This is a genomic window from Streptomyces odontotermitis (genome assembly GCF_050510915.1).
Lineage (GTDB): Bacteria > Actinomycetota > Actinomycetes > Streptomycetales > Streptomycetaceae > Streptomyces.
In genome coordinates this window covers 1-115,343 of record NZ_JBNJLS010000023.1, presented here as the reverse complement: position 1 = coordinate 115,343, position 115,343 = coordinate 1, and the positions used below count along the sequence as shown (strand labels likewise).

General features: G+C 71.9%; 88 protein-coding genes and 1 tRNA gene (1 of these 89 running past the window's edge). 28 read left to right on the top strand and 61 right to left on the bottom strand.

Annotated features, from left to right (window positions below):
- From ACQB60_RS38940 to ACQB60_RS38910, 7 genes are all read right to left on the bottom strand, one after another.
- Positions 1 to 7,263, bottom strand: the 5' portion of a protein-coding gene (locus tag ACQB60_RS38940) for an amino acid adenylation domain-containing protein (RefSeq protein WP_496930813.1). 3,939 nt of this gene lie to the left of the window's left edge; 7,263 of the gene's 11,202 nt are visible here — the first part of the coding sequence; it begins with the start codon at positions 7,261 to 7,263; the stop codon falls past the left edge of the window.
- Between the two features lie 86 nt (positions 7,264 to 7,349).
- Complete coding sequence (locus ACQB60_RS38935) at positions 7,350 to 9,137, bottom strand: ABC transporter ATP-binding protein (RefSeq protein WP_496930812.1); 1,788 nt, start codon at positions 9,135 to 9,137, stop codon at positions 7,350 to 7,352.
- Between the two features lie 43 nt (positions 9,138 to 9,180).
- The gene (locus ACQB60_RS38930; protein WP_496930811.1) at positions 9,181 to 10,236 is read right to left on the bottom strand and encodes an iron-siderophore ABC transporter substrate-binding protein; all 1,056 of its coding nucleotides are present in this window, start codon (positions 10,234 to 10,236) and stop codon (positions 9,181 to 9,183) included.
- Between the two features lie 142 nt (positions 10,237 to 10,378).
- A complete protein-coding gene (locus tag ACQB60_RS38925; protein ID WP_384838604.1) occupies positions 10,379 to 11,224 on the bottom strand; it encodes an ABC transporter ATP-binding protein in 846 nt (281 codons plus the stop codon).
- Positions 11,225 to 11,268: 44 nt separating this feature from the next.
- Positions 11,269 to 12,351: a FecCD family ABC transporter permease gene (locus tag ACQB60_RS38920; protein WP_496930810.1), complete on the bottom strand. Its 1,083-nt coding sequence runs from the start codon at positions 12,349 to 12,351 to the stop codon at positions 11,269 to 11,271.
- Positions 12,348 to 13,406 carry a FecCD family ABC transporter permease gene (locus ACQB60_RS38915; protein ID WP_496930809.1) on the bottom strand — a complete coding sequence of 353 codons (1,059 nt, stop codon included), beginning with the start codon at positions 13,404 to 13,406 and terminating at the stop codon, positions 12,348 to 12,350. Before ACQB60_RS38915 ends, ACQB60_RS38920 begins: the two co-directional genes overlap by 4 nt.
- Positions 13,407 to 13,471: 65 nt before the next feature.
- Positions 13,472 to 14,827, bottom strand: a complete 1,356-nt coding sequence (locus tag ACQB60_RS38910; protein WP_496930808.1) for a lysine N(6)-hydroxylase/L-ornithine N(5)-oxygenase family protein — start codon at positions 14,825 to 14,827, stop codon at positions 13,472 to 13,474.
- Between the two features lie 191 nt (positions 14,828 to 15,018).
- Between ACQB60_RS38910 and ACQB60_RS38905 the strand changes: the two genes are divergently transcribed.
- The gene (locus ACQB60_RS38905) at positions 15,019 to 15,966 is read left to right on the top strand and encodes a methionyl-tRNA formyltransferase (protein WP_496930807.1); all 948 of its coding nucleotides are present in this window, start codon (positions 15,019 to 15,021) and stop codon (positions 15,964 to 15,966) included.
- Between the two features lie 106 nt (positions 15,967 to 16,072).
- Here ACQB60_RS38905 and ACQB60_RS38900 read toward each other — a convergent pair whose 3' ends face one another.
- Positions 16,073 to 18,232, bottom strand: coding sequence for a RecQ family ATP-dependent DNA helicase (locus ACQB60_RS38900; RefSeq protein WP_496930806.1), 2,160 nt, complete (start codon positions 18,230 to 18,232; stop codon positions 16,073 to 16,075).
- 307 nt (positions 18,233 to 18,539) lie between these two features.
- Here ACQB60_RS38900 and ACQB60_RS38895 point away from each other — a divergent pair, with 307 nt between their 5' ends.
- Entirely contained in the window at positions 18,540 to 19,178 is a 639-nt protein-coding gene (locus ACQB60_RS38895) for a hypothetical protein (RefSeq protein ID WP_496930805.1), read from the top strand.
- Between the two features lie 152 nt (positions 19,179 to 19,330).
- On the opposite strand, the gene ACQB60_RS38890 is transcribed toward ACQB60_RS38895, so the two are convergent.
- The 3 genes from ACQB60_RS38890 to ACQB60_RS38880 form a co-directional block, all read right to left on the bottom strand.
- On the bottom strand, positions 19,331 to 20,002 hold the full coding sequence (locus ACQB60_RS38890) for a hypothetical protein (protein ID WP_496930804.1): 672 nt from the start codon (positions 20,000 to 20,002) through the stop codon (positions 19,331 to 19,333).
- A 77-nt stretch (positions 20,003 to 20,079) separates the two neighbouring features.
- Positions 20,080 to 20,781, bottom strand: a complete 702-nt coding sequence (rnhB, locus tag ACQB60_RS38885; protein WP_496930803.1) for a ribonuclease HII — start codon at positions 20,779 to 20,781, stop codon at positions 20,080 to 20,082.
- 61 nt (positions 20,782 to 20,842) lie between these two features.
- Complete coding sequence (locus tag ACQB60_RS38880) at positions 20,843 to 21,457, bottom strand: TetR/AcrR family transcriptional regulator (RefSeq protein WP_496930849.1); 615 nt, start codon at positions 21,455 to 21,457, stop codon at positions 20,843 to 20,845.
- Positions 21,458 to 21,717: 260 nt separating this feature from the next.
- Between ACQB60_RS38880 and ACQB60_RS38875 the strand changes: the two genes are divergently transcribed.
- The gene (locus ACQB60_RS38875; RefSeq protein WP_496930802.1) at positions 21,718 to 23,280 is read left to right on the top strand and encodes an MFS transporter; all 1,563 of its coding nucleotides are present in this window, start codon (positions 21,718 to 21,720) and stop codon (positions 23,278 to 23,280) included.
- A gap of 29 nt (positions 23,281 to 23,309) precedes the next feature.
- Here the strand turns inward: ACQB60_RS38875 and ACQB60_RS38870 are convergent, their stop codons facing one another.
- On the bottom strand, positions 23,310 to 23,939 hold the full coding sequence (locus ACQB60_RS38870; protein ID WP_496930801.1) for a L,D-transpeptidase: 630 nt from the start codon (positions 23,937 to 23,939) through the stop codon (positions 23,310 to 23,312).
- On the bottom strand, positions 23,929 to 24,453 hold the full coding sequence (locus tag ACQB60_RS38865; RefSeq protein ID WP_496930800.1) for a SigE family RNA polymerase sigma factor: 525 nt from the start codon (positions 24,451 to 24,453) through the stop codon (positions 23,929 to 23,931). Before ACQB60_RS38865 ends, ACQB60_RS38870 begins: the two co-directional genes overlap by 11 nt.
- Before the next feature lie 166 nt (positions 24,454 to 24,619).
- Between ACQB60_RS38865 and ACQB60_RS38860 the strand changes: the two genes are divergently transcribed.
- Positions 24,620 to 25,531 carry a L,D-transpeptidase gene (locus ACQB60_RS38860; RefSeq protein ID WP_496930799.1) on the top strand — a complete coding sequence of 304 codons (912 nt, stop codon included), beginning with the start codon at positions 24,620 to 24,622 and terminating at the stop codon, positions 25,529 to 25,531.
- 56 nt (positions 25,532 to 25,587) lie between these two features.
- Here ACQB60_RS38860 and ACQB60_RS38855 read toward each other — a convergent pair whose 3' ends face one another.
- The 3 genes from ACQB60_RS38855 to ACQB60_RS38845 are packed head-to-tail and all read right to left on the bottom strand — an operon-like array spanning position 25,588 to position 28,825.
- The gene (locus ACQB60_RS38855; protein WP_496930798.1) at positions 25,588 to 26,496 is read right to left on the bottom strand and encodes an ADP-ribosylglycohydrolase family protein; all 909 of its coding nucleotides are present in this window, start codon (positions 26,494 to 26,496) and stop codon (positions 25,588 to 25,590) included.
- Between the two features lie 12 nt (positions 26,497 to 26,508).
- Positions 26,509 to 27,168, bottom strand: coding sequence for a histidine phosphatase family protein (locus ACQB60_RS38850; protein WP_496930797.1), 660 nt, complete (start codon positions 27,166 to 27,168; stop codon positions 26,509 to 26,511).
- Between the two features lie 46 nt (positions 27,169 to 27,214).
- The gene (locus ACQB60_RS38845) at positions 27,215 to 28,825 is read right to left on the bottom strand and encodes an ABC-F family ATP-binding cassette domain-containing protein (RefSeq protein WP_496930796.1); all 1,611 of its coding nucleotides are present in this window, start codon (positions 28,823 to 28,825) and stop codon (positions 27,215 to 27,217) included.
- 115 nt (positions 28,826 to 28,940) lie between these two features.
- Between ACQB60_RS38845 and ACQB60_RS38840 the strand changes: the two genes are divergently transcribed.
- Entirely contained in the window at positions 28,941 to 29,564 is a 624-nt protein-coding gene (locus tag ACQB60_RS38840; RefSeq protein ID WP_496930795.1) for a TetR/AcrR family transcriptional regulator, read from the top strand.
- A gap of 127 nt (positions 29,565 to 29,691) precedes the next feature.
- On the opposite strand, the gene ACQB60_RS38835 is transcribed toward ACQB60_RS38840, so the two are convergent.
- Positions 29,692 to 30,297, bottom strand: coding sequence for a YdbC family protein (locus tag ACQB60_RS38835; RefSeq protein ID WP_384838653.1), 606 nt, complete (start codon positions 30,295 to 30,297; stop codon positions 29,692 to 29,694).
- A 202-nt stretch (positions 30,298 to 30,499) separates the two neighbouring features.
- On the opposite strand from ACQB60_RS38835, the gene ACQB60_RS38830 reads away from it, so the two are divergent.
- Positions 30,500 to 31,027, top strand: a complete 528-nt coding sequence (locus tag ACQB60_RS38830; RefSeq protein WP_496930794.1) for a TerD family protein — start codon at positions 30,500 to 30,502, stop codon at positions 31,025 to 31,027.
- Positions 31,028 to 31,135: 108 nt separating this feature from the next.
- On the opposite strand, the gene ACQB60_RS38825 is transcribed toward ACQB60_RS38830, so the two are convergent.
- Both ACQB60_RS38825 and nrdR read right to left on the bottom strand, forming a co-directional pair.
- Entirely contained in the window at positions 31,136 to 34,033 is a 2,898-nt protein-coding gene (locus ACQB60_RS38825) for a vitamin B12-dependent ribonucleotide reductase (RefSeq protein ID WP_496930793.1), read from the bottom strand.
- A gap of 132 nt (positions 34,034 to 34,165) precedes the next feature.
- The gene (gene nrdR / locus ACQB60_RS38820) at positions 34,166 to 34,711 is read right to left on the bottom strand and encodes a transcriptional regulator NrdR (protein WP_496930792.1); all 546 of its coding nucleotides are present in this window, start codon (positions 34,709 to 34,711) and stop codon (positions 34,166 to 34,168) included.
- A 494-nt stretch (positions 34,712 to 35,205) separates the two neighbouring features.
- Between nrdR and lexA the strand changes: the two genes are divergently transcribed.
- A complete protein-coding gene (gene lexA / locus ACQB60_RS38815; protein ID WP_384838668.1) occupies positions 35,206 to 35,991 on the top strand; it encodes a transcriptional repressor LexA in 786 nt (261 codons plus the stop codon).
- Positions 35,992 to 36,055: 64 nt separating this feature from the next.
- Here the strand turns inward: lexA and ACQB60_RS38810 are convergent, their stop codons facing one another.
- Positions 36,056 to 38,059 (bottom strand): ATP-dependent DNA helicase, encoded by a 2,004-nt coding sequence (locus tag ACQB60_RS38810; protein ID WP_496930791.1) that lies wholly within the window; start codon positions 38,057 to 38,059, stop codon positions 36,056 to 36,058.
- Positions 38,060 to 38,647: 588 nt separating this feature from the next.
- Between ACQB60_RS38810 and ACQB60_RS38805 the strand changes: the two genes are divergently transcribed.
- Complete coding sequence (locus ACQB60_RS38805) at positions 38,648 to 39,877, top strand: IS110 family RNA-guided transposase (RefSeq protein WP_496930848.1); 1,230 nt, start codon at positions 38,648 to 38,650, stop codon at positions 39,875 to 39,877.
- Between the two features lie 49 nt (positions 39,878 to 39,926).
- Here the strand turns inward: ACQB60_RS38805 and ACQB60_RS38800 are convergent, their stop codons facing one another.
- From ACQB60_RS38800 to ACQB60_RS38785, 4 genes are all read right to left on the bottom strand, one after another.
- Positions 39,927 to 41,756 carry an IucA/IucC family protein gene (locus ACQB60_RS38800; protein WP_496930790.1) on the bottom strand — a complete coding sequence of 610 codons (1,830 nt, stop codon included), beginning with the start codon at positions 41,754 to 41,756 and terminating at the stop codon, positions 39,927 to 39,929.
- 62 nt (positions 41,757 to 41,818) lie between these two features.
- Positions 41,819 to 42,625, bottom strand: coding sequence for a GNAT family N-acetyltransferase (locus tag ACQB60_RS38795; protein ID WP_496930789.1), 807 nt, complete (start codon positions 42,623 to 42,625; stop codon positions 41,819 to 41,821).
- A 214-nt stretch (positions 42,626 to 42,839) separates the two neighbouring features.
- Positions 42,840 to 44,996, bottom strand: coding sequence for an IucA/IucC family protein (locus ACQB60_RS38790; RefSeq protein WP_496930788.1), 2,157 nt, complete (start codon positions 44,994 to 44,996; stop codon positions 42,840 to 42,842).
- A 212-nt stretch (positions 44,997 to 45,208) separates the two neighbouring features.
- Positions 45,209 to 46,720 carry a diaminobutyrate--2-oxoglutarate transaminase family protein gene (locus tag ACQB60_RS38785; protein ID WP_496930787.1) on the bottom strand — a complete coding sequence of 504 codons (1,512 nt, stop codon included), beginning with the start codon at positions 46,718 to 46,720 and terminating at the stop codon, positions 45,209 to 45,211.
- Positions 46,721 to 47,077: 357 nt separating this feature from the next.
- On the opposite strand from ACQB60_RS38785, the gene ACQB60_RS38780 reads away from it, so the two are divergent.
- Positions 47,078 to 48,319, top strand: a complete 1,242-nt coding sequence (locus ACQB60_RS38780) for a trypsin-like serine peptidase (RefSeq protein WP_496930786.1) — start codon at positions 47,078 to 47,080, stop codon at positions 48,317 to 48,319.
- 194 nt (positions 48,320 to 48,513) lie between these two features.
- On the top strand, positions 48,514 to 49,725 hold the full coding sequence (locus ACQB60_RS38775; RefSeq protein WP_496930785.1) for a trypsin-like serine peptidase: 1,212 nt from the start codon (positions 48,514 to 48,516) through the stop codon (positions 49,723 to 49,725).
- A gap of 118 nt (positions 49,726 to 49,843) precedes the next feature.
- Here ACQB60_RS38775 and hflX read toward each other — a convergent pair whose 3' ends face one another.
- The 6 genes from hflX to miaA all read right to left on the bottom strand — a co-directional run bounded on the left by hflX (position 49,844) and on the right by miaA (position 57,913).
- Positions 49,844 to 51,334, bottom strand: a complete 1,491-nt coding sequence (gene hflX / locus ACQB60_RS38770; RefSeq protein ID WP_384838690.1) for a GTPase HflX — start codon at positions 51,332 to 51,334, stop codon at positions 49,844 to 49,846.
- Between the two features lie 148 nt (positions 51,335 to 51,482).
- Complete coding sequence (locus ACQB60_RS38765; RefSeq protein WP_496930784.1) at positions 51,483 to 52,985, bottom strand: M1 family metallopeptidase; 1,503 nt, start codon at positions 52,983 to 52,985, stop codon at positions 51,483 to 51,485.
- Between the two features lie 109 nt (positions 52,986 to 53,094).
- Positions 53,095 to 55,233, bottom strand: coding sequence for a RelA/SpoT family protein (locus ACQB60_RS38760; protein ID WP_496930783.1), 2,139 nt, complete (start codon positions 55,231 to 55,233; stop codon positions 53,095 to 53,097).
- 151 nt (positions 55,234 to 55,384) lie between these two features.
- A complete protein-coding gene (gene dapF / locus ACQB60_RS38755) occupies positions 55,385 to 56,272 on the bottom strand; it encodes a diaminopimelate epimerase (RefSeq protein ID WP_496930782.1) in 888 nt (295 codons plus the stop codon).
- Positions 56,273 to 56,324: 52 nt separating this feature from the next.
- Positions 56,325 to 56,867, bottom strand: coding sequence for a hypothetical protein (locus ACQB60_RS38750; RefSeq protein ID WP_496930847.1), 543 nt, complete (start codon positions 56,865 to 56,867; stop codon positions 56,325 to 56,327).
- A gap of 107 nt (positions 56,868 to 56,974) precedes the next feature.
- Positions 56,975 to 57,913 carry a tRNA (adenosine(37)-N6)-dimethylallyltransferase MiaA gene (miaA, locus tag ACQB60_RS38745; protein ID WP_496930781.1) on the bottom strand — a complete coding sequence of 313 codons (939 nt, stop codon included), beginning with the start codon at positions 57,911 to 57,913 and terminating at the stop codon, positions 56,975 to 56,977.
- 182 nt (positions 57,914 to 58,095) lie between these two features.
- On the opposite strand from miaA, the gene ACQB60_RS38740 reads away from it, so the two are divergent.
- Entirely contained in the window at positions 58,096 to 58,443 is a 348-nt protein-coding gene (locus tag ACQB60_RS38740) for a hypothetical protein (protein WP_496930780.1), read from the top strand.
- Between the two features lie 25 nt (positions 58,444 to 58,468).
- The gene (locus ACQB60_RS38735; RefSeq protein ID WP_496930779.1) at positions 58,469 to 58,753 is read left to right on the top strand and encodes an antitoxin; all 285 of its coding nucleotides are present in this window, start codon (positions 58,469 to 58,471) and stop codon (positions 58,751 to 58,753) included.
- A gap of 93 nt (positions 58,754 to 58,846) precedes the next feature.
- Here ACQB60_RS38735 and ACQB60_RS38730 read toward each other — a convergent pair whose 3' ends face one another.
- The 5 genes from ACQB60_RS38730 to ACQB60_RS38710 all read right to left on the bottom strand — a co-directional run bounded on the left by ACQB60_RS38730 (position 58,847) and on the right by ACQB60_RS38710 (position 65,593).
- On the bottom strand, positions 58,847 to 59,566 hold the full coding sequence (locus ACQB60_RS38730; protein ID WP_496930778.1) for a class III extradiol dioxygenase subunit B-like domain-containing protein: 720 nt from the start codon (positions 59,564 to 59,566) through the stop codon (positions 58,847 to 58,849).
- A 235-nt stretch (positions 59,567 to 59,801) separates the two neighbouring features.
- Entirely contained in the window at positions 59,802 to 61,307 is a 1,506-nt protein-coding gene (miaB, locus tag ACQB60_RS38725; protein WP_496930846.1) for a tRNA (N6-isopentenyl adenosine(37)-C2)-methylthiotransferase MiaB, read from the bottom strand.
- A gap of 37 nt (positions 61,308 to 61,344) precedes the next feature.
- Positions 61,345 to 62,049 carry a flavin reductase family protein gene (locus tag ACQB60_RS38720; RefSeq protein WP_496930777.1) on the bottom strand — a complete coding sequence of 235 codons (705 nt, stop codon included), beginning with the start codon at positions 62,047 to 62,049 and terminating at the stop codon, positions 61,345 to 61,347.
- Entirely contained in the window at positions 62,046 to 64,289 is a 2,244-nt protein-coding gene (locus ACQB60_RS38715; RefSeq protein ID WP_496930776.1) for a tetratricopeptide repeat protein, read from the bottom strand. The genes ACQB60_RS38720 and ACQB60_RS38715 overlap by 4 nt, the downstream gene beginning before the upstream one ends.
- Entirely contained in the window at positions 64,286 to 65,593 is a 1,308-nt protein-coding gene (locus ACQB60_RS38710; RefSeq protein ID WP_496930775.1) for a hypothetical protein, read from the bottom strand. Before ACQB60_RS38710 ends, ACQB60_RS38715 begins: the two co-directional genes overlap by 4 nt.
- Before the next feature lie 714 nt (positions 65,594 to 66,307).
- Between ACQB60_RS38710 and ACQB60_RS38705 the strand changes: the two genes are divergently transcribed.
- Positions 66,308 to 67,303 (top strand): TAXI family TRAP transporter solute-binding subunit, encoded by a 996-nt coding sequence (locus tag ACQB60_RS38705; protein WP_496930774.1) that lies wholly within the window; start codon positions 66,308 to 66,310, stop codon positions 67,301 to 67,303.
- 30 nt (positions 67,304 to 67,333) lie between these two features.
- Here the strand turns inward: ACQB60_RS38705 and ACQB60_RS38700 are convergent, their stop codons facing one another.
- Both ACQB60_RS38700 and ACQB60_RS38695 read right to left on the bottom strand, forming a co-directional pair.
- On the bottom strand, positions 67,334 to 68,740 hold the full coding sequence (locus tag ACQB60_RS38700; protein WP_496930773.1) for a sensor histidine kinase: 1,407 nt from the start codon (positions 68,738 to 68,740) through the stop codon (positions 67,334 to 67,336).
- 9 nt (positions 68,741 to 68,749) lie between these two features.
- Positions 68,750 to 69,451 (bottom strand): response regulator transcription factor, encoded by a 702-nt coding sequence (locus tag ACQB60_RS38695; protein WP_496930772.1) that lies wholly within the window; start codon positions 69,449 to 69,451, stop codon positions 68,750 to 68,752.
- A 352-nt stretch (positions 69,452 to 69,803) separates the two neighbouring features.
- Between ACQB60_RS38695 and ACQB60_RS38690 the strand changes: the two genes are divergently transcribed.
- From ACQB60_RS38690 to ACQB60_RS38655, 8 genes are all read left to right on the top strand, one after another.
- A complete protein-coding gene (locus tag ACQB60_RS38690) occupies positions 69,804 to 70,580 on the top strand; it encodes an amino acid ABC transporter ATP-binding protein (protein ID WP_496930771.1) in 777 nt (258 codons plus the stop codon).
- Positions 70,581 to 70,661: 81 nt separating this feature from the next.
- Complete coding sequence (locus ACQB60_RS38685) at positions 70,662 to 71,579, top strand: glutamate ABC transporter substrate-binding protein (protein WP_496930770.1); 918 nt, start codon at positions 70,662 to 70,664, stop codon at positions 71,577 to 71,579.
- Positions 71,580 to 71,772: 193 nt separating this feature from the next.
- Positions 71,773 to 72,420, top strand: coding sequence for an amino acid ABC transporter permease (locus ACQB60_RS38680; RefSeq protein ID WP_496930769.1), 648 nt, complete (start codon positions 71,773 to 71,775; stop codon positions 72,418 to 72,420).
- Entirely contained in the window at positions 72,417 to 73,379 is a 963-nt protein-coding gene (locus ACQB60_RS38675) for an amino acid ABC transporter permease (protein ID WP_496930768.1), read from the top strand. Before ACQB60_RS38680 ends, ACQB60_RS38675 begins: the two co-directional genes overlap by 4 nt.
- Before the next feature lie 217 nt (positions 73,380 to 73,596).
- Positions 73,597 to 75,297: an FAD-dependent monooxygenase gene (locus ACQB60_RS38670; RefSeq protein WP_496930767.1), complete on the top strand. Its 1,701-nt coding sequence runs from the start codon at positions 73,597 to 73,599 to the stop codon at positions 75,295 to 75,297.
- Positions 75,298 to 75,339: 42 nt separating this feature from the next.
- On the top strand, positions 75,340 to 75,426 hold the full coding sequence (locus ACQB60_RS38665; RefSeq protein WP_311605579.1) for a putative leader peptide: 87 nt from the start codon (positions 75,340 to 75,342) through the stop codon (positions 75,424 to 75,426).
- 211 nt (positions 75,427 to 75,637) lie between these two features.
- Entirely contained in the window at positions 75,638 to 76,252 is a 615-nt protein-coding gene (locus ACQB60_RS38660; RefSeq protein ID WP_496930766.1) for a cupin domain-containing protein, read from the top strand.
- A complete protein-coding gene (locus tag ACQB60_RS38655) occupies positions 76,249 to 76,677 on the top strand; it encodes a rhodanese-like domain-containing protein (protein ID WP_496930765.1) in 429 nt (142 codons plus the stop codon). Before ACQB60_RS38660 ends, ACQB60_RS38655 begins: the two co-directional genes overlap by 4 nt.
- A gap of 100 nt (positions 76,678 to 76,777) precedes the next feature.
- Here the strand turns inward: ACQB60_RS38655 and ACQB60_RS38650 are convergent, their stop codons facing one another.
- The 5 genes from ACQB60_RS38650 to ACQB60_RS38630 all read right to left on the bottom strand — a co-directional run bounded on the left by ACQB60_RS38650 (position 76,778) and on the right by ACQB60_RS38630 (position 82,707).
- Positions 76,778 to 79,345, bottom strand: coding sequence for an FtsX-like permease family protein (locus tag ACQB60_RS38650; RefSeq protein ID WP_496930764.1), 2,568 nt, complete (start codon positions 79,343 to 79,345; stop codon positions 76,778 to 76,780).
- Entirely contained in the window at positions 79,342 to 80,037 is a 696-nt protein-coding gene (locus ACQB60_RS38645; RefSeq protein WP_496930763.1) for a helix-turn-helix domain-containing protein, read from the bottom strand. The genes ACQB60_RS38650 and ACQB60_RS38645 overlap by 4 nt, the downstream gene beginning before the upstream one ends.
- Before the next feature lie 182 nt (positions 80,038 to 80,219).
- Entirely contained in the window at positions 80,220 to 81,032 is an 813-nt protein-coding gene (recX, locus tag ACQB60_RS38640; RefSeq protein WP_496930762.1) for a recombination regulator RecX, read from the bottom strand.
- 3 nt (positions 81,033 to 81,035) lie between these two features.
- Positions 81,036 to 82,163, bottom strand: a complete 1,128-nt coding sequence (gene recA, locus ACQB60_RS38635) for a recombinase RecA (RefSeq protein WP_496930761.1) — start codon at positions 82,161 to 82,163, stop codon at positions 81,036 to 81,038.
- 334 nt (positions 82,164 to 82,497) lie between these two features.
- Entirely contained in the window at positions 82,498 to 82,707 is a 210-nt protein-coding gene (locus ACQB60_RS38630) for a hypothetical protein (protein ID WP_496930760.1), read from the bottom strand.
- A 131-nt stretch (positions 82,708 to 82,838) separates the two neighbouring features.
- Here ACQB60_RS38630 and ACQB60_RS38625 point away from each other — a divergent pair, with 131 nt between their 5' ends.
- A complete protein-coding gene (locus ACQB60_RS38625; protein WP_496930759.1) occupies positions 82,839 to 83,312 on the top strand; it encodes a carboxymuconolactone decarboxylase family protein in 474 nt (157 codons plus the stop codon).
- Between the two features lie 66 nt (positions 83,313 to 83,378).
- Here the strand turns inward: ACQB60_RS38625 and ACQB60_RS38620 are convergent, their stop codons facing one another.
- Together ACQB60_RS38620 and ACQB60_RS38615 are read right to left on the bottom strand one after the other, a co-directional pair.
- Complete coding sequence (locus tag ACQB60_RS38620) at positions 83,379 to 83,915, bottom strand: GNAT family N-acetyltransferase (protein ID WP_496930758.1); 537 nt, start codon at positions 83,913 to 83,915, stop codon at positions 83,379 to 83,381.
- A gap of 7 nt (positions 83,916 to 83,922) precedes the next feature.
- A complete protein-coding gene (locus ACQB60_RS38615; protein ID WP_496930757.1) occupies positions 83,923 to 84,216 on the bottom strand; it encodes a hypothetical protein in 294 nt (97 codons plus the stop codon).
- A gap of 149 nt (positions 84,217 to 84,365) precedes the next feature.
- Between ACQB60_RS38615 and ACQB60_RS38610 the strand changes: the two genes are divergently transcribed.
- Positions 84,366 to 85,244: a hypothetical protein gene (locus tag ACQB60_RS38610; RefSeq protein WP_496930756.1), complete on the top strand. Its 879-nt coding sequence runs from the start codon at positions 84,366 to 84,368 to the stop codon at positions 85,242 to 85,244.
- On the opposite strand, the gene ACQB60_RS38605 is transcribed toward ACQB60_RS38610, so the two are convergent.
- Both ACQB60_RS38605 and ACQB60_RS38600 read right to left on the bottom strand, forming a co-directional pair.
- Positions 85,238 to 86,488, bottom strand: coding sequence for an AI-2E family transporter (locus tag ACQB60_RS38605; RefSeq protein WP_496930755.1), 1,251 nt, complete (start codon positions 86,486 to 86,488; stop codon positions 85,238 to 85,240). The two genes, ACQB60_RS38610 and ACQB60_RS38605, sit on opposite strands and share 7 nt — an antisense overlap.
- Before the next feature lie 105 nt (positions 86,489 to 86,593).
- The gene (locus ACQB60_RS38600) at positions 86,594 to 86,788 is read right to left on the bottom strand and encodes a DUF3046 domain-containing protein (RefSeq protein ID WP_496930754.1); all 195 of its coding nucleotides are present in this window, start codon (positions 86,786 to 86,788) and stop codon (positions 86,594 to 86,596) included.
- 80 nt (positions 86,789 to 86,868) lie between these two features.
- Between ACQB60_RS38600 and ACQB60_RS38595 the strand changes: the two genes are divergently transcribed.
- Entirely contained in the window at positions 86,869 to 87,825 is a 957-nt protein-coding gene (locus ACQB60_RS38595) for a hypothetical protein (RefSeq protein WP_496930753.1), read from the top strand.
- Between the two features lie 69 nt (positions 87,826 to 87,894).
- On the opposite strand, the gene ACQB60_RS38590 is transcribed toward ACQB60_RS38595, so the two are convergent.
- The 3 genes from ACQB60_RS38590 to ACQB60_RS38580 form a co-directional block, all read right to left on the bottom strand.
- A complete protein-coding gene (locus tag ACQB60_RS38590; RefSeq protein WP_384838787.1) occupies positions 87,895 to 88,200 on the bottom strand; it encodes an AzlD domain-containing protein in 306 nt (101 codons plus the stop codon).
- The gene (locus ACQB60_RS38585; RefSeq protein ID WP_496930752.1) at positions 88,197 to 88,868 is read right to left on the bottom strand and encodes an AzlC family ABC transporter permease; all 672 of its coding nucleotides are present in this window, start codon (positions 88,866 to 88,868) and stop codon (positions 88,197 to 88,199) included. The genes ACQB60_RS38590 and ACQB60_RS38585 overlap by 4 nt, the downstream gene beginning before the upstream one ends.
- A 101-nt stretch (positions 88,869 to 88,969) precedes the next feature.
- Entirely contained in the window at positions 88,970 to 89,890 is a 921-nt protein-coding gene (locus ACQB60_RS38580) for an AraC family transcriptional regulator (RefSeq protein ID WP_496930751.1), read from the bottom strand.
- 89 nt (positions 89,891 to 89,979) lie between these two features.
- Between ACQB60_RS38580 and ACQB60_RS38575 the strand changes: the two genes are divergently transcribed.
- From ACQB60_RS38575 to ACQB60_RS38565, 3 genes are all read left to right on the top strand, one after another.
- Positions 89,980 to 94,668 (top strand): DEAD/DEAH box helicase, encoded by a 4,689-nt coding sequence (locus ACQB60_RS38575; protein WP_496930750.1) that lies wholly within the window; start codon positions 89,980 to 89,982, stop codon positions 94,666 to 94,668.
- 141 nt (positions 94,669 to 94,809) lie between these two features.
- The gene (locus tag ACQB60_RS38570; RefSeq protein WP_496930749.1) at positions 94,810 to 95,610 is read left to right on the top strand and encodes an Fpg/Nei family DNA glycosylase; all 801 of its coding nucleotides are present in this window, start codon (positions 94,810 to 94,812) and stop codon (positions 95,608 to 95,610) included.
- Between the two features lie 65 nt (positions 95,611 to 95,675).
- Positions 95,676 to 96,464 (top strand): SDR family NAD(P)-dependent oxidoreductase, encoded by a 789-nt coding sequence (locus tag ACQB60_RS38565; RefSeq protein WP_496930748.1) that lies wholly within the window; start codon positions 95,676 to 95,678, stop codon positions 96,462 to 96,464.
- Here the strand turns inward: ACQB60_RS38565 and ACQB60_RS38560 are convergent.
- From ACQB60_RS38560 to ACQB60_RS38515, 10 genes are all read right to left on the bottom strand, one after another.
- Complete coding sequence (locus tag ACQB60_RS38560) at positions 96,412 to 96,744, bottom strand: hypothetical protein (protein ID WP_496930747.1); 333 nt, start codon at positions 96,742 to 96,744, stop codon at positions 96,412 to 96,414. The genes ACQB60_RS38565 and ACQB60_RS38560 overlap by 53 nt on opposite strands.
- Positions 96,745 to 96,993: 249 nt before the next feature.
- Complete coding sequence (locus ACQB60_RS38555) at positions 96,994 to 97,464, bottom strand: Dps family protein (RefSeq protein ID WP_496930845.1); 471 nt, start codon at positions 97,462 to 97,464, stop codon at positions 96,994 to 96,996.
- A 208-nt stretch (positions 97,465 to 97,672) separates the two neighbouring features.
- Entirely contained in the window at positions 97,673 to 98,047 is a 375-nt protein-coding gene (locus tag ACQB60_RS38550; protein ID WP_384838807.1) for a helix-turn-helix domain-containing protein, read from the bottom strand.
- A gap of 109 nt (positions 98,048 to 98,156) precedes the next feature.
- Positions 98,157 to 98,771, bottom strand: coding sequence for a CinA family protein (locus ACQB60_RS38545; protein ID WP_496930746.1), 615 nt, complete (start codon positions 98,769 to 98,771; stop codon positions 98,157 to 98,159).
- Positions 98,768 to 99,475 (bottom strand): CDP-diacylglycerol--glycerol-3-phosphate 3-phosphatidyltransferase, encoded by a 708-nt coding sequence (gene pgsA / locus ACQB60_RS38540; protein WP_496930745.1) that lies wholly within the window; start codon positions 99,473 to 99,475, stop codon positions 98,768 to 98,770. Before pgsA ends, ACQB60_RS38545 begins: the two co-directional genes overlap by 4 nt.
- Positions 99,472 to 100,944: a 30S ribosomal protein S12 methylthiotransferase RimO gene (gene rimO / locus ACQB60_RS38535; protein WP_496930744.1), complete on the bottom strand. Its 1,473-nt coding sequence runs from the start codon at positions 100,942 to 100,944 to the stop codon at positions 99,472 to 99,474. Before rimO ends, pgsA begins: the two co-directional genes overlap by 4 nt.
- Positions 100,945 to 101,030: 86 nt before the next feature.
- Positions 101,031 to 101,915: a helix-turn-helix domain-containing protein gene (locus tag ACQB60_RS38530; RefSeq protein WP_496930743.1), complete on the bottom strand. Its 885-nt coding sequence runs from the start codon at positions 101,913 to 101,915 to the stop codon at positions 101,031 to 101,033.
- A 199-nt stretch (positions 101,916 to 102,114) separates the two neighbouring features.
- Positions 102,115 to 104,892, bottom strand: a complete 2,778-nt coding sequence (locus ACQB60_RS38525) for a DNA translocase FtsK (protein ID WP_496930742.1) — start codon at positions 104,890 to 104,892, stop codon at positions 102,115 to 102,117.
- Positions 104,893 to 105,008: 116 nt separating this feature from the next.
- A complete protein-coding gene (locus ACQB60_RS38520) occupies positions 105,009 to 105,692 on the bottom strand; it encodes a response regulator (protein ID WP_496930741.1) in 684 nt (227 codons plus the stop codon).
- Between the two features lie 244 nt (positions 105,693 to 105,936).
- Positions 105,937 to 111,444 carry a HAMP domain-containing protein gene (locus tag ACQB60_RS38515; protein WP_496930740.1) on the bottom strand — a complete coding sequence of 1,836 codons (5,508 nt, stop codon included), beginning with the start codon at positions 111,442 to 111,444 and terminating at the stop codon, positions 105,937 to 105,939.
- 274 nt (positions 111,445 to 111,718) lie between these two features.
- Between ACQB60_RS38515 and ACQB60_RS38510 the strand changes: the two genes are divergently transcribed.
- Positions 111,719 to 114,382, top strand: coding sequence for a SpoIIE family protein phosphatase (locus tag ACQB60_RS38510; RefSeq protein ID WP_496930739.1), 2,664 nt, complete (start codon positions 111,719 to 111,721; stop codon positions 114,380 to 114,382).
- 40 nt (positions 114,383 to 114,422) lie between these two features.
- Here the strand turns inward: ACQB60_RS38510 and ACQB60_RS38505 are convergent.
- Both ACQB60_RS38505 and ACQB60_RS38500 read right to left on the bottom strand, forming a co-directional pair.
- A tRNA-Thr gene (locus ACQB60_RS38505) sits at positions 114,423 to 114,498 on the bottom strand.
- Between the two features lie 71 nt (positions 114,499 to 114,569).
- Positions 114,570 to 115,256 (bottom strand): DegT/DnrJ/EryC1/StrS family aminotransferase, encoded by a 687-nt coding sequence (locus tag ACQB60_RS38500; protein ID WP_496930738.1) that lies wholly within the window; start codon positions 115,254 to 115,256, stop codon positions 114,570 to 114,572.
- Between the last annotated feature and the right edge of the window lie 87 nt (positions 115,257 to 115,343).

The following is a 115,343-nucleotide window of genomic DNA, read 5'->3' as shown; positions in this document are numbered from 1 at the left end:
GATGACGTCGCCGGACTCGGGGTCGAGGCGTCCGGCGGCGGCGTCGGCGACGGCCGTGGGGTCGGTCGACTGCGGCCGCTCCACGGTGACGTCGACGTCACGGGCGGGTTCGGTGCGCAGCGCCCACACCCCGTGCTCGGTGCGCAGCCGCAGCCTGAGGGCCGGGTGCGCGGCGACCACGGCACGGGCGGCGCGCTCGGCGTCGGCGAAACCGGCGCCTTCGGGGGCCACGAGGGTGCGCGCCTGGGCGAACCGGTCGAGGGATCCGCCGAGTTCACCCAATGCGCGCTGGCGCAGGATGATCGGCGTGGGTGCCACGGGGCCGTCCTCGCGGCGCGCGGGGGCGGTGGCGGCGGCCTGCGGCGTACGGGTTCCCGGGGCGCCCTGGGAACCCTGGGCTCCCAGGTGCTCGGCGAGCGCGCGCGGCGTGCGGAACAGGAACACGTCGCGGGGCGCGATGGGCAGTCCCAGCGCGCGGGCCCGGTTGATCACGGTGATGGCGACGATGCTGTCGCCCCCGGCCACGAAGAAGTCGGTGTCGGCGTCCACGGTGGCGCCGGACAGCGTCTCGGCGAAGACTTCGGTCAGGGCGGTGAGTACGGATTCGCTGACGCCCGCGACCGAAGCGCCCGCGTCCGGAGCGGCGGCGTCCGGAGCGGCGGCGTCCGGAGCGGCAGCGTCCGGAGCGGCAGCGTCCGGAGCGGCGGCGTCCGAGGCGGCGGCCGCCCGCTCGGCCAGCGCCTTGCGGTCCAGCTTGCCGTTGACCGTCAGCGGCAGGGCGTCGACCGTCAGGACCCGGCCGGGCACCATGTGCACCGGCAGCTTCGCGGACAGCGCCTCGGAGAGGGCGGCGGTGTCGTCGGGGACGCGGCCCACGACGTGCGCGACGAGGTGGTCGCCGCTGTCCGCGACGGTGACGGCCACGTCGACGACGCCGTCGAGCTCCCGGACGGCGGCCTCCACCTCACCCAACTCGATGCGGAAGCCCTTGAGTTGGACCTGGTCGTCGGCGCGTCCCACGAACTCGAGCTCGCCGTCGAGCGTGCGCCGGGCCAGGTCGCCCGTGTGGTACATCCGGGAGCCGTCGCCCGCGAAGGGGTCGGCCACGAACCGGCCCGCGGTCAGGCCCGGACGCCCCAGGTAGCCGAGCGACACCTGGTCCCCGGCGACGTAGATGGCGCCGACGCGGCCCGGCGGGACCGGGCGCAGCCGGTCGTCGAGCAGGTAGGTGACGAGGCCGGGGATGGGGCCGCCGATCGGGCTCACCTGATCGACGGCGCCGTCGGCGCCGAAGTCGGCGTCCGTCAGCACCCGGTGCGTGACGTGCACGGTGGTCTCGGTGATGCCGTACATGTTGACCAGCTCGGGCGAGCCGGTGCCGTGCCGCTCGACCCAGCCGCGCAGCCGCCCGAGGTCGAGGGCCTCGCCGCCGAAGATGATCCGGCGCAGCGCCGTGACCGGCTCATCGGCGTGCCGGTCGGCCTCGATGAACTGGTAGAACGCCGACGGGGTCTGGTTGAGCACGGTCACCCCGCGCTCCCGGACCAGCCGGTGGAAGTCGACCGGCGAGCGCGTCAGCCCGTACTCCGGGACCAGCAGTTCGGCACCGTGCGTCAGCGCGCCCCACAGCTCCCAGACCGCGAAGTCGAAGGAGAAGGAGTGGAACTGGACCCAGACGTCGTCGGGTCCGAAGTCCATGTCGGGCCGCGTCCGGGCGAGCAGCGTCACGACGCTGGAGTGCGGGACGACGACGCCCTTGGGGCGGCCGGTCGACCCGGAGGTGTAGATCACGTACGCGGGGTCGCGCGGACTGACGGCGACGGCGGGCGCCGACTCCGCTGAGTCCAGGGGGAGTTCGTCGCCCTGGACCACCACCCGGGCCGCCACGCCCGCCCGCTCAAGGAGCCGCGCAAAGCGGTCCCGCTGGTCCCGGTCCACCAGGACCACCTGCGGAGCGGCGTCGGCGAGGACGTACTCCAGGCGCTCGTCCGGGTACGCCAGGTCGAGCGGCACATAGGCGCCGCCCGCGGAGACGACCGCCACGAGGGCGACGACCTGTTCGAGGGAGCGCGGCACGGCGACGGCGACCCGCCGCCCCGGCCCGACCCCGGCGGCACGCAGGGAAGCGGCCAACTCGTCCTTGGCGTCGGCCAGTTCGCCGTACGTCAACGACCTGGCGCCGCCGTCGAGGCCGCACTGGGTGACCGCGGTGGCGGCCGGGTCACGGCGGGCGGCGGCGTCGAACAGCTCGCCCAGGGTCGCGGGAGCGACCTGGACGGGCTGCCGTCCGCTCTCCCGCGCCAGCTCGTCGACCAGGGCGTCCGGCCGGGTGAGCAGGCCGGTGAGGGTCCGCGTGAAGGTGCGCAGGATCGCCTGGGCGCCGTCCTCGCGCAGGAGTTCACCGTCGTAGATCAGGTTGAAGCGCGGTGTGCCGTCGGGCGTGCGCTCGACGACCAGTGTCAGCGGGTAGTGCGGGGCGCCCTCGTTCACGATGTCCGCGATGACCAGGTCGTCGCCGGGCGCGCGCAGCCCGGCCACGTCGGTGGCGACGTCGAAGACCACGAGGGTGTCGAAGAGCGAGCCCGCGCCCGCCTGGACGAGCGAGCCCGCACCGCCCTGGACGAGCGAGCCCGCGCCCGCCTGGCGGCCGATCCGTGCCAGTGAGACGTGCTGGTGCGGCAGGACGGCGCTCTGGTGCTCCCGGACGGCGGCGAGCAGCTCGCGCGCCGTGCCGGTGGCGGTCCAACGCGCCCGTACGGGAATGGTGTTGATGAACAGGCCCACCATGTCCTCGATGCCGGGCACGTCCGCGTCCCGCCCGGAGACGGTGGAGCCGAACACCACGTCCTGGCCGTGCAGGAGGGAGCCGAGCGTCACCGCCCAGGCGCTGTGCACCGCCACGCTCAGCGGCACTCCGGCCGACCGTACGGCCGCGTCGATGTCTTCCTGGGGCTGTACGGAGGTGTCGGCGAACCGGTCGGAGGGCGTGTGCCCCTCGGCGACCAGGGAGGGCCCGGCAAGCCCGGCGAGCTCCTCGCGCCAGGTCCGGTCGCTCTCGTCCTCGTCGCGCCCGGCGAGCCAGTGGACGTAGTCGGCGAAGCCGCCGCGCGGGTACACGGTGCCCGGCGCGTGGCACTCGGTGAGGAGCGCGCGCAGCATCGGCGGCACCGACCAGCCGTCGGCGATGATGTGGTGCACGGTCTGGACGAGGACGGTGCGGCCGGTGAGCTCGGGGTTGTCGGCGCCCGTGCGGATCAGCGTGTAGCGCATGAGCGGGCCGGTGGCCAGGTCGAACCCGGCGCGGCGGTCCCGCTCGGCGAGGTCGCGGAGCTCCGCGTCGGTGATCCCGGGCCGGTCGAGCACGGTGAAGGGCGCCTGCGCGCCGCCGTCGAGCACGGAGACGACGCGGCCGTCGGCGAGGGCCACGAACCGCGCGGCCAGGTTCGGGAAGAGCGTGAGCAGCCGGGTGGCCGCCGCCGCGAGCCGCTCGGCGTCCACCTCGCCCTCCAGGGTGAGGAGTTGCTGCTCGACGTAGGCGCCCGCCGAGTCGTCGTCGAAGACCGAGTGGAAGTAGAGGCCCTCCTGCAGCGGGGTCAGCGGCAGGACGTCGCGCAGCCGGGGGCCGTCCAGGGCGTCGACGTCGGCCTGGGTGAGCGGCACCAGGGGGAAGTCGCTGGGGGTGTGGCCGCCCTCGTCGAGCGCGGCGAGTGCGGCAAGGGCGGCGCGGAAGTACCCGCCGAGGGTCGTGATGTCCTCGTCGGTGAACACCCCGTCGGGCCAGGAGATGGTGGTGACCAGCTCGTACGCGCCACTCGCGCCGCTTGCGCCGCCCGCGCCGTTCGCCGCGGGTTCGGCGATCGCGTTGAACTCCAGCGGGCGCGGCAGCCGCATCCGCGGGTCGCGCCTCTCGCCCAACTGCCCGGTGGCCCCGGCCAGTTGCCAGTCCCCGGCCGCGCCCGCGTCGAAGCGGCCCAGGTAGTTGAAGAGCACCTGCGGCGCGGGCGCGTCGAACGCGGCGCCGGCGAGGTAGCGCAGGGCGCCGTACGAGATGCCGTTGTCCGGCACCCGGGCGAGGTCTTCCTTGACGGCCTTGAGCGCGGCCGCGAGGTACGCCGGTGCCAGGTACGCGGAGTCGGTGTGCGCGGAGTCGGTGTGCTCCGCCGTGGCGCCGGGGTCGACGGTCACGGGGAACAGGGTGGTGAACCAGCCGACGGTGCGCGAGAGGTCCGGCTCGCGGCCTGCGGCGGCCGCCACGAACTGCCCCTCGCGGCCGTGGCCTTCGAGCTCGATGTGCGCGAAGGTCTGCTCCTGCCCGAGGTCGCGGCGCCACCGGGCGAGGGCGACGGCGAGCGCGGTCAGCAGAACGTCGTTGACGCCCGCGTGGAACTTCGCGGGGATCTCGCCGAGGAGCGCGGCCGTGACCTCGGGGCCGACGGTCACGGTCCGGGTCCGCTCCCGGGCGACGGTGTCGGCCTCGGTCAGCGCGCGCCGGCCCACCGGCTGGTCCGTGCCCGGCAGGGCCCGCCGGAAGGGGGCGGGGTCGGCGTCGGCGGCGGCGCTCTGAAGGTACGTGGTCCACTGCCGGAACGACGTGCCCACGGGCGGGAGTTCGACCGGGGTGCCCGCGGAGCGCTGCCGCCACGCGGTGGCGAGGTCGTCCATCAGGACGCGCCAGGACACCCCGTCCATGACGACGTGGTGGGCGACGAGGACCAGCTGCCGGTCCGCGCGGCGCCACACGGCGCGCAGCATCACGCCGCCCGCCGGGTCCAGCCCCTCGGTGGCGAGCGCGACGCAGTCGTCCAGCGGCAGGTCGCTCTCCTGCCAGGACGCGGCGGCTCCCTCCGCCTCCGGCATGTCGAAGCTCCAGCGCTCGCCGCGCACCAGACGGGCACGGAGCATGTCGTGCCGCCCGATCAGCGAGGTGAGGATCGCGCCGAGCGCCTCGCCGGTCAGCTCCGCCGGGGTGGTGAGGACCACCGACTGCACGAAGCCGTCGATCGCGTCCGTGGTCTCGCCGAGCCACTGCACGACGGGCGAGCCCACGACGGCGCCGGTCGCGACGTCCTCGGCGGGGTGGACGGCGGTGACGTCCTCGCGGCCGGCCACGGCGGCCAGGGCGCCCACGACGCTGTGGGTGAAGATCTGCCGCGCGGTGACGTAGAGGCCCGCCTCGCGCAGGGCGCTGAGCAGCGAGATGGCGAGGATGCTGTCGCCGCCGAGCTGGAAGAAGTCCTGGTCGACACCGACCTGTTCGAGCCGGAGCACGGAGGCGACGGCCGCGCACACCGTGCGTTCGTTCTCGGTGCCGGGTGCGACGAGGGCGCTCGTGTCGGCGGTGGGCTCGGGCAGGGCGTTCCGGTCGAGCTTGCCGTTGGCGGTGAGCGGGAACGCGTCGAGGACGACGATGTGGGTCGGCACCATGTACTCGACCATGTGCGCGGTGGCCCACTCCTTGACCTCGGCCGCCCGCAGCCCTTCACTCCCGGCGGCCGGGATCACATATCCGACCAGGTAGGTGCCGCCCGCCGTGTTCTTCCGCGCGACGACACACGTGTGCCGCACCCCGGGGTGCTCGGCGAGGCCGACCTCGACGTCCTCGATCTCCAGGCGCATGCCGCGGATCTTGATCTGGTTGTCGGCCCGGCCGAGGAAGTCGAGGGACCCGTCCGGGGCGAACCGCGCGAGGTCACCGGTCCGGTAGAGCCGCGACCCGTCCGCCGCGAAGGGGTTCGCCACGAACCGGGACGCCGTGAGCCCCGGCGCGTTGACGTAGCCGCGCCCCAACAGGAGCCCGCCCACGTACAGTTCGCCGCCGACGCCGACCGGGACCGGGCGCAGCTCCTCGTCGAGCACGTACAGCTGGGTGTTGGGGTTGGCCTTGCCGATGGACGTGGACAGGCGCTCGGCCGCGCCCCGGTAGATGACGTGGGAGACGCCGATCGTCGTCTCGGCCGGGCCGTAGCCGTGGTACATGGGGATGTCGAGCCGGGTGCGGAACCGCTCGTACAGCTCCGGGGTGAGCACCTCGCCGCCGCACCACACGTGCCGCAGGCTGTCGAGGCGCCCGGAGTCGCCCGCCATCTCCAGCAGGACGTCCAGCATGGACGACACCAAGTACGTGAAAGTGACGCGCTGCTCGGCGATCACGCTCAGCAGGTGGTGCGGGTCGCGCTCGCCGCCGGGCCGCAGGACCACGAGGCGGCCGCCGGAGACCAGCGGCAGGAAGATCTCGTTGATGGAGATGTCGAAGGACAGCGGCGCCTTGAACAGCGACGCGTCGTCGTGGCCGAAGCCCAGGATCTCGTTCACCTGCCACAACAGCCGCTCGCTGATGGCCTGGTGACGGATCATCGCGCCCTTGGGCCGCCCGGTCGAACCGGACGTGAAGATGACGTACGCGAGCGCGTCGCCGTCGACGGCGACCCCGGTCTCCCCGACCGGGTAGGAGCCGTAGCCCCAGTCGTCGAGGTCGAGTGCGAGGGCGTCCGGTTCGCCCGCCTCGCACTCCCCCGTGGCGCCCAGCTGCAGCACGACGCGGGCGTCCTCGATGACGACGGCACGGCGCTCGGCGGGCCACTGCGGGTCGAGCGGCACGAAGGCGCACCCGGCCTGGAGCACGCCGAGGAGCCCGATGACCATCTCCGCGCTGCGGCCGAGGGAGATGCCGACGACCTGCTCGGCGGTGAGCCCGCGCTCGATGAGGTGATGGCCCAACTGGGCGGAGAGCTCGGCTGCTTGACGGTACGTCAGGGTGCGGTGCTCGTCGACGACGGCGACGGCGTCGGGTCGGGTGCGGGCCTGCTCGCGGAACATCTCCACGATGGTCGGGCGCTCCCGGTGCGCCTCGGTGTCGTTCCACCGGGCGAGGGTCTCCAGCCGCGCGGCCGGTCCGGTGGGGCTGATGGTGCCGAGGGGCCGGTCCGGGAAGTCGGCCAGGTCGCCGAGGGCGAGCTGGGCGTCGGCGAGTCCGACACCGGAGGGGACGGCGATGCTCCGGCCGTCCACGCCGCCCGTGCCCTCCTCCCCGGTCTCCCAACCGCCGGGCGCCGCACCGCCGTTGTCGGCCCAGGCAAGCACGTCGGCGAAGAGGGTGCCGGGCGCGAGGTCGATGCCCTCGGGGCTGCGGCCGGTGGCCCAGTACGAGAGACCGATGGCGCACGCCTCGGCGAGGGTCCGGTCGGAGTAGCCGCCCATGCGCCGGCGCATGTCGGCGAGCCGCGCGGGAGACAGCAGTACGAGACCAGCGCTCGGTTCCATCATCGAATCCAGCGAATCCATCGAAGACTCAGCACCCTTTACTCAACACCCTCAAGGAATGAGGTCAGCCTAACCTAACTTAGGGTGACCTAACTACCCTCGCGCCAGGCCCGCCACAGTTCGGCGTACCGGCCCCCCAGGGCCACCAACTCGTCGTGCGTGCCCAGCTCCACCACGCGCCCCGCGTCAAGCACGGCGATCCGGTCCGCCGCCATCGCCTGGGTCAGCCGGTGCGCCACGAACAGCGTGGTCCGGCCCGCGCACGCGGCCAGGACGGCACGCTCCAGCTGGGCGGCGCCCTCGCTGCCCGCCTCCGCGGTCGACTCGTCGAGCACCACCACCGGCGCCCGGCCCAACACGAGCCGGGCCAGGGCGACATGGGCGACCTTGGTCGAGTCCAGGCGCTCGCCGCCCTCGCCGACCAGGGTGTCCAGGCCCTCGGGCAGCGCCTCCACCCATCCGTCGGCGCCCACGACGCGCAGCGCGCCGAGCAGTTCGGCGTCGCTCGCCCCCGGCGCGGCGAGCCGCAGGTCCTCGGCGAGCGAGCCGGAGAACACATGCGTCTCCTGCGTCAGGATGCTCACCAGGGCCCGCGCCCCGGCCTCGTCGAGACCGGCGAGGTCGTGCGGCCCGATGCGGACGGAGCCCTCCTGCGGGCTCCCGATACCGGCGATCAGCGCGGCGAGGGTCGTCTTGCCCGCGCCCGTAGCTCCCACCAGGGCGAGCGAACCACCCGCCGGGATGGACACGTTGACGTCCCGCAGGACCGGCTGTTCGGTGTCGGGATAACTGAACGTCAGCCCCTCCACCGCCACCGCGTACGACGTGCCCTCCCCCGCCCCGGCGGCGGCGTCACCCACGAGGCGGCCCTCCTCGGCCTCCCCGAGCACCCCGACGAGCCGGGTCAGGCTCGCGCCCGACTTCTGCGCCTCGTCGAAGGTGAACATGATGGCGCCGAGCGGGGTGAAGAGACGGTGGAACATCAGCGGCGCCGCCGACACCTCGCCCAGCGTGGCGGCGTCGGCCTCCAACAGGGCGTACCCCACCACCAGGATGAGGACGAGACCGATGAACTCGGCCCGGTTCTCCCGGCCGACGAACCGGCCGAAGAACCGGAACACGTCGACCCCGAGATCGCGCACCCGCCACGACTCGCGCGTGACCTCCTCGCGCACGGACTCCTCCAGGCGGTACGCCCGGACCGTGTCGATGCCGTCGAGGCCGCTGATCAGCGCCTGCGCCCGGTCGGCCTGGGCCACCCGCTGCTTGCGGTAGAGCGGCGCGGACCGGGGCAGGTACCAGCGCAGCGCGAGCGCGTACGCGGGCAGGGCCCCGGCGCCCGCGAGGCCGAGCCGCCAGTCGAGGCCGAACATGCCGACCGTGGCGATGAAGACGAGGACGCCCGCCGAGAACACGGTGGGGATGGCCGTCCGGATGCCCTTGGACAGCACAGCCACGTCGTCGCCGACGCGGGACAGCACATCGCCCCGGCCGACCTGTTCGACCCGCGCGCTCGGCATCCCGAGGACCGCGCGGACGGCGCCCTCGCGCAGCCGGGCGAGCAGATCCGCGCCGAGGCGCCCGATCAGATACGTGGAGACGGCGGTGGCCACCGCGCCGAGCAGCGCGGCGGCCACGAGCGTCACCCCGATGCCGACCAGGCCCGAGCGGGAGTCGCCCCCGGCCACGCCGTCGACCACCCGGCCGAGCAGGAGGACCGGGAGCACCTGGAGCGCCGCACCGGCCACCGTGGAGAGCACGGTGGCGGTGGTCAGCCAGGGAACGTCACGGCAGTGCGCCGAGACCCACCGGGTGGCCTCGCGCCCGCTCGCGGTGCGCAGCGTCACCGGGGCGGGCGGGCTGTCGGTCGTGCTCACACCAGAACCAAGTCGGGCCGGGAACAGTACAGGTGACGGTCCATCACTTCTTGTCGACCGACTTGACGAGCTCGTCGATCGCGTACGGCAGGGAGAGCGCGGTGCCCTGGGACATGGCGGCACCGACCGCGGGGCCCTCGCTGTCCAGCAGGTACGAGACGTTGCCCTTCTTGACCGCCTTCAGGTTGCCGAACAGCTTGTCCTTCTTCAACGCCTCGGTGTCCGCCTTGTCGTTGATGACGAAGATGCGGTCCACGTCGACCAGGTCGGTGCGCTCGGGCGAGAGCTGGGTGGAGAAGTTGCCGTCCGCGATCTTGTCGATCTTGGTCTGGTACTTGTAGCCGATGCCCGTCACCAGGCGTCCGCGCACATCGGTCGAGGTGAACGGGGCGAGGGAGTTCTTGTACCAGGACAGGGCGACGGCGGTCTGGTTCCCGAACTTCGGGTGCGCCTTCTTGGCCGCGTCGAGCTTGGACTGGATGCCCTTGACCAGCTTCTCGCCCTTCTCGGCCTGGCCGAGCGCCTTGGCGATGTGCAGCGTGTTGTCCTGCCACGGAGCGCTGAACGGCTCCTTCTCGGCCTTGGTGCGGCCCACCGTCGGCGCGATCTGGGAGAGCTTCTCGTAGGCGGCCTTGTCGATCTCGGAGTAGACCGCGATGATCAGGTCCGGCCGAAGCGCCGCGATCTTCTCGTAGTTGGGGCCGGAGTCACCGTTCTTCATGATGACCTCGGGCTTGGCGCTGCCCCACTTGTCCTTCACCCACGGCCACTGGGTGTTGATGTCGGGGGACTTGCCCGACGGGTTCGGGTACTGGTCGGTCATGCCGACCGGCTTGGTGCCGAACGCGAGGACCGCCTGGTCGTCGGTGTAGCCGACGGTGACGACGCGCCGGGGGGCCTTCTCGACCTTCGTGGTCCCGAACGCGTGCTCCACGGTGACCGGGAAGTGACCGGCGGCGGCAGGGGCGTTGTCGCTCGCCTTGTCCGACGAGTCGTCGGAACCGCATCCCGCGAGGAGTCCGACGCCGAGGGCCGTGGCGGACAGGACCGCCGCGAGCCGCCGCCCCGGCTTCGTGATCGTCGTTCGATGGAGAAGCATCCCGATTCCCTTGCTTTAGCGCTGTCCGCTGCACCCCGGTGCCAGGGCAGCCAAACCTTAACCCGATGAAGTGAGGTTAGCCTAGCCTAACCAGGCAATTCCTTTACGGGGAGGGCGGGGTGGACCGCGGTCGCCGCGGGGCCTACGCGAGCTGGGCGTGCGTGCGGCCGATGGGCACGATGAGCGGCCGGTCGCCCACCGGGTCGTCGATCACCTTGGCGCGCAGGCCGAACGCCTCGTACAGCAGCTCGGCGGTGACCACGTCGCGCGGGTGCCCCTGCGCGAGGACCGCGCCGTCCTTCATCACGACGAGGTTGTCGCTGTAGCGCACGGCCAGGTTGAGGTCGTGCAGCACCATGACCACGGCGCACCCCGACTCGTGCAGGTCGTCCACCAGGTCGAGCACGTCGATGGCGTGCGCCAGGTCCAGATAGGTGGTCGGCTCGTCGAGGAGGAGCAGGTCGGTGCCCTGGGCGAGGGTCATCGAGATCCAGACGCGCTGGCGCTGACCGCCGGAGAGCGAGTCGACCGGGCGGTCGGCCAGATCGGCCACCCCGGTCATGGCGAGCGCCCGCTCCACCACGTCGGCGTCGTCCGAGGACCACTGCCGCAGCCAGCTCTGGTGCGGGTGGCGGCCCCTGGCGACCAGGTCGGCCACGGTGAGGCCCTCCGGCGCGACCGGCGCCTGCGGCAGCAGGCCCAGCTTCTTCGCCACGTCCTTGGTCTTGAGCTTGACGATGTCCTGGCCGTCGAGGACGACCGAGCCGCTGCTCGGCTTGAGCAGCCGCGTCAGGGTCCGCAACAGGGTCGATTTGCCGCAGCCGTTGGGGCCGATGATGGTCGTGATCACTCCGGGCGGGATCGACACGTCGAGACCGTCGATGACGCTCCGGCCGCCGTAGCCGACGCTGACGCCCCGGGCGGAGAGCCGCGAGGTGTCGTCGGCCCCGGCCTCGGACTCGATCTCGGTGATGTACTGAGTGACCACAAGCCCCCCTCATCTATTTAGGCATGCCTCACCTTTGTACCAGGCTATTTGAGGTTCGCCCGCACCAGCAGAAGGATCAGGAACGGTCCGCCGATCGCGGCGGTGACCACGCCGACGGGCAGACCGGCCGGCAGCACGGTGCGCGTGACCAGGTCGGAGCCGATCAGGAGCAGCGCCCCGACCATGCCGGAGGCCACCAACGGCGGCGTCGGGTACCGCACCAGACGCATCGCCACCTGCGGCGCCACCAGCGCGACGAACGGCACGGGCCCCGCCGCGCTCACCGCGAACGCCGCGAGCAGGACCGCGCACAGCAGCAGCACCGCGCGCACCATCGAGTAGCGCACGCCGAGTCCCGCGGCCACCTCGTCGCCGAAGTGCATCGGTTTGAACTGGAACGCGACGCAGGCCACGACGGCCAGCAGGACGAGCGTGCCCCAGAAGGCCACCCAGACCTCGTCCCACGAGCGGTTGTCCAGCGAACCGACCAGCCACGCCTGGGCCCGGGCCACGTCCTTGATGTCGGCCTTGACGAGCAGCCAGGTCGTGAGCGCCTCCATCACGGCGCTCACCGAGATGCCGATGAGGATGAGCCGGAGGCCGTCGACGCCGCGCCGCCACGCCAGGAAGTACACGAGCAGGCCGGTGCAGAGACCGCCGCCGAGCGCCGCGACGGACAGGCCCACGGAGTCGGTGACCGCCGCGGCGGCCCCGCCCGAGACCGTCACCAGGAACACGGAGACCACGCTGGCGCCCCCGGTGATGCCCAGAATGTCCGGGCTGGCAAGGGGGTTGCGCGCGATGGACTGCGTGAGCGCCCCGGAGACCCCGAGCGCGATCCCCACGACCAGCCCGGCCAGGGCCCGCGGCATCCGCAGGTCCATGATCACGAACTCGTCGACCTGCTCGCCCCTGCCGAAGATCGTGGCGATCACCCGGGACAGGCTGATGGGGAAGTCCCCGACGCCGACGGACAGACAGAACAGCAGGAAGGTCCCCGCCATCAGCGCGAGGGTGGCGAACGCGAACCACGGCCGCCATACGAAGGAGACGCCGCCGAACCGCACGCCCGCCGCCACCGACGGCTTCGCCGCTGTCCCCGATGAGTTCACCGCTGTCCTGTTCATGCGCTCTTGAACTTTCCGCGCCACACCAGCACCGCGAAGAACGGAGCGCCGAGCAGCGCCACGACGACCCCCGCGTCCAACTCCCCCGGCCGCACGACCAGTCGCCCCGCGATGTCGCAGACCAGCAGGACGACGGCGCCGAGCAGACCCGCGTACGGCACCAGCCAGCGGTAGTCGGGGCCGGTCAGGTAGCGGGCGACGTGGGCGACCATCAGCCCGAGGAACGCGATGGGGCCGCAGGCCGCCGTCGCCGCGCCCGCGAGGAGCGTGATGGCGGCGATGCCGACGGTCCGGCTCAGCGCGATGTTCACGCCGAGGCCCCGCGCCACGTCGTCGCCGAGGTTGAGCAGGTTGAGGGCGGGCAGCGTGACGGCGGCAAGGACGAGGCCGACCGCGATGAACGCGGTGATCGGCCAGATGACGTCGAACTTGACCCCGGCCACGGTGCCCGCGTTCCAGAGCCGCACCGCGTTCAGCGACTTCTGGTCCGAGAGCGAGACGGCGGTGGTCATCGCCTGGAGGAACACCGCGATCCCCTGCCCGGCCAGGGCGAGCGTCAGCGGATTGCCCGCGCCCCGGCCGATGCTGGCGAGGGCGAACACGACGACCCCGGCAACTGCCGCCCCGAAGAAGGCGAACCAGACGTACTGGAAGGGGTTGGTGAGCCCGAACACGGTGACCGCCGTCACCACGGCGAAGGTGGCTCCGGTGTTCACGCCCAGCAGTCCGGTGTCCGCGATCGGGTTGCGCGTGTAGCCCTGGATCAGCGCACCGCCGACGCCCAGGGCGATGCCCGCGACGATCGCGAGCACGGTCCTGGGCACCCGCACGGTCTGCACGATGAGCCGGATCTCGGTGAGCCGCTGGTCGTCCTGGGGCGCCGCGAACAGCCCGTGCCACACCTCGGCGGGGCTGAGCGCCCGCGCGCCGACGGCCAGTGACGCCGCCCCGGCGATCAGCAGGACCACCACCAGCGCGGCCAGACCCACGACCCGGCGCCGACGGGCTTCTGTCGCACCCCTCGGCACGGATCGCTCAACTGCAGTCGCGGACATGTCGACGTACGTTATCCCTTTGATCATCCCTTTGATCCACCGGGCCCGGGCGCGGTGGGCAGGGGCTAGCGAACGACGCTGCCGCTCTCGTCGGCGACCGTCCGGGACTCACCAGAGGCGCCCGTCGCACCGCGCTCCAGGAGCGAGTCCAGGATCTCGCCGACCCGTATCGCGATGTTGGAGAGCAGCGACGAGGTGATGCCGTGCGTGTGCTCCGTGCCGCCCTGCAGATAGATCCCGCAGCGCAGCTCGGACTCGGTCACGATGCGGTAGTCGCGCTCGACCTGGACGCGGCCCTGGTCGTCGCGCGGGCAGCGGTCGGCCACCTCGCCGAGGATGCCGATGGGGTCGGCGGAGTCATAGCCGGTGGCGAACACCACGACGTCGGCGTCCAGAGCGGTCTCCTCGCCCGAGACGAGCGACTTCACCGTGGCACGGACCCCGTCGGGGGCCTCCTTCACGTCGGTGAGGCGGGAGACGTTGAGGAAGCGGAGGCGCTCGGTGCCGAGGACCTTCTCCTGGTACGCCTGCCGGTACAGGTCGTCGATCAGGTCGATGTCCACCACGGAGTAGTTGGTGTTGCCGTGGTAGTCCATCAGCCGGCGCTTGACGTCCTCAGGAGCGTCGAAGTACTCGTCGACCGCGTCGGGGTCGAAGATCCGGTTGGCGAAGCTGCTGTCGTCGGCGGGGCTGTAGCCGTAGCGCGAGAAGACCGCGCAGACCTCGGCCTCGGGGAAGCGGCGGTGCAGATAGGCGACGTTCTCGGCGGCGCTCTGCCCGGCGCCCACGACGACGAACCGCGAGGGCGAGGTGCCCTCCAACTCGTCGACCCGCGTGAGCAGTTCGGAGTTGTGCCAGACGCGGTCGCCGCGCTCCACGCCCTCCGGCACGGCGGGCCGCAGGCCGGTGCCGACGACGAGGTTGCGGGCCCGGTGGACCGCGAGCCCCTCCGCCGAGCGCACCGTCACATCCAGGTACTCCACGACCCCGTCGCGGACGTAGGGCGTGACGCCGACGACCTCGTGGCCGTAGCTGACCACGTCGTCGACCTTGGCGGCGGCCCACTCCAGGTAGTCGTGGAACTCCACGCGCAGCGGGAAGAGGTTCTTGTGGTTGATGAAGTCGATCAGCCGCCCCCTGTCCTTCAGGTAGCAGAGGAAGCTGAACTCACTGGTGGGATTCCGCTGTGTCACCAGGTCCTTGAGGAAGGAGACCTGCATGGTCGCGTCGTCGATGAGCATGCCACGGTGCCAGCCGAAGCGCGGCTGCTGCTCGAAGAAGTGAGCGGTGACCGCCTCTTGCCTGCCGACGCGCGCGTTGTGCTCGCGGAGCGCGATCGCCATGGCCACATTGGACGGCCCGAAGCCGATGCCAATGAGGTCGTGGACCGGTGCTGCGTCGCCAGGAAGAACCTGTGACATGTCACTCCCATCGTGCGGGGAAGCCGCCTGTCAGGCGCCCGAGAAACAAAACTTAGGTGAGCCTAAGCTAATTTCATTGAACTGTCGACAGCGGGGCGCCGCCAACTCGGGTCTGGTACGCCCCCTTTGCAAGCTAAGGTAAGCCTTGCTTTACTTGCCGTCGTTCAATCCCTGCTCTGAGGAGGAACCCCATGCGGGTCGTCATGTTCGGTTACCAGACCTGGGGGCACCGCACCCTGCAAGCCCTCCTGGACTCCGAGCACGACGTGGTCATGGTCGTGACCCACCCCAAGAGCGAGCACGCGTACGAGAAGATCTGGAGCGACTCCGTCGCCGACCTCGCCGAGGCCCACGGCATCCCGGTCGTGATCCGCAACCGCCCTGACGACGACGAGCTGTTCCAGCGCCTCAAGGAGGCCGAGCCGGACATCATCGTGGCGAACAACTGGCGTACGTGGATCCCGCCGCACATCTTCGGCCTGCCCCGCCACGGCACGCTGAACGTCCACGACGCGCTGCTGCCGAAGTACGCCGGCTTCTCCCCGCTGATCTGGGCCCTGATCAACGGCGAGACCGAAGTGGGCGTCACCGCGCACATGATGAACGACCAGCTCGACGCAGGTGACATCGTCTCCCAGGAGGCCGTCGCGGTCGGACCGACCGACACCGCGACCGACCTCTTCCACAAGACCGTCGACCTCATCGCCCCGGTCACCATCGGCGCCCTGGACCGCATCGCCGCCGGGGACACGGACTTCACCCCCCAGGACCGCTCGCAGGCGACCTTCTTCCACAAGCGGGCCGAGGAGGACATCCGCATCGACTGGGCCTGGCCGGCCGCCGACCTCGAGCGCCTGGTCCGCGCGCAGTCCGAGCCGTACCCCGCCGCCTTCACCTTCCACAAGGGCAAGCGGCTCGAGGTCCTGGCCGCGGTGGTCTCCCAGGGCCGCTACGGCGGCACGCCCGGCCGCATCTTCTACCGCGAGGGCGAGGGCGTGGTGATCGTCGCCGGCGCCGACGCCCGCACCGGCCGCAACCACGGCCTGGCCATCACCCGCGTCCGCACCGAGGACGGCCGGGAACTGGCCGCGACGGACTACTTCACCGCCATGGGCGGCTACCTGACCAACCGCCCCTGACCGCTCACCAGTTGACCGGTCGTCCCTTGGCCGCTCGCCCCCCTGACCGGTCGGCTCCGACCGACCGGTCGGACCCCGACCAGCCGCCGCCGGCCCGATCCTCCCCTCAGCCCGCGGCGGCGAGGACCAACGGCAGGACCTGGTCGCTGCCCGCCTGCCGCAACAGCCGGGCGGCGACCGCGAGGGTCCAGCCGGAGTCCGTGCAGTCGTCCACGAGCAGGACCGGGCCGGGGGCGGCCGCCAGGGCCGCGGCCAGCTCGTCGGAGACCGCGAAGGCGCCGGACAACTCCCGCAGCCGCTGCGCGGAGTTGCTCCGGCGCGTGGCGTGCGCACCGCCCGATCCCGTGTACGTGAGGCTGCCCAGGAAGGGCAGCCGACCGACCGTCGCGATCCCCTCGGCCAGCGAACCCACCAGCTGCGGCCGCGCGAGCGACGGCACCGCGACGACCCCCACCGGCCGCGGCCCGGCCTCCGCGGCGCCCGGCGCCCAACCCCCGGGCGAGCGCGCCCAGTCGGCGAGGACCGCGACGGCGGCCCGCAGCACGTCGTCGGGCACCGGCCCGTCCGGCGCGCCCTCCGCGAGCAGCGGGCGCAGCCGGTTGCCCCAGCCGATGTCCGAGAGCCGCCCGAGGGCCCGCCCGGTGGCGCACTGCTCCTTGGCGGGGATGCGCCCCTTGAGGCTGATCCCGAGCGCGGGCATCCCCGTCGGCCACATCCGGCGCGGCTCCACCTCGACGCCGGGGCGGTCCAGCTCCTTCACCGCCGCCGTCAGCGTCTGCTCCGAGACGGACGCATCGGCCCAGGCACCCGCGCAGTTGTCGCACCGGCCGCACGGGGCCGCGCCCTCGTCGTCGAGCTGGCGGCGCAGGAACTCCATCCGGCACCCGGACGTGCTCACGTAGTCGCGCATGGCCTGCTGCTCGGCGGCGCGCTGCCGCGCCACCCACGCGTACCGCTCCGTCTCGTACACCCACGGCTGCCCGGTGCTCTCCCAGCCGCCCTTGACCCGCTTGACCGCGCCGTCGACGTCCAGGACCTTCAGCATGGTCTCCAGGCGGCTGCGCCGCAGGTCCACCGCGGCCTCCAGGGCCGGTACGGACAGCGGCCGCCCGGCCTCCGCCAGGGCCGCGAGCGTCTGGCGGACCTGCTCCTCGGGCGGGAAGGCGGTGTCGGCGAAGTACCGCCAGATCGCCTCGTCCTCCTTGCCCGGCAGCAGCAGTACGTCCGCGTGCTCGACACCGCGCCCGGCGCGGCCCACCTGCTGGTAGTACGCGATCGGCGACGAGGGCGAGCCGAGGTGGAGCACGAAGCCCAGGTCCGGCTTGTCGAAGCCCATGCCGAGCGCCGACGTCGCCACCAGCGCCTTGACGCGGTTGGCGAGCAGGTCCTCCTCGGCCTGCAGCCGGTCCGCGTTCTCCGTGCGCCCCGTGTACGAGGACACGGCGAAGCCGCGCTGGCGCAGGTAGGCGGTGGCCTCCTCGGCCGCGGCGACGGTGAGCGTGTAGATGATCCCGGAGCCCGGCAGCTCGCCCAGGTGCTCGGCGAGCCAGCCGAGCCGGTGCGCGGCGTCCGGCAGTTGGACCACGCCGAGGCGCAGGCTCTCCCGGTCCAGCGGGCCGCGCAGCACCAGGGCCTCACCCGCGCCGGTCCCCAGCTGCTCGGCCACGTCCGCCGTCACGCGCGCGTTGGCCGTCGCCGTCGTGGCCAGGACCGGGACGCCGGGGGCGAGCTCGGCGAGCATCGCCCGCAGCCTGCGGTAGTCGGGGCGGAAGTCATGGCCCCAGTCCGAGATGCAGTGCGCCTCGTCGACCACCAGGAGACCAGCCGAGGCCGCGAGCTTGGGCAGCAACTGCTCGCGGAAGTCCACCGAGTTGAGGCGCTCGGGGCTGACGAGGAGCACATCGGTCTCGCCGCGCTCCACCTCCGCGTAGATCGTGTCCCACTCCTCGGGGTTGGCCGAGTTGATGGTGCGGGCGCGGATGCCGGCCCGCTCGGCCGCCTCCACCTGGTTCCGCATCAGCGCGAGGAGCGGTGAGACGATCACCGTCGGCCCGGAGCCCCGTCTGCGCAGCAGGGCCGTCGCCACGAAGTACACCGCCGACTTGCCCCAGCCGGTGCGCTGCACCACCAGGGCCCGGCGACGCTCCTCGACCAGCGCCGCCACCGCCTGCCACTGGTCCTCCCGCAGCCGCGCCGACCCCCCGGGATCACCGACGAGTTCGGCGAGGATGGCGTCGGCTTCGGCCCGCAGCTCCAGATCGTCCATGCCCCCATGCAACCCGATGCCACTGACAATCGGCGAACTCACCGAGCGTGACGGGGGGTGTCGCCAGCAGTACGTGTGTACCGGACGGGCCACGCGTCGATCACGGCGACCCTGGGCAGGGATATACGCGGCGCACGGACACATACCGGCCCGGGGCCCCAATTGCTCGTTGCCGAGGGCGAGTACGGCAGGAAGAATTGGAGCCGCTCCCGTACGGCTCCCCCGAGGTCCGGTAGGGCTGTGCCGCGGTGCGCTCCCCCAGTCCCCTCGCGCCCTGTGCCCCGGGTGCGCAGCCGAAGGGAGGATCGTGACCTTCGGATTCACCCCGTCCCCGGCGGCCTCGTCGCCGACGTCCCCGACCTCAGCCACCTGGTCCGCCGACTCCACCAACCGACTGGCCCGGATGCTCGAGCCCGCGGAGTGGTCGGCGGCCGGAATTCCCTTGCTGCGCAACCCCCGTGAGGTCGTCAGCGGCCTCCACACCCGGCACCTGCCGACCCCGGCCACCGCGATCGTGGCCGTGCTCGACCCGGAGGAGCGCCTCATGGCGAGCGCCTCGTTCGCGCACCGGGCGAGCGCGGTGGACGGCTGGGTGTTCCGCAACGCCCTGCTCGCGCGCCTGCGCCGGGTGATCCCGCACGACCTGCGGCGGCGCACCCCGGTGCGGACGGCGGTGCTGCTCTACTGCCGTGACGGGGACGCCCGTTGGACGCCGGAGGACGGGGCCTGGATGTGGGGCCTGCGGGACGCCTGCACGCTGCACGGGCTGCGCTGCGGCGCCTACATCACCCTGACCCGCGAGGGGTGGCAGGTGCTCGGCGAGGGCCGCGGGGGCCGCAGGCCGAGCGCCGACACACGGGCCGGCACCCTGTCCGAGCCCGATGCGCCGCCTCCTCGTACGGGAGGCGCGGCATCGGACCTGCTGCGGCGCGCGGCGGCCCGCTGAGCCCGCTCCCCGCAGACAGTCCTGCGGGCGGGCATGCCGACGAGCCCGGCCGCGCGGTGCGGCGGGCCCGGCCACCGGTCGGGTCACGCCCGACGTCGTACGCGTCACGCACCGCGCGACGCGCCCCGGCACACACCGCGCGCGGGAAGACGTCAGACGCCCGCGCCCAGCAGGGAGTTGATCCGCTGCGGATCACCGCACACGACCAGCAGGGCGGACGCCTTGCCGAGTGCCGTGGGCAGCGCGCGGACGGCGAGCTCCTCGCTGCCGCCGTTGACGGCGACGACGACCACCGGCCGGGACGCGGCACGAGGCAGGGCGGCGGCGTCGGCGTAGAAGACGTCGTCGCCCGCGTCGTGCTGGGCCCAGTAGGCGGACTCGCCGAAGCTCAGCTCGTGCGCGGCCCACGGGTGCGGGTCACCCGTGGTGATCACGAGCACCTCGCCGGGCGCGCGGCCCGAGTCGAGCAGCAGGTCGACGGCTTCCTCGGCGGCGTCGAGGGCACCCTCGGCCGAGGCCGGGATCAGCTGGATCTGCGGAACCGAAGCGGCTGGAGCAGCCGGAGCGGCAGCGGCAGCGACAGAAGGACCGTTTCCGTCCGGGGCGGTCGGCCCCGGCTGGGCGGCCGTGGCGGCCGGCTCGCGCGGCGTGCGCTGCGCGGGCGGTATCGGCCGGGCAGGACCCGGACGCCCGGGGCGCGGCGGAGCCGCGGGACGCGGGCCGGGTACGGGGCGGGGGGTCGGCGCGGTGCGGCCGGTGGCCGGAGTGGCGCGGGGACCCTGGGCACTCTCGTGAATCTGAGGCTCCTCGGGAATGAGAGGCATGAAGTGTTGTCTATCAAACGCCGATGCGACACGCGTCGGCGGGTGGCACATGAGTGCGACCGGAACTGCTGGGAACGTCAGAATTCAAAGCCGAGCTGGCCCTCGATTTCCGGAACGGTCCCCTCCGCCCAGCTGCGGGCCTTCTTGAGGTGCCGCCACTGGGGCAGCGCATCAAGATACGCCCACGAAAGCCGGTGGTGCGGGGTGGGCCCCCGCTCCTCCAGCGCGGCCTTGTGCACCGGCGACGGATAGCCGGCGTTGGCCGCAAAACCGAAGTCTGCATGTTCGATGCCCAGTTCGGCCATCATTTTGTCGCGCTGAACCTTGGCGATCACCGAGGCCGCGGCGACGGCCACGCAGGACTGGTCCCCCTTGATCACCGTACGCACCTGCCAGGGAGTTCCCAGGTAGTCGTGCTTCCCGTCGAGGATGACCGCCTCCGGACGGACCGGCAGCGCCTCCAGGGCGCGGACCGCGGCGAGCCGCAGCGCGGCCGTCATCCCCATGTCGTCGATCTCCTGCGGGGAGGCGTGCCCCAGGGCGTGCGCCGTGACCCAGCCGGCCAGCTCCTCGGCGAGCGAGGTGCGCCGCTTCGGGCTGATCAGCTTGGAGTCGGTGAGCCCCTCGGGCGGGCGCCGCAGTCCGGTGACCGCGGCGCAGACCGTGACCGGTCCGGCCCAGGCGCCGCGTCCCACTTCGTCGACACCTGCGACGACCTTCGCTCCGGTGGTGGCGCGCAAGGAGCGCTCGACGCGGTGAGTGGGTGCTTCGTACGGCATGGCGCCAGACAGCGTACGCCGCCCGGAGCCGCCCGCGACACCCAGGTCCGCGCGCGCCGCGTCATGGACTGAGCAACGGCATCATCACCTGGTCGATCAGCTCCCCGAATTCCTCGTCTCCCCATTCACTGCCGCACACCTTGGTCCGGTACATCAGCATCGCCGGAATGACGTCACAGACATATGAATCCAGCGCTCCGGAACGCACGTCTCCGCGCTCGATTCCTCGCCCGATAACCTCCTTGACCCGTTCCACTCCGGGCTGGATCACCCCGTCGAAGATCACGTCGTGGAAACGCTCGGCGGTGGCCTGATCACATTCGTGAAGCACCGCGCGCAGCGCGAATCCCGATCTCGAGAACATCGCCTCGCGGACCAGACGGCACAGCGCGAGAAGATCTTCCCGGACACTTCCGCAGTCCGGCACGCCGTCCATCCTCGGCAGTCCGGCCTGCAGCGCGTCCACCACGAGGTCCTCCTTGGAGGGCCAGCGGCGATACACGGCGGCCTTGCCCGTGTGCGCACCGGCGGCCACGCCCTCCATGGTCAGGCCGCTCCAGCCGACCGTGCTGAGCTGTTCCAGCGCGGCGTCGAGGATCGCCCGTTCCAGAACCGGACCGCGCTTGCGCAGCGCGGCCGACCGAGCGGGACCGGCCGTCCACCGCGAACCAACCATCTCTGTCTCTCCATCGAGCATCGAGGCAGCGCCAGCAAACGGTTACGCCTCCGTGCGAAACGAACGAGGGTCGACCACCCCCTCGACCAGCATGTCAGGCGACGGCGGCTCTAGCGATGGTCGGGCATCGGAGCTCTCAACCCAAGACCGCCTCGCGGCGTCAACTCCCTTAAGGAACGCTTGTGTTCACCAAGCGGCACTCGCTATGGTCCCGAGTAGTGAACGGATACGTTCACTACTTAGTCTCTGGGGGACCTCTTGTGACGCATGATCAGATACGGACGCAGTCACCCGCGCCCACCCCGCCGGGGGCGGCCTCCCGCAAACCGCACCCGGGCATCGCGCTGACGGTCATCGCCGCGTGCCAGTTGATGGTCGTCCTTGACGCCACCATCGTGAACATCGCCCTGCCGCACATCCAGACGGCACTGAACTTCTCCACGACCGACCTGACCTGGGTGGTCAGCGCCTACACCCTCACCTTCGGCGGCCTGCTGCTGCTCGGCGGCCGGGCCGGGGACATCCTCGGGCGCCGCCGGGTCTTCATCGCCGGCATCCTGCTCTTCACCCTCGCCTCGCTGCTCGGCGGACTCGCCCAGGAGCCCTGGCAGTTGCTCGCCGCGCGGGTCCTCCAGGGCGTCGGCGGCGCGATCGCGTCACCCACCTCGCTCGCGCTGATCACCACCACGTTTCCCGAAGGCCCGGAACGCAACCGGGCCTTCGGCATCTTCGCGGCCGTCTCCGCGGGCGGCGGCGCGATCGGACTCCTGGCCGGCGGCCTGCTCACGGACTGGCTCAACTGGCGCTGGGTGCTCTTCGTCAACGTCCCCATCGGCATCCTCATCGCGGCGCTCGCCCCGCGCTACATCAGCGAGTCCGAACGCCACCCCGGCCGCTTCGACTTCCTGGGCGCCCTCACCTCGACGCTCGGCATGGTCGCCCTCGTCTACGGCTTCATCAGGGCGGCGTCCGACGGCTGGCGGGACTCGCTCACCCTCGGCTCGTTCGCCGCGGCGGTCGTCCTGCTCATCGCCTTCATGCTGATCGAGAACCGCGCCAAGGAACCGATCACCCCGCTGCGCATGTTCGCCGACCGCAACCGCTCCGGCACCTACGTGATCATGATCAGCCTCGCCGCGGCGATGTTCGGCATGTTCTTCTACATCGTGCTGTTCGTGCAGAACGTGCTGGGCTACTCCCCCACCCGCGCCGGCCTGGCCTTCCTGCCCGTCACCGTGGTCATCGCGCTCGGCGCGGGCATCTCGCAGCGGCTGCTGCCGGTGCTCGGCCCCAAGCCGTTCCTGATGGGCGGCACGATCCTCGTCGCCATCGGCCTGGCCTGGCAGTCCCTGATCGACTCCGACAGTTCGTACGTCGGCGGGGTGCTCGGCCCCATGCTGATCTTCGGCTTCGGCATGGGCCTCAACTTCGTCACCCTCACCGTGACCGCGGTCTCCGGCGTCGCCCCGCACGAGGCGGGCGCGGCCTCCGCCCTGCTCAACACGACGCAGCAGGTGGGCGGTTCGCTCGGCCTCTCCATCCTGACCACGGTCTTCGGCACCGCGAGCCGGAACGAGGCCAAGGACCAACTCCCGGACTTCATGGCCCACTCCACCCCCGAGCAGAAGGCCGAACTGGCCAAGACCCACCAACTGCCCGCCCCCTGGGGCCACGAGGTCCTCGCCCACGGCATCGCGACGGCCTTCATCCCGGCAGCGGCCATGGCCGTGGTCGCCTTCGCGGTGGCCGCCGTCGTCATCCGCGTCCGCAAGAGCGACATGGAGGCCCTCAGCGGCACGGGCGGAGGTGCCCCGGCCCTGTAGACCCGCAGCTCCCGCAAGCCGCGCGGGTGTCAGCGCGTGGCAGCGGGCGCCGCACCCTCGACCGTCACCACCGAGCCCGAACTCAGCCGCCCGTACAGCCACTTGGCATCGGAGCGGCGCAGGCCGATCACGCCGTGCGTGACGTCCTGCCTGCCGGGCGCCTGCTCGGCGTACGTCAGGGCGACGATGTAGTGGGTGGCGCCCCCCGGGCCGCGCAGTTCGAGGACCCAGGGGAGCGTCACGTCGTACTCGCCGCCGAGTCCGACGGTCTCGCCGGTGAACCGCTTCGTGCGGTGCTTGGCGACGACCGTCATCCGGCCCGGCTCAGTGACGTAGCCGGCGCGGCCCGACGACACGGGCAGCGCCCGGCCTCCCAGGGTCAGGGTGCGCCGCCCGAGGTCGACGGTGGTGGTCGGCGCGGCCGGAGCGGACGAGGCGGCGGGCGGGGCCGGGCGCCGCTCGGACCGCGCGCCGCCGAGGGCCGTGGTCAGACCGAACGCGAGGGCCGCGGCGACGACGGCGCTGCCACCCGCCACAGCGGCGTGCCGACGGCGCCTGCGGGACACGCCCCGGCGGCGGACCTCCGCGCCCGTCGTGGGGGCGGGAGCCCGGCCGCTTTCGGCCAGCTCGCGCAGGGCGGAGGACAGTTCATCGGACACGGTCGCCCTCCTTCTCGCCGTTGCCGCCCAGTACGCCGGTCTCGCCCGCCGACAGCAGCTTGGCGAGGGCTCCCCGCCCGCGCGAGAGGCGGGCCTTGACCGTACCGACCGGCGCGCCGGTCTCGGAGGCTACCTGCTCCACGCTGAGGTCACACAGGTGGTGCAGCACGATCGCGAGGCGCTGCGCCTCGGGGAGCCGACGCAACGCCGCGACGAGCGCGACGTGCCCGGGGTCGGGGCCCGGGGCGTGACCGGGCGGCGGGGTGCGGCGCACCAGTTCCCGCCACCGCCGGGCCCGCCGCCAGTGGCTGACCGCGAGCCGCATCGCGACGGTGCGGATCCACGCCTCCGGGGCCTCGCTCGCAAGGAAGTCGCGGCGCCGGTCCCAGGCGCGTACGAAGGCTTCCTGGACGACGTCCTGGGCCTGGCCGTGGTCCCCGGTGAGGGCGTACACCTGGCCGACGACGCGCGGGAACGCCGACGCGTAGAACGCGTCGAACTCCTCCTCCGTCATACCGCCCCCGTGGATCCCGGCCACCGGATCCCTCGTGATTCTGATTCTTCGAAAACGCATGCAACCCGGCGCCCCCGGCATGCGTACAGGTCGCGTACATCGAAACACATCACCCAGGGGGGCTCTGTTGATCAGGAACACCAAGGCGACCAGAGGGGCGGCGGCCATGACCGCCCTCTGCGCGCTGCTGCTCGCCGGCTGCGCGGGCGGCGGAGAGGGAGCCGGAGAGAGCAGCGCGGGCCGCAGCGACGGCCGCGGCACCGGCGAGCGTCCCGCCGGGACGGCCCCTGCGAAGAAGCCCACCCCGCGCGCGAAGCCACTGCCCGCAGCGCTGCGCGAGGGCGCCGAGATCAACCTGTCCGACGGCCGGACGGTCGGCGTCGGCATGCCGGTGTCGGTGACGTTCGCCCGGCCCGTACCGGCGTCCGAACGCGCCGCGGTGGAACGGCGCCTGAAGGTGTCGACGGACAACGGCACCACTGGCTCCTGGAGTTGGGTCAAGGACCGCAACCTCCACGACGGCCAGCGGATCGACTACCGCCCCAAGACCTACTGGAAGCCCGGCACGAAGATCACCGTCCGTGCGGGCTCGGCCATCGACACGACCGTCACGGTGGGCCGCTCCCTGGTCGCCACGGTCGACGTGCGCACCCACACCATGACCGTGGTGAAGGCCGGGACGACCCGCCGCGTCCCCGTCACGGCGGGCGCGCCGGGGATGGACACCTGGAACGGCACGATGGTCGTCTCCGACAAGCAGCGCCGCGTCCTCATGGACTCACGGACCGTCGGCTACGGCGACGCGTACAAGGACTACTACGACTACGCGGTCCACCTGACGACGTCCGGCACCTACCTCCACCAGAACCCGAAGGCCGACACCTACGCGGGGCGCGACAACGTCACGCACGGATGCATAGGTCTCGCCACGGACGGCACGGCACGCCGCTTCTACGGTGAGGTGATCCCCGGGGACGTCATACGCGTCACCGGTTCCACGGAGACGGTGGCTCCCGGTAACGGATACGGGGACTGGAACGTGCCGTGGGACCGGTGGAAGGCGGGCAGCGCCCTATAGCGAGCCGGGCGCGGGGGCCTCAGCCGCGGAGAGGGCTCAGCGGCGGGGCCTCCCTCTCAGGCGGCTCCGGCCGCGGCCCAGTCGGGCAGCGGCTCGGTGTGGTCCAGCCACTCCTGGGGCGGCGCCCCGCCCGCGCCGGCGGCCACCACGCCGCCCACGATCGCGCAGGTCGTGTCCATGTCCCCGCCCACGCGCGCGGTGTCCCAGATCGCCTGCTCGAAGTCGCCGAGACCGCGCGCGGCCGACCACAGGGCGAAGGGCACGGTGTCATGCGCCGTGGTGCGCCTGCCGCAGCCCAGGACCGCGGCGACCGTCGCGGCGTCGGCGTAGTCGAGCATGTCCCGGGCCCTGCGCAGCCCGGCCCCGACGGCACTGCGCGGCACCAGGGCGATGACGCCGTCCAGGAGCGCCGTCGCACTCGGCGGTCCCGCCGGATCCGCGGCCAGCGCCGCCGCCGCGGCCACCGCCATGGCTCCGACGACGGCCTCGCGGTGCTGGTGCGTCGGATAGGCGGAGATCTCCGCCTGGTGGGTGGCCTGCTCCGGGTCGTGCGCGTACCAGGCACCGAGCGGGGCGATCCGCATCGCGGCACCGTTCCCCCACGAACCCTGTCCCTTGAACAGCGCGGAGGCCAGCTCCCGCCAGTCCCCGCCCTCCCTGACCTGCCCGAGCAGCCGGTCCACGGCCGGGCCGTAGCCGCGGTCCGTGTGCTGGTGCTCGGCGAACGACAGGGCGAGCGCGTCCTGGTCGATCCGCCCGTACCGCACCAGGACGGCCAGCACGGAGGAGGCCATCTCGGTGTCGTCGGTCCACGGCCAGGGCCCGGGCGGCAGCTCCCGGCGCTTGAGCAGCGGGTAGTGCGCGGGCACGAAGAACTGGGAGCCCAGCGCATCCCCCACCGCGAGCCCGCGAAGGCTGGCCAGGGCGCGGTCCCGGGACGCGTCGGAAGAGAATTCGGCGGTCATCGCGCTGCCACTCTAACCGGTGATCCCATAAGGCTCCGGTTCACGCCAGCGCTCGAACGGCCGGTCCAGGCTGTACTTGCCGTCCTCCCCGAGCCGCAGCGTCCGCATCTCCCCGTTGCCCGGATTGGACAGCGACTCGAAGTCGGCGACCGTCCAGTGGAACCACCGCATGCAGAACAGCCGCATCGTCAGCCCATGGGTCACAAGCAGCACGTTCGGTGGGTGATCCGGGGCCTCGAAGCTGCGGTACAGGCTCTCCAGGAACGCCCCGACCCGGTCGTACACATCGGCTCCCGACTCGCCCTGGGCGAAGCGGTAGAAGAAGTGCCCGTACGCGTCCCGGTACGCCTTCTGAAGCCGGACGTCGTCCCGGTCCTGCCAGTTGCCCCAGTCCTGCTCGCGCAGCCGCGGCTCCTCCCTGATCCGCACCTGCTCGGGGTCGAGCCGCAGCGCCCGGAACGTCTCGTGGGTGCGCCGGTACGGCGAGACGTACACGCTGACCCGCTCGCGGCCGACCACCTCGCGCAGCCGCTTGCCCGTCTCGGCGGCCTGGCGCCAGCCCGTCTCGGTGAGCGCGAGGGCGTGGTCGGGCTCGCGCTCGTACACGGTGTCGTCGGCGTTTCCCTCCGACTCACCGTGCCGGACAAGGAAGATCCGCCGCGGTCGTGCCATGCCAAAACCCTAGATCGACCCCGCACAGGTCGGCTCATCGGGCCGGTCAGTCGAGCAGCCGCCCCGACTCCATCCGGCGTATTCGCCCGGTGAAGCGGCGCCGCAGCGACCGGTCGTGGGAGACGACCACGAGCGCGCCGGTCCACTGCTCGAGGGCGTCCTCCAGCTCCTCGACCAGGCCGAGCGCCAGGTGGTTGGCCGGCTCGTCGAGCAGCAGCAGATCGGCGGGGCGGGCCAGGAGGCGGGCGAGGGCCAGCCTGCGGCGCTGCCCGGCGGAGAGGGAGCCCACCGGCACGTGGAGGTCGCGGGGCCGGAAGAGGCCGTACGAGAGCAGCAGTTCGGCCGCCTCCTCCTCGGTGAGTGCGAGGCTCCTGCCGAAGGCGGCCAGGACCCTCTCGGCAGGGTGGTTGACCGCGATCTCCTGGGCCAGGTGCCCGATGCGGCCGCGGCGGACCACCGTGCCCTCGTCCGGCTCCGTCAGTCCTGTCATGGTCCGCAGCAGGGTCGACTTGCCCGCTCCGTTGCCCCCGTGGATCAGCAGCTTCTCGCCCGCCGACACGGTCAGCTCCGGCACCGACAGGCGGTCCCCGACGCGCACGTCCCGCAGGGACACCAGCTCCCCCTCGACCGCCCCCGCCACCGGCCGGGCCACGAAGCGCAACGGCACGGGCGGACGCGGAACGGGCTGCTCCCGCAGGCGCCGCAGCCGCTCCTGGGCGTTGCGCACCCGGCCCGCGACGGACGCCTGCACCCGGCCGCCCGCCCGGTCGTACGCCATTTTGTTGTTGTCCTTCATGCCACGGCCGCCCGCGACGGCGTGGGCCGTGGTCACCGTGAACTCCTCGAGCCGCGCCGTCTCCTCGCACCACTCCGCGTACGCCTGCTCCCAGCGCCGCCGGGCCGCCGCCCGCTCGGCGACCAGGGTGGGGTAGCCGCCGCCGTACCGCACGACGGTGCGCCGGGCGTCGTCGACCTCGAGGATCGTGGTGGCGACGCGCTCCAGGAACGTGCGGTCGTGCGAGACGGCGATCACCGTGCCGTGGTGGGCGACGAGGGCCTCTTCGAGCCAGTCGAGCGCGCCCTCGTCCAGGTGGTTCGTCGGCTCGTCCAGGAACATCACCTCGGGGGCCGCGGCGATGAGGCAGGCGAGCCCGAGGCGGGCCTGCTCGCCGCCGGAGAGGCTGCCGAGGACCCGGTCCCTGTCGATGTGTCCGAGGCCGAGTCCGTGCATGGCCTTGTCCACGCGCGCGTCCGCCTCGTACCCGCCGCGCAGCTCGAAGGCCGTGAGCAGGTCCCCGTACTCCGCGAGGGTCCGCTCGGTGGCCGTGCCCAGGCCCGCCTCCAGGGCGCGCAACGCGTCTTCCATGGTGCGCAGTTCGGCGAGGGCCGTGTCGATGGCGTCACTGACGAGGCGGTCGGCGGGGAGCTGCGGAGTCTGCGCGAGCAGCCCCGAACCGCCCTCGGCGACGGTCACGACCTCCCCCTCGTCGGGCCGCTCCATACCCGCAAGGAGGTGCAGCAGCGTCGACTTCCCCGCGCCGTTCTCCCCCACCACCCCGATGCGCTCGCCCGGGCGCACCGCGAGCGACACCCCGTCGAGCAGCAGCCGCTCACCGCGGGCCTTGGTCACGCCGTGCAAAGAGATCTGAGTAGGCAAAGGGCACCCCCGAATCCGTACTGGACCCACCGTCAAACGCAACTCAAGTCGCATTACGACGAGTCTGACACGACCGGCTCGCTAATGCAACAGCTGTAGCGATAGATTGTTGACCATGACGGAGTCCACGCCACCCACCCCGCCCCCCGGCACCCGCCGCCCCGGCGGCCGCACGGCCCGCACCCGCGCCGCCGTCCGCGACGCCGTACTCAGCGGACTCGCCGACCACGGCTACCCCGGCCTCACCGTCGAGTACGTGGCCGACCACTCGGGCGTCCACAAGACCACGCTGTACCGCCGCTGGGGCAGCCTCGAAGGGCTGGTCGCCGACGCGCTCGACCTGGCCGGCGAGGACACCTGGACCCCGCCCGACACCGGGAGCCTGGAGGGCGATCTGCGCGCCCTCGCCCACGAGGTCGTCGACGCGTTCACCGACGAAGCCGCGGCCGCCGCCCCCACCGCCTTCATCGGGGCGGCCTTCCAGTCCGAGCGCGCCGAGCAGGCCCTGCGCACCTTCTACGCGGAGCGGTTCACGCGCTGCGAGGCCGTCGTGGCGCGCGCCGTGGCGCGCGGCGAGGCGGCGGCGGACGTGGACGCGGGGGCGCTCGTCCGGGCCGTGTCGGCACCGCTGATGCTCCGCCTCTTCATCACCCGGGAGCCGATCGACGGCGAACTCGCCGACCAGGCGGCCGCGGCGGCCCTGGCGGCGACGCGCGCGGGAGCCTTCACCCGGCACTGAGCGACCGGCGTGCGCCGGCCCGCGGCGTCGCAGGCCCCGAAAAAGAGGGCACGGCACACGATCCACAGAGGGGGCGCGGCACGCGATCCGCAGAAGGGGCGCGGGACACGATCCGCAGAAGGGCGCGTCACACGATCCAGGAAGGCTCCAGCTCCACGATGTCACCGGCGAGCGCCGCCACATCGGCCTCCGTCTGCGCCCGCAGGGCGAGCCGCTCCACGCGCTCGACGCGGTACTTGCCGTGCTCGGCGGCGGACTGCCACATCGAGAGCACCAGGAACTCATGCTCGGCCGCCTCGCCGAACAGCCCCCGCACCATGCCCGGAGAGCCCGCCATCGCGGGGTTCCAGACCTTCTCCTGCATGAGCACGAAGTGCTCCACGCGCGCCTCCCGGACCCGGCAGTGCGCGACCCGCACCACGTCCGCGTCCGTGAAGCGCGGCTCGAACCCCGTCTTCACGTCGAAGCGGTGGTCGAAGAGCTTGACCTGCATGTCCTTGAAGGTGCGCGCCTGAGCGGCGGCGAGCCGGTCGTGCGAGCGGGCCATGAAGGAGTCGTAGAAGGCGCGGTTCTCCCAGAAGGCGAAGACGTGCGCCACACCCGGCCGCCCTCTGCTCCACCCCCCGCCCTGCCCCCGGAATCCCGGCTCCCCCAGAAGCCCCGCCCACTTCCGCTGCCCCCGCTCGAACCCCCGGCGGTCCACCACGTTGCAGCGAATCCACTTGACCAGCACCGCGCCATCGTACGGCCCTGAACGTGGCGCGGGTCACGCTCCGGCGGAGTGCACCCGGATCAGCGTTCCCCCGCTGTCGCCACCCCGTTCGATCCTGCACTCCTGGTCGACGGCATCACGCAACTCCCCTTTCTGCTCACGTCAGTCCAAGGACGTAGCGTGTCTCAAGGAGAGCAACGACGGGACGACAAGGGGGAGTTCGATGAGCAGCGTCAGAAAGGGATCCCGCAAGGTCGAGGTCGGGTTGAAGTGGGACCCGAGTCCGATCGGTGAGCCGCCCCACGACCTCGACATCATCGCCGCGACCTACACCGCCGACGATCCGCACGGCAGCCCCGCCTATCTCGTGCACTTCGACAGCCGCTCCCCCGACGGCACGATCGTCCTGAACCGGGACAGCAGGACGGGCCAGGGCTTCGGCTTCGACGAGGTCATGACCCTGGAGCTGGACCGGCTCGACGCACGGTACGCGCGCGTGGTGGTCGGCGTGCTGATACAGCAGCCCGCGACGCTCAAGGTCTTCGCCGACGTGCCGAGCACGGCAGTACGCATCCGCGACGAGTACGCCGAGCTGGTCCACCACGACTTCGCCGAGGTCGCCGGGTGCACGGCGGCCACGGTCGCGGAGTTCACCCGGCGGCCGACGGGCGAGTGGGCCTTCCGCGAGGTGCTGCGCGGCTTCGCAGCGGACCCCTCGGCCTTCGCCGCGGCCATGGGCTCGGCGCTCTGACCGACAGCTTGCGCCGGCCGACAGCGCCGCACCGGCCGACAGCACGGAGCGGCGGGACCCGTCCGGGTCCCGCCGCTCCTCAGCTCACGCCCTCAGCGGGCGGTCGGCTCAGCTGCAGCCGCTGGTCGAGCCGCAGCCCTCGCAGATGTAGCAGGAGCCCGCGCGCTGCATCTTCGTACCGCAGGAGAAGCACAGCGGCGCGTCGGCCTGGATGCCCAGCTGCATCTCGACGAGCTCGGCGCTGGTGTGCGCCTGCTGCGGGGCCGCCTTGGCCGGCTCCGCCTCGGCCTTCGGCGCGGCGACCGCCTTCAGGGACTCGGTCTGCCGCGGGGCGGACTGGGCCAGGCCCTCGACGTCCACCTCGTCGTCGGCGGGCTCGTAGGAGCCCGTCTCCAGGTGGCGCTGACGCTCCTCGGCGGAGTGGATGCCGAGCGCGGAGCGCGTCTCGAAGGGCAGGAAGTCCAGCGCCAGGCGGCGGAAGATGTAGTCGACGATCGACTGCGCCATCCGCACGTCCGGGTCGTCCGTCATGCCGGCCGGCTCGAAGCGCATGTTCGTGAACTTCGAGACGTACGTCTCCAGGGGCACGCCGTACTGCAGGCCGACGGAGACGGCGATGGAGAAGGCGTCCATCATGCCCGCGAGGGTCGAGCCCTGCTTGGACATCTTCAGGAAGACCTCGCCCAGACCGTCGTCCGGGTAGGAGTTGGCGGTCATGTAGCCCTCGGCGCCGCCCACCGTGAAGGAGGTGGTGATGCCGGGACGGCCCTTCGGGAGGCGCTTGCGGACCGGGCGGTACTCGACCACCTTCTCGACCGCGGCACGGATCTCGCCCTCGGCCTTCTCGGCGATCTCGGCCTTCTCCTCTTCCTTCTTCTTGGCGGAGAGGGGCTGGCCGACCTTGCAGTTGTCGCGGTAGATGGCGAGCGCCTTGACGCCCATCTTCCACGCCTCGAAGTAGACCTCTTCGACGTCCTCGACGGTGGCGGTCTCCGGGAGGTTGACCGTCTTGGAGAGGGCGCCCGAGATCCACGGCTGGATCGCGGCCATCATGCGGACGTGGCCCATCGCGGAGATGGAGCGCTCGCCCATGGCGCAGTCGAAGACCTCGTAGTGCTCGGTCTTGAGGCCGGGGGCGTCGATCACATTGCCGTTGTCGGCGATGTGGGCGACGATCGCCTCGATCTGCTCCTCCTGGTAGCCGAGGCGACGCAGGGCCTGCGGCACGGTGCCGTTGACGATCTGCATCGAGCCGCCGCCGACGAGCTTCTTGAACTTGACCAGGGCGAGGTCGGGCTCCAGGCCCGTGGTGTCGCAGGACATCGCGAGACCGATGGTGCCGGTCGGGGCGATGACCGACGCCTGGGAGTTGCGGAAGCCGTTCTTCTCGCCGAGGCGGAGCACGTCCTGCCAGGCTTCGGTGGCCGCGGCCCAGACCGGGGTGTCCAGGTCGTCGATGCGGACGGCCGCGGTGTTGGCGTCGGCGTGCTGCTTCATGACGCGCTTGTGCGGCGTGGCGTTGCGGGCATAGCCGTCGTACGGGCCGACGACCGCGGCCAGTTCGGCGGAGCGCTTGTACGAGGTGCCGGTCATGAGCGACGTGATGGCACCGGCGAGGGAGCGGCCGCCGTCCGAGTCGTACGCGTGGCCGGTGGCCATCAGCAGGGCGCCGAGGTTGGCGTAGCCGATGCCCAGCTGACGGAAGGCGCGGGTGTTCTCGCCGATCTTCTGGGTCGGGAAGTCCGCGAAGCAGATGGAGATGTCCATCGCGGTGATGACCAGCTCGACGACCTTGGCGAAGCGCTCGGACTCGAAGGACTGGTTGCCCTTGCCGTCGTCCTTGAGGAACTTCATCAGGTTCAGCGAGGCGAGGTTGCAGGACGTGTTGTCCAGGTGCATGTACTCGCTGCACGGGTTCGAGCCGTTGATGCGGCCGGACTCCGGGCAGGTGTGCCAGGCGTTGATGGTGTCGTCGTACTGGATGCCGGGGTCGGCACAGGCCCAGGCGGCCTCGGCCATCTTGCGGAAGAGGCCCTTGGCGTCGACCTCTTCGATGACGTCACCGGTCATGCGGGCGCGCAGGCCGAACTTGGAGCCGGCCTCGACGGCCTTCATGAACTCGTCGTTCACGCGCACCGAGTTGTTGGCGTTCTGGTACTGGACGGACGTGATGTCGTCGCCGCCCAGGTCCATGTCGAAGCCCGCGTCGCGCAGGGCGCGGATCTTCTCCTCTTCCTTGACCTTGGTCTCGATGAAGCCCTCGATGTCGGGGTGGTCGACGTCGAGGATGACCATCTTGGCGGCACGCCGGGTGGCGCCACCGGACTTGATCGTTCCTGCAGAGGCGTCGGCACCACGCATGAAGGAGACGGGGCCGGAGGCGTTGCCGCCGGAGGAGAGGAGCTCCTTGGAGGAGCGGATCCGGGAGAGGTTCAGGCCGGCGCCGGAGCCGCCCTTGAAGATCATGCCCTCTTCCTTGTACCAGTCGAGGATCGACTCCATGGAGTCGTCGACGGACAGGATGAAGCAGGCCGAGACCTGCTGCGGCTGCGGCGTGCCGACGTTGAACCACACCGGCGAGTTGAAGCTGAAGACCTGGTGCAGGAGGGCGTACGCCAGCTCGTGCTCGAAGATCTCCGCGTCGGCGGGCGAGGCGAAGTAGCTGTTGTCCTCGCCGGCCTTGCGGTACGTCTTCACGATGCGGTCGATCAGCTGCTTGAGGCCGGTCTCGCGCTGCGGGGTACCGACGGCCCCGCGGAAGTACTTGCTGGTGACGATGTTGACCGCGTTCACCGACCAGAAGTCGGGGAACTCGACGCCACGCTGCTCGAAGTTGACCGAGCCGTCGCGCCAGTTGGTCATGACGACGTCACGGCGCTCCCAGGCCACCTCGTCGTACGGATGCACGCCGGGCGTCGTGTGGATGCGCTCGATACGCAGACCCTTGCTGGCCTTGGATCCCTTGGCGCGGGAACCTCGTGCCGGGCCGCTCGTCGTCTCGGTCATGCCGCCTCCCTGTATCAGGCTAAAACGCCCTGAAGTGCCACGTTCTTCCCGTGGCACGGTGTGTGTCTGATGCTGCGCGGCCCACAAGGGCGCACAGCAGGTCTGGATCGCCGCCGAACGGTCGGTAGCCGGTCAGTCGGCGGCGGTGGCGGGCACCGGGACTTCGACAGTCCCTCCGGGCCCGCTGTCATGCGCGTCCCGCTCCCCGGACGCGTCGTGCGGCACCTGTTCGGGCCGCTGTTCCCTCAGCTCCCCGATGGCAGCTTCGAAGTCTTCGAGTGAATTGAACGCCCGGTACACGGACGCGAAGCGCAGGTAGGCGACGAGGTCGAGCTCCTGCAGCGGACCGAGTATGGCCAGGCCCACGTCGTGGGTGGTCAGCTCGGCGCTTCCGGTGGCACGCACCGCCTCCTCGACCCGCTGGCCGAGCTGCGCGAGCGCGTCCTCGGTCACCGGCCGCCCCTGGCACGCCTTGCGCACGCCGTTGATGACCTTCGTACGGCTGAAGGGCTCGGTCACGCCACTGCGCTTGACCACCATCAGCGAGCACGTCTCCACAGTCGTGAAACGACGGGAGCAGTCCGGGCACTGACGGCGCCTGCGGATCGACGTTCCGTCGTCCGTGGTGCGGCTGTCGACTACGCGGCTGTCGGGGTGCCTGCAGAAGGGGCAGTGCATGGAACTCCCAACCCTCCTTCACGGCACGACTCGTAGGCTCCACCGGGCCCTTGGGGCCCTCGAAGCAGCCCCAAGCATAGGCGATGGCCGAGGTCCCGAAGGACCGGGGACCACAACTTCTGGGCTGCTGTTGCAATCCAACCACTAGATCTGGGGTTTGGCCGTAAATTCGACGCCATCGCGTGTCGCGCCGCCGCGCACCGCGGGGAGCGGAAGGGCACCCGTCGTCGCCGCACGGAGCGAGGGCCGATGCCAGGTTGACGGAGCAACGAATGGCACACTGGGGACCCCACTGGAGGGGGTCTCGACCCCGGCGGTGAAGCGTACCGTAATGAACCGAATTGCCATTCGGTCCGAGCGCCAGCCATACACCCAGGCACATGATCACGTCAGGCAATCTGCGATTTTTCACTCGAACGTGTGTTTGGCGCAACCTTTCGAAAGCAACTACCGTTGGCTAGCTAGGGAGAACATCGCGAGAGGGGCCGACCGACGTGACCACCACCGCAGACAGCGCCACCATCACTGCCCAGGACCGTTCCCAGGGCCGACTCGAGCCGGTGCATGCCATGAATGACGCAGCCACGAACCCGGAGGGGCCCAAGCCCACGCGCTCCCTGCCCGGTCGACCTCCAGGCATCCGCGCCGACAGCTCGGGACTCACGGACCGCCAGCGGAGGGTCATCGAAGTCATCCGCGACTCCGTCCAGCGGCGCGGCTACCCACCGTCGATGCGGGAGATCGGGCAGGCGGTCGGCCTCTCCAGCACCTCCTCGGTGGCCCACCAGCTGATGGCGCTCGAGCGCAAGGGCTTCCTGCGCCGCGACCCGCACCGCCCGCGCGCCTACGAGGTGCGCGGCTCGGACCAGCCCAGTACGCAGCCCACGGACACGACGGGCAAGCCGGCCGCTTCGTACGTCCCGCTGGTCGGCCGCATCGCCGCCGGTGGCCCGATCCTCGCCGAGGAGTCCGTCGAGGATGTGTTCCCCCTCCCCCGGCAGCTGGTCGGTGACGGCGAGCTCTTCGTCTTGAAGGTCGTCGGTGACTCGATGATCGAGGCCGCGATCTGCGACGGGGACTGGGTCACGGTCCGCCGCCAGCCCGTCGCGGAGAACGGGGACATCGTCGCCGCGATGCTCGACGGCGAGGCGACGGTGAAGCGGTTCAAGCGCGAGGACGGGCACGTGTGGCTGCTGCCTCACAATGCCGCGTACCAGCCGATCCCCGGTGACGAGGCGACGATCCTCGGCAAGGTGGTGGCGGTGCTGCGGCGGGTGTGAGCCTTCCGCCCATGACCGGGCCCCGGGACCAACTGCGCCGGTTCCGGGGCCTGACTTTTGCCTGCTACGCCTCCTGGGCCTGCGCTTCCTTGGCCTGCGCCGCCGCGTCGATCGCGGCCAGGGAGCGGCGGACCTGATTGCGGTCCGTCGTGTACCAGAACTCGGGCAGGGAGGCGCGGAGATAGCTGCCGTAGCGCGCCGTCGCCAGGCGGGGGTCCAGGACCGCGACCACACCGCGGTCGCCCGACGCCCGGACGAGACGGCCCGCGCCCTGTGCCATCAGCAGGGCGGCGTGGGTCGCCGCGACGGCCATGAAGCCATTGCCGCCCGCCTCGTCCACCGCCTTCTGCCGTGCGCTCATCAGCGGGTCGTCGGGGCGCGGGAACGGGATCTTGTCCATGACCACCAACTGGCAGCTGGGGCCCGGCACATCGACGCCCTGCCAGAGCGAGAGCGTCCCGAAGAGGCAGGTCTTCGCGTCGGCCGCGAAGCTCTTGATCAGCTCACCGAGGGTCTCCTCGCCCTGGAGCAGGATCGGCATGTCGAGGCGGCCTCGCAGCTCCTCCGCCGCGGCCTGGGCGGCGCGCATGGAGGAGAACAGGCCGAGCGTGCGACCGCCCGCGGCCTCGATCAGCTCGGCCAGCTCATCGGTCATGTCGCCGCGTGTCCCCTCACGCCCCGGGCGGGAGAGGTGCTGCGCCACGTACAGGATTCCCTGCTTGCGGTAGTCGAAGGGGGAGCCGACGTCGAGGCCCTTCCAGACCGGGGAGTCCTCCGCCTGCGTGCCCTCGGGGGCGAGGCCCAGGGACGCCCCCACCCCGTTGAAATCGCCGCCCAGCTTGAGGGTGGCGGAGGTGAGGACCACGGAGCGGTCCGTGAAGAGCTTCTCGCGCAGCAGGCCCGATACGGACATGGGGGCGACGCGCAGGGAGACCCCGCCCTGGCGGTACGCGGAGCCGCCACGGGATTCCTCGTACCAGACGACGTCCCACTCCGAGCCGTTCGTGATCCGCTCCGCCACGTCGTGGATCGTCTCCACCGAGGCGAGGGCCTGCTTGCGGACCGCGTCCTCGTCCTGCACCGACTTGTCGCGGGTGGCACCGATCGCCGAGATCACCGTGCGTGCGGCGTCCCGCAGGGCCATCAAGGCGTACCCGAGGTCCTCGGGGATCTCTTCGAGGCGGCCCGGCAGGGCCAGCTCCATCAGCCGCTCGAAGCCCTCGGCGGCGGTCTGGAGCTGGTCGGCCGCCTTCTCGTTGACCAGCTTCGCGGAGCGGCGGACCGCTCGGTTCACCTGGCCCGGGGTGAGCTCGCCGGTGGCCACGCCCGTGACGCGGGAGACCAGCTCGTGGGCCTCGTCCACGATCAGGACCTCGTGCTGCGGGAGGACCGGGGCGCCCTCGATGGCGTCGATGGCGAGCAGCGCGTGGTTGGTGACGACGACCTCGGCGAGCTTGGCACGCTCGCGGGCCATCTCGGCGAAGCACTCCGCGCCGTACGCGCACTTGGAGGCGCCCAGGCACTCGCGGGACGAGACGGAGACCTGCCCCCAGGCGCGGTCGGAGACGCCCGGGGTGAGGTCGTCCCGGTCGCCCGTCTCGGTCTCGTCCGCCCAGTCGCGCATGCGCAGCAGGTCCTGGCCGAGCTTGCTGGTGGGCGCGGCCGCCTCGAACTGGTCGAAGAGGCCCTCCTCCTCTTCCTGCGGCACGCCCTCATGGAGGCGGTGCAGACACAGATAGTTCGACCGGCCCTTGAGCATGGCGAACTGGGGGCGGCGGCGCAGCAGCGGGTGCAGCGCGTCCACCGTTCGTGGCAGGTCCCGCTCGACGAGCTGGCGCTGGAGGGCGAGGGTGGCCGTCGCGACCACTACCCGCTCCCCGTGCGCCAGGGCGGGCACGAGATAGCCGAGGGACTTGCCCGTGCCGGTGCCCGCCTGGACGAGCAGGTGCGAACCGTCGTCGATCGCCTCGGCGACGGTCTCGGCCATGGTCACCTGGCCAGGGCGCTCCGTGCCGCCGACGGCCTCGACGGCGGCGTGCAGGAGATCGGGGAGAGAGGGCTTCGTCATAGGCGGACCACCCTAATCCGTGGGTAAGACAGTGCCGGACGAGAGCAGAGTTCGTTACGGGCTGTTCGAGCAGTGGGACCGCGACGCTCATGACCACCCGGGCATGCGATGCCTCACCGTAGATCGGTGCGCGGTCCTGGTGTTCTTGGTGGGGGTCGCGTGGGCACCGGGCGGATGCCTCCTCTACGCCTGGCTGTGAAGCCTCTCGCCAGACCGTGCGGCGCCCGGCGCCCTCGCGGCCGCTACCACAACAGTGTTGGTGCTCGTCGGCGCTGGACGGACGTCTTCCTCCTTCCAGACCCGAAGGTCTCAACGTAGGCCGGCGCCGCCCAGGGCCGTCGAGCGTCAACACCCGCCCCCTTGATCCCTCGTTGGTGTAGTGGTGCGAGCCCGCCCCACGGTGACCCCTTGAGACGCCCGAGCCATCTGAGCTCCTGCATAGACCGGGGCCCGCGGGTCGAGCTGGTTCCACGAACGGCTACTGAGGTGTCGGACCGGCCCCTGTGCCGAGTCCTTGGATTAGGGAGCCGCGTGGTCCCGTATGCGCTCGTGACCAGCACGTATCTGTCTCATTGGGGAGGGAAAGCCTTGATCTACTGCGGTATCGACTGGGCGGAACGGACGCACGACATTGCTCTGGTCGACGACTCCGGCCGGTTACTCGCCAAACGGCACATCACCGACGACGCAGCCGGCTACAAGCTCCTGCTCGACCTACTCACCGAGCACGGCGACACCGAGCAGAACCCGATCCCAGTCGCCGTCGAGACCTCCCGCGGCCTGCTCGTGGCCGTGCTGCGCCAGGGCAAGCGCAAGGTGTTCGCCATCAACCCAATGGCCGCCTCCCGTTACCGCGACCGCCACGCCGTCTCCCGAAAGAAGTCCGACCCCGGCGACGCCCTGGTCCTGGCGAACATCCTGCGCACAGACATGGCCATGCACCGGCCCCTGCCCAACGACAGCGATCTGGCTCGCGCCATCGCCGTACTTGCCCGCGCCCAGCAGGACGCCACCTGGAACCGGCAGACCATCGCCAACCAGCTTCGCTCCCTGCTCCGCGAGTTCTACCCGTCAGTCCTGGAAGCTGTCGCGACCTGGTCCAACGGCCTGTGCCGCCCCGAAACCCGCGAACTGCTCCGCCTCGCCCCCACACCGACCCGGGCCGCACGGCTGACCCGCACACAGCTGGAGGCCGCGCTCAAGCGGGCCGGCCGCAAGCGGGGCATCACGGCCGAGGCAGAGCGCCTCCGTGACGCCTTCCGGGCCGACTACGCCCACCAGCCGACGCTGGTCGAAGACGCACTGGGCAAGCAAATGCTCGCCCTCCTCGTCCAGTTGGAAGCCGCCTGCACCGCCGCCGACGACCTCAGCGAAGCGGTTGAAGAGGCTTTCCCTCAGCACCCGGACGCTGAGATCGTCCTCAGCTTCCCGGGCCTCGGCGTCCAGCTCGGCGCCCGGGTGCTGGCCGAGATCGGAGACGACAAGGCCCGGTTCGCCGACGCCCGTGGGCTGAAGGCGTACGCGGGCTCCTCACCCGTTACCAGGGCCTCCGGCAAGAAGTCGTCGATCACACGTCGGTGGGTGAAGAACGACCGGCTCAACCACGCTGGATACCTGTGGGCATTCTCAGCGATCACCGCCTCACCCGGCGCCAAGGCGCACTATCGGCGCCGTCGGGATGAGCACGGCGACTGGCACGCCGCCGCCCAGCGGAACCTCTTCAATCGCATGATCGGCCAGCTCTACTACTGCCTTCAGAGGCGCGAGCTGTTCGATGAAGCGACCGCGTTTCCTACCGTTCTCGCTGCTGCTGCTTGACACCTTGAGCCCCTGAGGTGTCTACGGTGCGCCACTGACAGTCCCGCGATCACGGCTGGTGGAGGGGGTTGGGGACGGTGCCGTGCACGGCGGCGTGGGGGCGTCGGGGGCGGTCGCGGTAGCCGTCGAGGTGGAGCCGGTTGCGGTTCAGGCAGAGCCGCTCGATGCGCGGCACCAGCAGGTCGAACATCTCGAACCGGTCCTTCAGATGCGGGTGGCGCGCCTGGTGGCGGAGGATCTCGGCGCGGACGGCGGACCAGAAGTCGGCCTCGCGGACGCCCAGTTGCTCCTCGCAGAGCGGGGCGAGGTAGCGGAAGACGCCCACGAAGAGCCCGGAGTGGATGAACTGGGTGAGGAAGGAGGGCGGCTCGGTGAGGAGGACCTCGCGCACGTCGTCCGGCATGGTGGCGTGCTCGGGCAGGGGCTCGGCGCTGACGTTCACGTCGTCGACGAAGTCCTTCACGGCGAGCCGGACGGGCACGTCCTTGTCGTCGAACACCACGATGGCGTTCTCTCCGTGCGGGGAGAACACGGTGCCGTACTGGTAAAGGAAGTGCAGCAGCGGGGGCAGCAGGGCGGCGAACAGGCGGCGCAGCCAGACCAGGGGCGCGAGGCCCGAGCGCTCGACGAGTTCGGTGATGAAGGCCCTGCCGTCCGGGTCGCTGTGCTGGAGCGAGGCGAGGGTGCGGGCGCGCTCTCCTGGGGCGAGATAGCGGGTGACGGGCTCGCGCCAGATCGCGCCGAGCAACTCCTTGTACTGGTACGGGACTTCGGGGAGGCCGTCGTACAGGGGGTGTTCGACGGCCACGGAGGCGACCTCTCCGAGGAGGATCACCCCGCATTCGCGCAAGAAGGGGTCGCTGTCGCGCAGGGCGTGCATCCAGGCGGTGACGGCGGGGGCGGCGAGGGTCCGCTCGATGGGGAGGCCGCGCCACACGAGGGTGTTGAGGACGGACAGGGGCAGCTTGACGGTGTGCCGGTCCGGGCGTGCGGTGTTCAGGAAGGTGCGGATGGACTGCTGGGGCAGCCGGGTGTCGCCGTCGGTGGGGAGCGGGACGATGACCCCGGCGGCCACGGAGGGGGCGAAGAGGGGCAGCACGATCTCGTCCCACTGCCAGGGGTGCACCGGCAGGTAGAGGTAATTTCGCGGGTCGGCGCCCCGCGCGCGGAGTATGGCTTCGAACGACTCCCTTGTGGCGGCTGTCAGTTCACGGGCATAGAGCTTGTCCGGGCTGTCGAGGGCGGCCACGCCGCGGTAGTCGGCGAGGTCGGTGTGGACCGCGATCCAGGGGAGCGCCACTTCGGTGCCCGACTCCGGCGCCCAGCGTGCGGTGTCGCTCGCAGAGAAGCCGAGACGTCCCTTGTTGAGGACGAGCCAGGGGTGACCCACCTGGCGGCCTTCGAGTTCGGCGTAATCGAGGTCGGCGAGCCGGGCCGCGGAGAGGGCCGCGTGGTCCAGGCGGGCATCGGCGGCGAGGGTGACGGTGAGCTCGCGGATGAGGTGGCCGAGCGTGGCGCCGTCGAGGCCCAGGGTGCGGCGGGCGAGCGTGAGGAAGCGGAGCGGGTCGGTGAAGGGCCGCGGCGGTGCGCCGCCCTCGGCGAGGGCGAGGCCGGCCGGGTCCACGTACCAACTGCCGTACGAGCCACGGCGGGCGCGGAAGGTGAGCGTGGGGGCCTCACCTTCCGCGCCGTCGAGGCGCAGGGCGTACCCGCCCCGGGCGTCGGCGGTGGGCTGGACGATCTCCTCGTACGCGAACTCCGCGATCATCTTCGCGAGCAGACGGCGTTCGGCGCGCGCCCAGCCGTCCTGGGAGAGCTCGGGCGGGTCGTAGAGCACGGACGGCTCTCGGGAAGTCGGGGTGGCGGGGGGCTGCGGCACGGGGACTCCTCGGGAGGGAGGGAACCGGATCAGATCGAGCTTCGTTACAGACTGTGACCGGGTCAGAGCACGGCGCGCAGGGCCCGGTCGCGGACCATGAGCGCGGCTCGCTTGTCCGGGAGATCCACTTCGGCGGAGAAGCGGAAGCCGGCGCTCAGAAAGGCGGAGACGGAGGGGGTGTTGCGCAGGTCGGGTTCGGCGATGACCCGCGCGCAGGCGGGACGGTGGTCGAGGGCCAGGTCGGCGACGACCCGCAGGAGTGAACTGCCGAGGCCACGGCCGCGGTTGGCGACACCGCCGATGAGGAGGTGGATCCCGGTGTCGTGCGGGCGGGCCGGGTAGTGGCGGGCCAGCGGGTCCAGGTCGGCGCGGTAGATCTCCCAGTAGCTCATCGGCGTGCCGTCCAGCACGCCGAGGCAGGGCACGCTGCGTCCGTCGCCGTCGAGTTGGGTGCGGAGGTGGCCCTCGGTGACCGTGTCGGGGCCTTCGAGCTGCCAGAAGGCCGCCACGGCCGGGTCGTTCATCCAGCGGCTGATGAGCGGGAGGTCCCGCTCGACGCGTACGGGGACGAGCTGGAAGACGCCGACCGGGGTGGTGGCCGGTCCCCAGTCGGCGATGTCGCCGAGCAGGTCGCCGCCGGAGGAGGCGGGCCGCGCCCGGGGGGCGGGTCCGGCGGAGGGGCGCGGTGCGGCCGTGGCCTCGGCGGCGAGCAGGGCGACGAGCTCGTCGGGCAGGCGCAGGTCGAGGGTGTCCTGGCCGTCCGAGCCGCCCTGCTCGGAGTCGTCGCGGGCGTCGGCGGTGGCCGGGGGTGCTCCGGCGCCGGTGGCGGTTTCGGTTCCGGCGTCGGTGCTCGCGTCGGTGGGAGGCACGGGGTCGCTCCTGTCAGAGGCGTGGACGGTGGTGGAAGGGGTGGGGCAGGGGCCTCGGGACGGAGGGCGGGCCGTGCGGGTGGTGCGGATGTGAAGAGCGGGACATGTTCCTCAGGGGGATCAGTGGCGGTCGACGGTCAAGGGCGGGGGGGCAGAGCGGGCGGGGCGGACGGAGCGGCAGTAGCCGGCGGGGGTGCGGAGCGCGCGCGGGCGCTCACGCGTGGAGGGGGTTGGCGATGGTGACGTAGACGGACTGGGTGTCGACCGGGCCGACGAGTTCGTCGAGCCCGTGCAGCCGGGTGAGCAGGTTGGCCTTGCAGCGCAGCACGGGCGAGTCGAGCAGCAGCGCGGGCAGGGGCGAGCGCAGCCGGTCGGGCCCGGCGGCGACGTCGCGGAGGAAGCGGCGGAAGCCGGCCAGCAACAGCCGTTCGTCCGCGAGGTGTTGGGAGCCGAGCGCCCCGATGAGGCCGAAGACGTTGTTGATGCCGAGGTAGTAGGCGAAGCGTTCGTCGGTGACCTCGTCGGAGACGAAGGTGTCGCTGTGCCGGCCGATGCCGGGCAGCCGCTGGTCGAGTTCGGCGCGCCGGGACTCGCGGAAGTAGTAGCCCTGGTTGTCGCGGTAGCGCCCGCCGACCGGCCAGCCCTCGGGGTCGAGCAGGAGCAGGGTGTTCTGCTGGTGCGCCTCCAGGGCGACCCCCGCCTCGCTGTCCAGCCACAGCACCGGACGGACGACGTTCTCCAGGTACCGCAGGAACCACTCGGTGGCGACGGCTCCGCGCGGGCGCCCGGTCCGCCCGGCGAGCCGGGTGATCGTCTCGCCGAGCCGGGAGCGCATCGACGGCCGGTCCTGCCCGGCGCTCTGCCCCGGCGGCCGGGGGGAGACGAGTCCGGCGACGCAGTTGGCGTCGTCGCCGGGGCCGAAGGGGTTGTGCCGGATCATCACGTCGAGCCCGGCGACGGGCGTGCCGTCGGGGGCGGTGACGGCGAGCCACGCCGGGTCGCGGACCACGTCGAACCCGGGGTGGGCCGCCTGCCACTGCTCGGCGAGGCCGCTGCGCAGCAGCCGGTGCACCTCGACGCCGCGGTGGAGTTCCTTGCGGAGGTTCTCCCGGCGGGAGTTGGTGATGCGCAGGCCGAGCGAGAGCTTGAGCATCGCGGGCGCGCCGGAGCGGTAGAGGGTGCGGACGGAGGAGGTGGGGTACCAAGGTGCGCCGTGCGGGCCGAGCTCTTGGAGCAGTCCGGCGTCGAACAGGGCGGCGGTCTGCGGGCGGTGCCGGAGTTCGCGGAGCTGCCAGGGGTGCAGGGGCAGGGCGGCGTGCCCGGCCGGGAGCGGGAGTCCGGGCCCCGCGAGGCGGGCGGTGAGCCGGTCGGCGGAGACGGTGCGGCCGCGCTCCGTCCAGGCCGAGTCGGCGGCGAGGACGGACGGGTCGACGGCGAGCCAGTGCAGGGCGAAGGCGCCGCGCAACTCCGGTGAGTAGAGGCGGGTTTCGGTGTCGGACAGGCCCTCGCGGCTCTTCGGGGTGGGGTGCAGCGGGTGGCCGAGGAGCAGGGACTGTTCGGCGGCGAGGAACCGGTCCTCCTCGTCACCGGGACTGGCCCGGCGGTCGGCGATGAAGACGGCGGTGCGACGCACCGAGTCGGCGACCCGGCCGACGAGGTCGCCGCCGTCGGTGGGCTCGGCGACGGGGTGGCCCTCGTCATGGGCGGCGCCGTCTTCGAGGGGCGCGCCCGCGCGGGGTTCGTCCCCATCGAGGCCACCGCGGCCGGCCTCGTGCCGGCCGACCTCGTGCCGGCCGACCTCGTCCTGACTGGGCTCGTCACGCCCCGCGTCGACGCCCCCGCCACCGTCCCGTACGGACTCCTCTCGTACGGACTCCTCTCGTACGAGCTCCTCCCCTACGAACTCATCCCGTACGGCCTCATCCTGCACAACCCCGGCCCGAGCCGTCTCCCGCCCGAGCAGCGCGGCGACCGTGACGGCGTCGACAGGCGGTGCGCTGCTCGGCCCGTCCTCCAGGTAGGGCAGGTCGAAGCGGTGCCATCCGGTCGCCGACCAGTACCGCACGGGCACGAGGAGCGCCGACCCGCTGGCGGGCAACGGGACGCGCAGGACGCCGTGTTCGGGCGCGTCGAGGCCGTTCTCGCGCACCCAGCAGCGCAGCAGGTTCTCCACGGCCGCGGACTGGGCCGCGGTGTGCGGGTCGGGGTGCTCGAGGAGGTCGACGGGGGCTCCGCGCAGCTGCTCGGTCCGGCGGCCCCCGGTGTGCTGCCGGGGGACCGTACCGGCCTCCGCCACCAGCGAGGAATGCGTGCCGCACGCGCCTGACGCGTGTGGTTGGGGGCGGCCGTCGGATGCGGGACTGGGGTTCAAGAGAGCTTCCTTGGTGGGTTGTTCGGGCGGGCTCCGTGGGGAGTGACGGGGCGGCGGGCGGATGCGACGTCGTCCGGCGAGGGCTGGGTCGGAACGGAACCGACTGGGTGGACCGATCCGATCGGCCGGGCCGAACCGGCCGGTCCGACCGGTCCGACCGGGCGATCCGGCCCGGCGCGGCAGAGCAAGCCGGGACGACGCACCCGCCCGGGCTATTCGTGGCGCGGACGGACCGCCGCGGCCAGCGCGTCGGCGAGGCGGTCGAGGATCGCGGCCGCCTGTTCGTCGGTGATGGTGAGGGGCGGCAGGAGGCGTACGACGCTGGCGTCCCGGCCGCCGAGTTCGACGATGAGCCCCCGCCGCAGGCACTCGCGCTGGACGGCGACGGCAAGCTCGGGCGCGGGCGGCGCCGGGGCCGGGGGCGGTGACAGTGGCGGTGACGGTGGCGGGGCAGCCTCGGGAGCGGCATCGCGGCCCCGCGCGAGCGCGCCGCGGCCCTGGGCGGGAATCCCGCCGTGCGCGGGCGCACCCCACGCTCCGGGCGCACCCCCATGCCCCGACGCGACCGCACCCGCGCCCGCACCTCCACCCGCACCGGGATCCACCAGCTCGACCCCCATCATCAGCCCGCGCCCCCGCACCTCCCCCACACACGGGAACTCGGCCGCCAGAGCGCGCAGTTGAGCGATCATGCGGGCACCGAGGGCGGCCGCGCGCTCCGCGAGACAGTTCTCCCGGACGTACGCGAGGGTGGCCGCGCCCGCGGCCATGGCGAGCTGATTGCCGCGGAAGGTGCCCGCGTGCGCGCCGGGCGGCCAGACGTCCAGGTCGTCGCGGTAGACCACGACGGCGAGCGGGAGGCTGCCGCCGATCGCCTTGGAGAGCACCATCACGTCCGGGACGACGCCGCTGTGTTCGACGGCCCAGAAGGTGCCGGTGCGACCGACGCCCGTCTGCACCTCGTCGGCGATGAGCGGGATGCCGCGCGCCGCGGTGATCTCCCGCATCCGGCGCAGCCAGTCGTCGGGGGCGGGAATCACACCGCCCTCCCCCTGCACCGGCTCCAGGATCATCCCGGCGGGCGCGGGCACCCCCGACTTGTCGTCGTCGAGCAGCGACTCGGCCCAGCGGGCGGCGAGTTCGGCCCCGCGGGCACCGCCGACCCCGAACGGGCAGCGGTAGTCCTGCGGGAAGGGCAGCCGCGCCACCCGTACGTCCCGCGCGCCCCCGGACGCCGCGAGCGCCCCCGCGGTCATGCCGTGGTAGGCGCCGGTGAAGGCCAGCAGGTCCTCGCGCCCGGTGGCGGTGCGCACGAGCTTCAGGGCCGCCTCGACCGCGTCGGTGCCCGCGGGCCCGCAGAACTGGATGCGCGCGCGGTCCGCGAGGCCGGGCGGCAGGGTCTGGAAGAGCTCGGTGGTGAAGTCGTCCTTGACGGGCGTGGCCAGGTCGAGGACGTGCAGCGGGGCGCCCGAGTCGAGGACGCGCCTGATGGCCTCGAGGACCACGGGGTGGTTGTGGCCGAGGGCCAGGGTCCCCGCACCGGAGAGGCAGTCGAGATAGCGCCGCCCGTCGGCCCCCTCGATCGTCAGGCCGCGGGCCCGCACGGGCACGATCGGCAGGGCCCGCGCATAGGTGCGCGCCGCCGACTCGCGCGCCGACTGGCGCCGCAGAATTCCCTCATGTGCCGCGGCGACCACCGCGGACGCAGGCTCCGTCACGGCCACGACTATGGGTCCTCCCGCTCGAACTGTGCGCGCTCTCACCGCATATGGCGCTCAATGGCCATATATGGGCGATTCTGTGGCTGACTTGACCGAGGGATGAACGCACACCGCGAGCCCCCCGTACGTACCAACGACGCCGACTCCGGAGGATCACGGGCAAACAGAAGTTCCTTGCCCCTGGGGAAGATCCTCGTGTGACGGAACCGTTGCCGTTCCGTCGGCCGTCCCCTACGGCACCGGCATAGTGTGGGGTGCCGTTCACCAGGAACGGGGTGTGCGGCACTGTGCAGGCACACCGCTCAGGCCCGGTTGTCCGGAGCCGAGGAACCATCGTCGAGGCCCAGGGGGATTCTCACCATGCGACCCATACGTCCGTTCTCCGCCGCTCGCCGAGGAGCGAGCGCGCGCCGCAGAACCTCCCCCGTGGCGGCGGCGGTCGGCATCGGCGCGGCGCTCGTCCTGACCGCGACGGCCTGCGGCCCCGGCGACGACAACGCGGACGACAAGCCGTCGGCCTCGGCGAGCAAGACGACCGGCGGCAACGACAAGGTCGAGATTCCCCAGGAGATCCAGGACCGGCTCAAGGAGCACGACATCGACCTGGACAAGTGGAAGGACGGCGCCTGGAGGAACTGGGACAAGAAGGACTGGCTGCGCGAGGCCGGCGACTTCGTCAACCCGATCATCGACGGCCTGTGGGACGCGGACCGCATGCGGGACGCCGACAAGAAGAACCCCGACAGCGACCGCGGCGTCGACGAGAACGACATCTCCGGTGACCAGGGCGTCACCGACCCGACCCCGCAGCCGGTCAAGGCCCAGCCGGTCAAGGCCCCGTACGACGCGAGCGCCCCCGAGGCGGGCAAGCTGTTCTTCGACAGCGACAAGGGCTCGATGGTCTGCTCCGCCACGGTGGTCAAGGACCCGGCACACCCCGGCAAGTCCAACCTCGTCTGGACCGCGGGCCACTGCGTGCACGCCGGCGCCGACGGCGGCTGGTACCGCAACATCGTCTTCGTGCCCTCGTACAACAACCAGGGCAAGCCGGTCGAGGAACTCCAGGGCGCGCCCAAGGAAGAGGTCGCTCCGCACGGCGTCTGGTGGAGCGACTGGGCGCAGACCTCCAACCAGTGGATCGAGACCGGTGGCCCGACGGGCGGCAAGGCGGCCCCGTACGACTTCGCGGTCCTGCACGTGACCCCCGAGAAGGGCGGCAACGGCAAGTCCCTCGAGGAGACGGTCGGTTCGGCGCTCCCGGTGGACTTCAACGCCCCGGCCGTGCCGAAGATCAAGAAGATGACGGCGACCGGTTACCCGGCCGCGCCCCCCTTCAAGGGCGAGGCGCTCCACCAGTGCCCGGACAAGCCGGGCCGCCTCTCGCTCGCCAAGAACGACCCGACGATGTACCGCATCGGCTGCACGATGACCGGCGGCTCCTCCGGTGGCGGCTGGGTCGCGGCGGGCGCCGACGGCAAGCCGGCCCTCGTGTCCAACACCTCGATCGGCCCGGTCACCGCGGGCTGGCTCGCGGGGCCGCACCTGGGCAAGGAGGCCAAGGGCATCTACGGCGCGGTGAGCAAGAAGTTCGCCGGACAGTAGACGAGCCGGACAGCATCGGACAGCAAGTGACGCGAGTACGACGGCGGGGGCGCCGGATACCTTCACGACCCCGCCGCCGTTCCTCCTCAACCTCACAGGCATAGTGGGGTGTTGCGCCGGATGACCTGCAAAGGTCTGCACCAGCGCCTGACACGAACATGGCAAATACACGTTCCTTCGGGGGTATCAGCACCATGCGTTCCATTCGTGCGCCTTTCGCGCGCGGGCGCGGCCGACGTGCCGCACTCGCCGCCACCGGCCTCGCCGCCGCCCTGGCGTTCACCGCCACCGCCTGTGGCCCGAGCGACGACAGCTCGAGCGACAAGGCGGACTCCTCGTCGTCGCAGGGCTCGGGCTCCGACTCGGGGTCCGACGTCAAGCTGCCCACCGACATCGCCGACAAGCTCAAGGAGCACGGCATCGACGTGGACAAGTGGGCCGACGGGGGGTGGAAGGACTTCTCGAAGGACAAGTGGATGCGCGAGGCCAAGGACTTCGTGAACCCGGTCATCAAGGACCTGTGGAAGCCGAAGCGCATGGCTGACGCCAAGGACCCCAACAAGACGCTCGCCGCCAAGGACGCGCCCAGCGACCAGGGCGCCACCGACCCGGAGCCGCAGCCGGTCCAGGCCAAGGCCGAGAAGACCCCGTACCACGACAACGCCGCCCCGGTCGGGAAGATCTTCTTCGACTCCCCCAAGGGCTCCATGGTCTGCTCCGGCACGGTCGTGAAGGACCCCCGCCACCCGGGCAAGTCCAACCTCGTGTGGACCGCGGGCCACTGCGTGCACGAGGGCAAGGAGGGCGGCTGGTACCGCAACATCACCTTCGTGCCCGCGTACAACGACCTCGGCAAGTCGCCCGAGGCGCTGCAGAGCGCGTCGCAGCAGGAAGTCGCCCCCTACGGCCAGTTCTGGGCCAACTGGGTCTCCACCTCGAACGAGTGGATCAACGGCGGCGGCCCGACCGGTGGCGAGGGCGCCCCGTACGACTACGCCGTGATGCACGTGCAGCCGGAGCAGCAGGGCGGCAAGTCCCTGGAGGAGACGGTCGGCGCCGCGCTGCCCGTCGACTTCTCCGCCCCCGCGACGAAGAGCGTCGGCTCGATGGGCGCCTGGGGCTACCCGCAGGCCGACCCGTACAACGGCGCGCTGATGTACAAGTGCATCGACCGTCCGGGCCGCCTCTCGCTGGCCCCGTCGCTGCCGTCGATGTACCGCATCGGCTGCACCATGACCGGCGGCTCCTCCGGTGGCGGCTGGTTCCGCGTGGTGGACGGCAAGACCAAGCTGGTCTCGAACACGTCGATCGGCCCGGCCAACAACACCTGGCTCGCCGGACCGCAGCTGGGCTCGGGCGCCCAGCAGGTCTTCGACTTCATGTCCAAGAAGTACGGCGGTCAGTGACCGCTCGGTGAAGATTGCACGGTGAAGGCCCGCCCCCTGCTTCCAGGGGGCGGGCCTTCACCGTGCTTGCTCGGATACTCAGTTGTTCGCGTGTCCGGCTACCCGGTCGCTCACGTGCTCAGCGCGCGACCGGCACATACGGAGCGAGCTCCGCCGCGAGCTCCTCGTGCACCCGGGCCTTGAGCAGCGTGCCCTCGGCGGTGTGCTCCTCGGAGAGCACCTCGCCCTCGGCGTGGGCGCGCGAGACGAGCTGGCCGTGGGTGTACGGCACGAGAGCCTCGATCTCGACCTCGGGGCGCGGCAGTTCGGCGTCGATGAGCGCGAGCAGCTCGTCGATCCCGGCGCCCGTGCGGGCCGAGACGGCGATCGCGTGCCGCTCGTTGCGCAGCAGGCGCTGGAGGACCAGCGGGTCGGCCGCGTCCGCCTTGTTGACCACCACGATCTCCGGGACGTCCGTCGCGCCGACGTCACGGATGACCTCGCGCACGGCGGCCAGCTGCTCCTCCGGTACGGGGTGCGAGCCGTCGACCACGTGCAGGATCAGGTCCGAGTCGCCGACCTCCTCCATCGTGGAGCGGAACGCCTCGACGAGGTGGTGCGGCAGATGCCGGACGAACCCGACGGTGTCGGCCAGGGTGTACAGGCGGCCGCTCGGCGTCTCGGCCCGGCGGACGGTCGGGTCGAGGGTGGCGAACAGCGCGTTCTCCACCAGGACGCCCGCGCCCGTGAGGCGGTTGAGCAGCGAGGACTTGCCCGCGTTCGTATACCCGGCGATGGCGACCGAGGGCACCTTGTTGCGGCGGCGCTCCTGGCGCTTGATGTCGCGGCCGGTCTTCATCTCCGCGATCTCCCGGCGCATCTTCGCCATCTTCTCGCGGATCCGCCGCCGGTCCGTCTCGATCTTGGTCTCACCGGGACCGCGGGTGGCCATGCCGCCACCGCCGCCGCCACCCATCTGACGGGAGAGCGACTGACCCCAGCCACGGAGCCTCGGCAGCATGTACTGCATCTGCGCGAGGGCCACCTGCGCCTTGCCCTCACGGGACTTGGCGTGCTGGGCGAAGATGTCGAGGATCAGGGCGGTGCGGTCGACCACCTTGACCTTGACGACGTCCTCGAGGTGGATCAGCTGGCCGGGGCTGAGCTCACCGTCACAGACGACGGTGTCGGCACCGGTCTCGAGCACGATGTCGCGCAGCTCCAGGGCCTTGCCGGAGCCGATGTACGTCGCCGGGTCGGGCTTGTCGCGGCGCTGGACGACGCCGTCGAGCACGAGGGCGCCCGCGGTCTCCGCGAGGGCGGCCAGCTCGGCGAGCGAGTTCTCCGCGTCCTGCACGGTTCCCGAGGTCCATACGCCGACGAGGACCACGCGCTCCAGGCGGAGCTGGCGGTACTCGACTTCGGTGACGTCCTCGAGCTCGGTGGAGAGGCCGGCGACGCGGCGCAGAGCCGCGCGCTCGGAGCGGTCGAACTGTTCGCCGTCCCGCTCTCCGTCGATCTCGTGGCTCCAGGCGACGTCCTCTTCCATCAGGGCATCGGCCCGAAGACCTTCGGGGTAGTTCTGCGCGAAGCTCTGTGCGTCCTGGGAAGGGGAAGAAGAGGAGGTCATTGGGTCCTTACGTCCAAGGGGAATCCGTCACAGTCGTCAACGTCCGGCGCCGCCCGGAGATTCCCCGGGCCGCCCGCGCAGCCGACCTGACGATGGTTGCACGGGACGGCCCGTCTCGTCACCCGGGTTATTTCCCGGGCCGCGCGCCCTAGTGGCCGGGCTCGGCGGTGCGCCAGTCCGGGTGCCCCGGCATCGGCGGCGTCTTCGCCCCGTACAGCCAGCCCTGGAAGAACGCGCCGAGGTCACGCCCGGCGACGCGCGAGGCCATGCGCTGGAAGTCCGCGCTCGTCGCGGTCCCGTCACGGTGCGTGCGCACCCACTCCCGCTCCAGGCGGTCGAAGGAGCGCTGTCCGATCTCCTGGCGCAGGGCGTAGAGGACCAGCGCGCTGCCGTCGTAGACGACGGGCCGGAAGATGCTGATCTTCTGGCCCGCATCGGGTGCCTTCGGAGCGGCGGGCGGTCCGCCGGCCGCCCGCCAGTGGTCGGACTGCCGGTACGCGTCCTTCATCCGCGTCTCCAGCGACTGCTGCGCCTTCTCCTGCGCGTACAGCGCCTCGTACCAGGTGGCGTGCCCTTCGTTGAGCCACAGGTCTGACCACGCGCGCGGGCTCACGCTGTCGCCGAACCACTGGTGCGCCAGCTCGTGCACCATGATCGAGTCGACGTACCACTCCGGATACTCGTTCGCCGTGAAGAGCTGCTTCTCGAAGAGGGAGAGCGTCTGGGTCTCCAGCTCGAAGCCGGTCTGCGCCTCGGCGACCAGCACCCCGTACGTCTCGAAGGGATAGCGCCCGACCTTCCCCTCCATCCAGCCGATCTGCCCCGGCGTCTTCTTGAGCCAGCGCTCCATGGAGTGACGGTCCTTGGCGGGCACCACGTCGCGCACGGGCAGTCCGTGCGGCCCTGCCCGGTGGACCACCTCGGACCGTCCGAGGGAGACCTGCGCCAGCTCGGTCGCCATGGGGTGGTGGGTGCGGAAGGTCCAGGTGGTCGCTCCCCCGCCGCTCCTGGTGACCGGCTTCGCCGCGGGCAGGCCGTTCGCGGCGACCGTGACGTCCCGGGGTGCGGTGACGCGGAAGGTGTAGGCGGCCTTGTCCGACGGGTGGTCGTTGCAGGGGAAGACCCGGTGTGCGGCGTCGGCCTGGTTGGCCATGGCGAGCCCGTCGCCGGTCTGCACCCAGCCGCCCTCCGCGTCCTTCGCGGGCACCGGGTCGCTGGTGTGGTGGACGGTGATCCGCATCCGGTCGCCCCGGGCCACCGGCCTGGCCGGGGTGACGACGAGGTCCTGGCCCGTGCTGTCGAAGCGGGCGGCGGCCCCGTTGACCCGCACGGAGCGGACCTTCCCGTGCGCGAAGTCGAGGTTCACGCGCTCCATGGGGGCCGTCGCACGGGCGTCGATCACGGTCACGGCGTCGAGCGGCTTGGTGTTCGACCCGTGATAGGTGAACGAGATGTCGTACGACGTCACGTCGTACCCGGGGTTGCCGAGGTGCGGGAAGAGCGGGTCGCCGATGCCGAGCGGGGTGGCCGGGGAGGGCGCGCTCGCGGCGAGCAGGGACGCGGAGGCGGCCGCGGCGAGCAGGGCGGTGGCGATGCGGACAGTCCGCCGCGGGGCCTTGGTCTGCGGGGTGGTGCGAGGCGTGAGCAGCATGAACTACCGCTATCAGCGCACACCTTCCCCACTGGGGGTGCCGCGCGCCATGCCACTCGAACGAGTCTGGCGTGCGACTACGAAGAGGCACGCCGACCCGGAACGCCCTCTACGAAGTGGCCGCCGCCGGATGCTGGGCGCGGCTCACGTCGTACACCCCGGGGACCTTGCGCATGGCGCGCATCAGGCCCGGAAGGTGCCCGGCGTCCGGGAGTTGGAGGGTGTACGTGTGACGGACGCGCTGCTGCGTCGGCGGCTCGACGGTCGCGGAGATGATCGCGACGCCCTCCAGGGCGATGGCCTCCGTGAGGTCCGCGAGGAGGTGGGCGCGGCCGAACGATTCGGCAATCAGCGTGACCCGGCACTCCGCCGAGTCCCCCCAGCGCACACCGACCTCCGCGCGCCCGACCGCCTTCATGCGCTCCACGCCGGGGCACTCCACCCGGTGGACGGTCACCACGCCGCCACGGACCACGAAGGCCGTGATCTCGTCCGGCGCCACCGGGGTGCAGCAGCCCGCCAGCCGGACGGTCGCGCCCTCCCTGTCGGCCACCACGGCGCTCGCGGGGGCGGGGCGCTCCGGCGCGGAGTCGTCCTGCGGGCGGGCGGCGGCGGCCTGGACCTGGGCGCGGCGCCCGGACGGCGGCGCGGCGGGCGCGGCCGGGGCGGGGTGGGCGGTGAGCCAGCGCCGGATGGCGATGCGGGCGGCGGGGGTGCGCGCGTGCTCCAGCCACTCCCTGGAGGGCCCCGAGGCCGGGTCCTGGCCCATGAGCAGCTCCACGCTGTCGCCGTCCCGCAGGACCGTACTGAGCGTCGCCAGGCGGCCGTTGACGCGGGCGCCGATGCAGGCGTGGGCGTCCTCCCCGTACTGCGCGTACGCGGCGTCGACGCAGCTGGCTCCGGCGGGCAGCCCGAGCGTGCCGCCGTCCTGCCGGAAGACGGCGATCTCGCGGTCCTGGGCGAGGTCCTCGCGCAGCGTGGACCAGAAGGTGTCGGGATCGGGCGCGGCCTGCTGCCAGTCCAGGAGGCGGGAGAGCCAGCCGGGGCGGGTGGGGTCGGCGCGCTCGCCGTCGACCGGCTCGTCCGAGACGGGCGCATACGGATTGCGCAGCGTGACCACGCCCGCCTCCGCGACCCGGTGCATCTGGTGCGTGCGGATGAGGACTTCGGCGACCTCTCCGTCGGCCCCGGCCACGGCGGTGTGCAGCGACTGGTAGAGGTTGAACTTGGGGACCGCGATGAAGTCCTTGAACTCCGAGACGACCGGCGTGAAGCACGTGTGCAGCTCGCCGAGCACCCCGTAGCAGTCCGCGTCCTCGCCGACCAGGACGAGCAGCCGCCCGAAGTCCGTGCCCCGCAGCTCGCCGCGCTTGCGGTGCACCCGGTGCACGGAGACGTAGTGCCGGGGCCGGATGAGGACCTCGGCCTGGATGCCCGCGTCCCGCAGCACCGCCCGTACCGCGTCGGCGACCTCTTCGAGACGGTCCCCCGGACAGGCCGAGTTGGCCGCGATCAGGGCCTTGACCTGGGCACACTCCTCCGGGTGGAGGATCGCGAAGACGAGGTCCTCCAGCTCGGTCTTGAGCGCCTGCACGCCGAGCCGCTCGGCGAGCGGGATGAGCACGTCCCGGGTCACCTTGGCGATGCGGGCCTGTTTCTCGGGGCGCATGACGCCGAGGGTGCGCATGTTGTGCAGCCGGTCGGCGAGCTTGATCGACATGACGCGCACGTCGTTGCCGGTGGCGACCAGCATCTTGCGGAACGTCTCCGGCTCGGCCGCCGCTCCGTAGTCGACCTTCTCCAGCTTGGTGACACCGTCGACCAGGTAGCAGACGTCGTCGCCGAACTCCGCGCGCACCTGGTCGAGGGTCACGTCCGTGTCCTCGACGGTGTCGTGGAGCAGCGACGCGGTCAGCGTGGTGATCTCCGCGCCGAGCTGGGCGAGGATCAGCGTCACCGCGAGGGGGTGCGTGATGTACGGCTCGCCGCTCTTGCGCATCTGGCCGCGGTGCGAGGACTCCGCCAGGACGTACGCGCGGCGCAGCGGCTCCAGGTCGGCGTCGGGGTAGTACGCGCGATGGGCTTCCGCCACATGGCCGATCGCGTCCGGGAGCCGGTCCCGGGCGGCCGGGCCGAGCAGCGCCGCACGGCCGAGACGGCGCAGGTCGAGCCGGGGACGGCCGCGCCTGCGCTGTGCCCCGGACGTCACGGGGCCAGGCGTCGCAGGGTTTGTGGCCTCTGCACTCATGGGCACCTCCGGCTGCTCCGACCGGCGGTGAGGGGACGATGACCGTGCAGCCATGCTCCGTCCGGGCCGGTGCTTGATGCTACCGAGCCCATCACGCGGTGCTGACCGCCTCTCGCCCAGCGTGAAACGGATCACCCATTCGAGCGAAGGTTCATCGCAGTGCCGTTTCGAGCCATTCCGGGACGAACTCGCCCTCGGCGACGATCACCGCGGGACCCGTCATCTCGATCTCGCCGTCCGGCCGCTCGGTGATCTCCAGACGCCCGCCGGGCAGATCCACGCTGTACGTCACCGGGGTGCCGGTCGCGGCGGGGTCCGCGCCGTCCCTGCGGGCGGCGGCCACGGCGACGGCGCACGCGCCCGTGCCGCAGGAGCGGGTCTCGCCCGCGCCGCGTTCGTGGACTCGCATGGCGACGTGGCGGGGGCCGCGGTCGACGACGAACTCCACGTTCACCCCGTCCGGGTAGGCCGTGGCGGGGCTGAACGGCGGGGGCTCGTACAGGTTCCCCGCCTCGGCCAGGTCGGCCACGAAGGCGACCGCGTGCGGGTTGCCCATGTTCACGTTGAGCGCGGGCCACCGGCGGTCGGCCACGGACACCGTGACGTCCCCGCCGGGGAGCAGGGCCTTGCCCATGCCGACCGTGATGTCTCCGGGGGTGCCGTCGGCCGCGGCCTTGGCGATGTGCACGGTCTTCACGCCGCCGCGGGTGGCGATGGCGAGCTCGCCCTCGGTCGCGTGCCCCGCGCGCTGGAGGTAGCGGGCGAAGACCCGGACTCCGTTGCCGCACATCTCGGCGACCGACCCGTCCCCGTTCCGGTAGTCCATGAACCACTCGGCCTCGGCGGCCAGATGGCGGGCCTCGGGGTGGGCGGCGGAGCGCACGACGTGCAGCAGGCCGTCGCCGCCGATGCCCGCGCGGCGGTTACACAGGGCGGCGACGGTGGCCGGGGGCAGCTCGATGGCGTTGTCGGGGTCGGGGACGATCACGAAGTCGTTCTCCGTCCCGTGCCCCTTGAGGAAGGCGATCCGCGTGCTCATTCCTCGATCGTACGGGGTGGCTCGGACACTCCCCCGGGGCGGTGCCGCCGGCTCAGCGGAGCCGGGCCACCCGCCAGACCGCGAGGACGGCGGCGACGACGACCACCAGGGCGTACGCGGAGACGATCCGCCAGTCCGGACGGCGCCCCGAACCGCGCTCGGGAAGGCCCGGCCAGGTGTGCCCGACGCGGCGCGCGGCCATCATGCCCCAGCCCGCGGCGCAGGAGCTGAGCAGCAGCCCCAGCATCGCGACGACGGCCCCGCCGTCGCCGAACTCGAAGGCGAGCGGGAACGCGAACATCAGGGAGCCGATCGCGGCGAGGATCACGATGGGGGCGAGCTGCCAGATGCGCAGCCGACGCTGCGGGCGCAGTTCGACCTCGACCTCGGGGCCTGTCATCTCGCCCGCGCCGGGCCCGTCGTCGCTCACGCCGCTCACGCCGTCCGGCGTCTGCTCGGGGCCGTCGGGGCTCAGTTCGCCGCCGGGGCCGTCCGCGCTCAGCCCGTCCAGGGAGACGTCCGGCGTCAGCCCGTGCCCGGGTCCGTCCGGGCTCAGCTCGCCGTCATGTGCGGTGTCTCGAGGGCCGGCCTCCATCGCCACGCGCCCTCCCACTCCGGACTCCACTGGTCGATCGATGGTCGATGATGGCACGGCGCCGGGGGCCGGGATGACCGCCGGAGCGTCCCGATGCCATCACGTGATCAGGCTGTGACCGCTCGTTCGACCAACGCCAGTGCCCGTGCCGGGAGTTCCTCCCGGTCGGCGGCGGCGCCGCTCAGCCAGTGCACCCTCGGGTCCCGCCGGAACCAGGTGTCCTGGCGGCGCGCGAACCGCTTGGTGGCCCGCACGGTCTCGGTCCGCGCCTCGTCCTCGGTGCACTCGCCCGCGAGGGCCGCGAGGACCTGCTGATAGCCGAGGGCCCGGGACGCGGTGCGCCCCTCGCGCAGGCCGCGGCCCTCCAGGTCGCGCACTTCGGAGACGAGCCCGGCCTCCCACATGCGGTCCACGCGCGTGGCGATGCGTTCGTCGAGCTCGGGGCGGGCCACGTCGACGCCGATCTGGACGGTGTCGTAGACGGACTCGTGGCCGGGGAGGTTGGCCGTGAAGGGCTTTCCGGTGATCTCGATGACCTCGAGGGCGCGCACGATGCGGCGGCCATTGCCCGGCAGGATCGCCTGGGCGGCCTGCGGGTCGGCGGCGGCGAGCCGGGCGTGCAGGGCGCCGGGGCCGTGCTCTTCGAGCTCTTCCTCGAGGCGGGCGCGGACGGCGGGGTCGGTGCCGGGGAACTCCAGCTGGTCGATGGCTCCCCGCACGTACAGGCCGGAGCCGCCGACGAGGATCGGCCAGCGGCCGTCGGCGAGGAGACGGTCGATCTCGGCGCGGGCGAGCTTCTGGTACTCGGCGACGCTCGCCGCCTCCGTGACGTCCCAGATGTCGAGGAGGTGGTGCGGGACGCCGTCGCGCTCCGCGAGCGTCAGCTTGGCGGTGCCGATGTCCATCCCCCGGTACAGCTGCATGGAGTCGGCGTTGACGACTTCGCCGCCGAGTTTCCGGGCGAGGAAGACGCCCAGATCGGACTTTCCGGCCGCGGTCGGACCGACGACGGCGATGACCCGCGGGGCGGGAGCTGCGCTACTCACCGCCCCAGTCTCGCAAACCCTGGGGCCGCTTCCCGAATGAGCTACGTGACGCGACGGGTCCGGGGTCGTTGCCTGTTGCGAGGTTCCGGCCGCCGGTTTCGAGGACCGGTGACCCGGGCGACGCAATGGGACGCACCGGGCGGCGCGGGATTTCGCCCACACGAGTAACGTATGGAGTAGATATGGGCGTTTTTAGTCGGTTCCGCCGGAAGACAAAGGGAGCGGAGGAGGCGTCAACCACCGAGGCGGATGCCGCCACCCTCACAGCCGAGTCCGAGACGGCCGAGGAGTCTTCCGAGGCCGCCGCCGGGACGGATGCGAAGGCCGAGGCGGAGACAGAGTCCGAGGCCACGGCGGAGAAGGCCGAGACGGAGGGCGCGACCGCCGAGACCTCCGAGGACGCCGAGGACGAGTCGAAGGAGTCGGCCGACACCGCCGAAGCAGCTGCCGCCGAGGGTGTGGAGATCCCCAAGCAGCAGTCCGCCGAGGAGGCGGCCGACAACGAGGCCGGCGAGGGCGCCCGCAAGTAGCTCCCCGGCGAGGGAAGGTGAACTCATGGGCTTCCTGCAGCAGTTGAAGGAAAAGCTTGCCCCGGCCAAGGACAAGGTCTCCGACCTCGCGCAACAGCACGGGGACAAGATCGACCAGGGACTCGACAAGGCCGCGAAGGTGGTCGACGAGAAGACCAAGGGCAAGTACAGCGACAAGATCCAGACGGGCACGGACAAGGCCAAGGACGCCGTGGACCGGCTCGCCGGGACGGACGGCGGCGCGACCGGCAAGGCCGCGGACGGCGACACCGCCCCTCCGACGCCACCGTCGTCGCCCTCGGCGCCCTGAGCCGCCTCCCGGACAGCACGCGGCGGACGGCTGCGGAGCGCCACCAGCTCCGCGGCCGTCGCCGTGCGCGCCGCTCCTGAGACCTGACGGCCGCTAGGACCAGGCCGCCACCAGATAGCCCACGCCGTACGGGGCGTCCTCGTACAGCAGCTCGCCGCGCAGCGACGCCTGCTCGGCCGCGCCCGCGAGGACCTGCCAGGGCGCCCGGCCCGCCGCCTTCAGCTCGTACGCGAGCTCGGCGTCCAGGGCCTTGAGGGCCGCGATGTCGGCCGACCCGACGGCCCGCGCGGCCTCCGCGTCGAAGCCCGCCGCCCGCTCGTCGAAGTAGCCCGGCGCCTTGAGGGTGCGGCACGCGCTGGCGTCGCCCATCGCCAGGATCGCCACCCGGTCCGCGCGCGCGGCGAGTTCACCGCCGACCTCCAGGCACCGCTGCGGCTCCAGCGGCTCCCCCACGCCGAGGCCCTCCACCGGGGCCGCCGCCCAGCCCGCGCGCGCGAGCAGCCAGGCGGCGACGGAGAGGGAGGGCGGCAGGTCGCGCTCGGGGGTGGCGGCGTCGGGGACGGGCTGTCCCAGGCGTACGTCGAGGTCCACGCCGAAGCCCCGGAACGAACCTCGCGCTCCCTGCTGGTGCGGACCGCGCCCGCTCTGCTCGGCGGGGCCGACCACGACGAGGCGGTCCGGCCGGGCCGCGGCGAGGACCGCGACGGCGTCCGAGCAGGCCGCGCGCGCGGCGTCCAGCTCGGGTGCGGCGCCCGCGGCGACCTCGGGCACGAGCAGCGGCGGGCAGGGGGCTACGGCGGCGGCGACAAGCATGATCGGCAGGGTAACCCCGCGCGCGGGGTGCCGTGCGGCGAGGTCGTGTCCGCCAAGTCCCGTCGTCCGCCCGGAGGGCGGGACCGGCGGCGCAAGGTGCGTGCGGTAGCGAAGCTACTGGGGCCTTCCGGCAACGCGGCGAGCGTGCGTGCCAGGCGTCGCCGGGCAGGCGGGACTCTGCGGACACGGCCTGGGGCCTGTCCGACGGATCAGGCCCTCGTCCGCTCCTCGGGAATCAGTCGCAGCCGCAGCCCGTGGTGGCCGCCGGGAGCGGCTCGGGGACGCCGATCTTCGGGAGCCCGAGCAGCACGCCCGCGGGCTTGGCGGCCTCCTCCTTGTTGCGCTTCTCCCAGGCGTCGCCCGCGCGCGTGCGGCGCACGTCCAAGGCGGCGCCCTCGGCGAGGAGGTGGTGCGGGGCGGCGTACGTGATCTCGACCGTGACCACGTCGCCGGGGCGGACCTCCTGGTCCGGCTTGGTGAAGTGGACCAGGCGGTTGTCGGGGGCGCGGCCGGAGAGGCGATGCGTGGCGCCGTCCTTGCGGCCCTCGCCCTCGGCGACCATCAGCTCCAGGGTGCGGCCGACCTGCTTCTTGTTCTCCTCCCAGGAGATCTCCTCCTGGAGGGCGACCAGGCGCTCGTAGCGCTGCTGGACGACTTCCTTGGGGATCTGGTTCTCCATGGTGGCCGCGGGCGTCCCGGGGCGCTTGGAGTACTGGAAGGTGAACGCCTGGGAGAAGCGGGCCTCGCGGACCACGTGCATGGTCTGCTCGAAGTCCTCCTCGGTCTCGCCGGGGAAGCCCACGATGATGTCGGTCGTGATGGCCGCGTGCGGGATGGCGGCGCGGACCTTCTCGATGATCCCCAGGTAGCGCTCCTGGCGGTAGGAGCGGCGCATCGCCTTCAGGACCGGGTCCGAGCCGGACTGCAGCGGCATGTGCAGCTGCGGCATCACGTTCGGCGTCTCGGCCATGGCGGCGATCACGTCGTCCGTGAAGTCGCGGGGGTGGGGGGACGTGAAGCGGACGCGCTCCAGGCCCTCGATGCCGCCGCAGGCGCGCAGCAGCTTGCTGAACGCCTCGCGGTCGCCGATGTCGCTCCCGTACGCGTTCACGTTCTGGCCGAGGAGGGTGATCTCGGAGACGCCCTCGCCGACGAGGGCCTCGATCTCGGCGAGGATGTCGCCGGTCCTGCGGTCCTTCTCCTTGCCGCGCAGGGCCGGGACGATGCAGAACGTGCAGGTGTTGTTGCAGCCCACGGAGATCGACACCCAGGCCGCGTACGCGCTCTCGCGGCGGGTCGGCAGCGTGGAGGGGAACGCCTCCAGGGACTCGGCGATCTCGACCTGCGCCTCTTCCTGGACGCGGGCGCGCTCCAGGAGGACGGGGAGCTTGCCGATGTTGTGCGTGCCGAAGACCACGTCGACCCAGGGGGCCTTCTTCACGATGGTGTCGCGGTCCTTCTGGGCGAGGCAGCCGCCGACGGCGATCTGCATCCCGGGACGCTTGGTCTTCATCGGGGCGAGGCGGCCGAGGTTGCCGTACAGCCGGTTGTCCGCGTTCTCCCGGACGGCGCACGTGTTGAAGACGACGACGTCCGCGTCGCCGTCCGAACCCTCGGGGGCCTTCACATATCCGGCCCCCTCCAGGAGGCCGGAGAGCCTCTCGGAGTCATGGACGTTCATCTGGCACCCATAGGTGCGCACTTCGTACGTCTTCAAGCCGTCCACTACTCCGAAAGGCACGTCGTTACCGCTCACCCGTCCAGGGTAAGGGCTCCGATCACGTCCCTAGGCGGAATACCTCCGGGGCACCGGCCGCCAGGCCCACGAAGGCGCCGTCGTGGTGGACCAGCGGCGCCCCCGACGCGACGCTGCGGGCCGTGACCACCCGGCCGACGACCAGCGCGTGGTCGCCGACCGGGAGGTGGCTGAGGGGTTCGACGGCCAGCCAGGCCAGCACGTCGTCGAGGACCGGCAGTCCGTGGACGCCGCGGTGCCAGCGGGTGCCGTGGCCGAACTTCGGCGCCCCCGCGCCGCCGAAGGTGCGGGCGAGGTCCTCCTGGCCCTCGGCGAGCAGGTGGACCATGACGTGTGGCGCCGCACGCACCGTCGCCCAGGACGAGGAGCGCAGGCCGACCGTGAAGGACACCAGCGGCGGGTCGAGCGAGAGCGAGGCCAGGGAGGTGGCGCAGAAGCCGACCGGCTGCTCGGCGCCCGCGGTGATCACGGCGACGCCCTTGGCGTGGTGGCGCAGGACCGAGCGCAGCAGCTCCGGCGCCACCTGACCCGGTTGCGGCGCCACCTGACCCGGTTGCGGCGCCACCTGACCCGCTTCCTGCGCCGTCCGGCCCGGCTTCCGCGCCACCACGCCCGCTTCCCGCGCCGCCTCGTCCACGTCCACGCCCTGTGCCACGTCGCCCACGTCCCGTGCCGCCTCCTCGGCCTCCTGCGCCACCTCGCCGGCGGCGGACAGCACCTCCGTCACGCCGCTCCCTCCCCGCGGACCGCGGCCACCAGGCCCCCGGCCCGCGCCCTGATCTCCTCGGCGTGCGGCGAGGTCTCGCCGGGCCCGAAGGCCGCGAGGTGAGCCCGCCAGTCCGCGAGCGCCCCCTCGATGTCGGCAAGGGCGTGCCGGCTGATCCCGCGCCGGTAGAGGAGGTCGGGGTCGGCCCCGTCGGATCCGGCGAGCGCGCGGTCGAGGTCCTCGACGGCGCGGGCGTGGTCGCCGATGTCCTGGAGCGCGATGGCCCGGTTGGCGCGCAGGGCCGTGTCGTCGCCGCCCTCGGTGAGCCGCAGCGCTTCGGAGAGGTCGCCGACCGCCTGTACGGGCCGCCCCGTGGTGTACGCGAGGACCGCGCGGTTGGCCCAGGCGGCGACGTAGGTCGGCGCCCGGCGCAGGGCCGCGGTGTAGCTCTCGTAGGCGGCCTCGGTGTCTCCGGAGTCGGCGAGCAGCGCGCCCCGGGCGGCCAGGAGCGGTGCGCTGTCCGGGTCGAGGCCGAGCCCCCGGTCGATGTCGGCGCGGGCCCGCTCGGTCTCACCGCGCTCCATGTAGAGGTCGGCCCGGCTGATGAGGGACTCCATGTGGTCGGGTTCAACTTCGAGGGCGTAGTCCAGGTCGCGCAGGGCCGCGTCGTCCTCGCCCAGTTCGCGGAGCAGGTCCGCGCGGTTGAAGTGGGCCTCGTGGAAGGGCGGGGTGAGGCGGATCGCGGTGGCGTAGTCGGTGAGGGCCTCCGGGTGGTGGCCGAGGGCGCGGTGCTGGGCCGCGCGTTCGAAGTAGTAGTCGCCGTAGTCGGGGTCGCGGCGGATCACCTCGTCGTAGTCGATCAGGGAGGCGAGGTGGTCCCCTCCGGCGCCGAGGACCTGGGCGCGGTTGTAGAGCAGCACGGAGCGGTGCAGGAGCTGCTCGTGCGGGGCGAAGTCGGCGTCGGTGAGGGCCATCGCCTCGTTGACGAGGGCCAGGGCGCCCTCGGGGTTGGCGCGGTGCAGCTCGACCAGGGCACGGGCGTTGCGCATGAACGACCGTACGAGGATGCGGCGCCCCGGGTTGGGGTGGGCGTCGGCGATGCAGATCGCGGTGTTGACCCAGGCGAGGGCGATGTCCTCGTCGTGGTCCGCCTTGGGCAGGAAGCGGGTGTAGAGCATCGCGAGGAGGTAGGCGGCGCCCATGTGGAGGTCGGTCTCGAGGGAGCCGCGGCGTATCTCCTGGAGGTAGCCGATGGCGTCGTGGCCGCGGCCCAGGTAGCAGAGGCAGGCCGCGAGGCGGTGCGTGAAGTGCCAGTAGGGGTCGGGGCGTTCGGTGCTGGGGGCCAGTCGGCGGCCGCGCTGGGCGAGGTCCACCACCGCCTCGTAGAAGCCCAGGGCGAAGCTGAGGTTGAGGGCCTCGCGGAGGGCGTCGACCCCGGCGCCCTGGGGGTCGCTGCCGTGCTCCAGGTGGTACGGGATCGCGCCGAGGCGCACTCCGGGCTCGTCGAGGGCGGCGAGCTCGGCGGCGCGGGCCGTGTGGCGGCGGGCCCGCTCGCCCGGGGACAGGGCGGCGTACGCCTCCAGGAGGGCCGGTTCGGTGCTGGTGCCGTCGGTGTCGATGAAGAGCTGGGCCAGGTCGCCGTCGCGGGGCGGCTGCGGGGTGGGGCGCGGCAGTCCGGCGGAGCGGGCCGTGTGGGCGCGCAGGCGGCGGCCGAGCGCGTCGTCGGCGGTGCCCGAGCTCTCCGCGACCACGGTGAGCACGGCCGGGTCCGCGCGGCGCAGCAGGATGTCCACCAGATCGCGGTCGGTGGGGTCGGCGGCGTCCAGGTCGCGGAAGGCGAGGACGACCCCGTCGGGGTGCAGGACGCGGGCCCAGTCCAGGAGGAGCTCGGTGACGCCGTGGGCGAGGCGGGGTGCGCGGGTCGCGGGATAGAAGCGGGTGCGCTCCTTGCGGTCGGCCTGGTTGGTGAGGGTCTGCGGCGGGGCGGGCACGAGCGGCGTGAGGTCCGGTGCAATTGCCGTGATCGAGGGCGCCCGCTCGGCCACCAACTCCGGGTGCCGCTCGACGAGTTCGGGCACCACGCGGCGCAGCAGCCGGCCCGCTCCGGTGTAGGGGCCGCGCAGCCTGCGGTGACAGGGCACCTCCAGGTGGGGCCGGGGTGGCTGCGGAAGGGCGCCGTTGCTGGTGGCGGCGTACCCGTCCAGGAGGGCCGGGGCGGCCCAGTGGTGGCGGGGTGCGGCTGCGTCGGCTGACGAGGTCATGTGGGTGCTCCTTCGGATGAGTGCGCGTCGGGGCTGGTGGCTGCGGTGGCCTCGCGGCTACGGCGCGCGGCGCGGTTCTTGGCCCGCCGGTCCCGCACCGTCACGTAGATCAGCAGGCCGATCTCCAGCGAGGTGAGGAGGACGAAGCCGGCCGCGTCGAGGAAGCCGGTGGCCGGGGTCTGGGCGTCGGCGAAGCGGCCGATGGCCATCGACCAGAAGTGCCAGGCGGTCGGGATGGCCGCCCAGGCGAGGCTGGCCAGCGAGAACCCGTAACCGGCGACAAGGAAGGGCGTGTACCAGCGCGCCATGGCCCGGTCCCGCTCGGACCACTCGGTGTCCGGGCGCGGGGGCGGGCGGCGCAGCAGCAGGTGGACCTGCCTGCGCACGTGGAACCTGCTGGCGTTCTGCAGGTTCGTGCACCGCATGGCGTTGGTCACGACGTAATAGAGGTCGGTCTCCAGATAGAACATGAACTGCCAGATCAGCCGCATCACACAGGTGAAGGCGACGGCCAGACAGAGTTTGTGGACCCAGCCGGGAATGCCGGGTTCGTCGAGTGCGACCGACAACAGCGTCAGGGCCGCGACCAGGACGACATCGGCCACCATGCCCGCGAGAAAGGGCAGATACCTTTTGCGGCGCTCGACACTGAGCAGTGAATCGAGCCGGGTCTCGGCGACCAGATAGTAGAGCCGCCGGCCGATCCCGAGAGTCGAGGGAAGTCCCAGCCTGCGCCCGGCGAGGGCATGGAATCCCTCGTGGATCAGAATGCAGGGAATGGCGGCCCCGAACAGCGAAATGGGGATCAGTGAAAGATAGTCCGTGAAGAACAGATGGCGGTAGGAGGGGCGGAGTTCGGGCGCGCGCACCATGGCCACGGCCGCGGCCGCCGTCAGCGCCCCGTAGACGACCCAGGCGACCCGCGAGAAGGCGGCGGCACCGAGCCGCTGCCAGCGCAGGGGCGCCGTGGGCCCGCCGCCGGACGGGTCAGCGGCGGCGGCGGACGGGCCGGCGGAGCCGGGCTCGCCGGGTCCGGCCCTGTCGGTGCGGAGGAACTGCAGTTCCTCGAGGGCCTCGAGGAGGTCGTCCATGTCGAGCTGCTGGCCGCAGGTCCGCTCGTACCAGGCCGCGACCTCGGCGATCGACGACCCGGCGCCGAACATGCGCAGGACCTCGGCGCCCTCCTCGGGGAAGACCGCGTACGAGCCGATGTCCGGCCGGCCGACCATGACGCCGTCGTCCTCGGCCACCATCGTGAGGGGATGCAGGCGGACCGTGCGGCCGCCCGGAACGGTCACGCTCATCCGGCGCGCCTCTCTGCGTGGGCTTTCTGTGGGCTCTGTGCTCACTGCGTGGGCTCTGTCCGTGAGCTCTCCGGGATGCGCTCCGTCCGTGAGCTCTCCGGGATCGGAGCCGGACCCCCACCGGGGGGTCCGGCTCCGACCGGGGCGGGTCACTGTCACTGCTCGGCACAGGCGTAGTAGCAGGCCGTGGTCAGGCGGATCGGACCGGCCTTGCGGATCGACATCTTCGTCATGGGGTTCCCTCCTTTCCGACGCTCGCAATTGAATGGGGCGTAATGCAGGGAGGCAGGCGTCATTTCCACATCGCAGATGAATCGATGAGTCCCCGGGTCCCATACGGGCGACGCTTCCATGGCGCCTCGGGCGAGTGAATTGCCAGCGGCTCGTTCACCGGCCCACGCACAGCATGGAAGGTGTCGCATTCAAATGTCAACGAAGGAATGCGAGGGTCCATATATTGACGAGTCCACGACTTTTGAACATTGGACATAAATTCGCGCCCCGTAAACAGGGGAAGCACGCGGCGCACGACACCGAAAAGCAATTCACACTGAATTTCCGGGCACGCCAAAAGGCCCACCGTGCTCGAATGCGGCTTTCCCCCGCGCCCCTGCCCCGCTGTGCCCCACCCCTACATACGGAGCCGCGGGCCGCCCGGTTCAGTGTGGGTCCGGCCCTGGTCACCGCGGCGCGTGAGCTGGCAGGATCGCGCGCATGTTCCCCGCACTTCCCCGCATCAGCAGGCGCCGCGCTCTCCAGGGCGCGGCCGCGGCCCTCGTGGTGTTCGGCCTGCTGGTGTGGTGGCTGCTGCCTTCGCGCGACGACTCCCCGACCGGCGAGATGCGGTTCAGCACGGGCGTCAAGAGCGGCGTGTACGAGCGCTACGGCAACCTCCTGCGGACGGCCGCCGACCGGGACATGCCCGGGGTCGACGTCCGCCTCCACAACAGCAAGGGGTCGTGGGAGAACGTCTCGCGCGTGGCCACCGGGAAGGCCGACTTCACCATCGCGGCCGCCGACGCCGTGGCGGCATACCGCATCGGCCACCGGCCGGGCGCGCGCCGCCTGCAGGGCTGTGCGCGCCTGTACGACGACTACGTCCAGCTCGTCGTGCGGCGCGACTCGGACATCAAGTCGGCCGCCGACCTGCGCGGCAAGAAGGTCGCCGTGGGCCAGCAGGGCTCCGGGGTCCGGCTGATCGCGGACCGGGTGCTGCAGGCGGCGGGCCTCGGCCTCGGCACGGACATCAAGGCGTTCGACAACGGCATCGACACCGCCCCTCAGCTCCTCCAGAGCGGCGACATCGACGCCTTCTTCTGGTCGGGCGGCCTGCCCACCAACACGGTGCTCCAGCTCTCGGAGCAGTACGACGTCCGCCTCGTGCCGCTCGGCAACCTCGTCAGGGCGCTGCACCGGCAGGGCGGCGCGTCCCGCTACTACCGGGCCGCCGTGATGCCCGCGGACGCCTACCCCCGCGCCCAGCGGGGCACCGCCGTGCGCACCCTCGCCGTGGCCAACCTCCTGGTGACCACGGACCGGACCGACGCCGAGCTCACCGAGCGCCTCACCCGCACCGTGATCGACAGCCGCGACCACATCGGCCGCCAGGTGCACGCGGCCCAACTGGTCGACCTGCGCACGGCGTTGTACACGGACCCGCTCGAACTGCACCGGGGCGCCCGGCGCTACTACGAGTCGGTCAAGCCCTGAGCCCACCGCCCCGGCTCGGCCGGCGCAGCCTCACTCCGCGGGCCCCGTCCGCGGCACCCCCACCGTCACCGTCAGTCCGTGCGGCTCGTTCCGCGCGTACGCGATGCTGCCCCCGCCCGCCGCGAGCAGCGCCCGCGAGATGGAGAGGCCGAGCCCCGAACCCTTGATGTTCTGGTGGCGGGTGCTGCGCCAGAAGCGGTCGCCGACGCGGGCGAGCTCGTCCGCCGTGAGACCGGGGCCGCGGTCGCTCACCTCGACGGTGGACTGCGCGCCGTTCGAGGCGACCGTGACCCGCACCTCCTCGCCCTCGGGTGTGAACTTCAGGGCGTTGTCGATCACCGCGTCCAGGGCGCTGGACAGGGCGACCGGGTCCGCCCAGCCGGTGGTCGCCGGGCACACGCCCGTCAGGCGCACCCCGCGCTCCTCGGCCAGGGCCCGCCACGCCTCGACCCGCTCGGCCGCGAGCTCCCCCACGTCGGTGAGGCGCAGGTCGCCCGTGGAGTGCTCGGCGAGGGCCAGGTCGAGCAGGTCGTCGAGGACCTGGGCGAGGCGCTTGCCCTCCGTCCGTACGGACGCGATCTCCTCATTGCCCTCCGGCAGTTCGAGGGCGAGCAGCTCGATGCGCAGGAGCAGGGCGGACAGGGGGTTGCGCAGCTGGTGGGAGGCGTCGGCGACGAAGGCGCGCTGCTGCTCCAGGACGTCCTGGACGTTGTCGGCCATCTCGTTGAACGACCGGGCCAGGCGCTGCAGTTCCGGGGGCCCGCCGGCGGCCGCGACGCGCGACTTGAGGCTGCCGGTGGCGATGTCGTGGGTGGTGGCGTCGAGGATCCGTACGGGCCGCAGCACCCAGCCGGTGAGACGCAGCGCGGCGCCCACGGCGAGCAGCATGGCCGCCGACTCCCCCGCGGCGATGAGCAGCCAGCCGCGCAGCGTCTTCGAACGCATGTGGCCGGTGGGCGAGTCGGTGACGACGACGGCGATGACGTCGCCGTCCCGGATCACCGGGGACGCCACCACGAGCCGCCCCTGCTGCCACGGCCAGACCTGCGGCGGATCGTGGCTCCCGCGCGAGGTGAGGGCCTCCTCGAAGGCGTCCCGCGTCGCCCCCTCGCGGGGCAGGTACCAGTCGCCCGGGGCGTTCGCCATCGGCACGGTGTCCCGGTAGAAGACGCCCGCTCTGATCCCGTACACCTTGTAGTAGGAGGCGAGTTCCTTCAGGAGCGTGTCGCGCCGCTCGTCCTGGACGATGTCGATGGGCCCGGCCGAGCGCTTGGTGACGAACTGCGCGAGCGAGGCGAACCGGGCCGTGTCGTCGATGCGGTCGACGACGACCTTCTGCTGCTGCGCCCCGGCCACGCTCACGGCGAGCGGGAAGCCGAGCGCGAGCAGCACGCCCGCCATGAGGACGATGAGCAGCGGGAGGAGGCGAGAGCGCACCCGGGCCCGCTACGACGCCGGAGCGACGAGCCGGTAGCCGACGCCGCGTACGGTCTCGATGAGGGCGGGCATGTGCAGCTTGGCCCGCAGGGACGCCACATGCACCTCCAGCGTGCGGCCCGTCCCCTCCCAACTGGTGCGCCAGACCTCGCTGATGATCTGTTCCCGGCGGAACACCACTCCGGGCCGCTGGGCGAGCAGCGCCAGCAAGTCGAACTCCTTGCGGGTCAGTTGGATGACCGAACCGTCCACGCTGACCTGGCGGGTGGGCAGTTCGATGCGCACGTTGCCGAGGGTCAGCTCGCTGTCGGCGGGGGCGGCGGGGGTCGCGGTGGCGGCCTCGGCGGCGGGGCGCCGGATGACCGCGTGGATCCGGGCGATGAGCTCTCCCGTGTCGTACGGCTTCACCACGTAGTCGTCGGCCCCCAGGTTCAGGCCGTGGATCCGGGAGCGCACGTCGGCGCGGGCCGTCACCATGATCACTGGGGTCGCGGTGCGCTTGCGGATCTTGCCGCACACCTCGTAGCCGTCCTGGTCGGGCAGGCCCAGGTCGAGGAGCACCACTCCGAAGGGCTCCGTGTCGGCGGGCAGCAGCGCCTGGAGGGCCTCCTCGCCGCTGCGTGCGTGCTTGACGGCGAAGCCGTGCCGGGCCAGGACCGCGGACAGGGCGGCCGCCACATGGTCGTCGTCCTCGACGAGAAGCAGTCTCATGCGGGCCCCCTCCGGTTCATCGGTCGTTCCGTACCCGCTTCCCAGCAGCCGGTACGCGCGCGTGCGTGCGCGTTTCTCATCGGTACCTCGGTCCGGCATGTCGGATCGGCATGCCGGGTCCGCGCGCGTGCGCGCACCAAGGCATCCACGCCGATCGAGAAGGATCTCGTCAAGGGGGTTCGGGTCACGGACACGTTCCGTTATGCAGCCGGTACGCGGGCCGGGCGTCCCCTTCACGCATAGTGTCCGGTTGCGGCCGGATCGTTATGCTCAATTTCCCCTCAGATGTAATGACGCTGGTCGCACTGCGTTATTACTGTCCTCCCAACCGAGGAGGATGGAGCAACAAGCCGTGACCGAAGCATCGGTGACCAAGGACGCCATACCCGCGGCGGCCGACCTGGTCGTGCTGAAGAACGTCAACAAGCACTTCGGCGCGCTGCATGTCCTCCAGGACATCGACCTGACCATCGCCCGTGGAGAAGTCGTCGTCGTGATCGGCCCCTCCGGGTCGGGCAAGTCGACGCTGTGCCGCACCATCAACCGCCTGGAGACGGTCGATTCGGGCGCCATCGCGATCGACGGCAGGCCGCTGCCCCAGGAGGGCAAGGAGCTCGCCAAGCTGCGCGCCGACGTCGGCATGGTCTTCCAGTCGTTCAACCTCTTCGCGCACAAGACCGTGCTCGAGAACGTGATGCTGGGCCAGGTCAAGGTGCGCAAGACAGGCAAGGCGGAGGCGGAGAAGAAGGCCCGCGCCCTGCTGGACCGCGTGGGCGTCGGCACCCAGGCCGACAAGTACCCCGCACAGCTCTCCGGCGGCCAGCAGCAACGCGTCGCGATCGCACGGGCGTTGGCGATGGACCCGAAGGTCATGCTCTTCGACGAGCCCACGTCGGCGCTCGACCCGGAGATGATCAACGAGGTCCTCGAGGTGATGCAGCAGCTCGCCCGCGACGGCATGACGATGGTCGTCGTCACGCACGAGATGGGCTTCGCCCGCTCCGCGGCCAACCGCGTGGTCTTCATGGCGGACGGCCGGATCGTCGAGTCGGCCACGCCGGACCAGTTCTTCAGCAACCCCCGCAGCGACCGGGCCAAGGACTTCCTGTCGAAGATCCTTCACCACTGACGCAGGACGCCCGTGCCGGGGCAGCATCGCTCCGGAGCCGAGCGTCGATCCGAACCCTGTTGAGAACAAAGGATGTTCACCATGAAGCTCCGCAAGTCAGCCGCCGTCGCGGCGACGATCGCCGCGCTCGCCCTGACCGCCACGGCCTGTGGGGGCAAGTCCGGTGAGGCCGGTGACAAGCCCGAGAGCCCGGGCGGCAAGAACGCTCCGAAGCTGCCGGAGTACAAGGTCAAGACCGGTGTGAAGCTGGACTCGCCGACCCTGAAGAAGGCGCAGAAGGACGGCCAGATCGTCTTCGGCGCCAAGGACGACCAGCCGTACCTGGGCTTCGAGGACAGCGGCGGCAAGCGCTCCGGCTTCGACATCGAGATCGCCAAGATGGTCGCGGCCGACCTCGGCTTCAAGCCCGACCAGATCAAGTTCAAGACGGTCGACTCCGGTGTCCGCGAGACCTCCATCTCCAAGGGCCAGGTCGACCTGTACGTGGGCACGTACACGATCAACGACGAGCGCAAGAAGCAGGTCGGCTTCGCGGGCCCGTACTTCATGGCCGGCGCCGACCTCCTGGTCCGCAAGGACGACAAGTCCATCACGGGCCCCGACTCGGTCAAGGGCAAGAAGGTCTGCTCGATCGTCGGCTCCACTCCGCTCCAGGAGATCAAGAAGCCGAAGTACGGCGCCAAGACCGTCGAGCTCGCCAAGTACTCCGAGTGCGTGCAGCAGCTCCTGAACGACGAGGTCGACGCGGTCACCACCGACGACGCGATCCTCAAGGGCTACGCCGCCCAGCGGCCGTCCAAGCTCAAGGTCGTCGGCAAGCCGTTCACCAAGGAGCCCTACGGCGTCGGCATGAACAAGGACGACAAGGCCCTGCGCAAGGCGGTCTCCGACGCCATCGAGGCGCACCAGAAGAACGGCGACTACAAGAAGGCGTACGAGGCGACGCTCGGCCTGTCCGGCTCGCCGTACTCCGAGCCGCCGGCCCTCGAGCGCTACTGACGCCGAAGCCCGCGTCCCACCTGGTCAGTTGACCAGCCTGGTCACGTGACCGGCCCGGTCACCGGACCCGCCAGGTCACCTGGCCTGCCTGATCCACCGGCAGCACGCTGACCGGCCCCGTGCGCGCCCCTCGCGGCGCGCACGGGGCGTGCCTCCCCGCTGCCCGCCCGCTGCCGCCCACGAGGACTGCCCCGTGAATGTACTGACTGACCATCTATCGGAGTTCCGCGAAGGGTTCATAGGAACGATCCTGCTGACCCTGGCCAGCGGGGCGCTGGCCATGGTCATCGGCGTGATCATCGCCGCCTTCCGGGTCTCTCCGGTGCCGCCGCTGCGGATCTTCGGCACCGCCTGGGTCACGCTCTTCCGGAACACGCCGCTCACGCTGCTGTTCCTGGTCGCCTGGTTCGTAGTGCCCGAGATCTTCATGCCAGGGCTCTCACCGTGGACCAAGGCCCTGCTCGCACTGGGCTTCTACACATCGGCCTTCATCGCCGAGGCGGTGCGCTCCGGCATCAACACAGTTCCCCTGGGCCAGGCCGAGGCCGCTCGATCGCTCGGCATGACGTTCTCCCAGACACTGAGCCTGATTGTCCTGCCGCAGGCCACTCGGACGGTTCTTCCACCGCTCAGCTCCATCTTCATCGCGCTGACCAAGAACTCGGCCATCGCCGGTGCGTTCAGTGTCAGCGAGCTGTTCGGCGTGCAGAAGCTGCTCAGCGACAAGGGCTTCGCGATCGTCCCGATCTTCATCTTCGTCGCCGCCGGCTACCTGATCATCACGTTCACCATCAGCGGTCTCTTCCGGCTGCTCGAGCGACGCATGGAGGTCGCACGATGAGTTCGAGCGTCCTCTTCGACTCACCCGGCCCCAAGGCCCGCGCGCGGAACGTCGTCTACAGCATCGTCGGCTCGCTCCTGGTGCTCGGCCTGATCGGATTCGCGGTCTACCGTCTCTACGACGGCGGCTGGCTGGCGCCGGAGATGTGGGACATCTTCAACTACGCCGATGTCCAGGCCCGGATCCGCACCGGCGTCCTGACCACGCTCAAGGTCTTCGCGGTGGCAGGCGTCCTCTCGATGGCGTTCGGTTCGCTGCTGGCCATCGGGCGGCTCTCCGACCGCCGTTGGCTCAGCGCGATCGTCACCGGCTTCATCGAGCTGTTCCGCGCCGTCCCTCTCCTGATCACGATCTACACCCTGTGGGTGGTCTTCCTCACCTACAAGGAGAACCTGGGCGCCGTCGGTGAGAACCCGGAGTTCTGGGCGCTGGTGATCGGTCTGACGGTCTACAACGGCTGCGTCCAGGCCGAGATCCTCAGGGCGGGCGTCAACGCCGTGCCGCGCGGCCAGGTGGAGGCGGCGTACGCCCTGGGTCTGCGCAAGTCCCAGGTGATGACGACCCTTCAGCTGCCGCAGGCCGTCCGCGCGATGCTGCCGACCATCATCAGCCAGCTGGTCGTCACCCTGAAGGACACGTCGCTCGGCTACATCATCACCTACAACCAAGAGCTCCTGAACACGGCGCGGAAGCTCGCCAACAACACGATCGTCAACGACGAGAACCCGTACGTTCCGGTCGTCATCGTCGTCGGCGCCATCTACGTCGCGATGTGTCTGGCCCTGTCCGGCCTCGCCACCTGGATCGAGAAGCGGGGCCGTCGTGCCAAGACCGGCATCGTGGTCGCCGGGGCCGTCGAACCGGCCGAGGCGCCGGGCGTCCTCGACGCCACCGCGGGACCCGCGGCGGGCCCGGCCAGGCCCACCGGCCCCGACGAGCCACCCACCAAGACGAACTGACGCACCGTCGGGCAGCAAGCCGAAGTCCGGGTGTCATCGCACGGTCAGGCCCCACGTCGCACCACGACGCGGGGCCTGACTGCTGCCGTCGTCACTTGACGCAAGAACCGGCAATGGGTTGCATACGTTCTGTGATCGCGCACCCTCCGCCAACTGTCCCTGCCTGTACGACGCATCAGGCGCCCCAGACGCACCGCCGGGCAGGGGGAAGCGCGCCGTGGACCCGGTGATCGTCGTCGGCGCGGGCCCCGTGGGCCTCGCCCTCTCCCTCGCTCTCGCCCGCAACTCCGTCCCCACCATCGTGCTCGACGAAGGACCGGGCAAGGACGAACAGCGTCCCGCGCGGACCGTCGTCCTGAGAGACGACACCGCGGCCTTCGTGGAGCGGCTCGCCGGTCACTCGTTCGGGGACACGGAGTCGGGCGCGCGCTGGACCGCCTGGCGCTCGCTGCGCCGCAAGCAGCTCATGCGGCACCTCACGTTCAGTGACGAGACGCCGCCGCCGCTCCATGTGCCGCAGCACGTCCTGACCGGGGCCCTGCGCGAGGCCATCAGCCACGAGCGGCTGGTCAAGGTCGCCGTGGACAGCAGGCTCGACTCCCTGGAGGAGGACGCCTCCGGCCTCACCGCCCACACGCGCGGCCCCAAGGACACCTGGTGGCGCGGGAGTTACCTGGTGGGCTGCGACGGCCCCCGCTCAACCGTGCGCAAGCTCCTCGACATCCGCTTCGCGGGCCGTACGGCGGTGGAGCGGCACGCCGTGGCGGCGCTGCGCACCGAACTGCCGTGGCCCGGCGAGGCGTTGCTCCACCGGATGCCCCCGTGGCCGGGCGGCGGCGCCGAGGTGACGGGGCGTCCGCTCGCCGACGGGGTGTGGCGGCTCGACTGGCTGCTGCCGCCGCGCGGCGAGCTGGTGACGCCCGACGCCCTGGTGGCCCGCATCCGCGAGACCCTCGCGGGCTGGTGCGGCGGCTCCACGCCCCCGTACGAGCTCCTCGACACCGGCGTGCACACGGTGCACCACCGCCTCGCGCGCCGCTGGCGGGTGGGCAGGGCCTTCCTCGCCGGGGACGCCGCGCACCTGCTCGGCGCGCTCGGCACCCAGGGGCTCGACGAGGGGCTGCGGGACGTGGACAACCTCTCCTGGAAGCTGGCGCTCGCCTGGCACCACGGGCCGCGCGAGGCGCTGCTCGACAGCTACCAGGAGGAGCGGCGGGCCGGGGTGGCCGCGCGGCTGCGCGCCGCCGACCAGTCGCTGCCCATACTGCGCGGCAGCGGCGGGCTCCGCTCGTACGTGCCGGGGAGCGCGCGCGGCCACGACATGCTCCTCACCGACGGCCATGTGGGGCGCGGGCCGCTCGGTGCGCCGGGGGCGTACACCGATTCGCCGCTGGCGCCTCCGCGCTCCGAGTCGGAGGTGGCGACGGACACGGAGCCGGGGGCTCCGGTCGTCGACGTCCAGGTGACCGCCCCGGACGGCGAGTTCGTGCAGCTGCGGGACCGGCTCGGCCTCGGGCAGCTGCTCGTCGTCCTGGTGGCGCCCGGAACGGTGGTCTGGGAGCGGCGGCACTGGATGAAGGCCGGGCTGATGCCCCGGCTCGCGGCCGCGGTCTCGGCCCTGCCGCACCCCGCCGAGCTCCTCGTCGCGGAGAGCTACCCGGGGGCGGCCGCGCACTCGGTGCTGCTCGTCCGGCCGGACGGGCACCTCGTCACGGCGCTGGCCGGGGTGCGCCCGGCGGAGCTGTACGCGGCGGCGGAGGCGGCCCTGGGCGGGGCGGTGCCGCAGCGGAAGGCGGGGGCCCGCGGCGCGGACGCCGGGAAGGAGCCCGGCGGAACCGGAGGCGCCGATACCGGCGAGGACGGTGACGTCAGTGGCGTCCGTAGCGAGCTGGACACCAGTCGTTCAACCGCCCCATAGAGCGAGTTGACCGGCCAGGCCGCCCATGGTCTACTCCGGAACGTGACCGACACCGATGTGCGCCTGTGGCGGAGGGTCCATATGGACCTCGTCCGCTATGCGGGCTGCGTGTGTCGCCCCTCCTGCTGAATTCGCAGCGCTTCCCGGTCGCGCCCTCCCGCCTCGCGGTGACGGGCGCGCGCCTCCGCTCCAGGACACGGTGATCCCCCGCTGGTGATCCCGCGTACCTCGACGCGGACCCTCCGCTTCCCCGTCACGGACGCCGCGGCCGCCTCGCCCGCGCGCCGCCGCCCGTGCCGTGGACGCGGACCCTTCGCGAACTCCAGGACGGTACGTACCGATGTCTGACTCTCCTGCCACCACCACCGCCGCCCCCACCGCCACCGCCTCTGCGACCACCGACATCCCCTCCGCCTCCTCTGCCACGCCCACGGTCCGCGCGGACTCCGGCTCCCCCGCCCCGGGCCCCTCCCCCGCCGAGCTCCTCGACTACGTCCGCCGCACCGCCGCCGACCCCGAGCTGGTCGCCTCGCTGCCGCTCGACCCCGAGGGGCGCACCTGGATCCGCCTCGAAGGCCCCGCGGGCAGCGAGGCGTGGCTGATCGGCTGGCCGCCGGGCACCGGCACCGGCTGGCACGACCACGCCGAGTCGGTCGGCGCCTTCACCACGGCCGCGGGCACGCTCAGGGAGCGCTCGCTGGCCGCCCGGCTGCCCACGGACGGCTGGAAGACCCTGGAGCTCTCCGAAGGGGTGGACCGCGAGCGGCAGTTGGCGGCGGGCCAGGGCCGGGCGTTCGGCCGGAACCACGTCCACGAGGTGCTGAACGAGTCCACGACCGAGCACGCGGTGTCGGTGCACGCGTACTACCCGCCGCTGCCCCGGATCCGCCGCTACAGCCGTACGGGTCCCGTGCTGCGCCTGGAGTCCGTGGAGCGCCCGGAGGACTGGCAGTGAGCGCAGGACCGGGAGTGAGCGGGCATCGGCCCGAGGGTGAACGCCCCGTCGGCATCGACGAGTTGCTGGAGCGGGTCCGGGACGGCCTCGACCGCATCGGCCCCCAGGAGGCGTACGACATCTCCCGTGACGGAGGTCTCCTTGTCGACATCCGGTACGCCGCGCTGCGCGAGCGCGACGGGCTGATCCCCGGGGCGCTCGTCGTCGAGCGGAACGAGCTCGAGTGGCGCCTGGACCCCCAGGGCAGCCACCGCGCCCCCGAAGCCGTCAGCCACGACCTGCGGATCGTCGTGATCTGCAACGAGGGGTACGCGTCGAGCCTCGCGGCCGCCTCCTTGCGGCAGTTGGGCCTGCGGCACGCCACCGATCTCGTCGGCGGGTTCCAGGCGTGGAAGGCGGCAGGGCTTCCCGTAGCGGCTGTCTGAAGCACGCGCGCGTGGACGCACGCGCGCGTGGACGCCCCCTTCCCGCTCGGTAAGGGGCGCCCACCATTGCGTACTGGCCCTTACGGCCGCACGCTCCTCCTCACTCCTTGGCTGTTGCCACCGTGACCGGCCGCGGCTTCAGGGCCACCCGGCCGGGGAGCGCGGTGGCCGTCAGGGTGAGCAGGCCCGCGACGGCGACCACGGTGACGTACGCCAGGGGCAGGACCGTGGGGGCCGCGCTGCCCGTCATGCCGAGGCTGAACGCGGACAGGACGGCGAGCGCGATGCCGCTGCCGAGCGCGACGGCGACGCACAGGACCGACAGCGCCTCGATGCGCAGCATCCGCAGGACCTGGCGGCGCCGGGCCCCCACCAGACGCAGCAGCGCGAACTCTCGGACGCGCTCGGAGACCGACATCGCGAGGGTGTTGACGACGGCGATGGCCGTGAAGGCCAGGACGAGGCCCATCGCGAGGAGGTTCACCTCGGCGTTGGCCTGGCGGCGCTCGGCCTGGAGCTCGTCGGCGGCGGCCGGGGCGAGGACCCGCAGGCCCGGGAACTGCCGCAGATCTCGCGCGAGTTGGGCCCGGTCGCGGTCGCTCTTGACGAGGACGGTGGCGGCGAGGGGGTTGTCGACGTGCCGGGCGACCAGGTCGTGCGGCAGGGTCATGTCCCCGAAGCCGAGCCCGCGCGCGTAGACGGCGGCGACCTTCACGGTGGCCGGGGTGCCGTCGCCGAGCGTGAGCCGGACCGTGGCACCGGGCTTCAGGCCCAGCTGGTCGGCGGCGACCTCGCTGACGGCGACGCCGCCCTTCCCGAAGGACGCGAGCGAGCCCGCGGTGACGTCGGGGTCCCAGGTGCGGCTGAGGCCGGTCGGGGTGACGCCCTGCGCCGGGAACTTGTCGAGCCCGACGCGCACGGTCGTGCGGACGACCTCGGTGACCGCGTCGACGCCTTCGGCCGTACGGAGGGTCCGTGCCGCCGCCGCGGGGACGCCGGGGCCCTGGGCGGCGAGCACCCAGTCGGCGCGGACGCCGTCACGGGCCTGGGTGCGCGCGGCGTGGTCGAGGGTGGGCTGGACGAACAGCACGGTGCAGGTCATGCCGGTCAGGAGGGCGAGCGGGGTGACGACGGCGGCCATCCGGGCGGCGTTGCCGCGCAGGTTGGCGTGCGCGAGCTTCCCGCCGGGGCCGACGCCGCGCAGCGGGCCCCGCAGCAGCCTCGCCGCGCCCCGCACGACGAGCGGGCCGAGCAGCGAGACGGCGCAGGCGAGGACCACGACGGCCAGGAAGGTCACGGGAGTCGACGCGGGCTCGGTGTGCAGGATGCCGAGCACGGCGACGAGGACGACGCCCCCGGCGAGGAGGGCGAGACCGGCGATCAGGCGCCCCCAGGAGAGCCGGGTGCGCTCGGCCCGCGCCTCGGTCAGGGCCTCGGCCGGGCGGATCCGGGCGATGCGGCGGGCCGAGAGGCGGGCGGCGGTCCAGGCCCCGAGCAGCGTCACGGCGACGGCGGCGAGCGCGGGGAAGACGCCGCCCGTGCGTTCGACGGTCGCGGGCACCACGCCCCGGTCGACGAACCGGCCGAACAGCCAGCCGCCGAGCGGGAGTCCGGCGAGCGCTCCGGCGGCCCCGGCAGCCGCGCCGACGATCAGGGCCTCGCGGCCGAGGAGGCGACGGATCTGCTTCGGTGTGGCGGCGATGGCCCGCAGCAGGGCGAGTTCGCGGTGGCGCTGCTGGATCGAGAGGGCGAAGGTGCCGATCACCACGAGGACGGCGACCGCGAGGGAGGTGCCGCCCATCGCGCCGCCCATGCTGATGAGCCGCACGCGCGCGTCCGCCGCGTCCAGGAACTCGACGGCGCCACGGCCGGCACCGGAACTGACCTGCGCCGTCCTGCCGTTGGGCGTGCCGGAGAGGGCCTCCTTGACGGCGCCCTTGAGGTGGTCGGCGTCGACGCCCTTGGCCGGGAGCACGGCGAGTGCGGTGACCTGGCCGGGGCGGGCGGCGAGGCGCTTGGCCTCGGCGGTGGAGAAGAAGAGGGAGGTCTGGTGCGCGAGGCCGCCGCTTCGGCCGCCGTTCCGGGCGGGGGCCGCGATGCCGCTGATCCGGTAGCTGCGCGGGGCCTGCGTGGACTGGACGGTGAGGCGGTCGCCCGGCGCGAGGTGGGCGCGGTCGGCGAGAGCCCGGTCGACGACGAGGTCGGTGGCCGCGCGCGGGGCCGCGCCGTCGACGAGGCGGAAGGGGGTGAGGGCGGCCGAGCTCCAGGCGTGCCCGTACGCGGGCCGGTCCACGTCGTCGGCGGCAGGGCTCAACGGCTGGGCGAGGAAGGTCAGTTCGGGCACGACGCCGCCGACGCCCGGCACTTCCCTGATCCGCTCGGCGAGGCCCGCGGACAGCCAGGCGCGCTCGGCGATCGGCTTGGCCTTGTGCTTGACCTTGGTCTTGCCCTTCTTGTGCTTGACGGTGGTCCGGTGGACGTTCTGGTCGGCGGAGACGATCACCGGGGCGGCGGCGTAGCGCTCGGTGCGGATGGTGCCGCGAAGGCCGGTCTCCAGGAGCGTGCCGCAGGCGGTGATGAGGGCGGCCGCGCACATCAGGGCGAGAAAGGCCCCCAGGAAGCCGCCTTTGCGGTCGCGGACGGTCTGCAGGGCATAGCGCAGCATCATGAGGGGTCCGTGCCTTTTCTGTTGTCGTCCTGGGCGGTGGCGGTGGCAGAGGCCGGCGCGGGGAAGGCGAGGAAGCGGGTCAGGACGGTGCGCGCGTCCGCGGGGGTCTCGGCGTCGGGGCGCCGGTAGCGGTTGAGGAGCGCGATGTACTCCTCGAAGAACGCGCGGAGTTCGGGCAGGTTCAGACGGATGGTGCCGCGCGAGTACGGGAAGGCGTCGGCCCACCCCTCGGGCCCTCCGTCCGCCTCGCGCTGGAGCCGTGCGAAGAGCTCCAGGTCGGCGGCGTACGACTGCTGGTTCAACTCGTCCATGACGAGCCGCACTTCGGCGCTCTGCCGGCTGCGCGGCGGGAACCTGCGGTCGCCGGGCACGGCACGCCACCAGCGCTCCCGCCCGCGCCCGGGTGCGGGCACAGCCCCGGGCTCGGGTGCGGGCACAGCCCCGGACTCGGGCTCAGGTCCGCTCGTCTCCTCGACGAAGCCGTACCGGGCGAGCTCCCTCAAGTGGTAGCTGGTGGCACCGGTGTTGAGACCGAGGGCGCGGGCGAGGGTCGCGGAGGTGGCGGGGCCGTGCACCGTGAGGTGCTGCAACATCTGCTGCCGCCGCGGCTGCGCGAGCGCCTTGAGCGTGGCCAGGTCGTGGAGCTTCTGGGGCGCCCCGGACTCCCTGGATTCCTTGGGTTCCTCTGCCATGCGTACACAGTCGTCTGTGCACAGACTCCTGTGCAGTAAGGCGGCCCGGCGTCTTCTCCGGGGGGTTAGCCCTACTTACGGGCGGCCCCGGGCACTTCAGGAAAGCGGGGGCCCGGCCGGTTCCACCCCCGTGAGAACCGGCCGGAGCCCCTCGAACACCCCCCACACCCCCACAGGGGCGCTCACCCCCCGTACTCCAGGTCCTCCGTCTCCTCGCCCTCCTCCTCCAGGGCCTGCCGCACCACCCGGAGCGCCATCCCCTCCGAGTAGCCCTTGCGGGCGAGCATCCCCGCGAGGCGGCGCAGCCGCTTGTCGCGGTCGAGGCCCCGCGTGGAGCGGAGCTTGCGGGCGACGAGCTCGCGTGCCGTCGCCTCCTCCTGCTCCGGGTCCAGCTGTCCGACGGCCTCGTCGATCAGCGTGGAGTCGACCCCCTTCGTGCGCAGCTCCCGGGCGAGCGCCCGCCGAGCCAGGCCCCTGCCGTGATGCCGGGACTCCACCCACGCGTCGGCGAAGGCGCCGTCGTTGATGAGGCCGACCTCTTCGAAGCGGGACAGCACCTCGTCCGCCACGTCCTCGGGGATCTCGCGCTTGCGCAGGGCGTCGGCGAGCTGCTTGCGCGTGCGCGGAGTCCCGGTGAGCAGGCGCAGACAGATCGCCCGCGCCCGCTCAGCCGGGTCCCCCGTCGGCGACGACTCCCCCTGCTCGGCCCTCGACGAGGAAGGGGAACCGCTGCCTTGATGACCGCCGAAGCCGCCACGCCGCCGACGACCACCACGTCGACCGGAACCGGGGCCGGAGCCCGCGCCGGAACCGGAGCCGCCACCAGGGTCGAAACCCTCACCGAACCCCTCACCGAAACCAGGGCCCGCACCGGAACCGGGAGCCTCTCCCCCGGCCGAGGCGCCGTCCTCGTGCTCCCGGTACTCCCGGTGCTCCTGGTACCCCCGGCGTGGGGCCTCGGCAGGGTCGACCGCCCAGTCGGTTCGCCGCGTCACGGACTAGCTCTTGGCCGCCGCGGCCTTGGACTTGGACTTGGCCGCCGGTGCGGGCACCGTCTTGGCCGCGTCGTCGGCCGGGGCCGCCGCGGCGGCGTCCGTGTCCTTGTCCTGCTCGGCGTCCGAAGCCTCCGGCCGCACGCCGACGCCCAGCTTCTCCTTGATCTTCTTCTCGATCTCGTTGGCGAGATCGGGGTTGTCCTTCAGGAAGTTACGGGCGTTCTCCTTGCCCTGGCCGAGCTGGTCGCCCTCGTACGTGTACCAGGCACCCGCCTTGCGGACGAAGCCGTGCTCCACGCCCATGTCGATCAGGCCGCCCTCGCGGCTGATGCCCTGGCCGTACAGGATGTCGAACTCGGCCTGCTTGAAGGGCGGCGCGACCTTGTTCTTGACGACCTTGCAGCGGGTGCGGTTGCCCACCGCGTCCGTGCCGTCCTTCAGGGTCTCGATGCGGCGGATGTCGATGCGCACCGAGGCGTAGAACTTGAGGGCGCGGCCACCGGTCGTGGTCTCCGGGGAGCCGAACATCACGCCGATCTTCTCGCGGAGCTGGTTGATGAAGATCGCGGTGGTCTTGGACTGGTTGAGCGCGCTGGTGATCTTCCGGAGCGCCTGGCTCATCAGGCGGGCCTGGAGACCCACGTGCGAGTCACCCATCTCGCCCTCGATCTCCGCGCGCGGGACCAGGGCCGCGACGGAGTCGATGACGATCAGGTCGAGCGCGCCGGAGCGGACCAGCATGTCGACGATCTCGAGGGCCTGCTCGCCGTTGTCCGGCTGGGACAGGATGAGGTTGTCGATGTCGACGCCGAGCTTCTTCGCGTACTCGGGGTCGAGGGCGTGCTCGGCGTCCACGAAGGCGACCGCTCCGCCGGCCTTCTGCGCGTTGGCCACGGCGTGCAGCGTCAGGGTCGTCTTACCGGAGGACTCCGGGCCGTACACCTCCACCACACGGCCGCGCGGCAGACCGCCGACGCCGAGCGCGATGTCGAGCGCGGTCGACCCGGTGGGGATGATCTCGATGGGCTCGTTCGGCCGCTCGCCCATGCGCATCACTGCGCCCTTGCCGAATTGCCGTTCAATCTGTGCGAGCGCGGCGTCGAGCGCCTTCTCGCGGTCGGTTCCTGCCATGGGTTCCACCCGGTTTGCTTGAGTCGATCGCTTCACGTCAAAGACGCTAACGCCTGCCACTGACAATGCGCCCCGACGCCCGCCCGGCCTGTGGATAACTCGGGACGATCCGCCCACCGAAATCCCCTGGCGGCCCCGGGAATCCCCCGTGAACCCCCGGAATCACGCCGCCGGACACTTCATGAGAATGGATGTTCGATTTCGCTGTCAAGCGCGCCACGCGGCCACGCGAAGACCTTGGACGTGCGGGGTGAAGTCCGGGATACGACGTCCGGGATACGACGCGCGGGGTGACGTCCGGGACACCCGGTCCACGGACGCCGATCCGTCCGGTCTATGGACGCCGGTCCGTCCGAGTCCGGCGACCCGCGTCCCACCCGGCCAGCACCCACAGCCCGCCCGCCACGGCCGCACCGATCACCACGCCGGTGACGAGCCGCCAGGGCGCGGCCCCGACGAGCGCGCACACGAGGAGCACCAGGGCCGCGACCGCCAACAACACGGCCACCGCGCCGAGAACACGCTTCCAGCTGAGCGAGGACACGCCCCCAGCCTACGAACCCCTGCCCCCGCCGCACCACGCGAGACCCAGGTCACACCCGACCGTGTCACACCCGGCGGCCGTCGCTCCGTCCTAGGGGTACAAGCGCCAGCAACGACATACAGGAGCGCATCGTGGAAGCTCGATTGAACCTCATGGCCAGCCCGATCGCCGCCAAGGCCGTCAAGCACCTCATCGCCGCGCACCACGCGCTCGCGGGCTCGACGCTGCCCGCCACGACGCGCGAACTGGTCATGCTCCGCGCCAGCCAGATCAGCGGCTGCGCCGGCTGCATCGACATGCACAGCAAGGAGGCCGCCGCGGCCGGGGAGACCTCGGTGCGCCTCAGCCTCGTCGCGGCCTGGCGCGAGGCCAAGGTCTTCACCGAGGCCGAGCGCGCCGCCCTGGAGCTGGCCGAGGAGGGCACCCGCATCGCCGACGCGGCGGGCGGCGTCCCCGACGACGTCTGGGCCAATGCCGCCAAGCACTACGACGAGGACCAGCTCGCCGCCCTGGTGACGACCATCGCCCTCATCAACGCCTTCAACCGTCTGAACGTCATCACCCAGCAGCCCGCGGGCGACTACCAGCCCGGCCAGGTCCACTGACGTCGACCGGCACCCAGGGGCGTCCACGGACGCCCCTCACCGAAGAAGACCCGCGGCCCGGCCGCGTCACATGGGCTGCGACAGCAGACGCACCGGCCCCGCGGGCCACTTCGCACCCTCCCGCAACGGCGTCACCATCGTCCGCAGCGGCATGGTCACGACCCGGCCCCCGGGCTGCTCCACCCGCACGTCCACGCCGAGCGCACTCCACCCGAGCCGCTCGTACAGCGCGACAAGGGGCGGGCGGCAGAAGAGCAGCCCGTGGTCCGGCCCCCTCGTGCGCGCGTGCTCCAGGGCTCCCGCCAGCACCAGCCGGGCCAGGCCCCGCCCGCGTACGTCGGGGGCGACGGCGACCCCGCCGACGCCCACCACGCGCGTACCGGCCCCGGCCACCTCGACGGGCAGCTCCAACAGCCCGGCGTGCGCCACGAGTCGGCCGTCGAGGCGGACTCCGAAGTGCTCGTCCTTGGGCAGGAAGGACAGGCCGGTGTCCGCGACGCCGAAGGGGTCGGCCCCGTCGCCGAGGATCTCGCTCTGCTCCGTCCTCGTGTAGCGCGCGAGCCGTATCACGGTCGGCGGCACGGGAGTTCGGTTCTCCGTCATTCCGGCATCATGATCGCCGGGTCTCCGGCCGTCCAGCGGCCCTCCTCGTCCGGCCGCGCCTCCGGGCGCCCACCAGGACCATCAGCAGATACACGCCGATGGCCAGGGCGCCCAGACCCGCGAGCGTCCGCTGCCACCAGGTCCAGCCCATGGCCCCGAGCGCCCCGGCGGTCAGGAGCGCGGGCGCGAGCAGCAGGAACAGGACGGTCCTGACGGGGTCGGGCCCCCACGACCACGCGGCGGCCAGCCGCTCCGGAAGCCCTCGCGTCCGCGGACCTCGCCTGTCCCTGTGGCCACCCATGCCGGGAAGCGTACGTGGGGCATCGCGGGACTCTCCGGGCCGTCCCGTGCTCCCCGCGCCCCTCGTACCCCTTGTACTCCCCCAGGCGTACGGGCGGTGCCTTCAGGCGGACGACGACCGGAAGCCGCGCGAACGCCAGGCTTGAGCACATGAAGAGCCGCGCGGAAAGCCGCAAGGAGACACCGCAACGAGCAGCCCCCGCCGCGTCGTTGACCGGACCCGGCGCCCTGACCGGACGCGGTGCCCCGCCTCGCAGGGCCCTGCCCACCGCCGTACGCACCCTGTGGCACTCCGCGCGCCCCTCCGAGCGCCTCTGTCATGCGACGGGCGTGGTCCTCGTCCTCTCCGGCCTCGCGCATCTGCTGGTGTTCGCGGTCGACGGCGGCCCGTGGGAGGGGCCCGTCTCCTGGCGCAAGCCGGTCACCTTCGGGCTGTCCTTCGGCCTGACGCTGATCGCCCTCACCTGGGTGACCTCGTATCTCCGCCTCGGAGAGCGGGCGCGAAGGGCGCTGCTCGTGCTGTTCGCCGCCGACTGCGTGCTCGAGGTCGGCGGGATCACCCTTCAGGCGTGGCGGGGTGTGCCCTCGCATCTCAACATGGAGACGTCTTTCAACACCGTCGTCTCCATGGCGCTCGCGGTGGGCGGCGGTCTCCTTGTGGTGCTGTTGTCGGTGTTCGCCGTCGCCTCGTTCCGGCACCGGCCCGACGGCCCGGTGGGAATGCCGCTCGCGCTCCGCGCCGGTTTCGCCGTCCTCCTTGTCGCCCTCGCGTCCGGAGCGGCGATGATCGCGCGCGGGGTGTCCCTGACGCGCACCGGCCACCAGGAGGCGGCGTACCACTCCACGGCCGCGCTCAAGCCGCTGCACGGAGTGAGCCTGCACGCCGTCCTGGTCCTGCCCGCACTGGCCTGGCTGCTGTCGCGCACTTCCTGGAGCGAGCGGACCCGGCAGCGGGTCATGACCGTGGCGGTCGGCGCTTACGCGGCGGCGGTTCTGGGCGCGGGGCTCTGGGCGGCGGTCACCTACTGAGGGTCGCTCTCCTGATGAGGGTCCGGCTCCCGCGACCCCTTCAGCGCGCGCCGCACGCGCGCGAGGATGGGCTCCCCGCTCCGCCTGCGGTGTCCGTGCACCCGCGGGTCGTCCGTGACGTCGTACCGCTTCACGTACGCCCCCAGGAACGCCTGCAGCGTCGCGACCGCCGGGATGGCGACCAGCGCGCCGACCGCGCCGAGGAGGGCCGTGCCCGCGATGACCGAGCCGAAGGCGACCGCCGGGTGGATGTCGACGCTCTTGGCGGTGAGCTTGGGCTGCAGCACATAGTTCTCGAACTGCTGGTACACGACTACGAAGATGAGCACCCACAGCGCGTACCAGGGGTCCACGGTGAAGGCGATCAGCATCGGCAGGGCGCCCGCCAAGTACGTGCCGATGGTGGGGATGAACTGCGAGACGAGGCCCACCCAGACGGCGAGGACGGGCGCGTAGGGGACGTCCAGGGCCTGCAGCAGGATGTAGTGCGCGACTCCGGAGATCAGCGCCATCAACCCCCGGGAGTACAGATAGCCGCCGGTCTTGTCGACGGCGATCTCCCAGGCGCGCAGCACCTCGGCCTGCCGGGCGGGCGGCAGCACGGAGCAGAGCGCGCGCCGCAGCCGGGGCCCGTCGGCCGCGAAGTAGAACGAGAACAGCAGGATCGTCAGGAGCTGGAAGAGGCCGCCGAGGACCTGCGCGGAGACGTCCAGGACGCCGCTCGCGCTGTTCTGGACGTACTTCTGCAGCCAGTCCGAGTGCAGCAGGCTGTCCTGCACCTCGACGCGGCTGAGCTCCGTGTGGAACGTCTCATTGATCCACTTGATCACCTGGTCGAGATACTTCGGGAAGTCCTCCACCAGGTCCACGATCTGGCCCGCGAGCATCGAGCCGAGCAGCGTGATGAAGCCGGCGCTCGCGATCAGGACGCCCAGGAAGACGATGAAGGTGGCCAGGCCCCTCCGGAGACCGCGCGACGCCATCCAGCTCACCGCGGGCTCCACCGCGAGCGCCAGGAAGAACGCGATCAGGATGTTGATCAACAGCCCGGTCAGCTGGTGGAAGGCCCAACTGCCCAGCTGGAAACAGGCGATGAGCGCGAGAGCCAGCACCATGGCGCGCGGCAGCCACCGCGGCATGCGGGCGCGCTCGGCCACGGGCCCGGCGGGGGGCTGCGCGGGCGGCGTCGTGCCGGGCGGGGCTGCGTCCTGGGTGACCTGCGCGGTCTCGTCTCTCGATGCCACGGGCCCAGTCTCACCCACGCCGCCGACATTCGGCCCCGGTCCCCGCTTGTTCACCCGGTCCAGGGGCCGCACAAGGGGGCGCGAGCGGCCCGAGAGGTACGGTCATCAGCGCCTTTCCGCCGGTACGTCCATCGCGACGCAGACCGCCCGCCAGACGTCCTTGGCCTCCCAGCCCGCGTCCAGCGCCTCGTGCACCGTGCGCCCGCCGAGCTCCGTCATCACGTGATCGCGCGCGAAGGAGTCGGCGTACCCCGCACCGAAGTGGGCCGCCATCAGCTCCCAGAAGACCGTCAACCGCATGACTCCAGTATCCCGCCCCTGAGAGTGCAGCCGGAGCGCAGGGGGCTTGCCGAGAACGCTTTCCGTCCTACCGTCGGACCATGGCCGAATCCGGAGCATCCCCGCACGCCGCGTCCTCCCTCCTGGCCCGCGCCGAGCAGTTCGTCTGGCTCACCGCGCGCGTCCTCGAGCAGCGCCGGTTCGCGTACCACTTCCTCACCGCCGCCACCGGGCCGGGCGCCGACGAGGCAGCCGACGCCGTCGAGACCGCCCTGGCCGCGTACGGCAACGAGGACGGCGGGTACGGTCACGCCCTCGAACCCGACCTGCGCGGACCGGTGAGCCAGCCCCTGCACACCGGCCAGGCGCTGCGCGTCCTGGACTCGATCCGGCGCTGCGGCGGGCAGCGCGTGGAGCGCGTGTGCCGCTATCTGACGTCCGTCTCGACACCGGACGGCGCCCTTCCGGCGATCCATCCCAGCCAACGCGGCTACCCCGCGGCCCCGTTCGTGCCGATCGTGGACGACCCGCCGAGCGAACTCCTCGCCACCGGCCCCGTGGTGGGCCTCCTGCACCGCAACGAGGTGTGGCACGCCTGGCTGTTCCGGGCCACCGACTTCTGCTGGGCGACCGTCGAGTCCCTGGAGAAGTCCCACCCGTACGAGATCCAGGCGGCCGTGGCGTTCCTCGACGGCGCACCCGACCGCCCGCGCGCGGAGGCGGCCGCCGACCGCCTCGGGCGGCTCGTGCGGGAGCAGCGCCTCGCCGCCCTCGACCCGGACCGCCTCCAGGACTACCCGGTCTCTCCTGGCTACGCCGCGGGCGAGCACCACTTCGCGTACGACTTCGCGAAGACGCCCGAGTCCCTCGCGCGCGCGTGGTTCACGGACGACGAGATGGCCCGCTCGCTCGACTTCCTGGAGAGCGAGCAGCAGGAGGACGGCGGCTGGCCGATCCGCTTCCGGCAGTGGGCGCCGGGCACCGCACTGGAGTGGCGCCCGATCGTCACCATCGACGCGCTGCGCACCCTGCGGGCGTACGGCCGGGCCCTCGGCTGAGGTAGCCCGGCCACTCAGGGCCGCTCAACCCCTCGGGGCCCTCGGGGCCGCTCAACCCCTCGGGGCCGCTCAGCCGAGGGCCCGCAGCCCCGCCGTGACGGCCACGGCCGCCCCGATGACGACAAGGAAGGGCGCGCGCAGCAGCAGCGCGACCGCCGCAGCGGCGAGCCCGGCGGCCCTGGCGTCCAGCACGAGGACGCGGTCGTCGGCGAAGGTCTGCTGGGCCGTGAGCCCGGCCAGGAGCGCCACGGGCAGCAGGGCGGCAAGGCGCTTGACCGAGGGGCGCTCCAGGACGCCCGCGGGCACGAGCAGCCCGGCGAGCTTCACGGCGTAGCACCCGACAGCGGTGACGGCGATGGCGATCCAGATGTTCAACGGGCTTCCTTCTGTGCGGAGTTGCGGGCCTTGCGGCCTTCTACGTAGAGGGCGGCCGGGGCGGCGAGCCCGGCCACGAGGACCGGCACGCCCGCGGGCAGCACCGGCAGCAGGCCGAGCATCAGGACGACGGCGAGGCCCGCGACGGCCCGCTCCATCGCCGTCCGCAGCATCGGCGCGAGCAGCGCCAGGAAGACCGCGGGTCCCGCTGCGTCGAGCCCCCACGCGCCGGTGTCGCCGATCGCCTCGGCGCCGAGAGCGCCCAGGAGCGTGGTGAGGTTCCACAGCGCGTACAGGGAGAGGCCGGTCACGGTGAAGCCCATGCGGATGCCGCGCCGGGTGGGCTGGGCGAGGGCGACCGCCGCCGTCTCGTCGATGACCCAGTGCGCCGCGAACGGCCGCACCGCGCGCGGGAGGGCGAGCAACTGCGAGAGCCGCAGCCCGTAGAAGGCGTTGCGCACCCCGAGGAAGAAGGCACCGGCCGCGGCCGTGAGCGGGTTCCCGCCCCCGGCGAGCGCGCCCACGAGAGCGAACTGCGAGGCACCGGTGAAGACCAGGAGGCTGAGCGCGCACGTCTGCAGCACGGTGAGGCCACTGCCCGCCGAGGTCACGCCGAACGCGAATCCGGAGAGGCCGACGGCGACACCCACACCGAGGGCGTCCCGCACGACAGCGGCGTCGGACTTCTCCGGAGATGCCGCAGATGCGGTCCCGGCGGTTTCTGCGAGGGCTTCAGCAGGGGCTTCTTCGGGAGCTCCTTCGGGAGTCTCTACTGACGAGGCCGGTGCTGGTGCTGTCTGTTCTGCCACGCGTCGGACGCTACGAGGAGCTCCCCGGAAGCGTCTTGTACGTTCTTGCGGCCGCGCTGGTACGCCCCCGGCGGCACGCCCACGATGCGGGTGAAGTGCCGGTTCAGGTGCGGCTGATCGGTGAAGCCGACGGCCACGGCGGCTTCGGCCGGAGCGATGCCCGCCTCCAGGAGGCGGCGTGCGGCGCGCACCCGGGCGTTGGTGAGCCAGGCGTGCGGGGGCATTCCGTAGGCGTCGCGGAAGGCACGCAGCAGAGCGAAGGGGCTGGTGCCGAGCTCGGCCGCGAGGCCCTCCAGGGACGGCGGGTCGGCCATGCGTTCGGTGAGGATCTCACGCGCGCGGGCCGCGGCCCTGGCCCCCGCGGACCGGCGCGGGCGCTGGGCGAGCGCCGTGCCGTGATCGCGCAGCAGCCGGGCGAGCACCACCCTCAGCAGGCTGTCGGCGGCCAGCGCCTCGCCCGACTCGGCGGCCCGGTGCACCTCGCTGATCAGGCGTGCGGCCCGTGGGTCCATGACGATGGTCTCGCCGAAGCCCGCGGTGCCGCGGACCGTGGTCGTCTCGGCGGCGATCTCCGCGACGACGTCGGCCGAGGGGTAGAGCGTGTCGTACGCCCAGCCCTCGGGCCCGGCCGCCCACGCGGTGTGCGCCACCTCAGGGTTGATCATGACGACGCTGCCGGGCCCCGCGTACAGGGTGCCGTCGGGCATGCCGACCGCCTCGACGCCGCGGGTGACCGCGCCGAACACATAGCCGTCGTGGCTGTGGCGCGGGAACGTGTGCCGGACGTAGCGGGCACGCAGCAGGTCGAGACCGGGCAGCCGCTCGTACTGCCAGTGCCGCGCCCACTCTCCCTTGCCTGCCTTGCCCGCCCTGCTTGCCATACCTGCCATTCTGCGCCAGGCCACCCTCGGTGAACCAGTCGTTTCTGCAGGTCACGGCCATTGTCAGTGGCGGGGTGCAGGATGGGGGCATGGTCAGGTCCAGGCAAGGGGCCCACGGCGCCCTAGACGGATTCTCCCCCGCGACCCGCGGCTGGTTCACGGGCGCCTTCTCCGCACCCACCTCCGCGCAGGCCGGTGCGTGGCAGGCCATCGCGGAGGGCTCGGACGTCCTGGTGGTGGCGCCCACCGGCTCCGGCAAGACCCTGGCCGCCTTCCTCGCCGCCCTGGACCAGCTCGCCTCCACCCCACCGCCCGCGGACCCCAAGAAGCGCTGCCGCGTCCTGTACGTGTCACCCCTGAAGGCCCTCGCGGTGGACGTGGAGCGCAATCTGCGCAGCCCCCTCACCGGCATCCGCCAGGAGTCGGTGCGCCTGGGCCTGCCCGAGCCCGAGGTCCGCGTCGGCATCCGCTCCGGCGACACCCCGGCCGCCGAGCGCCGCGCGCTGTCCACCCGCCCCCCGGACATCCTGATCACGACGCCCGAGTCCCTCTTCCTGATGCTCACCTCCGCCGCCCGGGACGCCCTGACCGGCATCGAGACGGTGATCCTGGACGAGGTGCACGCGGTCGCGGGCACCAAGCGCGGCGCCCATCTCGCCCTCTCCCTGGAGCGGTTGGACGAGCTGCTGCCCCGCCCCGCCCGCCGCATCGGCCTGTCGGCGACGGTCCGCCCGGTGGACGAGGTGGCGCGCTATCTCTCCCCGCAGCGCAAGGTGGAGATCGTCCAGCCCGCCTCGGGCAAGGAGTTCGACCTCTCGGTGGTCGTCCCGGTCGAGGATCTGGGGGAGCTCGGCGGCTCCCCGGTCGCCGACTCCGGCCAGGGGTCCGACCAGGCGGCGGAGCGCCCGTCGATCTGGCCGCACGTCGAGGAGCGCATCACCGACCTCGTCCAGGCCCACCGCTCGACGATCGTCTTCGCCAACTCCCGCCGCCTGGCCGAGCGCCTGTGCAACAGGCTCAACGAGATCGCGTACGAGCGCGCCACCGGCGAAGCCCTCCCCGAGGACCACACCCCGGCCGAGCTGATGGCCGAGTCGGGCGCCGCCAAGGGCGCCCCTCCGGTCCTCGCCCGCGCCCACCACGGCTCGGTCTCCAAGGAGCAGCGCGCCCAGGTCGAGGAGGACCTGAAGGCGGGCCGGCTGCCCGCCGTGGTCGCCACCTCCAGCCTGGAGCTGGGCATCGACATGGGCGCCGTCGACCTGGTGGTGCAGGTCGAGTCGCCGCCCTCCGTGGCCTCGGGGCTGCAGCGCGTGGGCCGCGCGGGACACCAAGTGGGCGCTGTTTCCACCGGAGTTGTCTTCCCGAAGTACCGGGGCGACCTCGTCCAGGCCGCGGTCGTCACGGAGCGGATGCGGACGGGGGCCATCGAGTCCCTGCGCATCCCGGCCAACCCCCTGGACGTGCTGGCCCAGCAGCTGGTCGCGATGGTCGCCCTGGACACCTGGCAGGTCGACGACCTCCTGGCGACGGTGCGCCGGGCCGCCTCCTTCGCGTCCCTTCCGGAGTCGGCGTTCACCGCCGTCCTGGACATGCTCGCGGGGCGCTATCCGTCCGACGCCTTCGCGGAGCTGCGCCCCCGCGTGGTGTGGGACCGGGTCGCCGGGACGGTCACGGGGCGTCCCGGCGCCCAGCGCCTCGCGGTCACCTCCGGGGGCACGATCCCCGACCGCGGCCTCTTCGGGGTCTTCCTCGCCGGAGCCGACCCCAAGAAGGGCGGCGGCCGCGTCGGCGAGCTCGACGAGGAGATGGTCTACGAGTCGCGCGTGGGCGACGTCTTCACGCTCGGCACGAGCTCTTGGCGCATCGAGGACATCACCCGCGACCGCGTCCTGGTCTCCCCCGCCCCCGGAGTCCCCGGCCGCCTCCCCTTCTGGAAGGGCGACCAGCTGGGCCGCCCGCTCGAACTGGGGCGCGCGGTGGGCGCGTTCCTGCGCGAGGTCGGCTCACTGCGCCCCGAGGACGCCCGCGCCCGCCTCCTCGCCGCCGGGCTCGACCCCTGGGCCGCCGACAACGTCCTGGCGTACCTCTCCGAGCAGCGCGAATCCTGCGGCCACATCCCGGACGACCGCACGATCGTGGTCGAGCGCTTCCGCGACGAGCTGGGCGACTGGCGCGTCGTGGTCCACTCCCCCTTCGGCGCCCAGGTGCACGCCCCCTGGGCCCTCGCCCTCGGCGCCCGCCTCACCGAGCGGTACGGGATGGACGCCCAGGTCATGCACGCCGACGACGGCATCGTGCTGCGCCTCCCGGACGCCGACCTCATGGGCCTCGACCTGCTGGACCAGGAGCCGCTCGACCCGTCGGCCCCGGGCACGGGCCTGGAGTACGACTCCGAGAAGGCCCCCGTAGGGGCGGCGGACGTCGCCTTCGACAAGGGCGAGGTCGACCAGCTCGTCACCGACCAGGTCGGCGGATCCGCCCTGTTCGCCGCCCGCTTCCGCGAGTGCGCCGCCCGCGCGCTGCTGCTGCCCCGCCGCAATCCCGGCAAGCGCACCCCCTTGTGGCAGCAGCGCCAGCGCGCCGCCCAACTCCTCCAGGTCGCCAGCGAGTTCGGTTCGTTCCCGATCGTCCTGGAGGCCGTGCGCGAGTGCCTCCAGGACGTCTTCGACGTGCCGGGGCTCGCCGAGCTGATGGGCGACATCGAGTCCCGCAAGGTCCGCCTCGTCGAGGTCACCACCCCGGAGCCCTCCCCCTTCGCCCGCTCGCTCCTGTTCGGCTACGTGGCGCAGTTCCTGTACGAGGGCGACTCCCCCCTCGCCGAGCGCCGCGCCGCCGCCCTCTCCCTGGACTCGCACCTGCTGGCCGAGCTCCTCGGCCAGGCCGAGCTCCGCGAGCTCCTCGACGCCGATGTCCTGGCCGAGCTGGAGCGCGAGCTCCAGTGGCGCACGGACGACCGCCGGGTCAAGGACGCCGAGGGCGTGGCCGACCTGCTCCGCCTCCTCGGACCGCTCACGGAGGCGGAGTTGACCGAGCGCGGCGCCGACCCGGCCTGGCCCGAGGAGCTGGCCGCCACCCGCCGCGCCATCCGCGTGCGCATCGCCGGAGCCGACCACTGGGCGGCCGTCGAGGACGCGGGCCGCCTCAGGGACGCCCTCGGCACGGCGCTCCCGGTCGGCGTCCCCGAGGCGTTCACCGAGCCCGTCAAGGACCCCCTGGGCGACCTCCTCGCCCGCTACGCCCGTACGCACGGCCCGTTCACCTCCACCACCGCCGCCGCCCGCTTCGGCCTCGGCACGGCCGTCACGGAGGGCGCCCTCCACCGCCTCGCGGCGGGCGGCCGCGTCGTACAAGGGGAGTTCCACCCGGCGGGCATCGGCCAGGAGTGGTGCGACGCCGCCGTGCTACGCCGCCTGCGCCGCCGCTCCCTCGCGGCCCTGCGCCAGGAGCTGGAGCCGGTACCGCCCGCCGCGCTCGCCCAGTTCCTCCCCCAGTGGCAGCACTTCGGCGGGCACGGCCTGCGGGGCATCGACGGCCTGGTCCGCGCCGTCGAGCAGCTCCAGGGAGCCACGGTGCCCGCCTCCGCCCTGGAGAAGCTCGTCCTGCCCTCCCGCGTCTCCGGGTACACCCCCGCGATGCTGGACGAACTCACCGCGGCGGGCGAGGTGGTGTGGGCCGGGGCCGGATCCCTGCCCGGCAAGGACGGCTGGGTCTCCCTCCACCTGGCCGACACCGCGCCCCTGTTGCTGCCTCCCCCGCACCCCTTGGAGCTCACGGCGCTCCACCAGTCCGTCCTGGACGCCCTCTCCGGGGGCTACGGCCTCTTCTTCCGCCAGATCGCCGACCAGGTCCGCGCCACCACCCACCCGGATGCCACCGACCCCCAGCTCGCGGACATCATCTGGGACCTGGCCTGGTCGGGCCGCCTGACGAACGACACACTGGCCCCCATGCGCGCCCTCCTCGGCTCGGGCCGCACCGCGGGCTCCACCGCCCACCGCGCCAAGCGCACGGTCCCGCGCGGGCGTTACGGCACGCTGACAGCCGCCGCCCGCCCCTCCTCGCGCACCGGCCCGCCCACCGTCGCGGGCCGCTGGTCCCAGCTCCCCGCCCGCGAGCCCGACCCCACGCTGCGCGCCCACGCCCTGGCCCGCACCCTCCTCGACCGGCACGGCGTGGTCACCCGGGGCGCGGTGGCCGCCGAGGGCGTCGAGGGCGGCTTCGCCGCGACGTACCGCGTCCTGTCGGCCTTCGAGGACACCGGGCAGGCGCGGCGCGGCTATGTCGTCGAGGGGCTCGGCGCCGCCCAGTTCGCGATGGACGGCGCGGTGGACCGGCTGCGCGCCACCGCCAACTCCCGGGAGCGCACGGAGGGTTCGCACCCTTCGGAGGCCCAGGCCGTCGTCCTGGCAGCCGCCGACCCGGCCAACGCCTACGGGGCGGCCCTGCCCTGGCCCGAGCCCCCGACCGACGCCGGTCACAAGCCGGGCCGCAAGGCGGGCTCCCTCGTCGTCCTGGTCGACGGCGAGCTGACCCTCTACATGGAGCGCGGCGGCAAGTCCCTGCTCGCCTGGCCCGCCACTTCGCAGACCCCGCCCGCCCAGGACACCCGCCTCCAGTCGGCCGCCTCCGCCCTGGCCGCGGCGGCCCGCGCGGGCACCCTCGGCACCGTCACGGTCGAGCGCGTCAACGGAACACCCGCCCTGACCTCCCCCCTCGGCCCCCTCCTGGAAGGAGCGGGCTTCCACGCCACCCCACGCGGCCTCCGCCTGCGCCCCTGACCCAAGCCACACACCACCCCGGCCCCCACCCCCGCCCTGACTTCTCCTCCCGCCCCCGACCCCCGGCCCCCGGCCCCCGGCTCCCTCCGGGAAGGAGTCGCCCTCCACACCACCCCGCCCTCCCCGTGCCACCCTGATCCCATGCCCGAAGGAGACACCGTCCACCAGGCGGCCCGCCGCCTGCACCAGGCGCTCGCCGGACACGCCCTCACCCGCTGCGACCTGCGCGTCCCCAAGCTCGCCACGGTCGACCTGACGGGCCGGACCGTCCTGGACGTCACCCCGCGCGGCAAGCACCTCCTCACCCGCTTCGAGGGCGGCCTCACCCTCCACTCCCACCTCCGCATGGACGGCTCCTGGCGGCTGTACGCCCCCGGAGAGCGCTGGCGCGGCGGCCCGGGCCACCAGATCCGGGCGATCCTCGGTACGGACGAGTCGACGGCCGTGGGCTACCGCCTCCCCGTACTCGAACTGCTCCGCACCACCGACGAGCAGCGCGCCGTCGGCCACCTCGGCCCCGACCTCCTCGGCCCCGACTGGGACCCGGACCGCGCCCTCACCAACCTCCTCGCCTCCCCCGAACTCCCCCTCGGCGAGGCCCTCTTGGACCAGCGCAACCTCGCGGGCATCGGCAACATCTACAAATCCGAGCTCTGCTTCCTGCTGCGCGTCACCCCCTGGCTCCCCGTCGGCGAGCTCCCCGAGGCGACGGCCGTCCGCCTCCCCGTACTCGCCAAGAAGCTCCTGGAGGCCAACCGCGACCGCCCGGCCCGCTCCACCACCGGCCGCGCCCGCCCCGACCAGCGCCTGTACGTCTACGGCCGCGCACCCCGCCCCTGTCTGCGCTGCGGCACCCCCGTCCGCACCGCCGAACAGGGCGACGGCTCGCGCGTCCGCCCCACCTACTGGTGCCCCACCTGCCAACAGGGCCCCACTCCGTAGCGCCCCAGCAGCACATCCCCGCCCGCTAGTTGACGTTCCGTCAGATTCAGCCGTACCGTCCCGTCATGCCCGTCACGGCGTACGACCTCACCGGACGCTCCGCCTTCGTCACCGGAGCCGCCAGCGGCATCGGCCGGGCGACGGCCCTCCTCCTCGCCCAGGCCGGCGCGGCCGTCCACTGCGCGGACCTCGACGGGGACGGCCTGCACGAGACAGCCACGCTGATCAAGGACGACGGCGGCACGGCACACACTCACCGCCTGGACGTCTCCGACCGGCCCCGGCTCGACCTGGCCGTCGAGGCCGCCGTCGGAGCCGCCAAGGCCGCCGGCGGACGCCTCGACATCATGGCCGCCATCGCCGGGATCATGCACAGCAGCCCGGTCCTGGAGACCCGGGACGAGGACCTCGACCGCGTCCTGAACATCAACTTCAAGGGCGTCCTGTACGCCTGCCAGGCGGCGGCCCGCGCCATGATCGAGGCGGGCGGCGGCGGCAGCATCGTCACCATGGCGTCGGGCGCCGTGGACACCGGCGGCCCCGGCCTGCTCTGCTACGGCGCGGCCAAGGCGGCCGTCGTCCAGCTCACCAAGACGCTGGCCACGGAGGTCGGACGGCACGGCATCCGCGTCAACGCGGTCGCGCCGGGCTGGATCCGCACCCCGATGACCGATCACCACGACGCCGAGGCGCAGACCCACACCGAGGCCCTCATGGTGCGGATGTCGCCGCTCGGCCGGGTCGGGGCGCCCGAGGACATCGCCCAGGCGGTGCTGCACCTGGCGTCCGACGCCTCCTCGTTCACGACGGGTCAGATCCTCCGTCCGAACGGCGGCGTGGCCATGCCCTGGTGACCGCCCCGCTCGCCCGGGTGACCGTCCCGTACGCCCGGGTGCCCAGCCCGGCGACCCACCCCCTGCTCGGCGCCACCCCCGCCGCCCGCGACTTCGGCACACAGTGCACCGGAAGCAGGCTCAGCCCCCACCCCCCGGCCGCGACCGCCCCTTCCAGGGCCCCCGCGTCGGGCGCGAGCGCGAGCCGCAGCACGCCCCACCACCACAGCGCGCCGAGCGCCAGGGCGGCCCCCCAGCGCAGCCCCCGCCAGACCCCGGAGCCGACTCTCGTGGCCGCCATCCCCGTCACCTCCCGCCCGACACCAGGTCGACGCTAAACGCCCGGGTTCACCCCACGGGAGGGCGCATCGGACGCTCCAGGGTGCACCGTCGAGTCTCCCCCGCGCCCTCCCGCTCCGCACTCCAGGAGAGGCGCCGCCGACAGGCCGCCGACAGCCTGGGAGGGCCGCAGGAGCACGGCGAGGGGCCCGCCCGAATCCCCGGGCGGGCCCCTCGTACGCAATGCGGCTCACGGGCCGCCGGAAACGGCTCAGCCGTTCTCCGCCTGGAACATCCAGTGGTGCTTCTCCAGGTCCGCGGTGATCCCGATGAAGATGTCCTGGCTCACCGGGTCCGCGTCGCCCGTCGCCTCGACCCGCTCACGCATCCGCGTGATCACCGCGCCGAGCGCGTCCACGAGCGTCCCCACCGCGTCCGCGTCCTTCACCCAGCCCTCGGGCACCGCACCGATCCCGCTGCTCGCCGCCACCGTGGCCGCCCGGCCGTCGGGCGAGACGCCGAGGGTCGAGGCGCGCTCCGCGACCGTGTCGGAGTGCAGCCGAGCCGTGTCCACGACCTCGTCCAGCTGCAGATGCACCGAGCGGAACCGCGGCCCGACCACGTTCCAGTGGATCTGCTTCGCCACCAGGGACAGGTCGACCAGGTCCACGAGCGCCCCTTGCAGCGCCTCGGAGACCGTCTTCAGATCCGCATCGGACAGAGGGCTCTTCACGACGTACATCAGTCGCCTCCAACTCATGGGAAATCCCCATCAACCATGGCACAGCGCACCAGGCCCGACCATCGGGACCAAAGTCACCAATCACGGCCGATATCGCTCGGCCCGACACCCGGCCCGGAACAGAGAAAGCCCCGACCGGGTACACCCCGGTCAGGGCTTTCACACACGCATGCGCGCCGTGGGTCACACGGGAACCGTGCTCAGGCCGTCACGCGGCGACGACGTCCACCGCCTCCGCGGGCGCCTTGATCGTGACCCGTTCCGGTGGCACGCCGGCCACGGAGACGGAATTGAGCATCGGGCGAACCGGTGCGCGCACGGGCTCGGTGACCGCTGCAGACTGGGCCAGCTCCGCGAGCGACAGCTCGTCGCTGACCTCGCGCATGAGCTCGGACATCCGTACGTCAAGCGCGTCGCAGATCGCGGAAAGCAGCTCGGAGGAAGCCTCCTTCTGCCCCCGCTCCACCTCGGAGAGATAGCCGAGTGAGACTCGGGCGGACGAGGAGACTTCGCGCAGAGTACGGCCCTGGCGCTGGCGCTGCCGACGCAGCACGTCACCCAGCAGGCGACGGAGCAGAATCATCGGTGGCTCCCTCCTCGGACCGCGTAGCCGCATCCTTCACGCCCCACCGTACCGCCTTGCGCGGCGGCCGTGCGGGGAGCGATGTCGTGTTCACTCAGGGCTGCAAACATCAATTCCCCCCGTTCTGTTCCGTATCCTGTGCCCGCCCATTCCCGGCACGTTCGCCGGAAAGCTGCTCGGCGAGCAGCGTGAGCACGCTCCGTACAGTCTCATTACGGATTGCCGAACGGCCACCGTTCAACCGCAGGAGCGCCGCTTTGGTGACTACTTTCCCCTGGAGGCGAACAGGACCGCCGTGAAGGTCCGACCTCTCGGGCTCTTCGGGCAGCGGTCCGGCGACGGCCACGAAGACCGTTCCGACCTCCTGGCCGTCCTGGGGATCGGGCCCCGCGACGCCGGTCGTGGCCAGGCCCCAGTCGGCGCCCAGCGCCCGCCGCACCCCGGCGGCCATCTGCCGCGCCACCTCGGCGTCGACCGCCCCGCGCTCGGCCAGCAGGGCGCCGTCGACGCCCAGGACGTCCCGCTTCAGCTCCGTGGCGTACGCCGTCACGGAGCCACGGAAGACCCGTGAGGCGCCGGGCACCTCCGTGACCTCGGCGGCCACGAGACCCCCGGTCAGCGACTCCGCGACGGCGAGCGTCTCGCCGCGCGCCCCGAGCAGCCGCAGCACGTCCTCGGCCGCGGCGGCGGCCGATCCGGGCCGCGACGCGCCCGCGGTCGTCACTTCGCGGCCTCCGGCGCCGACGCGGCGTCCGCGGCACCGGCCGCCCCCGCACTCTCCTCGGCCCTGCCGCGGCGGCGCAGCACAATGGCCTGTTTCACATAGTCGAGGCCGGTCACCACGGTCAGCACGACCGCGACCGCCATCACCCAGAACCGCAAGCTGGCGAGCGGCCCGGTCAGCGCGAGCACGTACATCCCGACCGCCGTGCCCTGCGCCAGGGTCTTCATCTTGCCGCCGCGGCTGGCCGGAATGACGCCGTAGCGGATCACCCCGAACCGCAGCAGCGTGATCCCGAGCTCGCGCCCCAGGATCACCCCGGTCACCCACCACGGCAGATCGCCGAGCCACGACAGACAGATCAGCGCGGCCCCCATGATCGCCTTGTCCGCGATGGGGTCGGCGATCTTCCCGAAGTCCGTGACCAGGTTGTACGTCCGCGCCAGATGCCCGTCGAAAAGGTCCGTGATCATGGCGATGGCGAAGGCAGCCCAGGCGAAGGAGCGCCAGGCCGGGTCGTACCCGCCGTTGCCGAGCAGCAGCAGCACGAAGCCCGGCACCAGGACGAGCCGGATCATGGTCAGCAGATTGGCGACGTTCCACAGACTGGCTTGATTCACCGCCGCGGCACCCAGCTTCCCGCCGCGCACCGGATTCGCGCCCTGCGCGCCGGAGCCGCCCGCCGCGGGTGCCGGGACTTGGGTCATCTGCCGGTCCCTTCGAGACATTCAGCCACCAGGTCCACGCCCTCCGTGCCGACCACCTTTGCCACGACCATACGACCGACGTGCAGATCGTCCCCACCCGTGGCGCCCGTGAACCGGACCTGGCCGTCGGTCTCGGGGGCCTGGTGCGCGGCCCTGCCGACCGCCCCGTCCTCCTCGTCCACGGCCTCGACCAGGACCTCGAGGGTCTCCCCGACGCGGTCGTCGGCGCGCTGCGAGGTCAGCTCCTCCGCCAGCCGCGAGATGTGCGCGAGCCGCTCGGCGACGACGTCCTCGTCGAGCTTGTTCTCGTACGTCGCCGCTTCCGTGCCCTCCTCGTCGGAGTAGCCGAAGACCCCGATGGCATCCAGCCGGGCGCCGGTGAGGAACCGCTCCAGCTCGGCCAGGTCCGCCTCGGACTCGCCGGGGAAGCCGACGATGAAGTTGGAGCGGACACCGGCCTGCGGCGCCTTGCTGCGGATGGTGTCCAGGAGTTCGAGGAAGCGGTCGGTGTCGCCGAAGCGCCGCATGGAGCGCAGCACGTTGGGCGCGGAGTGCTGGAAGGACAGGTCGAAGTAGGGGGCGACCTTCTCCGTGGACGTCAGGACGTCGATGAGCCCGGGCCGCATCTCGGCGGGCTGCAGATAGCTGACCCGCACCCGCTCGATCCCGTCGACGGCCGCCAGCTCGGGCAGCAGCGTCTCCAGGAGCCGGATGTCGCCCAGGTCCTTGCCGTACGAGGTGTTGTTCTCGGAGACCAGCATGATCTCCTTGACGCCCTGCTCGGCCAGCCAGCGGGTCTCCCCGAGGACGTCGCTGGGCCGCCGCGAGATGAACGAGCCGCGGAACGAGGGGATGGCGCAGAAGGAGCACCGCCGGTCACAGCCGGAGGCCAGCTTCACCGAGGCCACCGGGTTGCTGCCGAGGCGCCGGCGCAGCGGTGCGCGCGGCCCGGAGGCGGGCGCGACGCCCTCGGGCAGGTCCTTCGGCGCCTCGACCGGCGCGTGGCCGGGCAGGGCGACGCCGGAGCCCGCGTCCTGCCGCTCCGCCGGGCTGATCGGCAGGAGCTTGCGCCGGTCGCGCGGGGTGTGGGCCTCGACGCTGCCGCCGCTGAGGATGGTCTGCAGGCGGTCGGAGATGTCGGAGTAGTCGTCGAAGCCGAGCACGCCGTCCGCCTCGGGCAGGGCGTCGGCGAGCTCCTTGCCGTACCGCTCGGCCATGCAGCCCACGGCGACGACGGCCTGCGTCTTGCCGTGACCCTTCAGGTCATTGGCTTCGAGGAGGGCGTCGACGGAGTCCTTCTTGGCGGCTTCGACGAAGCCGCAGGTGTTGACGACGGCCACGTCCGCGTTCTCGGCGTCCTGGACGAGTTCCCAGCCGTCCGCCTCCAAGCGGCCTGCGAGCTCCTCCGAGTCCACCTCGTTACGGGCGCAGCCAAGCGTGACAAGGGCGACGGTGCGGCGTTCAGGCATGGTCTCAAGACTACTTCGTCCCCGTCCCGGCCCCCGCCGCGAGGGTTACCCGGAAGTCAGGAGGCCCTTCGGGGCGCCCCCGCAGGTCAGCCGACCTCGGGGTCGCCCTTGGTGTAGCTGAGGCGCTCGACCTGGCCCGGTTCGAATTCGTTGTCGACCTGCTTGCCGTTCACATACAGCTGGACCGCGCCCGCGTCGCCGAGGATCAGATCGATCTTCTGCTGGTCCTGGAAGGTCTTCGACTTGCCCTGTTCCAGGACGCCGTCGAAGAGCTTCCGGCCGGTGTGGTCCTTGGCGGAGATCCAGCTCCGGCCGTCCGCCGCGTTGACCTTCACGGTGACCTTGTCGCGCGGCACCCCGGCGATGGCGCTGTCGGAGGGGTCCGGCTTGGGGTCGGCGGGCTTGCTGGGCTTGGGCTTCGGGGCGGGCTTGCTGGTGGCGGTCGTGGGGCCCTCGGCGACCTGCCCCTTCTTGCCGTCCCCGTCGTCCCCGTTGAACGCGGTGAAGCCGACGAAGGCGACGACGGCGACGATCGCCGCGACCATGGCCGCGGTCCAGTTGGGCCTGCGGGGTTCGGACCGGATGCGCTCGGCCTCGAAGAGCGGCGCGGCGGGCGTCGGCGTGGGGGTCACGTCGCCGTGCCCCTCCGCGTACTGCGCGAGGAGCGGCGCCGGATCGAGGCCGACGGCGCGGGCCAGGGTCCTGATGTGGCCGCGGGCGTACACATCGCCGCCGCAGCGGGAGAAGTCGTCCTGTTCGATCGCATGCACGATCGGGATGCGCACCCGAGTCGACGTACTGACCTCGTCGACGGTCAGACCCGCGGCGATGCGGGCCTGCTGGAGCGCTCGGCCGATCGAGGGGCGATCGTCCGCGGCGTGAGAGGCCGCTGCGCTGGCGTCAGCTGTCAGGCCGTCAGCAGCGCTGTCGTCTGAAGGGCGGTCGTCTTCAGGGGAGTTGCCGATGGACACGGGGGCGCCTTTCGAGCGTGTAGCCACCTGCCGGAGGTTCAGTCTAGGGGGGCTGAGAAAGGGTGAGGCAACCGGGCGGACGGACTTTGTACGCCATCAGAATGGCCGGACACCTCCGGTCGTCCCGATGGTGGGGCGTGGTGCTGTCGTTCCCTTCAACTTGACGTACGCCGAAGGGAAACGGTTGCCTGCCACACCCTTATGGATGAGCCTCCCCGCGGATCACCGCGAGCACTCCATCCAGTTCGTCGGGCTTCACAAGAACGTCACGTGCCTTCGACCCCTCGCTGGGCCCGACGATGTTCCGTGACTCCATCAGGTCCATCAGGCGCCCCGCCTTGGCGAAGCCCACGCGCAGCTTGCGCTGGAGCATCGACGTGGACCCGAACTGGGTGGAGACCACCAGCTCAGCGGCCTGGCAGAGCAGATCCAGGTCGTCGCCGATGTCCTCGTCGATCTCCTTCTTCTGCTTGGTGCCGACGGTGACGTCGTCGCGGAAGACCGGCGCCATCTGGTCCTTGCAGTGCTTGACCACCGCATGGATCTCGTCCTCGGTGACGAAGGCTCCCTGCATACGGGTCGGCTTGTTCGCACCCATCGGCAGGAACAGACCGTCACCCTTTCCGATGAGCTTCTCCGCACCGGGCTGATCGAGGATGACGCGGCTGTCGGCGAGCGAGGACGTCGCGAAGGCGAGCCGCGAGGGCACGTTCGCCTTGATCAGGCCGGTCACGACGTCGACCGAGGGCCGCTGGGTGGCGAGCACCAGATGGATTCCGGCCGCGCGCGCGAGCTGTGTGATGCGCACGATCGAGTCCTCGACGTCGCGCGGCGCGACCATCATCAGGTCCGCCAGCTCGTCGACGATCACCAGCAGATACGGGTACGGCTGCAGCTCGCGCTCGCTGCCGGGCGGCGCCTCGACCTTGCCGTCGCGCACGGCCTGGTTGAAGTCGTCGATGTGCCGGAAGCCGTACGCGGCCAGGTCGTCGTAGCGCAGATCCATCTCGCGCACGACCCACTGGAGGGCCTCGGCGGCGCGCTTCGGGTTGGTGATGATCGGCGTGATCAGGTGCGGGATGCCCTCGTACGCCGTGAGCTCCACGCGCTTGGGGTCGACCAGGACCATCCGGACGTCCTCGGGGGTCGCCCGGCACATGATCGACGTGATCAGACAGTTGATGCACGAGGACTTACCGGAACCGGTGGCTCCGGCGACGAGGATGTGCGGCATCTTCGCGATGTTCGCCATCACGTAGCCGCCCTCGACGTCCTTGCCGAGCGCGACCAGCATCGGGTGGTCGTCCTCGGCCGCGTCCGCGAGGCGCAGCACGTCACCGACGTTGACCATCTCGCGGTCGGTGTTCGGGATCTCGATGCCGACCGCGGACTTGCCGGGGATCGGCGAGATGATCCGCACGTCCGGCGAGGCCACCGCGTACGCGATGTTCTTGGCGAGCGCCGTGATCTTCTCGACCTTCACGGCGGGGCCGAGCTCGATCTCGTAACGCGTGACCGTCGGGCCGCGCGTGAAGCCGGTGACGTCGGCGTCGACCTTGAACTCCGTAAAGACGTTCGACAGCGAGTCGACGACCGCGTCATTGGCGGCGCTGCGGGACTTTCCGGGGCCGCCGCGCTCCAGCAGGTCAAGGGAAGGCAGCGCGTACGTGATGTCGCCGGAGAGCTGCAGCTGCTCGGCCCGCGGCGGCAGGTCGCGCGGCTCGTCGGGCGCGGACTTCGTGAGGTCCGGGACGGCCGACGCGGCCGCCTCCTGGGCCTCCTCGGGCTCCTTCACGAGCTTCCCGGGCACCGGCCCGCCCTTGCCGCGCGCGGTCGGCACCGGAGCCGACGGCTCCCGCTCCTGCCGCTCCTCGCGCTCCCCGCGGTCCGCGGCGACGCCCTGCGTCAGGTCGGCGACCAGCGGCGAGGGCGGCATGCCGTGCAGCACCGCGCCGTCGAGCGCGGCGGCAGCGGCGGCCGCCACGTCCACCGCGTCCATGGGCCGGTCCATATCGGGCTGTACGGAGGCCCTGCGCGGCCTGCGCCGCTTGGTGAGGGCCTCCTCCTCGGCCTGCTCCGGGTCGTACGCCTCAGCGGGCCGCACACGCTTCCTGGGCCGCGCGGGCAGGGCCTCGCGCCACTGCTCGTCGTACCGCTCGTCGTCCTCGCTGAGCGCCTCGTCGTGCTCGATCTCGGGCTGTACGACGCCGAGCCGCACGCCGAGCTGCCGCAGCCGCTGCGGAATGGCGTTGACCGGCGTCGCGGTGACCACGAGCAGCCCAAAGACCGTGAGCAGCACGAGCAGCGGAACCGCGAGGACGTCGCCCATGGTGAAGGTCAGCGGCGTCGAGGCGCCCCAGCCGATCAGGCCGCCCGCGTCCCTTATGGCCTGCATCCCGTCGCTGCGCGCGGGCGCACCGCACGCGATGTGGACCTGCCCGAGCACGCCGATGACGAGCGCCGACAGGCCGATCACGATGCGCCCGTTGGCGTCGGGCTTCTCGGGGTGGCGGATGAAACGCACCGCGATGACCGCGAGCAGTATCGGCACGATCAGGTCGAGCCGGCCGAAGGCGCCGGTCACCAGCATCTCGACGAGGTCCCCGACGGGCCCGCGCAGATTCGACCAGGTGCCCGCCGCGACGATCAGGGCGATGCCGAGCAGGAGCAGCGCGAGGCCGTCCTTGCGGTGCGCGGGGTCGAGTCCCTTCGCGCCCCGCCCTATGCCGCGGAACATGGCTCCCACGCCGTGTGCGACGCCCAGCCAGAGGGCGCGCACGAGCCGGTAGAGGCCGCCTGTGGGATTCGGTGCCGGCTTCGGAGCGGGCTTCTTGGCCGCTGCCTTCTTGGCGGGGGCCTTCTTCGCCGCCGCCTTCTTCGCGGGCGCTTTCTTGGCAGGGGCCTTCTTCGCCGGAGCCTTGGTCGGCGCGGCCGCCTTCTTCGCGGGCGTCTTCTTGGCTGCGGGACGTGAGGCCATGGGTGTGAGGTTACCGGTGGAGGCCACTGCGGACACGTGTGCCCACTGCTTCACCCGTTTGTGTCGCCACGACGGGGCGGCCGGCTGACGGCCGCTCAGCGGGGCGCCGCCACCCGTCAGTTCTGCGAGGAGACGGGAGCAGCCCCACTGCCCGTGCCCGGTTCCAGGGCGTCAAGAGCCCGGCGCAGGCCGGTCAGTTTGCGTTCGAGATGGGCGGCGGTGGCGACCGCGGCGGCGTCCGCCGACTCGTCGTCCAGCTGCTTGGTGAGCGCCTCGGCCTGTTCCTCAACGGCCGCGAGGCGCGCCGACAGTTCGGCGAGCAGGCCCGCGGGCTCCTTCGTGTCACCGGGCGCGGACTTGTCGCCGCCCTCGAGCTGGAGGCGCAGCAGGGCCGCCTGCTCCCGGAGTTGGCAGTTCTTCATGTACAGCTCGACGAAGACCGAGACCTTCGCGCGCAGCACCCACGGGTCGAACGGCTTGGAGATGTAGTCGACCGCGCCCGCCGCGTAACCCCGGAAGGTGTGGTGCGGGCCGTGGTTGATGGCGGTGAGGAAGATGATCGGGATGTCCCGGGTCCGTTCTCGCCGCTTGATGTGTGCGGCCGTCTCGAAACCGTCCATGCCCGGCATCTGGACGTCCAGCAGAATGACCGCGAAGTCGTCCGTGAGTAGTGCCTTGAGCGCTTCCTCCCCGGACGATGCCCGCACCAGTGTCTGATCGAGCGCGGAGAGGATCGCCTCCAGCGCCAGCAGATTCTCCGGCCGGTCATCGACCAGGAGGATCTTGGCCTTCTGCACCATGGCCCGCCCTCCTCGCCCCGGCGGTACACCGGGCGCCGCCCCAGGGGACGACTCCGTTGCGCCGCCCGTCCTTGTGCCGGTCATGGTAGCCGCACCCCGCCGGTCGCCACACCCTGTCACCGCGATGTCACTGTGCACGTAGCAGAAACGCAGTGGGAGACCAGAAGGTTCCCCGTATACCGCCCTTCTACACGGCGTCGGCCACACTGAGTCAGCAACTCCGCGTAATCTCCGGGCTACTCGGTCACTCCGCGCGCATCCACTGCTCCATCACTGTGAGCAGATGATCCGGGTCCACCGGCTTCGTCACGTAGTCGGACGCTCCGGAGTCGATCGCCTTCTCCCGGTCGCCCTTCATCGCCTTCGCGGTGAGCGCGATGATCGGCAGTCCGGCGAACTGCGGCATCCTGCGGATCGCCGTCGTCGTCGCGTAGCCGTCCATCTCCGGCATCATGATGTCCATCAGGACGACCGTCACATCGTCGTGCTGCTCCAGGACTTCGATGCCTTCTCGGCCGTTCTCCGCGTACAGCACCGACAGGCCGTGCTGCTCCAGGACGCTCGTGAGCGCGAACACGTTGCGGATGTCGTCGTCGACGATCAGCACCTTCTCGCCGTCGAACTGGAAGCCCCCGCGCGCGGGCGCCGACTCCTGCCCCGCGCCCTGCCACTGCTCCTGCTGGCGCTCCTGACCGCCCGGGGCCGACTGCCCCGGCAGCGAGGCCGGCAGCTCGGGCGTGGGCGCCGTACGGCGCGTGCTGCGCCGGAACAGCGTCCCGTTCCCCGAGGGAGCCTCCAGACGCGGCGGAGCGGCCTCGCCGGGCGACGGCGCGGGCTCGATGGCCACCGCCTCGTCCAGGGCCTCCAGGACCGGCCTGTCGCCCGGCGCGGACGGCGGGGCGAGCTGCGTGTAGCCCTGAGGCGGCAGTTCGCTCGGGTGCAGCGGCAAATACAGCGTGAACGTGGAGCCGCGGCCCGGCTCGCTCTGCGCGTGGATCTCACCGCCGAGCAGCCGCGCGATCTCCCGGCTGATGGAGAGCCCGAGGCCCGTACCGCCGTACTTGCGGCTCGTGGTGCCGTCCGCCTGCTTGAACGCCTCGAAGATCACCCGCATCTTGCTCGCGGCGATCCCGATGCCCGTATCGGTCACCGAGAACGCGATCAGGTCCGCGTCCGGGTCCCGCAGCGAGCCCGCCTCCAGGAGCTGCTCCCGAATGGCGTTCGGCACATCGGAGTTGGCGTGCCGGATGACCAGCTCGACCGCTCCGGAGTCGGTGAACTTCACCGCGTTGGACAGCAGATTGCGCAGCACCTGAAGGAGGCGCTGTTCGTCCGTGTGCAGCGTGGCGGGCAGCTCCGGCGACACCCGTACGGAGAAGTCGAGGCCCTTCTCTGCGGTCAGCGGGCGGAACGTGGCCTCTACGTAGTCGACGAGTTGGACGAGCGCGATGCGCGTCGGGGAGACGTCCATCTTGCCCGCCTCGACCTTCGACAGGTCGAGGATGTCGTTGATGAGCTGCAGCAGGTCCGAGCCCGCCCCGTGGATCGTTTCGGCGAACTCGACCTGCTTCGGGGTCAGGTTCGCGTCGGCGTTGTCGGCCAGCAACTTGGCCAGGATCAGCAGGGAGTTGAGCGGCGTGCGCAGCTCGTGCGACATGTTCGCGAGGAACTCGGACTTGTAGCGCATCGACACCGCGAGCTGCTCGGCGCGCTCCTCCAGGACCTGCCGGGCCTCTTCGATCTCGGTGTTCTTCACCTCGATGTCCCGGTTCTGCTGGGCGAGCAGCTCGGCCTTCTCCTCCAGCTCCGCGTTCGACTCCTGGAGGGCCTTCTGCCGGTTCTCCAACTCGGCCGAGCGCTCCCGGAGTTGCTCGGTGAGCTCCTGCGACTGCTTGAGCAGCACCTCGGTCTTCGTATTGACGCTGATGGTGTTGACGCTCGTCGCGATCATCTCGGCGATCTGGCTGAGGAAGTCCTTCTGGATGTGCGTGAAGGGCTGGAAGGACGCCAGCTCGATCACGCCGAGGACCGTGTTCTCGAAGAGCACCGGCAACACGATGACCTGGGCGGGCGGCGCCTCCCCGAGACCGGAGGCGATCCGCAGGTACCCGGACGGGGCGTTCTCCACGAGGATCGTGCGCCGCTCCTTGGCCGCCGTGCCGATGAGCGTCTCACCGGGCCGGAACGACGTCGGCATCGAGCCCATGGAGTAGCCGTAGCTGCCCAGCATGCGCAGCTCGTACGCGTCCTCCTCGGTGCTCGCGTCGTCCGTGGGCATCGCCAGGAAGAACGCGCCGTGCTGCGCCGAGACCACCGGCGTCAGCTCGCTCATGATCAGCGAGGCGACGTCCTCCAGGTCGCGGCGGCCCTGCATCAGGCCGGAGATCCGCGCCAGGTTGCCCTTCAGCCAGTCCTGCTCCTTGTTGGCCAGGGTGGTGTCGCGGAGGTTCGCGATCATCGTGTTGATGTTGTCCTGGAGGACCTGGATCTCGCCGGCCGCGTCCACCTCGATCTTGAGGTTCAGGTCGCCGCGGGTCACCGCGGTCGCGACCTTCGCGATGGCGCGGACCTGCCGGGTCAGGTTCCCGGCCATCTCGTTCACGGACTCGGTGAGGTCGCGCCAGGTGCCGTCGACGTCCCGTACCCGCGCCTGGCCGCCCAACTGGCCTTCCGTGCCCACCTCGCGGGCGACCCGGGTGACCTGCTCCGCGAAGGACGAGAGCTGGTCGACCATCGTGTTGATGGTCGTCTTGAGCTCCAGGATCTCGCCGCGCGCATCGATGTCGATCTTCTTGGTCAGGTCGCCCTTGGCGATCGCGGTGGTGACCATCGCGATGTTGCGGACCTGGCCGGTGAGGTTGGAGGCCATGCCGTTCACGGACTCCGTGAGGTCCTTCCACGTGCCCGAGACACCCGGGACGCGCGCCTGACCGCCGAGGATGCCGTCGGTGCCCACCTCGCGGGCCACCCGCGTGACCTGCTCGGCGAACGAACTCAGCGTCGTCACCATCGTGTTGACCGTGTCGGCGAGCTGCGCCACCTCACCGCGCGCCTCGACGGTGACCTTCTTGGTGAGGTCACCGTTGGCGACCGCCGCCGAGACCTGGGAGATGTTCCGCACCTGGCTGGTCAGGTTGGAGGCCATCAGGTTGACGTTGTCGCTCAGGTCCTTCCAGATCCCCGTGACGCCGGGCACCCGGGCCTGACCGCCGAGGTTGCCCTCGGTGCCCACCTCACGGGCGACCAGGGTCACCTGCTCGGCGAAGTTGGAGAGCTGGTCGACCATCGTGTTGACCGTCGTGACGAGTTCGAGGATCTCGCCCTTCGCGTCGACGGTGATCTTCTTGGAGAGGTCGCCCATGGCGACGGCGGTCGTGACCTCGGCGATGTTCCGCACCTGAAGGGTGAGGTTGTTCGCCATGCCGTTCACCGACTGCGTGAGGTCCTTCCACGTGCCGGAGACACCCTGGACCTCCGCCTGGCCGCCCAGGATGCCGTCGGTGCCCACCTCACGGGCCACCCGGGTCACCTGCTCGGCGAAGGCCGAGAGCTGGTCCACCATCGTGTTGAGGGTGTTCTTCAGCTCCAGGATCTCGCCGCGCGCGTCCACGCCGATCTTCTGCGAGAGGTCGCCGCGGGCCACCGCCGTCGCGACCTGCGCGATGTTGCGGACCTGCGCGGTGAGGTTGCCCGCCATGCCGTTCACGGAGTCGGTCAGGTCGCGCCACACACCGGCCACACCCGGCACCTGCGCCTGGCCGCCGAGCCGGCCCTCCGTACCCACCTCGCGGGCCACCCGCGTGACCTGGTCGGCGAAGGCCGAGAGCTGGTCCACCATCGTGTTGATCGTGTTCTTCAGCTCGAGGATCTCGCCCCGGGCGTCGACCTCGATCTTCTGCGAGAGGTCACCGCGGGCCACCGCCGTCGTCACCTGCGCGATCTGGCGCACCTGCGACGTCAGGTTCCCCGCCATGAAGTTGACGGAGTCCGTCAGGTCCTTCCACGTGCCGGAGACGCCGTCCACACGCGCCTGGCCGCCGAGCCGCCCCTCCGTGCCCACGTCCCGCGCCATCCGCGTGACCTGGTCGGCGAACGACGACAGCTGGTCGACCATCGTGTTCACGGTGTTCTTCAGCTGGAGCATCTCTCCGGAGACGTCCACCGTGACCTTCTGCGACAGGTCGCCGTTGGCCACCGCCGTCGTCACCTGGGCGATGTTGCGGACCTGACCGGTGAGGTTGCGGAAGGCGGTGTTCACCGAGTCGGTGAGGTCCTTCCACGTCCCGGCCGCGCCCTGCACCTGCGCCTGCCCGCCGAGCTCACCCTCGACGCCGATCTCCCGCGCCACCCGCGTCACTTCGGCACCGAACGCCGAGAGCTGGTCCACCATCGTGTTGACGGTGTTCTTCAACTCCAGCATCTCGCCCGCGACATCGACGGTGACCTTCTGCGACAGATCACCGTTGGCGACCGCCGTCGTGACCGTCGCGATGTCCCGCACCTGCGTCGTCAGGTTCCTGAAGACCGTGTTGACCGAGTCGGTGAGGTCCTTCCACGTCCCGGCCGCGCCCGGCACGTTCGCCTGACCGCCCAACTGCCCTTCCGCACCGACCTCGTTGGCCACACGCGTGACCTCGTCCGCGAACGTGCGCAGCGTCTCGGTCATCTGGTTGATCGTCTCGGCGAGCTGCGCGACCTCGCCGCGCGCGCTGACCGTGACCTTCTGCGACAGGTCGCCGTTGGCGACCGCCGTCGTCACCTGGGCGATCCCGCGCACCTGGGCGGTGAGGTTGCCCGCCATCAGGTTCACCGAGTCGGTGAGGTCCTTCCAGACACCCGCGACGCCCGGCACCTGCGCCTGCCCGCCGAGCTCGCCCTCCGTGCCGACCTCGCGCGCGACGCGGGTCACCTCCGAGGAGAACGAGGAGAGCTGGTCCACCATCGTGTTGACGGTGTTCTTCAGCTCCAACATCTCACCGGCGACATGAACGGTGACCTTCCGGGACAAGTCGCCCTTCGCGACCGCGGTCGTCACGAGCGCGATGTCCCGCACCTGCGCGGTCAGCCGATACGCCATCGTATTGACCGAATCCGTGAGGTCCTTCCACGAACCAGACATACCGCGCACCCGGGCCTGCCCGCCCAGCTTGCCCTCGGTCCCCACCTCGCTGGCCACACGCGTGACCTCGTCGGTGAACGTCGAGAGCTGGTCGACGAGGTTGTTGACCGTGCGCCCGACCCTCAGGAACTCCCCGCGCAGCGGATGCCCGTTCCCGCTGCCGTCCGCGCCCTGCGCCCGCAGCTCCATCCGCTGCTCCAGGTCGCCCTCCGCCACCGCGGTGAGCACCCGGCCGACCTCGGAGACCGGCCGTACGAGATCGTCGACCAGCGCGTTCGACGCGTCGATCGCCGCGGCCCAGGAGCCCTCGCTCGCGCCGCCCTCGAGCCGCTCCGTGAGTTTTCCCTCACGTCCGACCATGCGCCGCACCCGCGACAGCTCTCCGGTGAGGTGCAGGTTCCGGTCGGCCACCTCATTGAAGACCGCCGCGATCTGCGACATCACGTCGTCGCCGGAGACCGTGAGCCGCTTGCGGAAATTTCCGTCCCGCATCGCCGCCAGGGCCGCGAGCAGCCTGTTCAGCGCGGCGGTGTCCACCGCTGTGGTCCCATGGCGCGACTTGCGCTGTTTACTCAGGGACTGTCCGTCTTTCGCGCGCGTCTTAGTGCCCCGCGTCGCTGCGCCAGACTCCACTGTGTCCCTCCCGCAAGGGTCGACCAAACTGCTGGGGGTTGCCCGGGCTCTCTCCATGAAGCTTGCCCAGTGTTTCACCATGGCTGAACCAGGCCATAACAGTTCGGCAGCTTCGCACACCGTCCGCACACCCTCCGGGCGGAAACACTGACGACCGGCATCAGCATGGACGGCGAAGGTAAGTAACCTGGCATCCGGCTGTCCAACCACCCCGGTCCTGCCCGGCCTGGGCGGTGGCACACGTACAAGCGGGCATCGGAGGGGCGGCCGCACCATGAGTTCGGGAGAACTGGGCGTCGATACTCGTACGAGGAGTGCTGTGATCACCGCGCGTGCGGCTGCGACCTTCGACCCCGTCGGGCGTTCCGTCGCGACGGCACGCTCCTTCGTCCGCGACACCCTCCAGGGCTGGGGGTTCTCCGACGTCGTGGACGACGCCGTCGTCCTCACCAGCGAGCTGGTCACCAACGCGGTGGTGCACGCGGGCACCGCCGCCGACGTCCTGTGCCTGCGCAGCGAGGACGCCGTGCGCATCGAGGTCTCGGACCGCTATCCGGAGCGCGAGATCCCGCTCCAGCAGTCCTCCGTGAACATGGGCAGCCCGGACCGCGAGGGCGGCCGCGGCCTCCAGCTGTGCGCGGCGCTCGCCACCCGCTGGGGCGTCGACTACACCCCCACGCACAAGCAGGTCTGGTTCCAACTCGACCTCCCCGACCGCCCGGTGGGCACCCGCGCCGCGGGCCCGTCGCTCCCCGCCGACCTGCTCCCGCTCACCGACGGCCGGGTCCGCGTCGCCGTCGTCCAGATCGACCGCATGGGCGCGATCTCCGCGTGGAACGAGGACGCGGAGGAGCTCTTCGGGTACGTCGCCGACCAGGTCACCGGCAAACCCCTCACCGACCTCGCCGCCTGGCCGCACACCCCGGGCACCAGCACCGGCATCGCCGACGCCCTCCAACTCTCGCGCTGGGAAGGCAGCTACGGGATCCGCGGCGCCGACGGCCGCGTCACCCCGGTCTACGCCTCGCACCTGCGCGTCCGCGACACCGACGGCGAACCCTCCACGGTCTGCCTCCTCGTCCGCGACGACGAGCGCGCCGTCCTGCAGACCCCGCTGCGCGGCCCCGCCCCCGAGCCGGGCACGCTCAACGAGCCGCCCGCCACCGACTCCTTCGAGATCTTCATCGGCCAGCCGGCCCCCGACGACCTCGACGGCCTCCTGCAGCGCACGGTCGAACGCGCCCGCGACATGCTCGACGGCGACGCCGCCTTCCTGCTCCTCGCCACGGACGACGAGACGGAGCTGGAGGTACGGGCCTCCACCGGCCTCCCCTCGGCCCGCCAGCGCTTCGCCCGCGTCCCCGTGGAGGCGGGCCCCGGCCGGTACGGCTCCGCCCGCATGCCCGCCGTCCACGAGGACCTCACGGTCGTCCCCGGCGCCGTCCCGCTCCTCAACGACACCGGCATGCGCTCGGTCGTCACGGTCCCACTGAAGGTGGAGGGCCGCCTCACCGGCTCCCTGGGCGTCGCCGCCGAATCCCCGGACCGCTACTCGAACGAAGAAGCCCTGCGCCTCCAGTTCGCGGCCGACCGTATCGCCTTCGCCGTCGAGTCCGCCCGCCTCGGCGAGCTGGAGCGCCTGCGCCGCGGCTCGCTCTCCTTCCTCGTGGAGGCGTCCGACCTCCTCGCAGGCACCCTGGACCGGGACCAGACGCTGGCCCTGATGGCCCAGATGACCGTCCCCACGCTCGCCACCTGGTGCGCCGTCTACACCGTCGCCGACCAGTCCGAGCCCCAACTCTCGTACGTCCTCCATGAGGACGAGGAGCGCATCGACGGCCTCAAGGCGCTCCTCACCAAGATCGCCCCACCCGACCCGGTGCCCACTCCCGGCGCCCGCGTCTGGAACGCCCCCTCGGAGGCCGCCCACCAGGCCGCCCTGCGCACCTCCATGCGCGCCCTCGGCCTCGGCGAGCCCATGAGCCTCGGCTCCGGCATCGGCACCACGCTCTCCACGGCCTCCGCGGTCGGCGGCGAGACCGTCGTGCTGCCCCTGGTCGCCCGCAACCGCGTCATCGGCATGCTCACCCTCGGCAAGCCCGCCGACGAGCACTTCCGCCAGGAGATCCTGGAGCTCGCCGAGGACCTCTCCCGCCGGGCGGCCCTGGCCCTCGACAACGCCCGCCTGTACTCGGAGCGCATGGCCATCAGCCAGTCCCTCCAGCGCAGCCTGCTGCCGCCGGGGCTCCCCCAGATCCCGGGCGTCGAGGTCGACGTCATCTACCGCGCCGCGGGCGAGGGCAACGAGGTGGGCGGCGACTTCTACGACCTGTTCCCGATCCGCGACGGGGCCTACGGCTTCGCGATCGGCGACGTCTGCGGCACGGGCCCCGAGGCCGCCGCGGTCACCGGCCTCGCCCGGCACGCCCTGCGCCTCCTCGCCCGCGAGGGCTTCGGCGGCCCCGCGGTCCTGGAGCGCCTGAACGCCGCGATCCTCGACGAGGGCGCCCGCAGCCGCTTCCTGACGCTCCTTTACGGCGAGTTGTGGCCCCAGGAGGACGGCTCGGCGATCCTGAAGGTCGTCTGCGCGGGCCACCCCCTCCCGCTCCGCCTCCGCCAGGACGGCACGGTCGAGCCGTACGCCGAACCCCAGCCCCTCCTCGGCGTCATGGAGGACCTCGAGTTGTACGAGCAGACGGTCACCCTCGACCCGGGCGACGTCCTCCTCTGTGTGACCGACGGCGTCACCGAGCGCCGCGAGGGCACCCGCATGCTCGGCGACGACGGCCTCGCGGACGTCCTCACGACCTGTACGGGCCTGACGGCCGGCGCGGTCGCCGCACGCGTCATGCGCGCCGTGGAGCGCTTCGCCACGGACGCCCCCTCGGACGACATGGCGATCCTCGCGATGCGCGTCCCGGGACTCCACAAGGACTGACGCAAAAAGGCCCCGCCCAAGTGGGCGGGGCCTTAATAAGTGGAGCCCCCAAGCGGAATCGAACCGCTGACCTTCTCCTTACCATGGAGACGCTCTACCGACTGAGCTATAGGGGCCTGTCGCCCACACGGTTTCCCGCGCGGCAACGGAATAGATCATACCCCGAATCCCGGGCAGCTCCGAACCATCAGAACGCGGGCTGCAGCAGTCCGCCCAGCGCGTTGCACGCGGACACGACCCGCTGCAGTTCCCGCCGCGACATCGACGCGTCGACGGGCAGCGCCAGCGTCTCGTCGGCGGCCCGCTCGGTCTCGGGCAGCGCCACGTCCCGCCAGAACCGCGGCATGCGGTGCACCGGCGTCTTCACCGGCACGCGGCAGTCAACTCCCTTGGCCCGTACGGCACGTGCGAACGCATCCCGGTCGGGCCGCCCGTTCCCGGGGACGCGCACCACGTACTGCTCGTACGTGTGCCCCGCTCCCCCGGCCGGCGTGATGACACCGCTGAGCCGCCCGCTGAGATACGCGGCGTGCGCCCGCCGCCGCTCCAAGCCGCCCTGGTCCTGGCTGTGTTGCTCGTCCTCTCGCCGCTCGAGGACCAAGAGGCCGTGGCGCTCCCCGAGTTCACGCAGCCCCGCGACCTCGGCGTGCCGCCCGAAGCGGTGCACGGCGACCACGGCGGCCGTACGGGACGTCACCCCGGCGGCAACGGCATTGAGGGACAGGCAGTACGTGTCCGGGTCTATGTCGGCGAAGACGGGCATGGCCCCGGCCTCGACGACGGCCTCGGCGACTTCGGCATTGCCGTACGCCGACACGATGACCTCGTCACCCGCACCGACGCCCGCGGCTCGCAGCATCTCAACTGTCCCCATGCCTGCGGATGTTGGTTGCCCAACGTGAACAGCAAGTGACACAAAGCAAAAAAGAGCTGGTCCCTGAACCGAAGTTCAGGAACCAGC

Excerpts from the sequence above, each read along its gene's own strand:
- ACQB60_RS38750 (WP_496930847.1), bottom strand. The coding sequence starts at position 56,867 with ATGGAGGCCGGCCCTCGAGACACCGCACATGACGGCGAGCTGAGCCCG.
- ACQB60_RS38865 (WP_496930800.1), bottom strand. The coding sequence starts at position 24,453 with ATGACGGAGGAGGAGTTCGACGCGTTCTACGCGTCGGCGTTCCCGCGC.
- ACQB60_RS38550 (WP_384838807.1), bottom strand. The coding sequence starts at position 98,047 with ATGATTCTGCTCCGTCGCCTGCTGGGTGACGTGCTGCGTCGGCAGCGC.
- ACQB60_RS38710 (WP_496930775.1), bottom strand. The coding sequence starts at position 65,593 with ATGAGCGTGACCGTTCCGGGCGGCCGCACGGTCCGCCTGCATCCCCTC.
- ACQB60_RS38715 (WP_496930776.1), bottom strand. The coding sequence starts at position 64,289 with ATGACCTCGTCAGCCGACGCAGCCGCACCCCGCCACCACTGGGCCGCC.
- ACQB60_RS38595 (WP_496930753.1), top strand. The coding sequence starts at position 86,869 with ATGGCCGAATCCGGAGCATCCCCGCACGCCGCGTCCTCCCTCCTGGCC.
- ACQB60_RS38650 (WP_496930764.1), bottom strand. The coding sequence starts at position 79,345 with ATGATGCTGCGCTATGCCCTGCAGACCGTCCGCGACCGCAAAGGCGGC.
- ACQB60_RS38645 (WP_496930763.1), bottom strand. The coding sequence starts at position 80,037 with ATGGCAGAGGAACCCAAGGAATCCAGGGAGTCCGGGGCGCCCCAGAAG.
- ACQB60_RS38855 (WP_496930798.1), bottom strand. The coding sequence starts at position 26,496 with ATGACCGCCGAATTCTCTTCCGACGCGTCCCGGGACCGCGCCCTGGCC.
- recA (WP_496930761.1), bottom strand. The coding sequence starts at position 82,163 with ATGGCAGGAACCGACCGCGAGAAGGCGCTCGACGCCGCGCTCGCACAG.
- ACQB60_RS38580 (WP_496930751.1), bottom strand. The coding sequence starts at position 89,890 with ATGGCAAGCAGGGCGGGCAAGGCAGGCAAGGGAGAGTGGGCGCGGCAC.
- rnhB (WP_496930803.1), bottom strand. The coding sequence starts at position 20,781 with ATGCCGTACGAAGCACCCACTCACCGCGTCGAGCGCTCCTTGCGCGCC.
- ACQB60_RS38660 (WP_496930766.1), top strand. The coding sequence starts at position 75,638 with ATGTCTGACTCTCCTGCCACCACCACCGCCGCCCCCACCGCCACCGCC.
- ACQB60_RS38560 (WP_496930747.1), bottom strand. The coding sequence starts at position 96,744 with ATGGCGGCCACGAGAGTCGGCTCCGGGGTCTGGCGGGGGCTGCGCTGG.
- ACQB60_RS38575 (WP_496930750.1), top strand. The coding sequence starts at position 89,980 with ATGGTCAGGTCCAGGCAAGGGGCCCACGGCGCCCTAGACGGATTCTCC.
- ACQB60_RS38520 (WP_496930741.1), bottom strand. The coding sequence starts at position 105,692 with ATGGTGCAGAAGGCCAAGATCCTCCTGGTCGATGACCGGCCGGAGAAT.
- ACQB60_RS38890 (WP_496930804.1), bottom strand. The coding sequence starts at position 20,002 with ATGCCTCTCATTCCCGAGGAGCCTCAGATTCACGAGAGTGCCCAGGGT.
- ACQB60_RS38840 (WP_496930795.1), top strand. The coding sequence starts at position 28,941 with ATGACGGAGTCCACGCCACCCACCCCGCCCCCCGGCACCCGCCGCCCC.
- ACQB60_RS38695 (WP_496930772.1), bottom strand. The coding sequence starts at position 69,451 with ATGAGACTGCTTCTCGTCGAGGACGACGACCATGTGGCGGCCGCCCTG.
- nrdR (WP_496930792.1), bottom strand. The coding sequence starts at position 34,711 with ATGCACTGCCCCTTCTGCAGGCACCCCGACAGCCGCGTAGTCGACAGC.
- ACQB60_RS38565 (WP_496930748.1), top strand. The coding sequence starts at position 95,676 with ATGCCCGTCACGGCGTACGACCTCACCGGACGCTCCGCCTTCGTCACC.
- ACQB60_RS38685 (WP_496930770.1), top strand. The coding sequence starts at position 70,662 with ATGAAGCTCCGCAAGTCAGCCGCCGTCGCGGCGACGATCGCCGCGCTC.
- ACQB60_RS38930 (WP_496930811.1), bottom strand. The coding sequence starts at position 10,236 with ATGCTTCTCCATCGAACGACGATCACGAAGCCGGGGCGGCGGCTCGCG.
- ACQB60_RS38610 (WP_496930756.1), top strand. The coding sequence starts at position 84,366 with ATGAAGAGCCGCGCGGAAAGCCGCAAGGAGACACCGCAACGAGCAGCC.
- ACQB60_RS38760 (WP_496930783.1), bottom strand. The coding sequence starts at position 55,233 with ATGAGTGCAGAGGCCACAAACCCTGCGACGCCTGGCCCCGTGACGTCC.
- ACQB60_RS38525 (WP_496930742.1), bottom strand. The coding sequence starts at position 104,892 with ATGGCCTCACGTCCCGCAGCCAAGAAGACGCCCGCGAAGAAGGCGGCC.
- pgsA (WP_496930745.1), bottom strand. The coding sequence starts at position 99,475 with ATGACCCAAGTCCCGGCACCCGCGGCGGGCGGCTCCGGCGCGCAGGGC.
- ACQB60_RS38735 (WP_496930779.1), top strand. The coding sequence starts at position 58,469 with ATGGGCTTCCTGCAGCAGTTGAAGGAAAAGCTTGCCCCGGCCAAGGAC.
- ACQB60_RS38915 (WP_496930809.1), bottom strand. The coding sequence starts at position 13,406 with ATGTCCGCGACTGCAGTTGAGCGATCCGTGCCGAGGGGTGCGACAGAA.
- ACQB60_RS38880 (WP_496930849.1), bottom strand. The coding sequence starts at position 21,457 with ATGGTTGGTTCGCGGTGGACGGCCGGTCCCGCTCGGTCGGCCGCGCTG.
- dapF (WP_496930782.1), bottom strand. The coding sequence starts at position 56,272 with ATGAGCACGCGGATCGCCTTCCTCAAGGGGCACGGGACGGAGAACGAC.
- ACQB60_RS38810 (WP_496930791.1), bottom strand. The coding sequence starts at position 38,059 with ATGACGAAGCCCTCTCTCCCCGATCTCCTGCACGCCGCCGTCGAGGCC.
- rimO (WP_496930744.1), bottom strand. The coding sequence starts at position 100,944 with ATGCCTGAACGCCGCACCGTCGCCCTTGTCACGCTTGGCTGCGCCCGT.
- ACQB60_RS38920 (WP_496930810.1), bottom strand. The coding sequence starts at position 12,351 with ATGAACAGGACAGCGGTGAACTCATCGGGGACAGCGGCGAAGCCGTCG.
- ACQB60_RS38705 (WP_496930774.1), top strand. The coding sequence starts at position 66,308 with ATGTTCCCCGCACTTCCCCGCATCAGCAGGCGCCGCGCTCTCCAGGGC.
- ACQB60_RS38775 (WP_496930785.1), top strand. The coding sequence starts at position 48,514 with ATGCGTTCCATTCGTGCGCCTTTCGCGCGCGGGCGCGGCCGACGTGCC.
- ACQB60_RS38765 (WP_496930784.1), bottom strand. The coding sequence starts at position 52,985 with ATGCTGCTCACGCCTCGCACCACCCCGCAGACCAAGGCCCCGCGGCGG.
- ACQB60_RS38830 (WP_496930794.1), top strand. The coding sequence starts at position 30,500 with ATGAGCAGCGTCAGAAAGGGATCCCGCAAGGTCGAGGTCGGGTTGAAG.
- ACQB60_RS38570 (WP_496930749.1), top strand. The coding sequence starts at position 94,810 with ATGCCCGAAGGAGACACCGTCCACCAGGCGGCCCGCCGCCTGCACCAG.
- ACQB60_RS38900 (WP_496930806.1), bottom strand. The coding sequence starts at position 18,232 with ATGGACGATCTGGAGCTGCGGGCCGAAGCCGACGCCATCCTCGCCGAA.
- ACQB60_RS38675 (WP_496930768.1), top strand. The coding sequence starts at position 72,417 with ATGAGTTCGAGCGTCCTCTTCGACTCACCCGGCCCCAAGGCCCGCGCG.
- ACQB60_RS38730 (WP_496930778.1), bottom strand. The coding sequence starts at position 59,566 with ATGCTTGTCGCCGCCGCCGTAGCCCCCTGCCCGCCGCTGCTCGTGCCC.
- ACQB60_RS38555 (WP_496930845.1), bottom strand. The coding sequence starts at position 97,464 with ATGTACGTCGTGAAGAGCCCTCTGTCCGATGCGGATCTGAAGACGGTC.
- ACQB60_RS38740 (WP_496930780.1), top strand. The coding sequence starts at position 58,096 with ATGGGCGTTTTTAGTCGGTTCCGCCGGAAGACAAAGGGAGCGGAGGAG.
- ACQB60_RS38615 (WP_496930757.1), bottom strand. The coding sequence starts at position 84,216 with ATGGGTGGCCACAGGGACAGGCGAGGTCCGCGGACGCGAGGGCTTCCG.
- ACQB60_RS38850 (WP_496930797.1), bottom strand. The coding sequence starts at position 27,168 with ATGGCACGACCGCGGCGGATCTTCCTTGTCCGGCACGGTGAGTCGGAG.
- ACQB60_RS38510 (WP_496930739.1), top strand. The coding sequence starts at position 111,719 with ATGAGTTCGGGAGAACTGGGCGTCGATACTCGTACGAGGAGTGCTGTG.
- hflX (WP_384838690.1), bottom strand. The coding sequence starts at position 51,334 with ATGACCTCCTCTTCTTCCCCTTCCCAGGACGCACAGAGCTTCGCGCAG.
- ACQB60_RS38500 (WP_496930738.1), bottom strand. The coding sequence starts at position 115,256 with ATGGGGACAGTTGAGATGCTGCGAGCCGCGGGCGTCGGTGCGGGTGAC.
- ACQB60_RS38620 (WP_496930758.1), bottom strand. The coding sequence starts at position 83,915 with ATGACGGAGAACCGAACTCCCGTGCCGCCGACCGTGATACGGCTCGCG.
- ACQB60_RS38600 (WP_496930754.1), bottom strand. The coding sequence starts at position 86,788 with ATGCGGTTGACGGTCTTCTGGGAGCTGATGGCGGCCCACTTCGGTGCG.
- ACQB60_RS38910 (WP_496930808.1), bottom strand. The coding sequence starts at position 14,827 with ATGTCACAGGTTCTTCCTGGCGACGCAGCACCGGTCCACGACCTCATT.
- ACQB60_RS38780 (WP_496930786.1), top strand. The coding sequence starts at position 47,078 with ATGCGACCCATACGTCCGTTCTCCGCCGCTCGCCGAGGAGCGAGCGCG.
- ACQB60_RS38825 (WP_496930793.1), bottom strand. The coding sequence starts at position 34,033 with ATGACCGAGACGACGAGCGGCCCGGCACGAGGTTCCCGCGCCAAGGGA.
- ACQB60_RS38905 (WP_496930807.1), top strand. The coding sequence starts at position 15,019 with ATGCGGGTCGTCATGTTCGGTTACCAGACCTGGGGGCACCGCACCCTG.
- ACQB60_RS38860 (WP_496930799.1), top strand. The coding sequence starts at position 24,620 with ATGACCGCCCTCTGCGCGCTGCTGCTCGCCGGCTGCGCGGGCGGCGGA.